Source organism: Streptomyces sp. HNM0574, assembly GCF_012726235.1.
Classification (GTDB): Bacteria; Actinomycetota; Actinomycetes; order Streptomycetales; family Streptomycetaceae; genus Streptomyces.
This window is the reverse complement of record NZ_JAASAH010000004.1, coordinates 111,665-226,745: the sequence shown is the minus strand read 5'-3', so window position 1 is coordinate 226,745 and position 115,081 is coordinate 111,665. Positions and strand designations below refer to the sequence as shown.

97 protein-coding genes and 1 tRNA gene (2 of these 98 cut by a window edge) are annotated in these 115,081 nt (G+C 72.9%); 59 read left to right on the top strand and 39 right to left on the bottom strand.

What is annotated here, in order from left to right; all coding sequences use genetic code 11:
- Positions 1–3,084, top strand: the 3' portion of a protein-coding gene (gene dnaE, locus HCC30_RS10045) for a DNA polymerase III subunit alpha (RefSeq protein WP_169442072.1). The gene continues 459 nt to the left of window position 1, outside the view; 3,084 of the gene's 3,543 nt are visible here — the last part of the coding sequence; the start codon falls outside the window, past its left edge; its stop codon occupies positions 3,082–3,084.
- A 179-nt stretch (positions 3,085–3,263) separates the two neighbouring features.
- On the opposite strand, the gene HCC30_RS10040 is transcribed toward dnaE, so the two are convergent.
- Complete coding sequence (locus tag HCC30_RS10040) at positions 3,264–3,428, bottom strand: hypothetical protein (RefSeq protein WP_169442071.1); 165 nt, start codon at positions 3,426–3,428, stop codon at positions 3,264–3,266.
- A 248-nt stretch (positions 3,429–3,676) separates the two neighbouring features.
- Here HCC30_RS10040 and HCC30_RS10035 point away from each other — a divergent pair, with 248 nt between their 5' ends.
- The 4 genes from HCC30_RS10035 (at position 3,677) to HCC30_RS10020 (ending at position 7,800) form a co-directional block, all read left to right on the top strand.
- Entirely contained in the window at positions 3,677–5,017 is a 1,341-nt protein-coding gene (locus HCC30_RS10035; RefSeq protein ID WP_169442070.1) for an NYN domain-containing protein, read from the top strand.
- Between the two features lie 128 nt (positions 5,018–5,145).
- Complete coding sequence (locus HCC30_RS10030) at positions 5,146–6,147, top strand: ABC transporter ATP-binding protein (RefSeq protein WP_346776582.1); 1,002 nt, start codon at positions 5,146–5,148, stop codon at positions 6,145–6,147.
- Between the two features lie 134 nt (positions 6,148–6,281).
- On the top strand, positions 6,282–7,028 hold the full coding sequence (locus tag HCC30_RS10025) for an ABC transporter permease (protein WP_206323643.1): 747 nt from the start codon (positions 6,282–6,284) through the stop codon (positions 7,026–7,028).
- Between the two features lie 76 nt (positions 7,029–7,104).
- Positions 7,105–7,800, top strand: coding sequence for a hypothetical protein (locus tag HCC30_RS10020; protein WP_346776566.1), 696 nt, complete (start codon positions 7,105–7,107; stop codon positions 7,798–7,800).
- A gap of 21 nt (positions 7,801–7,821) precedes the next feature.
- On the opposite strand, the gene ybaK is transcribed toward HCC30_RS10020, so the two are convergent.
- The 3 genes from ybaK to HCC30_RS10005 all read right to left on the bottom strand — a co-directional run bounded on the left by ybaK (position 7,822) and on the right by HCC30_RS10005 (position 10,975).
- Entirely contained in the window at positions 7,822–8,325 is a 504-nt protein-coding gene (gene ybaK, locus HCC30_RS10015) for a Cys-tRNA(Pro) deacylase (RefSeq protein ID WP_169442068.1), read from the bottom strand.
- 51 nt (positions 8,326–8,376) lie between these two features.
- The gene (locus HCC30_RS10010) at positions 8,377–9,192 is read right to left on the bottom strand and encodes an LON peptidase substrate-binding domain-containing protein (protein ID WP_169442067.1); all 816 of its coding nucleotides are present in this window, start codon (positions 9,190–9,192) and stop codon (positions 8,377–8,379) included.
- A gap of 160 nt (positions 9,193–9,352) precedes the next feature.
- On the bottom strand, positions 9,353–10,975 hold the full coding sequence (locus tag HCC30_RS10005) for an oxidoreductase (protein WP_169442066.1): 1,623 nt from the start codon (positions 10,973–10,975) through the stop codon (positions 9,353–9,355).
- A 248-nt stretch (positions 10,976–11,223) separates the two neighbouring features.
- Here HCC30_RS10005 and hisD point away from each other — a divergent pair, with 248 nt between their 5' ends.
- The 11 genes from hisD (at position 11,224) to HCC30_RS09955 (ending at position 18,356) form a co-directional block, all read left to right on the top strand.
- The gene (hisD, locus tag HCC30_RS10000; RefSeq protein ID WP_169442065.1) at positions 11,224–12,549 is read left to right on the top strand and encodes a histidinol dehydrogenase; all 1,326 of its coding nucleotides are present in this window, start codon (positions 11,224–11,226) and stop codon (positions 12,547–12,549) included.
- The gene (locus tag HCC30_RS09995; protein ID WP_169442064.1) at positions 12,546–13,670 is read left to right on the top strand and encodes a histidinol-phosphate transaminase; all 1,125 of its coding nucleotides are present in this window, start codon (positions 12,546–12,548) and stop codon (positions 13,668–13,670) included. Before hisD ends, HCC30_RS09995 begins: the two co-directional genes overlap by 4 nt.
- Positions 13,667–14,260 (top strand): imidazoleglycerol-phosphate dehydratase HisB, encoded by a 594-nt coding sequence (hisB, locus tag HCC30_RS09990; RefSeq protein WP_169442063.1) that lies wholly within the window; start codon positions 13,667–13,669, stop codon positions 14,258–14,260. The genes HCC30_RS09995 and hisB overlap by 4 nt, the downstream gene beginning before the upstream one ends.
- Before the next feature lie 85 nt (positions 14,261–14,345).
- On the top strand, positions 14,346–14,510 hold the full coding sequence (locus HCC30_RS09985; RefSeq protein WP_169442062.1) for a hypothetical protein: 165 nt from the start codon (positions 14,346–14,348) through the stop codon (positions 14,508–14,510).
- Complete coding sequence (gene hisH / locus HCC30_RS09980; RefSeq protein WP_346776565.1) at positions 14,501–15,151, top strand: imidazole glycerol phosphate synthase subunit HisH; 651 nt, start codon at positions 14,501–14,503, stop codon at positions 15,149–15,151. The genes HCC30_RS09985 and hisH overlap by 10 nt, the downstream gene beginning before the upstream one ends.
- 57 nt (positions 15,152–15,208) lie before the next feature.
- Positions 15,209–15,934, top strand: a complete 726-nt coding sequence (gene priA / locus HCC30_RS09975; RefSeq protein ID WP_169442060.1) for a bifunctional 1-(5-phosphoribosyl)-5-((5-phosphoribosylamino)methylideneamino)imidazole-4-carboxamide isomerase/phosphoribosylanthranilate isomerase PriA — start codon at positions 15,209–15,211, stop codon at positions 15,932–15,934.
- Positions 15,931–16,350, top strand: a complete 420-nt coding sequence (locus HCC30_RS09970) for a Rid family hydrolase (protein WP_169442059.1) — start codon at positions 15,931–15,933, stop codon at positions 16,348–16,350. The genes priA and HCC30_RS09970 overlap by 4 nt, the downstream gene beginning before the upstream one ends.
- A gap of 37 nt (positions 16,351–16,387) precedes the next feature.
- Entirely contained in the window at positions 16,388–17,158 is a 771-nt protein-coding gene (hisF, locus tag HCC30_RS09965) for an imidazole glycerol phosphate synthase subunit HisF (RefSeq protein ID WP_169442058.1), read from the top strand.
- Positions 17,159–17,231: 73 nt separating this feature from the next.
- Positions 17,232–17,498, top strand: coding sequence for an SH3-like domain-containing protein (locus HCC30_RS28990; RefSeq protein ID WP_206323606.1), 267 nt, complete (start codon positions 17,232–17,234; stop codon positions 17,496–17,498).
- Positions 17,491–17,769, top strand: coding sequence for an SH3-like domain-containing protein (locus HCC30_RS28985; protein WP_206323605.1), 279 nt, complete (start codon positions 17,491–17,493; stop codon positions 17,767–17,769). Before HCC30_RS28990 ends, HCC30_RS28985 begins: the two co-directional genes overlap by 8 nt.
- Positions 17,766–18,356: a nitrile hydratase subunit alpha gene (locus HCC30_RS09955; protein ID WP_169442057.1), complete on the top strand. Its 591-nt coding sequence runs from the start codon at positions 17,766–17,768 to the stop codon at positions 18,354–18,356. The genes HCC30_RS28985 and HCC30_RS09955 overlap by 4 nt, the downstream gene beginning before the upstream one ends.
- A gap of 303 nt (positions 18,357–18,659) precedes the next feature.
- Here the strand turns inward: HCC30_RS09955 and HCC30_RS09950 are convergent, their stop codons facing one another.
- The 3 genes from HCC30_RS09950 to HCC30_RS09940 are packed head-to-tail and all read right to left on the bottom strand — an operon-like array spanning position 18,660 to position 22,146.
- A complete protein-coding gene (locus tag HCC30_RS09950) occupies positions 18,660–19,415 on the bottom strand; it encodes a succinate dehydrogenase/fumarate reductase iron-sulfur subunit (protein ID WP_169442255.1) in 756 nt (251 codons plus the stop codon).
- 20 nt (positions 19,416–19,435) lie between these two features.
- Positions 19,436–21,385: a fumarate reductase/succinate dehydrogenase flavoprotein subunit gene (locus HCC30_RS09945; protein ID WP_169442056.1), complete on the bottom strand. Its 1,950-nt coding sequence runs from the start codon at positions 21,383–21,385 to the stop codon at positions 19,436–19,438.
- Positions 21,386–21,387: 2 nt separating this feature from the next.
- A complete protein-coding gene (locus HCC30_RS09940; RefSeq protein ID WP_169442055.1) occupies positions 21,388–22,146 on the bottom strand; it encodes a succinate dehydrogenase in 759 nt (252 codons plus the stop codon).
- Positions 22,147–22,242: 96 nt separating this feature from the next.
- On the opposite strand from HCC30_RS09940, the gene HCC30_RS09935 reads away from it, so the two are divergent.
- Entirely contained in the window at positions 22,243–23,172 is a 930-nt protein-coding gene (locus HCC30_RS09935) for a LysR substrate-binding domain-containing protein (protein WP_169442054.1), read from the top strand.
- Between the two features lie 73 nt (positions 23,173–23,245).
- On the top strand, positions 23,246–23,554 hold the full coding sequence (locus HCC30_RS09930; protein ID WP_169442053.1) for a GNAT family N-acetyltransferase: 309 nt from the start codon (positions 23,246–23,248) through the stop codon (positions 23,552–23,554).
- Positions 23,555–23,590: 36 nt separating this feature from the next.
- Here HCC30_RS09930 and HCC30_RS09925 read toward each other — a convergent pair whose 3' ends face one another.
- Together HCC30_RS09925 and HCC30_RS09920 are read right to left on the bottom strand one after the other, a co-directional pair.
- A complete protein-coding gene (locus tag HCC30_RS09925; RefSeq protein WP_169442052.1) occupies positions 23,591–24,226 on the bottom strand; it encodes a TIGR03085 family metal-binding protein in 636 nt (211 codons plus the stop codon).
- A 74-nt stretch (positions 24,227–24,300) separates the two neighbouring features.
- Complete coding sequence (locus HCC30_RS09920; protein WP_169441892.1) at positions 24,301–24,876, bottom strand: hypothetical protein; 576 nt, start codon at positions 24,874–24,876, stop codon at positions 24,301–24,303.
- 105 nt (positions 24,877–24,981) lie between these two features.
- On the opposite strand from HCC30_RS09920, the gene hisI reads away from it, so the two are divergent.
- The 11 genes from hisI to lgt all read left to right on the top strand — a co-directional run bounded on the left by hisI (position 24,982) and on the right by lgt (position 34,297).
- The gene (hisI, locus tag HCC30_RS09915) at positions 24,982–25,347 is read left to right on the top strand and encodes a phosphoribosyl-AMP cyclohydrolase (protein ID WP_169442051.1); all 366 of its coding nucleotides are present in this window, start codon (positions 24,982–24,984) and stop codon (positions 25,345–25,347) included.
- Between the two features lie 124 nt (positions 25,348–25,471).
- Positions 25,472–27,163, top strand: coding sequence for an anthranilate synthase component I (locus HCC30_RS09910; protein WP_169442050.1), 1,692 nt, complete (start codon positions 25,472–25,474; stop codon positions 27,161–27,163).
- Positions 27,160–27,960, top strand: coding sequence for a TIGR02234 family membrane protein (locus HCC30_RS09905; protein ID WP_169442049.1), 801 nt, complete (start codon positions 27,160–27,162; stop codon positions 27,958–27,960). Before HCC30_RS09910 ends, HCC30_RS09905 begins: the two co-directional genes overlap by 4 nt.
- 83 nt (positions 27,961–28,043) lie before the next feature.
- A complete protein-coding gene (locus HCC30_RS09900; RefSeq protein WP_169442048.1) occupies positions 28,044–28,280 on the top strand; it encodes an HGxxPAAW family protein in 237 nt (78 codons plus the stop codon).
- Between the two features lie 47 nt (positions 28,281–28,327).
- Complete coding sequence (locus tag HCC30_RS09895) at positions 28,328–28,717, top strand: DUF2752 domain-containing protein (protein ID WP_346776564.1); 390 nt, start codon at positions 28,328–28,330, stop codon at positions 28,715–28,717.
- Positions 28,718–28,961: 244 nt separating this feature from the next.
- Positions 28,962–29,771 carry an indole-3-glycerol phosphate synthase TrpC gene (gene trpC / locus HCC30_RS09890; protein ID WP_169442047.1) on the top strand — a complete coding sequence of 270 codons (810 nt, stop codon included), beginning with the start codon at positions 28,962–28,964 and terminating at the stop codon, positions 29,769–29,771.
- Between the two features lie 6 nt (positions 29,772–29,777).
- Entirely contained in the window at positions 29,778–29,963 is a 186-nt protein-coding gene (locus HCC30_RS09885; protein ID WP_169442046.1) for a hypothetical protein, read from the top strand.
- Between the two features lie 247 nt (positions 29,964–30,210).
- Positions 30,211–31,476, top strand: a complete 1,266-nt coding sequence (gene trpB / locus HCC30_RS09880; protein WP_169442045.1) for a tryptophan synthase subunit beta — start codon at positions 30,211–30,213, stop codon at positions 31,474–31,476.
- Positions 31,473–32,288, top strand: a complete 816-nt coding sequence (gene trpA, locus HCC30_RS09875; protein ID WP_169442044.1) for a tryptophan synthase subunit alpha — start codon at positions 31,473–31,475, stop codon at positions 32,286–32,288. Before trpB ends, trpA begins: the two co-directional genes overlap by 4 nt.
- 152 nt (positions 32,289–32,440) lie before the next feature.
- Complete coding sequence (locus HCC30_RS09870; RefSeq protein ID WP_169442253.1) at positions 32,441–33,184, top strand: thioredoxin domain-containing protein; 744 nt, start codon at positions 32,441–32,443, stop codon at positions 33,182–33,184.
- Positions 33,185–33,292: 108 nt separating this feature from the next.
- Complete coding sequence (lgt, locus tag HCC30_RS09865) at positions 33,293–34,297, top strand: prolipoprotein diacylglyceryl transferase (RefSeq protein WP_169442043.1); 1,005 nt, start codon at positions 33,293–33,295, stop codon at positions 34,295–34,297.
- A 59-nt stretch (positions 34,298–34,356) separates the two neighbouring features.
- Here lgt and HCC30_RS09860 read toward each other — a convergent pair whose 3' ends face one another.
- The 3 genes from HCC30_RS09860 to HCC30_RS28515 are packed head-to-tail and all read right to left on the bottom strand — an operon-like array spanning position 34,357 to position 37,333.
- Positions 34,357–35,634: an extracellular solute-binding protein gene (locus HCC30_RS09860; protein ID WP_169442042.1), complete on the bottom strand. Its 1,278-nt coding sequence runs from the start codon at positions 35,632–35,634 to the stop codon at positions 34,357–34,359.
- Positions 35,634–36,461, bottom strand: a complete 828-nt coding sequence (locus HCC30_RS09855) for a carbohydrate ABC transporter permease (RefSeq protein WP_169442041.1) — start codon at positions 36,459–36,461, stop codon at positions 35,634–35,636. The genes HCC30_RS09860 and HCC30_RS09855 overlap by 1 nt, the downstream gene beginning before the upstream one ends.
- Positions 36,458–37,333 (bottom strand): sugar ABC transporter permease, encoded by an 876-nt coding sequence (locus tag HCC30_RS28515; protein ID WP_346776563.1) that lies wholly within the window; start codon positions 37,331–37,333, stop codon positions 36,458–36,460. The genes HCC30_RS09855 and HCC30_RS28515 overlap by 4 nt, the downstream gene beginning before the upstream one ends.
- Before the next feature lie 380 nt (positions 37,334–37,713).
- Here HCC30_RS28515 and HCC30_RS09845 point away from each other — a divergent pair, with 380 nt between their 5' ends.
- The 3 genes from HCC30_RS09845 (at position 37,714) to HCC30_RS09835 (ending at position 44,957) form a co-directional block, all read left to right on the top strand.
- Positions 37,714–38,481, top strand: a complete 768-nt coding sequence (locus tag HCC30_RS09845) for a VIT1/CCC1 transporter family protein (RefSeq protein WP_169442040.1) — start codon at positions 37,714–37,716, stop codon at positions 38,479–38,481.
- A 370-nt stretch (positions 38,482–38,851) separates the two neighbouring features.
- Entirely contained in the window at positions 38,852–43,501 is a 4,650-nt protein-coding gene (gene gltB, locus HCC30_RS09840) for a glutamate synthase large subunit (protein ID WP_240979452.1), read from the top strand.
- Positions 43,494–44,957, top strand: coding sequence for a glutamate synthase subunit beta (locus tag HCC30_RS09835; protein ID WP_169442039.1), 1,464 nt, complete (start codon positions 43,494–43,496; stop codon positions 44,955–44,957). The genes gltB and HCC30_RS09835 overlap by 8 nt, the downstream gene beginning before the upstream one ends.
- Before the next feature lie 413 nt (positions 44,958–45,370).
- Here HCC30_RS09835 and HCC30_RS09830 read toward each other — a convergent pair whose 3' ends face one another.
- Together HCC30_RS09830 and HCC30_RS09825 are read right to left on the bottom strand one after the other, a co-directional pair.
- Complete coding sequence (locus HCC30_RS09830; protein ID WP_169442038.1) at positions 45,371–45,541, bottom strand: hypothetical protein; 171 nt, start codon at positions 45,539–45,541, stop codon at positions 45,371–45,373.
- Positions 45,542–45,715: 174 nt separating this feature from the next.
- Positions 45,716–46,924: an SLC13 family permease gene (locus tag HCC30_RS09825; RefSeq protein WP_169442037.1), complete on the bottom strand. Its 1,209-nt coding sequence runs from the start codon at positions 46,922–46,924 to the stop codon at positions 45,716–45,718.
- 116 nt (positions 46,925–47,040) lie between these two features.
- Here HCC30_RS09825 and HCC30_RS09820 point away from each other — a divergent pair, with 116 nt between their 5' ends.
- Positions 47,041–47,523 carry a hypothetical protein gene (locus HCC30_RS09820; RefSeq protein ID WP_169442036.1) on the top strand — a complete coding sequence of 161 codons (483 nt, stop codon included), beginning with the start codon at positions 47,041–47,043 and terminating at the stop codon, positions 47,521–47,523.
- 53 nt (positions 47,524–47,576) lie between these two features.
- Here the strand turns inward: HCC30_RS09820 and HCC30_RS09815 are convergent, their stop codons facing one another.
- From HCC30_RS09815 to HCC30_RS09790, 6 genes are all read right to left on the bottom strand, one after another.
- On the bottom strand, positions 47,577–47,723 hold the full coding sequence (locus HCC30_RS09815) for a hypothetical protein (protein ID WP_169442035.1): 147 nt from the start codon (positions 47,721–47,723) through the stop codon (positions 47,577–47,579).
- 157 nt (positions 47,724–47,880) lie between these two features.
- Positions 47,881–48,813: an alpha/beta hydrolase gene (locus tag HCC30_RS09810; RefSeq protein ID WP_169442034.1), complete on the bottom strand. Its 933-nt coding sequence runs from the start codon at positions 48,811–48,813 to the stop codon at positions 47,881–47,883.
- 123 nt (positions 48,814–48,936) lie between these two features.
- Entirely contained in the window at positions 48,937–49,275 is a 339-nt protein-coding gene (locus HCC30_RS09805) for an AzlD domain-containing protein (protein WP_169442033.1), read from the bottom strand.
- Positions 49,272–50,063 carry an AzlC family ABC transporter permease gene (locus HCC30_RS09800; protein WP_169442032.1) on the bottom strand — a complete coding sequence of 264 codons (792 nt, stop codon included), beginning with the start codon at positions 50,061–50,063 and terminating at the stop codon, positions 49,272–49,274. Before HCC30_RS09800 ends, HCC30_RS09805 begins: the two co-directional genes overlap by 4 nt.
- Positions 50,060–50,824, bottom strand: coding sequence for a phenylalanine--tRNA ligase beta subunit-related protein (locus tag HCC30_RS09795; protein WP_169442031.1), 765 nt, complete (start codon positions 50,822–50,824; stop codon positions 50,060–50,062). Before HCC30_RS09795 ends, HCC30_RS09800 begins: the two co-directional genes overlap by 4 nt.
- Positions 50,825–50,989: 165 nt before the next feature.
- Positions 50,990–52,498, bottom strand: a complete 1,509-nt coding sequence (locus HCC30_RS09790; RefSeq protein WP_169442030.1) for a PLP-dependent aminotransferase family protein — start codon at positions 52,496–52,498, stop codon at positions 50,990–50,992.
- A gap of 218 nt (positions 52,499–52,716) precedes the next feature.
- Here HCC30_RS09790 and HCC30_RS09785 point away from each other — a divergent pair, with 218 nt between their 5' ends.
- The 3 genes from HCC30_RS09785 to HCC30_RS09775 all read left to right on the top strand — a co-directional run bounded on the left by HCC30_RS09785 (position 52,717) and on the right by HCC30_RS09775 (position 57,478).
- Positions 52,717–55,869, top strand: coding sequence for an endo-alpha-N-acetylgalactosaminidase family protein (locus HCC30_RS09785; protein WP_169442029.1), 3,153 nt, complete (start codon positions 52,717–52,719; stop codon positions 55,867–55,869).
- Between the two features lie 226 nt (positions 55,870–56,095).
- Positions 56,096–56,989, top strand: a complete 894-nt coding sequence (locus tag HCC30_RS09780) for an AraC family transcriptional regulator (protein WP_169442250.1) — start codon at positions 56,096–56,098, stop codon at positions 56,987–56,989.
- A 114-nt stretch (positions 56,990–57,103) separates the two neighbouring features.
- The gene (locus tag HCC30_RS09775; protein WP_169442028.1) at positions 57,104–57,478 is read left to right on the top strand and encodes a chorismate mutase; all 375 of its coding nucleotides are present in this window, start codon (positions 57,104–57,106) and stop codon (positions 57,476–57,478) included.
- An 8-nt stretch (positions 57,479–57,486) separates the two neighbouring features.
- Here HCC30_RS09775 and pyk read toward each other — a convergent pair whose 3' ends face one another.
- The 6 genes from pyk to HCC30_RS09745 form a co-directional block, all read right to left on the bottom strand.
- Complete coding sequence (gene pyk / locus HCC30_RS09770; protein WP_169442027.1) at positions 57,487–58,932, bottom strand: pyruvate kinase; 1,446 nt, start codon at positions 58,930–58,932, stop codon at positions 57,487–57,489.
- Positions 58,933–59,081: 149 nt separating this feature from the next.
- Positions 59,082–59,822, bottom strand: a complete 741-nt coding sequence (locus HCC30_RS09765; RefSeq protein WP_169442026.1) for an SIMPL domain-containing protein — start codon at positions 59,820–59,822, stop codon at positions 59,082–59,084.
- Between the two features lie 49 nt (positions 59,823–59,871).
- On the bottom strand, positions 59,872–61,284 hold the full coding sequence (locus HCC30_RS09760; RefSeq protein ID WP_240979451.1) for a SidA/IucD/PvdA family monooxygenase: 1,413 nt from the start codon (positions 61,282–61,284) through the stop codon (positions 59,872–59,874).
- A gap of 194 nt (positions 61,285–61,478) precedes the next feature.
- Positions 61,479–62,978, bottom strand: coding sequence for an aminotransferase class V-fold PLP-dependent enzyme (locus tag HCC30_RS09755; RefSeq protein WP_169442024.1), 1,500 nt, complete (start codon positions 62,976–62,978; stop codon positions 61,479–61,481).
- 116 nt (positions 62,979–63,094) lie between these two features.
- A complete protein-coding gene (locus HCC30_RS09750; RefSeq protein ID WP_169442023.1) occupies positions 63,095–63,859 on the bottom strand; it encodes a helix-turn-helix domain containing protein in 765 nt (254 codons plus the stop codon).
- A gap of 109 nt (positions 63,860–63,968) precedes the next feature.
- Positions 63,969–64,043 (bottom strand) — tRNA-Leu (locus HCC30_RS09745).
- A gap of 215 nt (positions 64,044–64,258) precedes the next feature.
- Between HCC30_RS09745 and HCC30_RS09740 the strand changes: the two genes are divergently transcribed.
- Positions 64,259–64,858 carry a response regulator gene (locus HCC30_RS09740; protein ID WP_169442249.1) on the top strand — a complete coding sequence of 200 codons (600 nt, stop codon included), beginning with the start codon at positions 64,259–64,261 and terminating at the stop codon, positions 64,856–64,858.
- A gap of 71 nt (positions 64,859–64,929) precedes the next feature.
- Here the strand turns inward: HCC30_RS09740 and HCC30_RS09735 are convergent, their stop codons facing one another.
- Positions 64,930–65,382, bottom strand: coding sequence for a PaaI family thioesterase (locus HCC30_RS09735; protein ID WP_169442022.1), 453 nt, complete (start codon positions 65,380–65,382; stop codon positions 64,930–64,932).
- Between the two features lie 80 nt (positions 65,383–65,462).
- A complete protein-coding gene (locus HCC30_RS09730; RefSeq protein ID WP_169442021.1) occupies positions 65,463–67,733 on the bottom strand; it encodes an FdhF/YdeP family oxidoreductase in 2,271 nt (756 codons plus the stop codon).
- Between the two features lie 175 nt (positions 67,734–67,908).
- Between HCC30_RS09730 and polA the strand changes: the two genes are divergently transcribed.
- From polA to HCC30_RS09710, 4 genes are all read left to right on the top strand, one after another.
- Entirely contained in the window at positions 67,909–70,563 is a 2,655-nt protein-coding gene (gene polA / locus HCC30_RS09725) for a DNA polymerase I (RefSeq protein WP_240979450.1), read from the top strand.
- Between the two features lie 237 nt (positions 70,564–70,800).
- Positions 70,801–72,732, top strand: coding sequence for a lytic transglycosylase domain-containing protein (locus HCC30_RS09720; protein WP_169442019.1), 1,932 nt, complete (start codon positions 70,801–70,803; stop codon positions 72,730–72,732).
- A 212-nt stretch (positions 72,733–72,944) separates the two neighbouring features.
- Positions 72,945–73,079, top strand: a complete 135-nt coding sequence (locus HCC30_RS09715; RefSeq protein ID WP_169442018.1) for an SPW_0924 family protein — start codon at positions 72,945–72,947, stop codon at positions 73,077–73,079.
- A gap of 105 nt (positions 73,080–73,184) precedes the next feature.
- Positions 73,185–74,171, top strand: coding sequence for a DUF3068 domain-containing protein (locus HCC30_RS09710; protein WP_169442248.1), 987 nt, complete (start codon positions 73,185–73,187; stop codon positions 74,169–74,171).
- Positions 74,172–74,190: 19 nt separating this feature from the next.
- On the opposite strand, the gene hrpB is transcribed toward HCC30_RS09710, so the two are convergent.
- Positions 74,191–76,749 carry an ATP-dependent helicase HrpB gene (gene hrpB / locus HCC30_RS09705; RefSeq protein ID WP_346776562.1) on the bottom strand — a complete coding sequence of 853 codons (2,559 nt, stop codon included), beginning with the start codon at positions 76,747–76,749 and terminating at the stop codon, positions 74,191–74,193.
- A 5-nt stretch (positions 76,750–76,754) separates the two neighbouring features.
- Positions 76,755–77,636 (bottom strand): class I SAM-dependent methyltransferase, encoded by an 882-nt coding sequence (locus tag HCC30_RS09700; RefSeq protein ID WP_169442016.1) that lies wholly within the window; start codon positions 77,634–77,636, stop codon positions 76,755–76,757.
- 428 nt (positions 77,637–78,064) lie between these two features.
- On the opposite strand from HCC30_RS09700, the gene rpsA reads away from it, so the two are divergent.
- The 4 genes from rpsA (at position 78,065) to HCC30_RS09680 (ending at position 82,114) form a co-directional block, all read left to right on the top strand.
- Positions 78,065–79,591, top strand: coding sequence for a 30S ribosomal protein S1 (gene rpsA / locus HCC30_RS09695; protein ID WP_169442015.1), 1,527 nt, complete (start codon positions 78,065–78,067; stop codon positions 79,589–79,591).
- 252 nt (positions 79,592–79,843) lie between these two features.
- Positions 79,844–80,806 (top strand): PAC2 family protein, encoded by a 963-nt coding sequence (locus HCC30_RS09690; RefSeq protein WP_206323634.1) that lies wholly within the window; start codon positions 79,844–79,846, stop codon positions 80,804–80,806.
- Between the two features lie 89 nt (positions 80,807–80,895).
- Positions 80,896–81,501: a dephospho-CoA kinase gene (coaE, locus tag HCC30_RS09685; RefSeq protein WP_169442013.1), complete on the top strand. Its 606-nt coding sequence runs from the start codon at positions 80,896–80,898 to the stop codon at positions 81,499–81,501.
- A gap of 247 nt (positions 81,502–81,748) precedes the next feature.
- Positions 81,749–82,114, top strand: coding sequence for a tetratricopeptide repeat protein (locus HCC30_RS09680; protein WP_169442012.1), 366 nt, complete (start codon positions 81,749–81,751; stop codon positions 82,112–82,114).
- 27 nt (positions 82,115–82,141) lie between these two features.
- Here the strand turns inward: HCC30_RS09680 and HCC30_RS09675 are convergent, their stop codons facing one another.
- Complete coding sequence (locus tag HCC30_RS09675; protein WP_169442011.1) at positions 82,142–82,723, bottom strand: hypothetical protein; 582 nt, start codon at positions 82,721–82,723, stop codon at positions 82,142–82,144.
- Positions 82,724–82,794: 71 nt separating this feature from the next.
- Between HCC30_RS09675 and HCC30_RS09670 the strand changes: the two genes are divergently transcribed.
- Positions 82,795–84,957, top strand: coding sequence for an NB-ARC domain-containing protein (locus tag HCC30_RS09670; protein WP_346776561.1), 2,163 nt, complete (start codon positions 82,795–82,797; stop codon positions 84,955–84,957).
- A 25-nt stretch (positions 84,958–84,982) separates the two neighbouring features.
- Here HCC30_RS09670 and HCC30_RS09665 read toward each other — a convergent pair whose 3' ends face one another.
- Positions 84,983–86,674 (bottom strand): translation initiation factor 2, encoded by a 1,692-nt coding sequence (locus HCC30_RS09665; protein ID WP_169442010.1) that lies wholly within the window; start codon positions 86,672–86,674, stop codon positions 84,983–84,985.
- A 238-nt stretch (positions 86,675–86,912) separates the two neighbouring features.
- Here HCC30_RS09665 and HCC30_RS09660 point away from each other — a divergent pair, with 238 nt between their 5' ends.
- The 5 genes from HCC30_RS09660 (at position 86,913) to HCC30_RS09640 (ending at position 93,631) form a co-directional block, all read left to right on the top strand.
- Positions 86,913–87,278: a hypothetical protein gene (locus HCC30_RS09660; protein WP_169442009.1), complete on the top strand. Its 366-nt coding sequence runs from the start codon at positions 86,913–86,915 to the stop codon at positions 87,276–87,278.
- Positions 87,279–87,431: 153 nt separating this feature from the next.
- Positions 87,432–90,299, top strand: coding sequence for a DEAD/DEAH box helicase (locus tag HCC30_RS09655; RefSeq protein WP_169442008.1), 2,868 nt, complete (start codon positions 87,432–87,434; stop codon positions 90,297–90,299).
- A gap of 140 nt (positions 90,300–90,439) precedes the next feature.
- Positions 90,440–92,005, top strand: coding sequence for a hypothetical protein (locus HCC30_RS09650; protein ID WP_169442007.1), 1,566 nt, complete (start codon positions 90,440–90,442; stop codon positions 92,003–92,005).
- Between the two features lie 20 nt (positions 92,006–92,025).
- Positions 92,026–92,691, top strand: a complete 666-nt coding sequence (locus HCC30_RS09645; RefSeq protein WP_169442006.1) for a uridine kinase — start codon at positions 92,026–92,028, stop codon at positions 92,689–92,691.
- Between the two features lie 112 nt (positions 92,692–92,803).
- Positions 92,804–93,631: a transporter substrate-binding domain-containing protein gene (locus HCC30_RS09640; RefSeq protein ID WP_169442005.1), complete on the top strand. Its 828-nt coding sequence runs from the start codon at positions 92,804–92,806 to the stop codon at positions 93,629–93,631.
- Positions 93,632–93,658: 27 nt separating this feature from the next.
- Here HCC30_RS09640 and HCC30_RS09635 read toward each other — a convergent pair whose 3' ends face one another.
- Positions 93,659–94,564, bottom strand: a complete 906-nt coding sequence (locus HCC30_RS09635) for a class I SAM-dependent methyltransferase (RefSeq protein ID WP_169442004.1) — start codon at positions 94,562–94,564, stop codon at positions 93,659–93,661.
- A 246-nt stretch (positions 94,565–94,810) separates the two neighbouring features.
- Here HCC30_RS09635 and HCC30_RS09630 point away from each other — a divergent pair, with 246 nt between their 5' ends.
- Positions 94,811–95,296, top strand: a complete 486-nt coding sequence (locus tag HCC30_RS09630) for a type II toxin-antitoxin system PemK/MazF family toxin (RefSeq protein ID WP_169442003.1) — start codon at positions 94,811–94,813, stop codon at positions 95,294–95,296.
- 221 nt (positions 95,297–95,517) lie between these two features.
- Positions 95,518–96,234, top strand: a complete 717-nt coding sequence (locus HCC30_RS09625) for a PIG-L deacetylase family protein (RefSeq protein ID WP_240979472.1) — start codon at positions 95,518–95,520, stop codon at positions 96,232–96,234.
- A 61-nt stretch (positions 96,235–96,295) separates the two neighbouring features.
- Here HCC30_RS09625 and HCC30_RS09620 read toward each other — a convergent pair whose 3' ends face one another.
- From HCC30_RS09620 to HCC30_RS09610, 3 genes are all read right to left on the bottom strand, one after another.
- Positions 96,296–97,720 carry an MFS transporter gene (locus HCC30_RS09620; RefSeq protein WP_346776581.1) on the bottom strand — a complete coding sequence of 475 codons (1,425 nt, stop codon included), beginning with the start codon at positions 97,718–97,720 and terminating at the stop codon, positions 96,296–96,298.
- 115 nt (positions 97,721–97,835) lie between these two features.
- The gene (locus tag HCC30_RS09615; protein WP_169442001.1) at positions 97,836–98,453 is read right to left on the bottom strand and encodes a methylated-DNA--[protein]-cysteine S-methyltransferase; all 618 of its coding nucleotides are present in this window, start codon (positions 98,451–98,453) and stop codon (positions 97,836–97,838) included.
- An 89-nt stretch (positions 98,454–98,542) separates the two neighbouring features.
- The gene (locus tag HCC30_RS09610) at positions 98,543–99,430 is read right to left on the bottom strand and encodes a glycerophosphodiester phosphodiesterase family protein (protein WP_169442000.1); all 888 of its coding nucleotides are present in this window, start codon (positions 99,428–99,430) and stop codon (positions 98,543–98,545) included.
- A 162-nt stretch (positions 99,431–99,592) separates the two neighbouring features.
- Between HCC30_RS09610 and uvrB the strand changes: the two genes are divergently transcribed.
- Both uvrB and HCC30_RS09600 read left to right on the top strand, forming a co-directional pair.
- A complete protein-coding gene (gene uvrB / locus HCC30_RS09605) occupies positions 99,593–101,734 on the top strand; it encodes an excinuclease ABC subunit UvrB (RefSeq protein ID WP_169441999.1) in 2,142 nt (713 codons plus the stop codon).
- A gap of 406 nt (positions 101,735–102,140) precedes the next feature.
- Positions 102,141–103,175 (top strand): TerC family protein, encoded by a 1,035-nt coding sequence (locus tag HCC30_RS09600; protein ID WP_169441998.1) that lies wholly within the window; start codon positions 102,141–102,143, stop codon positions 103,173–103,175.
- Positions 103,176–103,262: 87 nt separating this feature from the next.
- On the opposite strand, the gene HCC30_RS09595 is transcribed toward HCC30_RS09600, so the two are convergent.
- From HCC30_RS09595 to uvrA, 3 genes are all read right to left on the bottom strand, one after another.
- Positions 103,263–106,568: a phosphodiester glycosidase family protein gene (locus HCC30_RS09595; RefSeq protein ID WP_169441997.1), complete on the bottom strand. Its 3,306-nt coding sequence runs from the start codon at positions 106,566–106,568 to the stop codon at positions 103,263–103,265.
- A 486-nt stretch (positions 106,569–107,054) separates the two neighbouring features.
- Positions 107,055–107,444 (bottom strand): Rieske (2Fe-2S) protein, encoded by a 390-nt coding sequence (locus HCC30_RS09590; protein ID WP_206323631.1) that lies wholly within the window; start codon positions 107,442–107,444, stop codon positions 107,055–107,057.
- Between the two features lie 112 nt (positions 107,445–107,556).
- Positions 107,557–110,562, bottom strand: a complete 3,006-nt coding sequence (gene uvrA, locus HCC30_RS09585) for an excinuclease ABC subunit UvrA (RefSeq protein ID WP_169441995.1) — start codon at positions 110,560–110,562, stop codon at positions 107,557–107,559.
- A 291-nt stretch (positions 110,563–110,853) separates the two neighbouring features.
- Between uvrA and HCC30_RS09580 the strand changes: the two genes are divergently transcribed.
- From HCC30_RS09580 to rapZ, 4 genes are all read left to right on the top strand, one after another.
- Positions 110,854–111,546, top strand: a complete 693-nt coding sequence (locus HCC30_RS09580) for a maleylpyruvate isomerase family mycothiol-dependent enzyme (protein ID WP_169441994.1) — start codon at positions 110,854–110,856, stop codon at positions 111,544–111,546.
- 92 nt (positions 111,547–111,638) lie between these two features.
- A complete protein-coding gene (locus HCC30_RS09575; protein ID WP_169441993.1) occupies positions 111,639–112,295 on the top strand; it encodes an MBL fold metallo-hydrolase in 657 nt (218 codons plus the stop codon).
- A gap of 80 nt (positions 112,296–112,375) precedes the next feature.
- Positions 112,376–114,370, top strand: coding sequence for an excinuclease ABC subunit UvrC (gene uvrC / locus HCC30_RS09570; protein ID WP_169441992.1), 1,995 nt, complete (start codon positions 112,376–112,378; stop codon positions 114,368–114,370).
- Between the two features lie 24 nt (positions 114,371–114,394).
- Positions 114,395–115,081 carry the 5' portion of an RNase adapter RapZ gene (rapZ, locus tag HCC30_RS09565; protein WP_206323604.1) on the top strand. Its footprint extends 276 nt past the window's final position, so the window shows 687 of its 963 coding nt (coding positions 1–687); it begins with the start codon at positions 114,395–114,397; its stop codon lies off the right edge, out of view.

Sequence of the window (115,081 nt, the reverse complement as noted above, 5' to 3'; positions counted from 1 at the left end):
CCCTCCGGCGAGGTGAGCACCAAGATCCGGCTGGGCATGGAGGACGAGGCGCTCCAGGCCGCCGGCGAGTACCAGGACATCTTCGGCAAGGACAACTTCTTCGTCGAGCTGATGGACCACGGCATCGACATCGACAAGCGGGCGCGGGACGGCCTGGAGCGCATCGCCCGCAAGATCGACGCCCCCTTCGTCGTCACCAACGACTCGCACTACACCTACGAGCGCGAGTCCTCGGCGCACGACACCCTGCTGTGCATCCAGACCGGCAGCAATCTCTCCGACCCGAACCGCTTCAGCTTCGACGGCGCCGGCTACTACCTGAAGACGGCCGAGGAGATGTACAGCATCGACTCCTCGGAGGCCTGGCAGCAGGGCTGCCGGAACACCCAGTTCCTGATCGCGGAGCGGGTGGAGACCGCGGGCATGTTCGAGGAGAAGAACCTCATGCCCCGCTTCGACGTCCCCGAGGGCTTCGACGAGGTGTCCTGGTTCAAGGAGGAGGTGCGGCGCGGCATGGCCCGCCGCTACCCGTCCGGCGTCCCCGAGGACCGGCAGAAGCAGGCCGAGTACGAGATGGACGTCATCATCTCGATGGGCTTCCCGGGATACTTCCTCGTCGTCGCCGACTTCATCATGTGGGCCAAGGACAACGGCATCGCCGTCGGCCCGGGCCGTGGTTCCGCGGCCGGTTCGATCGTCGCGTACGCCATGGGCATCACCGACCTCGACCCGATCACGCACGGCCTGATCTTCGAGCGGTTCCTCAACCCCGAGCGCGTCACCATGCCCGATGTCGACATCGACTTCGACGAGCGCAGGCGCGGTGACGTCATCCGGTACGTCACGGAGAAGTACGGCGCCGACAAGGTCGCCATGATCGGCACCTACGGCACGATTAAGGCCAAGGCCGCCATCAAGGACGCCTCCCGCGTGCTGGGTTACCCGTACGCGATGGGCGACCGCATCACCAAGGCGATGCCCGCCGACGTCCTCGGCAAGGGCATCCCGCTCTCCGGCATCACCGACCCGAAGCACCCGCGCTACAGCGAGGCGGGCGAGGTCCGCGGGATGTACGAGAACGAGCCGGACGTCAAGAAGGTCATCGACTCGGCCATGGGCATCGAGGGCCTGGTGCGCCAGATGGGCATGCACGCCGCCGGCGTGATCATGTCCAGCGAGCGGGTCATCGACCACGTCCCGGTGTTCTCGCCGAAGAACGACGGCACGATCGTGACGCAGTGGGACTACCCCAGCTGCGAGTCGCTGGGCCTGCTGAAGATGGACTTCCTCGGCCTGCGCAACCTCACGATCATGGACGACGCGGTCAAGATGATCCGCAAGAACAAGGGCGTCGACCTCAAGCTGCTGGACCTGCCGCTGGACGACCCCAAGACCTTCGAACTGCTCTGCCGCGGCGACACCCTCGGCGTCTTCCAGTTCGACGGCGGCCCGATGCGTTCGCTGCTGCGAATGATGAAGCCGGACCACTTCGAGGACATCTCCGCCGTCTCGGCCCTGTACCGCCCGGGCCCGATGGGCATGAACTCGCACATCAACTACGCCCTGCGGAAGAACGGCCAGCAGGAGATCACCCCGATCCACCCGGAGCTCGAGGAGCCGCTGCGCGACGTCCTCGACATCACCCACGGCCTGATCGTGTACCAGGAGCAGGTGCAGAAGGCCGCCCAGGTGCTCGCCGGGTACTCCCTCGGCCAGGCCGACCTGCTGCGCCGGGCCATGGGCAAGAAGAAGCAGGAGGTTCTCGACAAGGAGTTCGTGAACTTCCAGAAGGGCATGCGGGACAACGGCTACTCCGACGAGGCCATCCAGGCCGTGTGGGACGTGCTGGTCCCCTTCGCCGGATACGCGTTCAACAAGGCGCACTCCTCCGCGTACGGCCTGGTCACCTACTGGACGGCGTACCTCAAGGCCAACTACCCGGCCGAGTACATGTCGGCGCTGCTCACCTCCGTGCGCGACGACAAGGACAAGTCGGCGGTCTACCTCAACGAGTGCCGCAAGATGGGCATCCAGGTCCTCCCGCCGAACGTCAACGAGTCGGAGGCCAACTTCACCTCGCAGGACGACTCGACGATCGTCTTCGGCCTGACCGCCGTGCGGAACGTCGGCCAGAACGTCGTCGACTCGATCGTGAAGTGCCGCAAGGAGAAGGGGAAGTACAGCTCCTTCCCTGACTTCCTGGACAAGGTCGAGGCCGTCGTCTGCAACAAGCGGACGATCGAGTCGCTGATCAAGGCGGGCGCCTTCGACGAGATGAAGCACACCCGCAAGGGCCTCACCGCCGAGTTCGAGCCCATGATCGACAACGTGGTGCAGGTCAAGCGCAAGGAGGCCGAGGGCCAGTTCGACCTCTTCGGCGACCTCGGCGGCGACAGCGGCGACGACACCCCCGGCTTCGGCCTCGACGTCCAGTTCTCCGAGGAGGAGTGGGAGAAGACGTACCTCCTCGCCCAGGAGCGCGAGATGCTCGGCCTGTACGTCTCCGACCACCCGCTCTTCGGCCTCGAACACGTCCTCAACGAGAAGGCCGACGCGGCGATCGCCCAGCTCACCGGCGGCGAGTACCCGGACGGCTCGACGGTCGTGATCGGCGGCATCATCTCCGGCCTGCAGCGGAAGATGACCAAGCAGGGCAACGCCTGGGCCATCGCCACCGTCGAGGACCTCGCCGGTTCGATCGACTGCATGTTCTTCCCGGCGACGTACCAGCTCGTCTCCACCCAGCTCGTCGAGGACGCCGTCGTCTTCGTCAAGGGCCGCCTCGACAAGCGTGAGGACGTGCCCCGGCTGGTCGCGATGGAGCTGATGATCCCGGACCTGAGCGAGGCCTCCGCCTCCGCCCCGGTGACGATCACCATCCCGAGCGTGAAGATCACGCCCCCGCTGGTCTCCAAGCTCGGCGAGGTGCTGACCCACCACCGGGGCTCCAGCGAGGTACGCGTCCGCCTCCAGGGTGCCCGGAAGACGACGGTGCTCCGGCTCGACCGGCACCGGGTCACCCCCGACCCCGCCCTCTTCGGCGACCTCAAGGAACTCCTCGGCCCGTCCTGCCTCGCGAGCTAGCCCGGCCTTCCGGCCGGCTCTCGCCCGGGGGAGCGGGCACCTCTGTCCGTGCGTCGCCGCCCGCCGGTGCTTGGCGGCTGGTCGCGCAGTTCCCCGCGCCCCTTCGGGGCGTGCCGCACGTGAGAGGGCGACCCCCGCAACAGGGGGCCGCCCTCTTCTCACGCGCGCGCCGGCCGGCGTCAGTTGTGGCCGAAGCGCCTCTGGTGCTTGCGGGCCACGTCCGCGGGGCTGCCCTGGGCCTTGCTCTGGTCCGTGGCCGAGCCCTTGACCCGGTCCTGGATCTGCTCGGCGGCGCTGCGCGTGTCGTCCTGCTGTTTCCGGTCACGCTTCTTGTGCTTGGCCATGATCACCTCCGTGGTGATGTGACCGCGGAGCGGTCGGTCGGGCTCAGCCTCGCACGGGCCACCAAAGACCGCATTTCCGGCAAAAACCCCGGTTCTCCACGTCGCTTCGGGTTCTGTCCGAGCGCTTGCCTGTCCGCCACGCCGATGATCGAGTTCCGACTGATAAGCCCCGTACGGTCGGGCAGACTCGAAGGAAACGGCTGGGCGAGTGACCTCGGCTGTGTGGTTCAACCGAGAGTGGGTGGATCGTGGACCGCTGCGTCGTCCTCGTGGACGCTGGATACCTGTTGGGTGCCGCCGCGAGTCTGCTGGCCGGGGACCCGGCGCGCTCCCGGATCACCGTCGACCACGCGGCCCTGATCCAGGGCCTGCGCGACCTGGCCGAGACCGACACCCAGTGCGACCTGCTGCGCATCTACTGGTTCGACGGGGCCCCGGACCGGGTCCCCCAGCCCGAGCACCGCCGGCTGCGCGTCATGCCCCGGGTGACGGTGCGGCTCGGCGCGCTGACCCGAAGCGACGGCCGCTGGGCGCAGAAGGGCGTCGACGCCGCCATGCACGCCGAGCTCACCGAGCTCGCCCGGAACCGCGCCTGTTCCGACATCGTCCTCGTCACCGGCGACGGCGATCTGCTGCCGGGGCTGATGTCCGCCAAGGAGCACGGCGTCGCCGTCCACCTCTGGGCCGTGCAGGCCGCCGACGGCGACTACAACCAGTCGGAGGACCTCGTCGCCGAGGCCGACGAGCGGCGCGTCCTGGACCGCAGCTGGATCACCCGCGCCGTCCGGGCCAAGGAGCTCTCCGGCGTCTGTACGCCGCAGACCGCGCCGAGCGAGATCGCCGCGATCCTCTCCGCACCGCTGCCCGAGTCCGCCAAGAACGGCTCGGCCCCCGCCGCGCAGCCCCCCGCGCACGAGGAGCCCCGCCGTCCCTCCGGCGACCCGCGGGGCGTGGACGAGGAGCAGCCCGCGCAGGCCCCCGAGTCCGGGGGCGAGGCGGAGGCAGCGGCGGCGGGCCAGGGCAGGAGCGGGGTCCCCACGCCGAAGGACCTCGCGGGGCTCGGCCGCCCCTCGGCCCCCGCGCAGTCCCCGCCGCCGGGCGCCACGCTCCGCTGGTCCTCCGACAAGGGCTGGGTGGAGCGCGGTACGCCGGGGGAGTCGCCCGAGCTCGCGGCCCTGCCGATGCTGGCGCAGCTGACGACGGCGGAGCAGCGGTGGGCGGACCGGGAGGAGGACATCACGGCCGTCAGCGGCGACCCGTTCGAGGTCGGCCAGGTCTTCGCGCGGCGCTGGGTGGACCGGCTCGGCAGCTCCTCGCACGCGCAGACCCTCTCCCGCGAGTACCCGCGCATCCCGCACCGCATCGACGGTGAACTGCTGCGCTACGCCGCCAGGTTCGGCCTCCTCGCGCACAAGGACGACCAGATCGACGAGCACGACCGGTACGCGATCCGCGCCGGCTTCTGGCGCGAGGTCGACGACCGCACCGACTCGTCCCGCTCCGCCGACTCCTCCCGTCCGGCCGAGCCCTCCCGTTCCGCCGACGCCTCCCGTTCGGCGGAGGGCGAGCCCGCGTCCACCGGCGACTGAGCGGCGCCCCGCGCAGGCCCGTCGGCCCCGGCCGGCGGGCTCCGGGGCCGCAGCCGGGTGCCGGGTGCCGGGGCGGGGGAGCCGGGCGCGTACCCTCATAGCTCGTGGAACAGGGCACTCGGCAGGCGGTGGAGAGCGTGGAGGCGCCGACGCATCCGGCCGTGCGCGTATCGGGGCTGGTCAAGACGTATCCGGCGGCCCGGTCGCGGCGCGGCGGGCCCGCGGCGCCGGCGGTGACGGCGTGTGACGACATCAGTCTGGACGTCGGCACCGGCGAGATCTTCGGACTGCTCGGCCCGAACGGCGCGGGCAAGTCCACCCTCGTACGTCAGATCACCGGGCTGCTGCGGCCGGACTCCGGCCGGGTCGAGCTGCTCGGGCACGACATCGTCCGGCACCCGGACCGTGCGGCGCGGCTGCTGGCCTATCTCGGGCAGGAGTCCAGCGCGCTCGACGAGCTGACCGTCGCCCTCGCCGCCGAGACCACGGGACGGCTGCGCGGGCTCGGCGCCGCGGCCTCCCGCGCCGCCCGGGACGACGTCCTCGACGAGCTCGGACTCGGCGGCCTCGCCGACCGTCCCCTCAAGCAGCTGTCCGGCGGGCAGCGCAGGCTCGCCTGCGTCGCCGCCGCGCTGGTGGGGGAGCGGCCGCTGCTGGTGCTGGACGAGCCGACCACCGGCATGGACCCGGTCGCGCGCCGCGCGGTGTGGACGGCCGTGGACCGGCGGCGGCGCGAGGAGGGCACCAGCATCCTGCTCGTCACGCACAACGTCATCGAGGCCGAGACGGTGCTCGACCGGGTCGCGGTGCTCGACCGGGGGCGGGTCATCGCCTGCGACACCCCGGGCGGACTGAAGTCCACCGTGGGCGACGACGTACGGCTCGAACTCGTGTGGCGGGACGAGCCGCCGCTCGGGGTGCCCGAGATCGCCGCGCTGCGGGAGGCGGCCACCGTCATGGGCCGCCGCTGGACGCTGCGGCTGGCCCCGGAGGCCGCGCGGGACGCGGTCACGGTTGTGACGGACGGGCCCGCCTTCGCGGCGCTCGACGACTTCACGCTGGCGACCCCGAGCCTGGAGGACGTCTATCTGGCGCTCGGCGGTCGCGGGGAAGGTTTGGTGAGGGTGTGAGGACGGTCGCGTCGGCGGACGCCGCGGCAGCCACGGACGAGCCCGCGCGGGCGGGGACCGGCGGCGAGCGGGAGCGGTCCGTACGGGCCGGGGACGGTGCGGACCGCCGGGCCGCAGCCGGTGCGCCCGCCGAGCTGGCGCCGCGGGCCCGGCTGTGGCCCTCGCTCGTGGCCGTGTACCGGGCGCAGCTCTCGCGGGCGCGGGTGGCGCGGATCCCGCTGCTGTTCGTGGCGACCTTCCAGTCCCTCGGGATCATGGTGCTGATGCGCGGCGTCGTGGACGGCGGGGCCGAGGCGCGCGCCGTCGTCGCCGGGTCGAGCGTGCTCGTCGTCGCCTTCGTCGCGCTGAACCTGCTGGCCCAGTACTTCGGCAGGCTGCGCGCCGACGGCGGGCTCGACCACTACGCGACGCTGCCGGTGCCGGCCGCCGCCGTCGTGCTCGGCGCGGCGGGCGCGTACGCCTCGTTCACGGTGCCCGGGGTCGTGGTGACGGCGCTGGTGGGCAGTGTGCTCTTCGGGCTGCCGGTGAGCGGGCTGTGGATTCTGGTGGCGGTGATCCCGCTGGCCGGGGCCGCGCTGTCGGGTCTCGGCGCGGCGCTGGGGCTGCTCGCGCCGAAGCCGGAGCTGGCCACGGTCTGCGGCCAGTTGGGCATGTCGGCCGCGCTGCTGCTCGGGGTGCTGCCCGGCGGGCAGCTGCCCGCGCCGATCGGTCTGGCCCGCGACCTGCTGCCGTCGACGTACGGGGTGGAGGCCCTGGCGCGGGCCTTCGAGGGCGATCCGGACTGGGCGCGTGCGGCGGTCGACCTCGGGGTGTGCGCCGCGGTCGGCGTGATCTCGCTGGCCGTCGCCACCTGGGCGTACCGGAGGGCCGCGGTCCGCTGACCGGGGGAGTCGTCCGCGTGGTCCGTACGGACCGCCCCGTGCCCGAACTGACGGCCGGACCTGGCACGATGGCGTGGTGACCGTACCGACGCCATCCTCCTCGCCCGACCCGCACAGCTCGTCGACCTCCGCCGCGCCCCAGGGCCCGGACGGAGCGGACGGCGCGCACCTCGCACGCGGCACGGACGCCGCCCAGACGGCGGTGAACGACGCGGCGCGGGTCCGCCGCGAAGTGCGTGACGCCGTGGGCTGCGCGCTCGGTGTGACGCTGCTGGGCATCGTGCTCGGACTGCTGTGGGTGTGGCTGGCGCCGAGAATCCCGCTCTTCACCGACGGCCAGGCCGTCTACCTCAAGGACCCCGAGGGCGAGGAGGCGGTCGGCGCGGACGGCACCTTCGTGCTGCTGTCGCTGGCCCTCGGCGCCGTCGCGGGCGGGGCGGTGTTCCTGGCCCGGCGCAAGGGCGGGGTGGGGCTCGTCCTGGGGCTGGCCTGCGGCGGGCTGCTGGCGGCGGTCGTCGGCTGGCGGCTCGGGGTGATGCTCGGGCCCGAGTCGGACGTGGTCGCCGCGGCGAAGGCCGCGGGCAAGGGGAACACCTTCGAGGGGCCGCTCGAACTGACCGCCAAGGGCGCCCTGTTGGCGATGCCGTTCGGCGCGGTGCTCTTCCACCTGGCGCTGACCGGGGTGTTCGGGCCGCGCGACCCGGAGCCCGGCACCATGGACGACCTGCACGACCCGGCCCCAGGGCCGGACGGGGCCCCGCCGCACCGGTGACGGCACGGCGGCCCGGCCGTCTCAGGCGCGGGCGATGGGCGCCGTCGTCGCGGAGGTGAGCGCGGCCAGGTCGGCCGGGCTCAGCTCGATCTCCAGGCCCCTGCGGCCGGCGGAGACGCACACCGTGGCGTGGCCGGCGGCCGAGGCGTCCAGCACGGTGGGCAGCGGCTTGCGCTGGCCCAGCGGGGAGATGCCGCCGCGCACGTACCCCGTGGTCCGCTCGGCCGCCGCCGGGTCGGCCATCGTGGCCTTCTTGCCGCCCGCGGCCGCCGCGAGCGCCTTGAGGTCGAGCGAGCAGGAGACCGGTACGACGGCCACGGTCAGGGCCCCGTCGACGTCGGCCACCAGGGTCTTGAACACCTGGCCCGGGTCGACGCCGAGTGCCTCGGCGGCCTCCTCGCCGTAGGAGGGCGCGGCCGGGTCGTGCTCGTACGCGTGGGTCGTGAAGGGGATGCCCGCGCGGGTGGCGGCGACCGTCGCCGGGGTCGCGGCCGACTGCTGCTTCTGCTTGTTCTTCTTCGCCATGACGTGCGTCTCCGTCGCTCTCCTCGTCCCCGAATTCCCGCCGCGCGCCCGTCAGTTGGGGCTGGTGGGCCTGCGGGTGAGGTCGGCGGCGGGCAGGGAGGGGAGCTTGCCGATCGTGGCCGTCTCGCGGCGGAGCACCTTCAGCTCCTCGGCGAGCCGCGTCGCGGTGTCCGGGGCCTGGAGCAGCCGCTGCTTGGACGGGGTGTCCAGGATCGTCGCGGCCGCCACCAGGTACGAGATGACCGACGGGTCGTCCGGCAGCTCCTGGCCCGCGGCCAGCGTCCGCTCCCGCGCGTTCGCCAGCCGTTTCTGGTACAGGCGGAACGCGCGCAGCACCCCGGAGGACAGGGCGCCCGCGCCGTCGCCCTCCTCCTCGGGCAGCTCCTCGATCTCGCCCCGCAGGTACGGGCCGCTCGCGTCCACCGACAGCAGCCGGAAGCGGGTGGTGCCGGTGGCGAGGACCTCGTACCCCCCGCTGTCGTCGCCGCCCGCGTCGAGGCCCAGCGCGTCGTGGCCGTCCTCGTCCTCGTCCGCGTCCTCGGTGAGGCCGCCGGCGCCGCGCGGGCGGATCGTCGTCGCGTCCGCGATGCAGCCGACGCCGTAGAACGAGCGGATCGGGTCCGTGCCGAAGCCGGCCGCGGCCTTCGCGGGCTGGGGCGGCGCCGTCTCCGGCAGGCCGACCGAGGTCGGCGCGACCTCGTGCCCGTCCCGGATCGCGACGACGCCGAAGCGGCGCGGGGTGTCCTCGGGGATCTCCAGGAGATCGCGCATCAGTGCGCGGTAGCGCTGCTCGAAGATGTTCAGCGGCAGCACGAGGCCGGGGAACAGCACCGAGTTGAGGGGAAAGAGCGGGAGCGCGGTTGTCACAACGAGTAAGCCTAAAGCCTCGGGAAACGGTCTCGACGGGTGTGTCCGCCCAGCCTGCCCCACGCACGCGGAGCTGTGGGCCGGGGTACGCGCGTGCGTACGGGTGCACGGGGGCGCACGGCGTGTGCGCCCCCGTGCGGAGCGGGTGCGGCGGGCACGGTCACTCGCGCCGCAGCAGCCGGGTCGCGCCCGTCGCCACGGTGGTGGCCAGTACCCAGCCGAGCAGGATGAGCACGGCGGCGATCCACTGGTCGCGCCCCACCGGGTCCCAGGCGGTGTCCTGGCCGAAGCTGATGACCGGCAGCAGCAGGTCGAGCGTGTACAGCGCCGCGTTCCAGTGCGGCGCCTCGTCGCTCTTGACCGGGCCCGGCGGGCGTCCGGCGAAGTAGGCGGCCGCGGTCGCCCACAGCACCGCCATCCAGACCGCCGCCTGGCCGGGGCGGTAGCCGTAGGCCACCGTCCAGTCCTGGAGGTAGCCCCACAACTTGCCGACCAGCGGCAGGGTTTCGCGGCGCCGGCGCTGCTTCTCCAGCAGCACGGTGCGGGCGTTCACGTCGTCCCCGTTGTTCCGGTACATGGCCGCGAGCTGCTCGTACGGCTGGGGCGAGTACTCGGGGGTGGCGCCGGCGACCCAGCGCAGCCGCTCGCGCACGTTGAAGTGGCCCAGCGCCGGGATCGCGTGCTGGTAGGTGAAGCCCGCCATCCACAGCCGCTGCCCCGTCGGCCAGCTGCTGACCTGGTCGACGAGCTTCTCCACGGCGGCGCCCGACAGCACCACCACCCCGCGCTCCGGCGCCTGCGGGGTGAACTTCAGCTCGGGGGTGGTGATCCGGCGCAGGGATATCTCCTGGAGCATCCCCAGGTCGAAGCGGGCGTTCTCGACGACGAGGGACGAGCCGAACCGCCCGTCGTCCAGCACCATCCCGCCGGTGCACTCGAAGTGCTTGGTGCTCAGCCGGCTGCCGCCCTCGGAGGTGAGGAACGGGTGGTGGGTGCCGGTCGGGGGAGTGGCGCCCTGGATCTGCGGCGAGCGGTCCCGGTTGGCGTCGGCGAAGCTCGCGACGTGGCCGACCGTCAACTGCGGGGCGCGCAGCGCGTAGTGGCCCTTGTCGTGCCGCAGCACCGTGCCGAACATGTGCAGCGAACTGCCGATCGTCGCCCCGCGCAGGCTCACCTCCCCGTCCGTGCGCAGCAGGCTGGCCTGGAGCTCCTGGCCGACGTTGATCCCGTCGGCCGCGATCGCGCGGACCCGGTGGCCGCGGCCGACGGTGGCCTGGTTGAGCATCAGGTCGGTGCCGATGGTGGCGTCCGTGAGCTTGATGCCCTCGGGCACCGAGCAGCGCGGCAGGTGCAGGTCGCCGTCGGTGGTCAGCCGGGCCGCGTCGAAGCGCGGCAGGTAGCAGTCGACGAGCCGGACGGTGTGCGCCTGCGCCTCCGGCATCCGCACCTCCCCCTCGAACCGGCAGTGCCGCAGCTCGAAGTACGCCTGCACCGAGCCGCCCGACAGGTCCAGCACCCCGGAGACGTACGCGCCGGTCAGGTGCAGCGAGGCCACCCGCCCGAGCAGCGCGGGCGGCCCGTGCAGTAACAGCAGGGCGATCACGCGGGCCCGTACGGTGCGGTCCGGGCCCCAGTCGTGGTCGGCGTTCGGATCGTCCAGCTCGGCCCGGCCGGTGCGCAGGTCGTACTCGCTGCCGTTGCGGAACGCCTGCCACAGGCCCCACTCGGCGGTGGACAGCTGGAGCCCCGAGGGCGGGTCACCGCTCTCCAGCGGTTCGCTCATGACGTCTCCTCCCCCTCGCCCGTGCCGGTGCGCCGTGCGGGCGGGGCGCGGCGGCACGGTCCCTCGCCGGCGTCCCCGGCGCACGGCCGGCACGGCTCACTGGTGGTCGCCAGCTTCCTTCCCGCTCCGTGACCGGATGAACGCCCGGTGCGAGGAGAGTCTCCCGTGGCGCGTACGCCGTGCGGTGCCCGTATCACCCAGTGATACGGGCGCGGGGCGTGCGTGCGCCGTCTGAGAGACTGGGGTACGTGATCTCCCGAATCGACCTGCGCGGATCCGCCCTCACCGAACGCGGCGGACCCGATCGCGACCTGCTGCCCCGTGCCGAACTCGACGTCGAGGCCGCCCTGTCGATGGTGCGGCCCATCTGCGAGGACGTGCAGCATCGTGGCTCCGAGGCGGTCATCGCGTACACGGAGCGGTTCGACGGCGTCACCCTGGACCGGGTCCGGGTGCCGGCCGAGGCGCTGGAGAAGGCGCTCGCCGAGCTCGATCAGGGCGTGCGCGCCGCGCTGGAGGAGTCCATCCGCCGCGCCCGCACCGTCCACCGCGACCAGCGCCGCACCGACTCCACGGTGCACGTCGTCCCCGGCGGCACGGTCACCGAGCGCTGGGTGCCGGTGGACCGCGTCGGGCTGTACGTGCCGGGCGGCCGCGCCGTCTACCCGTCGTCCGTGGTGATGAACGTCGTGCCCGCGCAGGAGGCCGGGGTCGGCTCGCTGGCCGTGACCTCGCCGCCGCAGAAGGAGTTCGGCGACCTGCCGCACCCGACGATCCTCGCGGCCTGCGCGCTGCTCGGCGTCGACGAGGTGTACGCGGCGGGCGGCGCCCAGGCCGTGGCGATGTTCGCGTACGGGACGGACGAGTGCGCCCCCGTCCAGCTCGTCACCGGCCCCGGCAACATCTACGTGGCCGCGGCCAAGCGCTTCCTCAAGGGCCGGATCGGGATCGACTCCGAGGCCGGGCCCACCGAGATCGCGGTCCTCGCCGACGACACCGCCGAGGCGGTGCACGTCGCCGCCGACCTGATCAGCCAGGCCGAGCACGACCCGGTCGCCGCCGCCGTCCTCGTCACCCCCTCCGAGGCGCTCGCCGCCGGGGTCGAGGCGGAGCTCGCGACGCAGGTCGCGGCGACGAAGCACAAGGAGCGGATCACCGAGGCGCTGGGCGGACGCCAGTCCGGCATCGTCCTCGTCGACTCGCTGGAGGACGGCCTCGCCGTCGTCGACTCCTACGCCGCCGAGCACCTGGAGATCCAGACGGCCGACGCCGCGCACTGGGCGGCGCGGGTGCGCAACGCGGGCGCGATCTTCATCGGCCCGTACGCGCCGGTCTCCCTCGGCGACTACTGCGCGGGCTCCAACCACGTGCTGCCCACCGGCGGCTGCGCCTGCCATTCCTCCGGGCTGTCCGTGCAGTCGTTCCTGCGCGGCATCCACGTCGTGGACTACACGCGGGACGCGCTGGCGGACGTGGCGCACCACGTCGTCACCCTCGCGGAGGCGGAGGACCTGCCGGCGCACGGCGCGGCGGTCAAGGCAAGGTTCGGATGGAAGGCCCCGGAGAGCAAGTGACCCGCATCGACGACCTCCCCCTGCGGGAGGAGCTGCGCGGCAAGTCCCCTTACGGCGCGCCCCAGTTGGACGTGCCCGTGCGGCTGAACACCAACGAGAACCCGTACCCGCTGCCCGAGGAACTGGTGCGGCGGATCGCGGAGCGGGTCGCCGAGGCGGCCCGCGGCCTCAACCGCTACCCGGACCGGGACGCGGTCGAGCTGCGCACCGCGCTCGCCGGGTACCTCACCCGCGTCACCGGCCACCCCGTCGGGCACGAGGGCGTGTGGGCGGCGAACGGCTCGAACGAGGTCATCCAGCAGCTGCTGCAGACCTTCGGCGGCCCGGGCCGTACGGCGATCGGCTTCGAGCCCTCGTACTCGATGCACGCGCTCATCTCGCGCGGCACCGGCACCGGCTGGATCTCCGGGCCGCGGAACGAGGACTTCACCATCGACACCGAGGCGGCGGTCCGCGAGATCCACGCGCGCCGGCCCGACGTGGTGTTCGTCTGCTCGCCCAACAACCCCACCGGAACCGCCGTCGACCGCGAGACCGTCCTCGCGCTGTACGAGGCGGCGCAGGAGGCGAAGGGCGGCGCGGGCGCGCTCGTCGTCGTCGACGAGGCGTACGGCGAGTTCTCGCACGGCGAGTCCCTGCTGCCGCTGCTCGCGGGCCGGCCGACGCTGGTCGTCTCGCGCACCATGTCGAAGGCGTTCGGCGCCGCCGGGCTCCGCCTCGGCTACCTCGCCGCCGACCCGGCCGTGGTCGACGCGGTGCAGCTGGTGCGGCTGCCGTACCACCTGTCGGCCGTCACCCAGGCCACCGCGCTCGCCGCGCTGGAGCACACCGATACGCTCCTCGGGTACGTCGAGAAGCTCAAGAGCGAGCGGGACCGGCTCGTCGACGAGCTGCGCGCGGCCGGATGCGAAGTCGTCGCCTCCGACGCGAACTTCGTCCAGTTCGGCCGCTTCGACGGCGAGGGCGGACAGCACGCGGCGTGGCAGGCGCTGCTGGAGCGGGGCGTTCTGGTCCGGGACAACGGCGTGCCCGGCTGGCTGCGGGTGTCCACGGGGACACCGGCCGAGAACGACGCGTTCCTCGACGCCGTACGCGCACTGATGAAGGAGAACAAGCGATGACCCGCGTGGGCCGTGCGGAACGCACCACGAAGGAGACCTCGGTCGTCGTCGAGCTCGACCTCGACGGCACCGGCAAGGTCGACGTCTCGACAGGCGTCGGCTTCTTCGACCACATGCTCGACCAGCTCGGCCGCCACGGCCTGTTCGACCTCACCGTGAAGACCGACGGTGACCTGCACATCGACAGCCACCACACGATCGAGGACACCGCGCTCGCGCTCGGCGCCGCCTTCAAGCAGGCGCTCGGCGACAAGCGCGGCATCGTCCGCTTCGCCGACGCCTCGGTGCCGCTGGACGAGTCCCTCGCGCGGGTCACCGTCGACGTCTCCGGCCGCCCGTACCTGGTGCACAGCGAGCCCGAGGGCATGGCGCCGATGATCGGCCCCGTCTACGACACGACGATGACGCGGCACATCCTGGAGTCCTTCGTCGCGCAGGCGCAGATCGCCCTGCACGTCCACGTCCCGTACGGCCGGAACGCGCACCACATCGTCGAGTGCCAGTTCAAGGCCCTGGCCCGCGCCCTGCGCTACGCGTGCGAGCGGGACCCGCGGCAGAACGAGATTCCCTCGACAAAGGGTGCGCTGTGAGCGACGCACGCGCGGCTGCCGGGCCGCAGACGGGGACGAGAGCCGCGGGGTGCCGCGCGGGCGGAGAAGCGAACGGAGGGGAACTGTGAACGGCATTTCGACCCTTCTGTTCTTCGTCGGGCTGTTCCTGCTCGGTGGTGCCGTCTCGTTCTGGAAGCAGAAGATGCCGACGGGCGTGATCGTGCTGCTCGGGATCGGTGCCGGGATGGCGCTGCTGGCCGGTGCGCTGCGGTTGGATGTGTGGTCATGAGCAGATACGTCGTCGTCTTCGACTACGGCTTCGGGAACGTCAGGTCGGCCGAGCGTGCCCTCGTCCGCGCCGGCGCCGAGGTCGAGATCACCCGCGACTACGACCGGGCGATGGCGGCCGACGGGCTGCTCGTCCCCGGCGTGGGCGCGTTCGCCGCGTGCATGGCGGGCCTCCGCGAGGCGCGCGGTGACTGGATCATCGGGCGCAGGCTCGCGGGCGGGCGCCCCGTGATGGGCATCTGCGTCGGCATGCAGACGCTGTTCTCGCGCGGCATCGAGCACGGCATCGAGACCGAGGGCCTGGACGAGTGGCCCGGCACGGTCGGCCCGATGAAGGCCGACGCCGAGCACTCCGTCCCGCACATGGGCTGGAACACCGTCCGTCCCGCCGAGGGTTCGCGGCTCTTCGCCGGGCTCCCGGAGGACGAGCGGTACTACTTCGTCCACTCCTACGCCGTGCACGAGTGGGAGCTGGAGACGGGCAACCCGGCGATGGCCGCGCCCAGGGTCACCTGGTCCGAGCACGCGGCGCCGTTCGTCGCGGCCGTGGAGAACGGCCCGCTGTGGGCGACCCAGTTCCATCCCGAGAAGTCCGGGGACGCCGGGGCCCGGCTGCTGGCCAACTGGGTCGGCACGCTCTAACCTCCGGCGCCCCCACCGCATCCGACGCACATCCAAGAACCGGAGAAGCAGCCGACCATGCCGAAGCTCGAACTCCTCCCCGCCGTCGACGTCCGCGACGGCCAGGCCGTGCGCCTCGTGCACGGCGAATCCGGCTCGGAGACCTCCTACGGCGACCCGCTGGAGGCCGCCCTCGCCTGGCAGCGCTCCGGCGCCGAGTGGCTGCACCTCGTCGACCTCGACGCCGCCTTCGGCACCGGTGACAACCGGGAGCGGATCGCCGAGGTCGCCCGTTCCATGGACATCAAGGTCGAGCTGTCCGGCGGCATCCGCGACGACGCCTCGCTCGCCGCGGCCCTGGCCACCGGCTGCCGCCGGGTCAACCTCGGCACCGCCGCGCTGGAGACCCCCGAGTGGGTCGCCAAGGTCATCGCCGAGCACGGCGACAAGATCGCCGTCGGCCTCGACGTCCGCGGCCGCACGCTGCGCGGACGCGGCTGGACCCGGGACGGCGGCGACCTCTACGAGACCCTCGCCCGCCTGGACTCCGAGGGCTGCGCCCGCTACGTCGTCACCGACATCAACAAGGACGGCACCCTCCAGGGCCCCAACCTGGAGCTGCTGCGCAACGTCTGCGCCGCCACCGACCGGCCCGTCGTCGCGTCCGGCGGGGTCTCCTCCCTTGACGATCTGCGTGCGATCGCCACGCTGGTGGGAGAGGGTGTGGAGGGCGCCATCGTCGGCAAGGCCCTCTACGCGAAGGCGTTCACCCTGGAAGAAGCCCTGGAGGCTGTGGCCGCATGACCCCTGACCCCGAGTCGTCCAGCCGCGTGGAGCGCGTGCAGTCCGGCAGTCCCTGGGAGGACGCCATAGGGTTCGCACGCGCCGTCGCGGCGGGCGACCGGGTCCATGTCGGGGGCACGATGCCCGTCGTCGACGGGGTGCTGCACGTCGAGGGCGGCCCGTACGAGCAGACCAGGGCGGCCTTCCAGGCGGCGCTGGAGGCGCTGGCGGAGTTCGGGCTGGACGCCTCCTCCGTCGTCCGCACCCGGATCTACCTCACGCACACCCGGGACGTGGAGGAGGCCGGCCGCGCGCACCAGGAACTCTTCGACGCGGTACGGCCGGTGACCACGGTGGTCGTCGTCTCGGGCTTCCTCGACCCGCGGGTACTCGCCGAGGTCGAGCTGGAGGCGTACCGGGCCCCGTCCGGTACCTGATCCCTCTCCCTTTCTCACCTGCAAGGAGTCGCACAAGATGTCCGTGGCCGTACGCGTCATCCCCTGCCTGGACGTCGATGCCGGGCGGGTCGTCAAAGGCGTCAACTTCAAGAACCTGCGGGACGCGGGCGACCCCGTGGAGATGGCCAAGGTCTACGACGCCGAAGGCGCCGACGAGCTGACCTTCCTCGACATCACCGCCTCCTCGTCCGACCGCGAGACCACCTACGACGTGGTCCGCCGCACCGCCGAGCAGGTCTTCATCCCGCTCACCGTGGGCGGCGGCGTCCGCGCGCCCGAGGACGTGGACAAGCTGCTGCGCGCGGGCGCGGACAAGGTCGGCGTCAACACCGCGGCGATCGCCCGTCCCGAGCTGATCCGGGAGATCGCCGAGCGCTTCGGCAGCCAGGTCCTGGTCCTCTCCGTCGACGCCCGCCGCTGCCCCGAGGGCACCTCCACGCCCTCCGGCTACGAGGTCACCACCCACGGCGGCCGCCGCGGCACCGGCATCGACGCCGTCGAGTGGGCCCACCGTGCGGCCGACCTCGGCGCCGGCGAGATCCTGCTGAACTCCATGGACGCCGACGGCACCAAGGACGGCTACGACACCACGATGATCGAGGCCGTGCGGAAGCACGTCACCATCCCCGTCATCGCCTCCGGCGGCGCCGGCCGCCTCGACCACTTCCCCCCGGCCGTCACCGCAGGCGCCGACGCGGTCCTCGCCGCCTCCGTCTTCCACTTCGGCGACCTCCGCATCCCCGAGGTCAAGCAGACGCTGGCGGGGGCGGGGTATCCGGTGCGCTGAGGGGCGCCGGGGCCTGCCGCTCAGGCTCCGGTGTGCCCTGGTGAGGGGGTTCGGGCACGCCTAGGGTGAGGTCATGAGCCGGGTCAATGACGTAGGTGGGCAGACGGGGTTCGGGGCCGTGGTGGTGGAGGAGGGGGAGCCTCCGTTTCATGCGGACTGGGAGGCGCGGGTGTACGCGCTGAACGTGACGCTGGTGCGGCGCGGGGTGTACACGCTGGACGAGTTCCGGGACGCGGTCGAGCGGATGCCGCCGCAGGAGTACCTGGCCGCCTCGTACTACGAGCGCTGGCTGGCCGCGATCGAGACGCTGACGCAGGAGCGGGGTGTGCTCGATGGCTGAGGCGCGCTTCGGCCCGGGCGACGCCGTACGGGCGCGGCCCGGGGACCCGGCGGGGCACACGCGGCTGCCCAGGTACGCGCGGGGCTGCACGGGCCGGGTCGTCGAGCTGACGGGCAGCTGGCCGCTGGCGGACGATCTCGCGGCGGGCAGCGACCGGCCGCGGGTCGAGCCGGTGTACACGGTCGCCTTCGCGGCGCGCGACCTGTGGGGCGAGGGGACGCACGAGGTGACCGTGGATCTGTGGGAGTCGTATCTGGAGGCGGCGGCATGAGCGGGCAGCACACGAGTACGCCGGTGGCCGCGCGGGTGCGGCGGCTGGAGGAGCGGCTGATCTCCGCCGGGGTGGTGGAGGACGCCGAACTCGACGCCGTGCTGGGGCGGTTCCTGGCGAACGCCTCGCCGGTGAACGGGGCCAGGATCGTCGCCCGTGCCTGGTGCGACGAGGGTTTCCGGGAGCGGCTGCTGGCGGACGCCAACGCGGCGCTGCCCGAGGTCGGGCTCTCCATGGCGGGCGGTATCCAGGAGCAGCGGCTGAAGGTGGTCGCGAACGGTCCCGGGCAGCACAACGTCCTGGTCTGCACGCTGTGTTCGTGCTATCCGATCGGGCTGCTGGGGCCCTCGCCGTCCTGGTACAAGAGCGAGGCGTACCGCTCGCGGGTGGTGCGTGAACCGCGGGCCGTGCTGGCGGAGTTCGGGCTGACGCTGCCTCAGGAGACGGAGATCCGGGTGTGGGACTCCAGCGCGGAGAGCCGGTACCTGGTGCTGCCGCGCCGCCCGTCCGGCACCGACGGGATGTCCGAGGAGGAGCTCGTGGGGCTGGTCACGCGCGAGGGGCTGATCGGGACGGCCGAGGTGTGAGCCTCAACGTCCGGTACCGCGTGGGTCGTTGAGGAAGTGACGACTGTGAAGAGCTTGTGCCGGTGGTGCGGGCGCGCTTAGCGTGCTGCCTGTTCGAGTGACGGACCCTCCCGCGGTGCCATCCCCGGGCGGTCCGGCGCTCCGGCCCCGCGCCGCGGGTGACCGCCGCGGTCACGGGGCGCGGCGGGTGCCGCGGCCAGGAGGAGGGACGGGCCGGTCCCGGCGCCGGCGGGAGTCCTCCCACCTTCCGCCGCGTACGGAACCGGCCCCCGCGCCGCGACATCCCGCCGCCTCCCGTGCGCGTCAGCCCGCGGGCCTGCCGCCCTTGCGGGCCGCGCGGAGGTACTCGCGGTTCATCGCGGAGATGGAGAACAGCGGGATGCCCTTCGGGCAGGCCGTGGCGCACTCGCCGGCGAGGGTGCAGCCGCCGAAGCCCTCCTCGTCCATCTGCCCCACCATGTCCAGCACGCGGGACTCGCGTTCCGGGGCGCCCTGCGGCAGTGCGTTGAGGTGGTTGACCTTCGCCGAGGTGAAGAGCATCGCCGCCCCGTTCGGGCAGGCGGCCACGCAGGCGCCGCAGCCGATGCACTCGGCGTGCTCGAAGGCCGCGTCGGCGACGGGCTTGGGCACCGGCGTCGCGTGCGCCTCGGGCGCGGAGCCGGTGGGGACGCCGACGTAGCCGCCCGCGCCGATCACCCGGTCGAACGCGGAGCGGTCGACGACCAGGTCCTTCACCACGGGGAAGGCGGAGGCCCGCCACGGCTCGATGTCGATCGTGTCGCCGTCCGCGAAGTGCCGCATGTGCAGCTGGCAGGTCGTGGTCCGCTCGGGCCCGTGCGCGTCGCCGTTGATGACCATGCCGCAGGCGCCGCAGATGCCCTCGCGGCAGTCGTGGTCGAAGGCGACGGGCTCCTCGCCGCGGACGATCAGGTCCTCGTTGAGGGTGTCCAGCATCTCCAGGAAGGACATGTCGGGGGAGACGTCCTTCACCTCGTAGGTGACCATCGAGCCGTCCGAAGCGGGCCCGGACTGCCGCCAGATCCGCAGCGTCAGATTCATCGGGGAAGTGGACGTGCCGCTCATGTGTAGCTCCGCTGCGTGGGGTGGACGTACTCGAAGACCAGGTCTTCCTTGTGCAGGACGGGTGCCGTGCCGGTGCCGGTGAACTCCCAGGCGGCGGCGTAGCCGAACTCCTCGTCCCTGCGGGCCGCTTCGCCGTCCGGGGTCTGGCTCTCCTCGCGGAAGTGGCCGCCGCAGGACTCGGCGCGGTGCAGCGCGTCCAGGCAGAGCAACTCGGCCAGCTCCAGGTAGTCGACGACGCGGTTGGCCTTCTCCAGCTGCTGGTTGAGCTCCTCGCCGCTGCCCGGTACGCGGATGCGGCGCCAGAACTCCTCGCGGATCTCCGGGATCCGCTCCAGCGCCTTGCGCAGCCCGGCCTCGGTACGGGCCATTCCGCAGTGTTCCCAGACCAGTTCGCCGATCTCCTTGTGGAAGGAGTCGGGGGTGCGGTCGCCGTTGTTGGACAGCAGCGCGTACAGCCGGTCGGTGACCTCGGTGACGGCCTCCCGCACGGCCGGGTGGTCCTCGTCGACGTCCTCGCCGTGCGGGTGCCTGGCCAGGTAGTCGTTGATGGTGGAGGGGAGGACGAAGTAGCCGTCGGCCAGGCCCTGCATCAGCGCGGAGGCGCCGAGCCGGTTCGCGCCGTGGTCCGAGAAGTTGGCCTCGCCGATCGCGAACAGGCCCGGAACGGTGGTCTGGAGGTCGTAGTCGACCCAGAGCCCGCCCATCGTGTAGTGGATCGCCGGGTAGATGCGCATCGGCACCTCGTACGGGTTCTCCGCGGTGATCCGCTCGTACATGTCGAAGAGGTTGCCGTACTTCTCCTCGACGGCCTTGCGGCCCATCCGCCGGATGGCGTCCGCGAAGTCCAGGTAGACGCCCTGGCCTCCGGGCCCGACGCCGCGCCCCTCGTCGCAGACGTTCTTGGCCTGGCGGGAGGCGATGTCGCGGGGGACGAGGTTGCCGAACGAGGGGTAGATGCGCTCCAGGTAGTAGTCGCGCTCCTCCTCGGGGATCTCGGCCGGCGGACGGGTGTCGCCCTTGGCCTTCGGCACCCAGATCCGCCCGTCGTTCCGCAGCGACTCGCTCATCAGCGTCAGCTTCGACTGGTGGTCGCCGGAGCGCGGGATGCAGGTCGGGTGGATCTGCGTGAAGCAGGGGTTCGCGAAGTACGCGCCGCGCCGGTGCGCGCGCCAGACGGCCGTCGCGTTGCTGTTCTTGGCGTTGGTGGAGAGGTAGAAGACGTTCCCGTAGCCGCCGCTGGCCAGCACCACCGCGTCCGCGAAGTAGGTGTCCACGCGGCCGGTGACCAGGTCGCGGGCGACGATGCCGCGGGCCCGCCCGTCGATGACGATCAGGTCGAGCATCTCGGTGCGCGGGTGCATCTCGACGTTGCCCGCGGCGATCTGCCGGCTCAGCGCCTGGTACGCGCCGAGCAGCAGCTGCTGCCCGGTCTGGCCGCGCGCGTAGAAGGTGCGGGAGACCTGGACGCCGCCGAAGGAGCGGGTGTCCAGCAGCCCGCCGTACTCGCGCGCGAACGGGACGCCCTGCGCGACGCACTGGTCGATGATCTCGACGGAGACCTGCGCGAGCCGGTGCACGTTCGACTCGCGGGCGCGGAAGTCGCCGCCCTTGACGGTGTCGTAGAACAGCCGGTGCACCGAGTCGCCGTCGTTGCGGTAGTTCTTCGCCGCGTTGATGCCGCCCTGCGCGGCGATGGAGTGCGCCCGGCGCGGCGAGTCCTGGTAGCAGAACTGGACGACGTGGTAGCCCTGTTCGGCCAGCGTCGCCCCGGCGGAGCCGCCCGCGAGACCGGTGCCGACGACGATGACGGTGTGCTTGCGCCGGTTGGCCGGGTTCACCAGCTTCGCGGCGAACCGGCGCTCGTCCCAGCGCCCGGCGATCGGCCCCTCGGGTGCCTTGGTGTCGGTGACGGGTTCGCCGACGGTGTAGTGCGCGTATGCGGTCATGTTCAGCTCACCAATCCGGTCATCACGCCCACGGGGACGGCGAGGAAGCCGAGGGTCAGGACCAGGGCCAGCGCGTTCGCGGCCCCCTTCAGCAGCCGGTCGCGGGTCTTCCGCCCGGCGCCCAGCGTCTGCGCCGCGCTCCAGAAGCCGTGCCGCACGTGCAGGCCGAGCGCGAGCATCGCGACGATGTAGATCGTGTTGCCGTACCAGGTGGAGAAGCTCGCGACGACGTTCTCGTACGGGTGCCCGGGCACGGCGTGCTCGTTCACCGTCAGCGTCGTCAGGTCGAGGATGTGCCAGACGCTGAACAGCCCGAGGATGATCCCGCCCCACCGCATGGTGCGCGTCGCGTAGCTCGTACGGGCTTTCCGGTGCGCGTACTTGGCCGGCCGCGCGGCGATGTCGCGGCGGCTGAGCTGGTACGCGCAGACCGCGTGCGCGACGACGGCGAGGAGCAGCACGACGCGGGCGATCCACAGGAACCACTCGTGGTGCAGCAGCGGTTCGCCGATGGTGCGTAGCCAGTGCGCGTAGCCGTTGAAGTCGGCGGAGCCGAAGAAGATCTTCAGGTTCCCGAGCATGTGCACGACGAGGTAGGCCAGCATCAGCAGCCCGCTGGCCGCCATCACCGTCTTCTTGCCGATCGTCGAGTGCCACAGCAGCCCGGCCGTCGTCCGCGGGGCCCTGCGGCCGTCGCCCCCTTGCCCGGGGCTGCCCGATTTTCGCGCCGTGCCGGGGCGCGTCCCTGTCGCCGTTGCCATGACTGTTGACGCTAAGGACCGCGCAGCAATCAGTCCAAGAGATGGTGCGGCTGCTTTCCATAGCCTCTGGCTATGCGGCCTGCCTATGCTGCACCCATGCAGCTCCACCAGCTCCGCTACTTCACGGCCGTCGCGGACACCCGCCACTTCACTCGCGCCGCCGAGGCCGAGCACGTCGCCCAGCCCTCCCTCTCGCAGCAGATCCGCGCCCTGGAACGGGAGCTCGGCGCCGAGCTTTTCCACCGCGCACGCGGCCACATCGCCCTCACCGACGCGGGCGAGGCCCTGCTCCCGCTGGCCCGCCGCATCCTCGCCGACGCCGAGACCGCGCGCCGCGAGGTGCAGGAGGTCGCCCAGCTGCGGCGCGGCCGGGTACGGCTCGGGGCGCCGCCCAGCCTCTGCGCCAGCCTGGTGCCCGACGTGCTGCGCGACTTCCGCGGCCGCTACCCGGGCGTCGAGCTCCAGGTGCACGAGGGCGGCTCGCAGGACCTGGTCCGCGCGCTGGCCGACGGGGCGCTCGACCTCGCCCTCGTCGTCACCCCGCTCCCCGTCCAGGCCCCGGCGCTGGCGACCACCGAGCTGCTGCGCGAGGACCTCGTCGTGGTCTCCTCACCGGACGAGCCGGCACCCGTGCGCCGCCGCCGGATGCGCGTCGCCGACCTGCGGGACCGGCCGCTGGCGATGTTCCGGCGCGGCTACGACCTGCGGGAGCTGACGACGGCCGCCTGCCGGGCCGAGGGCTTCGAGCCGGTCCTCGCCGTCGAGGGCGGCGAGATGGACGCGGTACTCGGCTTCGTACGGGCCGGGCTCGGCGTGGCCGCGGTGCCCCGCATGGTGGCCGACCGCTCGGGCCTGCGCGTCACCCCGTTCGCGCCGCCCGGGCTGCACCGGACGATCTCCGTCGCGCACCGCGGCGACGTCTCCCCGCCCCGCGCCGCACGCGAGCTCCAGCGCATCATCGAACGCTCCGTACCCGCCTCGACGACCCCGGCGGCCGGCGCGACGGCGGACCCGGCGGAGGACTGAGCCCGGGCGCGGTCGCGGGCGGGCCGGGGGTTTGTGAGGGTGGACGCAGAGCGGACCGGCGGAGGTGCGGCAGATGACGCGGTATCCCGATGTGGTGGACGTCCCGGAGGAGAGCCGGTACGAGGCGCGGTACGGCGGAGCCGTCGCCGGGGTCGCGGAGTACCTGCGGACCGGCGAGCTGATCGCCTTCGTCCACACCGAGGTCGACCCGCACTACGAGGGGCAGGGCGTCGGCTCGGCGCTGGCCCGCAACTCCCTGGACGCGGCCCGCACGGCCGGCCTGGCCGTGCTGCCCGTCTGCCCGTTCTACGCGTCCTGGATCGGGAAGCACCCCGAGTACCAGGACCTGCTGTACAGCAAGAAGAGCCGTGTGACGGACTGACCGCACACGGCTCTCCGGCCCCCGCGGGGCGTGCGCTCAGATGCCGAGCGCGGCCTCGCTGACGCGGGCGACGGCCTCCTTGTCGCCCTCCGTCTCCACCTGCGCGGCGCTCTGCCGGCCCGAGGCGAAGAGCAGCAGCTCCGAGGGCTCGCCGAGGACGGTGACCACGGGCGTGCCCTTGCGGGCCACGACCGTCTGCCCGTTGGGCCGGCGCAGCACGAGACCGGCGGGCGCCTTGCGGCCGAAGAGCCGCGCCGCCGCGGTCTCCAGCCGCTTCCACAGCGCCTCCTGGAAGACCTCGTCCAGCTCGCGGGGCGTCCAGTCCGGCCGGGCCCGGCGGACGTCCTCGGTGTGGACGTAGAACTCGACGGTGTTGGCGGCCTCGTCGAACTGCTTGAGCGCGAACGGCGACATCTTCGGCGGCCCCGTACGGATCAGCTGGATCAGCTCCTCGTACGGCTTGGCCGCGAACTCCGCCTGCACCCGGGCCAGTCGGTCCGCGAGGGGCTTGAACAGGGTGCCGCCCGCCGCGTCGCTGCGGCGCTCGCGCACCACGACGTGAGCGGCGAGGTCGCGGGTCTTCCAGCCCTCGCACAGGGTCGGGGCCTCGGGTCCTGAGCTCTCCAACAGGTCGGCCAGAAGGAGACGTTCGCGCTTGGCATGGGTCGACATGCGGGCAATCGTAGGCGCGCACCCCCTCGGTCGCGAGCACCCGGACGGCCGCGTCGGCCCGCCGGCCACCGGGTTCAGGCGCCCGGGAGCGGAGCCGTCAACTCCGGCCCGTCCGCGGCCTCCTGGTCCGCCCCGCGCAGGGTGAGGGCGCAGGCGACGGTGGTCCCCTCCCGCTGCTCGTACGTGCCGAGCGCGGGGTGCACCGCGTACGGGCGGTAGGCGCGGCCGTCCTGCGGAATCCGGGCGAGGCGCTGCCGGGCCGCGTCGGCGCACAGCGCCAGCGACCGCTCCCGCAGGTCCCGTTCGGAACGGAAGGTGCCCTTCAGCCGCCGCTCGGCGACGACTTCGCCGTCGTGCGGGCCCGTGCACCGGCGCCGCTCCGTCTTCGTCACGTCGCGGCTCAGCCCCGGGTGGTCGAAGCAGTCCCCGGCGCGCAGCCGGACGTACGGGACGGGCGACGCGGGCGCCGCGACGCCGAGCGCCTTGCCGTCGGCGGGCGCTCTCCCGTCCGTGCCGTTCTCCGCGGGTCCGGCGTCCCCGCCGTCCGCGAGGGCGAGTACCGCCGTGAAGGCCAGGGCCGCCGAGGCGAGCAGCACTCCGGCCAGGGCGAGGACGGTCACACGGGGCGAGGCGGGGGCGCGGGTGGTCATGCCGCGCAGCGTTCCCGTCCCCGGTGAAGCCGCGCCCACCGGGACGTGAACGGTCCGTACGCCGGTCCGTGACCATGCCTCGCGCGGTTGCGGGAGAATGGCCGCATGTCTGCGAGCCCCGAACCCGCCAGCTCCCTCGACCCGTCGATCGCCGCCCGGCTGAAGCGCAACGCCGACGGCCTGCTGCCCGCCGTCGCCCAGCAGCACGACACCGGCGAGGTGCTGATGCTCGGATGGATGGACGACGAGGCGCTGCACCGCACCCTCACCACGGGCCGCGCGACGTACTGGAGCCGCAGCCGCCAGGAGTACTGGGTCAAGGGCGACACCTCGGGGCACGTGCAGCACGTCAAGAGCGTCGCGCTGGACTGCGACGCGGACACCGTGCTCGTCAAGGTCGACCAGGAGGGCGCCGCCTGCCACACCGGCGACCGCACCTGCTTCGACGCGGACGTCCTCCCGCTCGGCTGACACCCCGCGGCCGCACGTCAACTCCCCGTACCCCGACGCCCGTTCGGGCCCCCGGCCACTCGTCGGCGCCGACCCGCGCGGGCGGCCGGGGCGGCGGGGCGCGCGGCAAGTACGCTTCCCCACCATGACCACGGGCTCCGCATCCCCCGACGCGTCTCTCGCCGCGTCCCGCACCTCCACCTCCGACGCCCCCGGGGCGCCGCACGTCCCGGGCCCCGCCGCGCCCGGCCTCGACGCCGCGGTCACCCCGTCCCCCGAGGGCTTCCGCACGCTCGCGAAGGACCGCAGAGTCATCCCCGTCACCCGGCGGCTGCTCGCCGACGGCGACACCCCCATCGCGCTCTACCGCAAGCTCGCCTGCTCGGAGCCCGGCACGGACGGCGAGAACGGCCGCCCCGGCACCTTCCTGCTGGAGTCCGCCGAGAACGGGCGCACCTGGTCGCGCTACTCCTTCATCGGCGTCCGCAGCTCCGCCGCGCTGACGGTGCGGGACGGGCAGGCGCACTGGATCGGCGAGCCGCCCGTCGGCGTGCCCACCGGCGGCGACCCGCTGCGCGCCCTGCGGGAGACCGTCGAGGCCCTGCACACCCCGCGCGACCTGCACGAGGGCACGGACCTGCCGCCGTTCACCGGCGGCATGGTCGGCTACCTCGGCTACGACGTCGTCCGGCGCCTGGAGAAGATCCGCACCGGGGACGAGCCGGAGGGCACCGAGACCGCCGACGACCTCGGCCTGCCCGAGCTGACCATGCTGCTCGCCTCCGACCTGGCCGTCCTCGACCACCGGGACGGCACCGTCCTCCTGATCGCCAACGCGATCAACCACAACGACCTCGACACCGGCGTGGACGAGGCGTACCGCGACGCCGTCGCCCGCCTCGACGCGATGACGGCCGACCTCGCCCGCCCCGCGCCCGTGCCCCCGGCGGCGCTCCCGGCCTCGCGGCTCCCGGAGTTCACCGCCCGCTCCGGCGGCGCCACGTACCGGGGCTGGGTCGAGGACGTCAAGGAACGCATCCGCGCGGGCGAGGCCTTCCAGGTCGTGCCCTCGCAGCGGTTCGAGACCCCGTGCGAGGCGAGCGGCTTCGACGTCTACCGGGTGCTGCGGGCGACGAACCCGAGCCCGTACATGTACCTGCTCAGGATCGGCGGCGAGGGCGGGCACGACGGCTTCGACATCGTCGGCTCCAGCCCCGAGGCCCTGGTCAAGGTCGAGGACGGGCGGGCGATGATGCACCCCATCGCCGGGACCAGGCCGCGCGGCGCCACCCCGCAGGAGGACACGGCACTGGCCGAGGAGCTGCTCGCCGACGCCAAGGAGCGCGCCGAGCACCTCATGCTGGTCGACCTCGGCCGCAACGACCTGGGGCGGGTCTGCGAACCGGGCAGCGTGGAGGTCGTCGACTTCATGTCCGTCGAGCGCTACAGCCACGTCATGCACATCGTCTCCACCGTCACCGGACGCCTCGGCGCCGGGCGCACCGCGCTGGACGCGCTCACCGCCTGCTTCCCCGCCGGCACCCTCTCCGGGGCGCCCAAGCCGCGCGCCCTGCAGATCATCGACGAGCTGGAGCCCACCCGGCGCGGCGTCTACGGCGGCTGCGTCGGCTATCTGGACTTCGCCGGTGACGCCGACACCGCGATCGCCATCCGCACCGCCCTGCTCAAGGACGGCACCGCCTACGTCCAGGCCGGTGCGGGCGTCGTCGCGGACTCCGACCCGGCGGCCGAGGACACCGAGTGCCGCAACAAGGCGGCGGCCGTCCTGAGGGCGGTCGGAACGGCCGGACGGCTCGGCGGTAGCGTGGAACGGTGACTTCCCCAGCCCCGGACGGCCCTCCCCAGCCGCAGGACCCCGCCGAGAACCCCTCAGCCGAGGCGGCCCCCGAAGCCGCCCCGGCCGAAGCCCCGGACGCGCCCGGCGGCGGGCCCGCGGCGCGTTCCCGCGCGCCGCGCCGCGCGCTGGCGCTCGCGCTGCTGTGCGGCGCCGTGGGCGCGGCGCTCGCGCTGGTCGCCTCGGGCCAGGTCTGGAGCGAGTCCTCGGTCTCCTTCGCCCAGGGCACGCTGCCCGTCGAGGTCAAGGGCAGCGAGGCGACGGGCCTGCCCAGTGCGCTCGCGCTGGTCGGACTCGCCGCGCTGGTCGCGGTGTTCGCGGTGCGCCGCGCCGGACGCCTCGTCGTCGCGGGGCTGCTGACGCTGTGCGGCGTCGGCACCCTCGTCTCCGCGCTCGCGGGCGCGCGGGACACCGCGCCGCTGGAGGAGAAGGCGGCGGAGGCCAGCGGCCTCGCGCAGGCCACCGTCGACACCGTGCACATCGGCAGCTGGCCCTACCTCTCGGCCGTCGGCGGCGCGCTGCTGCTGCTGGCCGGGCTGCTGGCCCTGTGGTTCGGCCGCGCGTGGCCGTCGATGGCCGGCAGCGGCCGGTACGAGCGCGGCCCCCGCAAGCCGCGCACCGCGCCCGCGGTGGACCCGGACCGCCCCGAGGACCTGTGGAAGGCCCTGGACCGCGGCGAGGACCCCACCGGCACCGCGCAGGACCCGGCCGAGGACGCGGAGGATCTGGCCGACACGGCGGCGGACACCACCCGTGACAAGCCCAACGGCACCCCCTGATCGGCGGCTTCGGGGCGTCGGGAGAGAATGACCCCGGAGCGGGGCCCTGCGGCCCACCGAGTTGATCTCTACGAGGAGCACACATGTCGGGCAACAGCCACGGACACACCCCGGCCGCGTGGACCGGCGTCATCATCGCCATAATCGGCTTCTGCATCGGCGGAGCCTTCATGGTGATGGCCCAGCCGCTGGGCGTCGTGGCGGGCCTGGTCGTGATCGCTGCCGGTGGCGTCGTCGGGATGGCGATGCGCGCCGCGGGCCTGGGCCAGCCGAAGACGCACGGATACGCCGGACAGCAGCCGCAGGGGCAGCAGTCCTGAGCGAGGAGCGGAGCTCCGTCTTCACGCGGCACCGGTTCCTGAGGCCGGTGCCGCGCCTCGCCGCGCCCGTCGGCACCCTGGTGGCCGTCGGCGCGGCGTTCGCGTACGTGGGCTCGGTCGACCCGAACGAGCCGGGCCACTACCCGACCTGTCCGCTGCTGTACCTGACCGGCATCTACTGCCCGGGCTGCGGCGGGCTGCGCACGGCGCACGCCGTCGCGCACGGCGAGCTGACGACCGCGCTCGCGACGAACGTGCTGGCCGTGGCGGCGTTCGTGGCCTTCGCGGTGTTCTGGCTCGTCTGGGTGGTGCGCGCCGCGCGCGGGCTGCCCACCTCGGTGCCGCTGAGCCGGACGCACCTGTGGGCGCTGGGCGGGCTGACGCTCGCCTTCACCGTGGTCCGGAATCTGCCCTTCGGCGCGGCCCTCGCGCCCTGACGCCGGTGCGCGGCGGGGGTTCCCGTCCGGCGCCGGGGCACCGAAATGCGGGGGCTTTATCCGGTATGTGGGATTCTCCGTCACCGGATGCGGACGGTCCGCCGGGTGCCGGATACCATCGCAGTGCGTGATCCCATCCTCTCCAGTGCTCCGTCACGGGGTGGGTACGGGCCGATGAACAGCCCGGACGTTAGGAAAAGCAGCCGGAAGGCAGCCGAGAAGCGACCAAGAAGGGGGCCCTCGCGTGAGTGTGCTCGACGAGATCATCGAAGGTGTGCGCGAGGATCTCGCGGAGCGGCAGGCGCGCGTCGGTCTCGACGAGCTCAAGGAACGCGCCGCGAAGGTCCCGCAGGCCAAGGACGGCATCGCCGCCCTCAAGGGCGACAGCATCAAGGTGATCTGCGAGGTCAAGCGCTCCAGCCCGTCGAAGGGCGCGCTCGCCGCGATCGCCGACCCGGCCGCCCTCGCCGCCGACTACGAGACCGGCGGCGCCTCCGTCATCTCCGTCCTCACCGAGCAGCGGCGCTTCGGCGGCTCGCTCGCCGACCTGGAGGCCGTGCGCGCCAAGGTCGACATCCCGGTGCTGCGCAAGGACTTCATGTTCTCCGCGTACCAGCTGTGGGAGGCGCGGGCGCACGGCGCCGACGTCGTCCTGCTGATCGTGGCCGCGCTGGAGCAGGAGGCCCTGGTCTCGCTGATCGAGCGCGCCGAGTCGATCGGCCTGACGCCGCTGGTCGAGGTGCACGACGAGGAGGAGACCGAGCGTGCCGTCGCCGCCGGCGCCAAGGTCATCGGCGTGAACGCGCGCAACCTCAAGACCCTCGAGGTCGACCGCGGCAACTTCGCGCGGATCGCGCCCGAGATCCCGGACCACATCGTCAAGATCGCCGAGTCCGGCGTCCGCGGCCCGCACGACCTCATCGCCTACGCCAACGACGGCGCCGACGCCGTCCTCGTCGGCGAGTCCCTCGTGACGGGCAAGGACCCCAAGACCGCCGTCGCCGACCTCGTCGCCGCCGGCGCCCACCCCGCCATCCGGCACGGGAAGGGCTGACCGGGGATGACCGCGCAGCACCCGGGCGACGCGACCGCGTACGGACCGTACGCGGCGCTCGCCCGCGGCTGCCGTCCGCGCGGCTGCCGGGCACCGGCACGCCGGGTGCACGGGCGGCGGGTGCGCTACCACATCGGCTCCGTACCGGGGCAGATCAACGGGCGCCGATGGCCCGGTACGCTCGCGCTCTGACCCCCTCCCGCACGCCCCGCCGCGTCCGCTCCCGCCCCTGCGCGGCCCGGACCGGCCGCCGGCGCGTGTCCCCTCGCCGCTGACGCGTCCCGCCGTACCGCCCGCCGCATCATGGGCCCGTGCCCGGTACGCCCGCGGCCCGGGCCGTACCGCTGACGCGCCGTCGCGGCGCCGTGTCCGGGAGGGCCGGAGCGCGCCCACGGTGGACCCACCTTCATCCCGTCATCCCGCACAAGGAGCACGTCGGATGTCCGACTACTTCATTCCCGACCCCGAGGGCCGGGTGCCGAACGCCGAGGGGTACTTCGGCGCCTTCGGCGGCAAGTTCATCCCCGAGGCGCTCGTCGCCGCCGTCGACGAGGTCGCGGCCGAGTACGAGAAGGCCAAGGCCGACCCGGCCTTCGCGGCCGAGCTGGAAGACCTGCTGGTCAACTACACGGGGCGGCCCAGCGCCCTGACCGAGGTGCCGCGCTTCGCCCAGCACGCGGGCGGCGCCCGGGTGTTCCTCAAGCGCGAGGACCTGAACCACACCGGCTCGCACAAGATCAACAACGTGCTGGGCCAGGCGCTGCTCACCAAGCGGATGGGCAAGACCCGCGTCATCGCCGAGACCGGAGCGGGACAGCACGGCGTCGCCACCGCGACCGCCTGCGCTCTCTTCGGCCTCGAATGCACCATCTACATGGGCGAGATCGACACCCAGCGGCAGGCGCTCAACGTGGCGCGGATGCGGATGCTGGGCGCCGAGGTCGTCCCCGTCGCCTCGGGCAGCCGGACGCTGAAGGACGCCATCAACGAGGCGTTCCGCGACTGGGTCGCCAACGTCGACCGCACCCACTACCTGTTCGGCACGGTCGCCGGGCCGCACCCCTTCCCGCAGCTGGTCCGGGACTTCCACCGGGTCATCGGCGTCGAGGCCAGGCGGCAGATCCTGGAGCGCGCCGGACGGCTGCCGGACGCGGTGGCCGCCTGCGTCGGCGGCGGCTCCAACGCCATCGGCCTCTTCCACGCGTTCGTGCCCGACGAGGGCGTACGCCTGGTCGGACTGGAGGCCGCCGGGCACGGGGTGCCCTCCGGCGAGCACGCGGCGACGCTCTCCGTCGGCGAGCCCGGCATCCTGCACGGCTCCCGCAGCTACGTGCTCCAGGACGACGAGGGCCAGATCACCGAGCCGTACTCGATCTCGGCCGGTCTGGACTACCCCGGCATCGGCCCCGAGCACGCCTACCTCAAGGACAGCGGACGCGGCGAGTACCGGCCCGTCACCGACGACGAGGCCATGCGCGCGCTCCGGCTGCTCTCCGAGACCGAGGGCATCATCCCGGCGATCGAGAGCGCGCACGCCCTCGCCGGAGCCCTGGAGCTGGGCCGCGAACTCGGCCCCGACGGGCTGCTCCTGGTGAACCTCTCCGGGCGCGGCGACAAGGACATGGACACCGCCGCGCGGTACTTCGGGCTGTACGACGGCAGCGACGAGAGCGCCTCCGAGGGCGCCGAGGGGGCGGACAAGTGAGCGGCACCATCGAGCTGTTGAACGCGACGCTCGCGCAGGCCAGGCAGGAGAACCGCGCGGCGCTGGTCGGCTACCTCCCCGCCGGGTTCCCCACCGTCGAGGGCGGCATCCAGGCGTGCACCGCGCTGCTGGAGAGCGGCTGCGACGTCGTCGAGGTCGGCCTGCCGCACAGCGACCCGGTCCTCGACGGCCCCGTCATCCAGACCGCGGACGACGTGGCGCTGCGCGGCGGCGTCCGGATCGCGGACGTCATCCGCACGGTGCGCGAGGCCCACGCGGCCACCGGCAAGCCGGTGCTGATCATGACGTACTGGAACCCGGTCGACCGGTACGGCGTCGAGCGGTTCGCGGCGGAGCTCGCCGAGGCGGGCGGCTCCGGCTGCATCCTGCCCGACCTGCCGGTGCAGGAGTCCGAGGTGTGGCGGAAGGCGGCGGAGGCGCACGGGCTGGCCACCGTGTTCGTCGTCGCGCCCAGCAGCCGTGACGAGCGGCTCGCGAAGATCACCGAGGCGGGCAGCGGCTTCGTCTACGCGGCCTCGCTGATGGGTGTCACCGGCACCCGCGAGTCCGTCGGCAACGAGGCGCAGGAGCTGGTCCGGCGGACCCGCGCGACGACGGACCTGCCGGTCTGCGTCGGCCTCGGCGTCTCGAACGCGACCCAGGCCGCCGAGGTCGCCGGCTTCGCCGACGGCGTCATCGTCGGCTCCGCCTTCGTCAAGGAACTGCTGGCGCACGAGGACGACCTGGACGCGGGCCTCACCGGGGTCCGCGCCCTCGCGGCCGAGCTGGCGCGGGGCGTCCGGCGGGACTGAGCGAAGGCCCCGCGGCGGGACGGTGCGGCGCGCGCGGTCCGGACACCAGTTCCGGGCCGCGCGCGCCGTCGTGTGCGGCCTTCGCTCATTCGAGGGAAACGGCCGGTGGGCGTGAACGCCGCCGCAATTCCGGGTCGTTGGCTCAGGGCGTGATGAGCCAGAGGAACTCCGAGGGAAAGAGCAGTGCCCGCGAGCGGCTGCGGGAGCAGCGCGAGCAGGACCGCGCACGTGAGAAGCGCGGCCGGGTGCTGAAGATGAGCGGCGCGATCGTCGCCGTGCTGGCGGTCGCCGCGGGCATCGGCGTCGCTGTCTCCCAGACGGGCGGCGACGACGGCGGCGGGGGCGGTGCGGACGCGAAGCCGATCACGGTGGGGCAGAAGGCGGCACCGGCCACCCTCACCGTCTACGAGGACTTCCGCTGCCCGGCCTGCGGCCAGTTCGAGAACCAGTTCCGCAGCACCATCCACGACCTGGAGAAGCAGGGGAAGCTGCGCACGGAGTACCACCTCGTCACGATCATCGACGACAACATGCGCGGCTCCGGCTCCCGCAAGGCCGCGAACGCCGCGATGTGCGCCCAGGACGAGGGCCGCTTCAGCCAGTACCACGACGTCCTCTTCCAGAACCAGCCGCAGGAGCAGGACGACGCGTTCGCGAACGAGAAGCTGCTGCTGAAGCTCGCGGAGAAGGTCGACGGGCTGAGCGGCGAGAGCTTCAAGAGCTGCGTGCAGGAGGAGAAGCACGCGGACGACGTGAAGAAGTCCGGCGAGGCCTTCGCCGAGTCCGGCCACCAGGCCACGCCGACGATCCTCCTCGACGGCAAGGAGCTGTACGGCGCCGACGCCCAGCCCATCACCCCGAAGGACCTGAGGAAGAAGGTCGAGGCGAAGTCCTGACCCGCCCCCGCCAGATGTTCCCCGCCCGGTGCGAGCGGCCCGTTACGGAGCCGTTGCACCGGGCGGATTGCTCGGTGTGCGGCCCGGCAGGGTAGCGTCGGGCTCGCCATGGAGACGCTTGCATTCATCCCCAGTCCCTCGGCCGGCGAGATCTATCTCGGGCCGGTCCCGCTGCGCGGTTACGCGTTCTGCATCATCGCCGGTGTGTTCCTCGCCGTCTGGCTCGGCGGACGCCGCTGGGTCGCGCGCGGCGGACGCGTCGGGACGGTGGCGGACATCGCCGTCTGGGCCGTGCCCTTCGGCCTCGTCGGCGGCCGCCTGTACCACGTGATCACCGACTACCAGCTGTACTTCGGTGCGGGCCGGAACCCGGTCGACGCGTTCAAGATCTGGGACGGCGGACTCGGCATCTGGGGCGCGGTCGCGCTCGGCGCGGTCGGCGCCTGGATCGGCTGCCGCCGCCGGGGCATCCCGCTCCCGGCGTACGCGGACGCCGTCGCGCCCGGCATCGCCCTCGCCCAGGCCGTCGGCCGCTGGGGCAACTGGTTCAACCAGGAGCTGTACGGGCGCGCCACCGACCTGCCGTGGGCGCTGGAGATCGACCCGCAGCACCGGCCCGTGGACACCCCCGACCTGGCCACGTACCACCCGACCTTCCTGTACGAGTCGCTGTGGTGCATCGGCGTCGCGCTGCTGGTGCTCTGGGCCGACCGCCGCTTCCGGCTCGGCCACGGCCGCGCCTTCGGGCTGTACGTCGCGGCGTACACGGTGGGCCGGTTCTGGATCGAGTACATGCGCGTCGACGACGCCCACCACTTCCTGGGCCTGCGGCTGAACAACTGGACGTCGATCGTCGTCTTCGTCGCCGCGGTGGCCTACATCGTCGTCTCGGCGAAGCGCCGCCCCGGCCGCGAGGAGGTCGTCGAGCCGGGCGCCGACGAGGAGGACGAGGGACACCAGGACGGCGAGGACGGCGGGGACTCCCGTGACGCCGGGTCCGACGCCGAGCCCGAGGACGGCAAGGGCTCCAAGTCCCCCAAGTCCCCCAAGGACGAAGGGAACGGCGCCGGTTCCGGCGGGACCGCCGAGGCGGCGGCCGGAGGACGCGGCTGACCGGCCGCCCGCGCACACCCACGGGCCGCCCGCCCCGGTTCTCCGGGGCGGGCGGCCCGTCAGCGTCGGTAGCGGGCCAGGATGCGGTTGCCGTCGGTGACGAGGCGTTCGCGCAGCTCACGCAGGCCGATCGCGCCGCCGTAGTACTGCTGCAAGGCGGGCGTCGCCGCCTTGTCCGACCACTCCGGGTAGCCGCGCACGCCGAGTACGGGGGAGGCCCGCAGGTGTGCCGCGAGCGCGAGGCCCGTGCGCCCGCCGTCCCCTTCCGTGGCGAGCCCGGGGTCGCGGAGGGCGGCGCGTGACGTCGGCAGCAGCCGGTCGGCCCGCGCCAGGCGGGCCATCCGGTCCGGGGCGGCCAGATACGCGATGAAGTCCACGGCGGTCCGCGGGTGCGCGGTGTCCCGGGCGACGGACAGCGTCTGCGGGCTGACGCCCTGCTCCGGCCCGCCGCCGGCCGCCGGGTCGCCGGAGGGCAGCGGGAGCGTCAGCCAGCCGAAGCCGTCCGGGGCCTGCTGCCGTACCTGCCGGCGGAAGGAGAAGTTGAGCGGGAGCAGCGCGTACCGGCCGGCGAAGAAGCCGGGCAGCGTCTCGGCACCGCCCATGGACAGGCCGCCGCGCGGGGCCGTGCGGTCGGTGTTCACCTGGCGCCGGATCAGCTCCGGCACCCGGCTCTCCTCGGGGCCGAAGCGGACGACGGCGCGGCCGTCCTCCCGCCGCAGGACGCGTCCGCCGGTGGTGAGGGCGAGGTTGACGGACTGGTTCACCGGCTCGTTCATCGACCAGGCGACGCCGTACGTCCCGGCCCGGGTGAGCTCCTTCGCCGCGTCCTCGAACTCCTCCCAGCTCCAAGGGTGTTGGACGTCCGGGACGCGGACGCCGCCGCGCTCCAGCAGCTCCCGGTTGGCGATCAGGACGCGCGGCTCCTGGAGCAGCGGGACGCCGTGGATGCCGCCGGCGATGCGGGTCATGTCCCAGGTGGCCTCGGGGATCTGGCGGCGGAGCGGGGCGGGGAGCAGGCCGGTGAGGTCGGTGAGGTAGCCGCCGTGCGCGAAGTCGGTGAGGTCGGCGGCCTCGTCGTGGATGACGTCGGGGGCCTCGCCGCCCTCGAAGGAGGTCAGCAGCTGGTCGTGCACGGTGTCCCAGCTGCCCTGGACGTAGCGCACGCGGCGGTGCGGGTTCTCCCGGTTCCAGGCGGCGACCAGGGCCCGGGTGACGGCGACGGTCTCGCGCTGCCAGGCGAGACTGAGGAAGTCCAGCGTCCGGCCGTCGCCCCCGTCCGCGCAGCCGCCGGTGACGCCGGCGGCGAGGGCGGCGCCGAGGAAGCGGCGGCGGCGCATCAGCCCTTCACCGCCCCGGCCAGCGCGCCGGTGACCAGGCGGCGCTGGAGCAGCGCGAAGAACACCAGGCTGGGCAGCGTGGCCAGCAGCGCGGCGGCGGCGAGGGGGCCGAGGTCGGCGGCGCCCTCGTCGCCGAGGAAGCGGGTGAGGACGACGGACATCGTCTGCCGGGACGGGGACTTGAGCAGCACCAGGGCGAAGAAGAATTCGTTCCAGGCGGTGATGAAGGAGAACATCACCGTCGCCACCACGCCCGGAGCCAGCAGCGGCAGCACCACGCTGACCAGGGTCCGCAGCCGCCCGCAGCCGTCGGTGGCCGCCGCCTCCTCCAGCGCGACGGGCACGGCCGTGACGTAGCCCCGCAGCATCCACAGCGCGAAGGGCAGGTTCCACACCACGTAGACCAGGACCAGCCCGGCGGGGGAGTCGATCATCCGGACCTGTCTCAGCAGCAGGAACAGCGGGAGGACGACGAGGACGAACGGGAACATCTGGCTGACCAGGATCCAGCCCGTCGCGAGCCGCCCGGTGAGGGAGCGGCGGCGGGCCAGCGCGTAGGCCGCGGGCACCGCGAGCAGCACCGAGAGTGACGCGGCCGAGGACGCGACGAGCAGGCTGTTCAACGCCGAGCGCAGCAGCGGCTGTTGGGCGAACGCGGCCCGGAAGTTGTCCAGCGTCGGCCGCTCGGGCAGCCACGCGGGGTCGGCCGCGCCCAGCTCCTGCGGCGGCTTGAACGCGGTGCCGAGCAGCCAGAACAGGGGGAAGGCGAGAAAGACCAGATAGCAGGCCAGCGCTGCATACTGGGCGGCCCGGGCGGCCCGGTTCACTCCTCGTCCCCCTTCAGCCGGCGGTGCAGGAAGACCGTCAGCAGCACGGCCATCACGGCGACCAGCACCAGCCCCATGGCGGCCGCGTACCCGAACTGGCCGTAGCGGAACGCCTCTTCGTACGCGAAGAGCATCGGCAGCCGGGTCGAGCCGCCGGGGCCGCCCTGGGTGAGGACGTACACCAGGCTGAACGCGTTGATGTTCCAGATGAAGTTGAGCGCGGTGACGGCGAGGGCGACGGGGCGCAGCGCGGGCCAGGTCACCGCGGTGAACCGGCGCCAGGCCCCGGCGCCGTCGAGCGCGGCGGACTCGTGCAGGTCACGGGGGATGTTCTGGAGTCCGGCCAGCAGGACGACGCTGGTCTGCGGCAGCCCGGCCCAGACACCGACGGCCACGACGGCGGGGAGCGCGAGCGACATCTCCGCCAGCCAGTTGACGTTGTCGTCCAGCAGCCGCAGATCGCGCAGCACGGCGTTGAGGATGCCCGCGTCCTGGTGGTAGACGAGGCGCCACATGATGCCGATGACCACCTCGGGCACGGCCCACGGGACGAGTGTCAGCGTCATCGTCAGCCGCCGCGGCCGCAGGTCCTGGTTCAGCAGCAGCGCCAGCCCGAGTGCCAGCGCGAACTGAAGGACCGTCACGGAGAGCGCCCACACCAGGCCGATCCGGAAGGAGTTCCAGAACAGCCGGTCGTGCCGCAGGTCGGCGAAGTTGGCGAGGCCGGTGAACTCCGTCGGCTCGGTGCGCCCGGACTGCGCGTCGGTGAACGCCAGCGCCATCCCGTACAGCAGCGGGCCGACGCTCAGGACCAGGATCGGCAGCAGCGCGGGCAGCAGCAGGAACCAGGTGCCGCGGCCCGGGCCGAGCACGCGGGGGCCGGGCGATCGCGGCGGGCCCGGCCGGCGGCGGGGTGCCCGGGGGGCGGGCCGTTCGCCCGTCGTCACCACGTCGGCCCCACAATGGCCCCTTCGCCGTTGTCCGTTGGCGTTCCCCGGCGGCGGGCCGCCGCCCGTGCGGACGTCCGGGGAGGGCCGGCCGGGCACGGGTGGACAGGATGGTGCCCGGGCGGTGCGCCGCCGTCAACGGTCACCGTCCGGCGCGTCAGCGGACGGGCCCTCGGGGGCCGTTCGAGGGCGGGTAAGTACGGCCTTCCTTGCTGGCGGGGAGGGTTGTCCCGCGCGTACTTTCGAAGATGCCGGGGTGCCGGAGGTCCGGCACCGCAGCACCGAAGAGGGGAGCGTACGCCGAGATGTCGTCCACGGAGACCAGGGGTCACACGGGTGCGGAGGAGACGGCGGCCGCCGGGCCGGCGCAGGACGCCGCCCCGCACGCCGACCACTCGCACCGCGACGTCAACGGCGGCTGGCTGCGCCCCGCCGTCTTCGGCGCGATGGACGGCCTGGTCTCGAACCTCGGCCTGATGACGGGTGTCGCGGGCAGCAACGCCTCCTCGCAGACCATCGTCATCTCCGGGCTGGCCGGCCTCGCCGCCGGTGCCTTCTCCATGGCGGCGGGCGAGTACACCTCCGTCGCCTCGCAGCGCGAGCTCGTCGAGGCCGAACTGGAGGTCGAGCGGCGGGAGTTGCGCCGTCATCCGGAGGACGAACTGCGGGAGCTGGCCGAGGTCTACACGGCCCGCGGCGTCGAGCCCGAACTGGCCGCCGAAGTGGCCCGTCAGCTGCACCGGGACCCGGAACAGGCGCTGGAGATCCACGCGCGCGAGGAGCTGGGGGTGGACCCGGCAGACCTGCCGTCACCGACAGTAGCCGCGGTTTCCTCCTTCCTTTCGTTCTCGCTGGGCGCCATCATTCCCGTACTGCCGTACCTGCTCGGTGCCAGTGCGCTGTGGCCCGCCGTCGTGCTCGCGCTGCTGGGACTGTTCGTCTGCGGCGTGGTCGTCGCCCGGGTGACGGCGCGTTCCTGGTGGTTCAGCGGGCTGCGGCAGCTGCTGCTCGGCGGCGCTGCGGCTGCGGTGACGTACGGACTGGGGACAATGTTCGGAGTGGCAGTGGGATGAGCTCGCGGTGAGCCCCGTCCCTTCCGTCCGGCGGTTTCCGCCCCGATCTCGCAGGTAGTCCAGGTCCACGCAGCATCTCGCCGCGACGCGGCATCTCGCTGTTACTCAACGGTTTCAGTTTGTTCAACGGTGGGCAGAAGCCGGGAGGCCCGCGAGCAACGACGCCCGCGCTGGCCTGCACAATCCTGGGTTCTGAGCGCCCCTTCCCTTCGTATCGCAGCCGCATGTGGCGTCCGCATGCTGGAATCTGTCATCCGCTTTTCGGGAACCGGGCCATCATGTAACCTCCCACAGCACTTTTCCTGCGAGGGCCAACGTCGTCCCTCGGCACCTGTACTTGCTACTTGCCATGACGACGACGGGAGAGCCGATGCGTGCAGCGAAAATGGCGGAATTGGCGGCCCACCCAGCCAAGCAGGGGATGTACGACCCCCGGTACGAACATGACGCCTGCGGCGTCGGCTTCGTGGCGACGCTCACCGGCGAGGCCAGCCACGAGCTGGTCGACCGGGCGCTGACCGTTCTCCGCAACCTCGAGCACCGCGGCGCCACCGGCTCCGACCCGGACACCGGCGACGGCGCCGGCATCCTGTGTCAGATTCCGGACGCCTTCCTGCGCGAGAACGTCCCCTTCGCGCTCCCCGAGGCGGGCTCCTACGCCGCCGGTATCGCCTTTCTCCCGGCGGACGAGGCGGCGGCCGCCGAGGCCGTCTCACAGATCGAGACGATCGCGGCCGAGGAGGGCCTGACCGTACTCGGCTGGCGCGAGGTCCCCGTCGCCCCGCAGCTGCTCGGCGCGGGCGCCCGCGAGACCATGCCGTCCTTCCGGCAGCTTTTCGTTGCGGACCGGCACAGCGTTGCGGACCAGCAGAGCGTTGCGGACCGGCACAGCGTCGCGGACGGTGACGCCGCCCGTTCCGGGATCGCGCTCGACCGGCCCGCGTTCGTGCTGCGCAAGCGCGCCGAGCGGGAGGCCGGGGTCTACTTCCCCTCGCTGTCCGCGCGGACCATCGTCTACAAGGGCATGCTCACCACCGGCCAGCTGGAGCCGTTCTTCCCCGACCTGTCCGACCGCCGCTTCGCCAGCGCGATCGCCCTGGTCCACTCCCGCTTCTCCACCAACACCTTCCCGAGCTGGCCGCTCGCCCACCCGTACCGCTTCGTCGCGCACAACGGCGAGATCAACACCGTTCAGGGCAACCGGAATTGGATGCGGGCCCGCGAGTCCCAGCTGTCCTCCGCGCTCTTCGGTGCGGACGCCGGTGACAGCTCGCTGGAGCGGATCTTCCCGCTGTGCACCCCGGGCGCCTCCGACTCCGCGTCCTTCGACGAGGTCCTGGAGCTGCTGCACCTCAGCGGACGTTCGCTGCCGCACTCGGTGCTGATGATGGTCCCGGAAGCCTGGGAGAGCCCCCAGTCCAAGAACTCCATGGACCCCGCCCGCCGGGCGTTCTACCAGTACCACTCGACGATGATGGAGCCCTGGGACGGGCCCGCCTGCGTCACCTTCACCGACGGCACCCAGGTCGGCGCCGTTCTCGACCGCAACGGCCTGCGTCCGGGCCGGTACTGGGTCACCGACGACGGCCTCGTCGTCCTCGGCTCCGAGGTCGGCGTCCTCGACATCGACCCGGCCCGGGTCGTCCGCAAGGGCCGCCTCCAGCCGGGCCGGATGTTCCTCGTCGACACCGCCGAGCACCGGATCATCGAGGACGAGGAGATCAAGACCGGGCTCGCCGCCGAACACCCCTACGGGGAGTGGCTGGAGAGCGGGCTGATCGAACTCGCCGACCTGCCCGAGCGCGAGCACGTCGTGCACACCCACGCCTCGGTCACCCGCCGCCAGCAGACCTTCGGCTACACCGAGGAGGAACTGCGCGTCCTCCTCGCGCCGATGGCCAACACCGGCGCGGAGCCGATCGGTTCGATGGGCACGGACTCGCCGATCGCCGCGCTCTCCGACCGGCCGCGGCTGATCTTCGACTACTTCACCCAGCTGTTCGCGCAGGTCACGAACCCGCCGCTGGACTCCATCCGCGAGGAGCTCGTCACCTCGCTGCACTCCTCGCTCGGCCCGCAGGGCAACATCCTGGAGCCCACCGCCGCGTCCTGCCGCAGCGTGACCCTGCCCTTCCCGGTCATCGACAACGACGAGCTGGCCAAGCTCATCCACGTCAACGCCGACGGCGACCTGCCCGGATTCCAGTCCGCGACGCTCTCCGGCCTCTACCGCGTCCACGACGGCGGCAGGGGCCTGGCCGACCGGATCAAGGAGATCTGCGACGAGGCCGACGCCGCGATAGCGGCCGGCGCCCGGCTGCTGGTCCTCTCCGACCGGCACTCCGACGCCGAGCACGCGCCGATCCCCTCGCTGCTGCTCACCTCCGCCGTGCACCACCACCTGATCCGCACCAAGCAGCGGACCCAGGTCGGCCTGCTCATCGAGGCCGGTGACGTCCGCGAGGTGCACCACGTCGCGCTGCTCATCGGCTACGGCGCCGCCGCGGTCAACCCGTACCTGGCCATGGAGTCCGTCGAGGACCTCGTCCGCGCGGGCACCTTCCTGCCCGGCGACCTGGAGCCCGAAAAGGCGATCCGGAACCTCATATACGCCCTCGGCAAGGGCGTGCTGAAGGTGATGTCCAAGATGGGCATCTCCACCGTCGCCTCCTACCGGGGCGCGCAGGTCTTCGAGGCAGTCGGCCTGGAGGAGTCCTTCGTCGACACCTACTTCCACGGCACGACCACGAAGATCGGCGGCGCCGGTCTCGACGTCGTCGCCAAGGAGGTCGCCGCCCGGCACGCCAAGGCGTACCCGGCCACCGGCATCGCGTCCGCGCACCGGGACCTGGACATCGGCGGCGAGTACCAGTGGCGCCGCGAGGGCGAGCCGCACCTGTTCGACCCGGACACCGTCTTCCGGCTCCAGCACTCCACCCGCTCGCGCCGCTACGACATCTTCAAGCAGTACACGCAGCGCGTCGACGAGCAGTCCGAGCGGCTGATGACGCTGCGCGGCCTCTTCCAGCTCAAGGGCGACCGTCCGGCCGTCCCGATCGACGAGGTCGAGCCCGTCAGCGAGATCGTCAAGCGGTTCTCCACCGGCGCGATGAGCTACGGCTCCATCTCGCAGGAGGCGCACGAGACCCTCGCCATCGCCATGAACCAGCTGGGCGCCAAGTCCAACACCGGTGAGGGCGGCGAGGACCCGGAGCGGCTCTACGACCCGGCGCGGCGCTCCAGCATCAAGCAGGTCGCCTCCGGCCGCTTCGGCGTCACCAGCGAGTACCTCGTCAACTCCGACGACATCCAGATCAAGATGGCCCAGGGCGCCAAGCCCGGCGAGGGCGGCCAGCTGCCCGGCCACAAGGTCTACCCGTGGGTCGCCAAGACCCGGCACTCGACGCCGGGCGTCGGCCTCATCTCGCCGCCGCCGCACCACGACATCTACTCGATCGAGGACCTCGCCCAGCTCATCCACGACCTGAAGAACGCCAACCCGCAGGCGCGCATTCACGTCAAGCTGGTCTCCGAGGTCGGCGTCGGCACCGTCGCCGCCGGTGTCTCCAAGGCGCACGCCGACGTCGTCCTCGTCTCGGGCCACGACGGCGGCACCGGCGCCTCCCCGCTGACCTCGCTCAAGCACGCGGGCGGCCCCTGGGAGCTCGGCCTCGCCGAGACCCAGCAGACGCTGCTGCTCAACGGTCTGCGCGACCGCATCGTCGTGCAGACCGACGGCCAGCTGAAGACCGGCCGCGACGTCCTCATCGCCGCGCTGCTCGGCGCCGAGGAGTACGGCTTCGCCACCGCGCCGCTGGTCGTCTCCGGCTGCGTCATGATGCGCGTCTGCCACCTGGACACCTGCCCGGTCGGCATCGCCACCCAGAACCCGGTGCTGCGCGAGCGGTACAGCGGCAAGGCCGAATTCGTCGTGAACTTCTTCGAGTTCATCGCCGAGGAGGTCCGCGAGCTGCTCGCCGAGCTCGGCTTCCGCAGCCTCGACGAGGCCATCGGCCACGCCGAACTCCTCGACACCTCCCGCGCCGTGGACCACTGGAAGGCGCAGGGCCTGGACCTGGAGCCGCTGCTGCACGTCCCGGACCTCCCCGAGGGCGCGGTGCGCTACCAGATCGCCGAGCAGGACCACGGCCTGGCCAAGGCGCTCGACAACGAGCTGATCAAGCTCTCCGCCGACGCGCTGAACGCCGACTCGGCCGAGGCCGCCCAGCCGGTCCGCGGCCGGATCGCGATCCGGAACATCAACCGCACCGTCGGCACCATGCTCGGCCACGAGGTGACGAAGAAGTTCGGCGGCGCGGGCCTGCCCGACGACACCATCGACCTCACCTTCACCGGCTCCGCCGGCCAGTCGTTCGGCGCCTTCGTGCCGCGCGGGGTCACCCTCCGCCTGGAGGGCGACGCCAACGACTACGTCGGCAAGGGCCTCTCCGGCGGCCGCATCGTCGTCCGCCCGGACCGCGGCGCCGACCACCTCGCCGAGTACTCGACCATCGCGGGCAACACCCTCGCCTACGGCGCCACCGGCGGCGAGATGTTCCTCCGCGGCCGGGTCGGCGAGCGGTTCTGCGTCCGCAACTCCGGCGCGACGGTGGTCTCCGAGGGCGTCGGCGACCACGGCTGCGAGTACATGACCGGCGGCCACGCCGTCGTCCTGGGCGAGACGGGACGCAACTTCGGCGCCGGCATGTCCGGCGGCGTCGCGTACGTCATCGACCTCGACCCGGCCGACGTCAACACCGGCGTCCGGGACGCCGTCGAGGAGCTCGACGACGAGGACAAGGGGTGGCTGCACGACGTGGTGCGCCGCCACCTGGAGGAGACCGGGTCCACCGTGGCCGAGAAGCTCCTCGCCGACTGGGACACCGCGGTGGCCCGCTTCAAGAAGGTCCTGCCGGCCACCTTCAAGGCCGTGCTCGCCGCCAAGGACGCCGCCGAGCGAGCCGGACTCTCCGAGTCCGAGACCCACGAGAAGATGATGGAGGCGGCGATCAATGGCTGACCCCAAGGGCTTCCTGACCACCGACCGCGAGGTCGCCGAGACCCGCCCCGTCGAGGAGCGTGTCCAGGACTGGAACGAGGTCTACAAGCCGGGCTCCCTGCTGCCCATCATCAGCAAGCAGGCGAGCCGCTGCATGGACTGCGGCATCCCGTTCTGCCACAACGGCTGCCCGCTCGGGAACCTCATCCCCGAGTGGAACGACTACGCGTACCGCAACGACTGGACCGCCGCCAGCGAGCGCCTGCACGCGACGAACAACTTCCCCGAGTTCACCGGCCGGCTATGCCCCGCGCCGTGCGAGTCGGCCTGCGTGCTCGGCATCAACCAGCCGCCGGTGACGATCAAGAACGTCGAGGTCTCGATCATCGACAAGGCGTGGGACAGCGGCGACGTCACCCCGCAGCCGCCCGAGCGCCTCTCCGGCAAGACCGTCGCCGTCATCGGCTCGGGCCCGGCCGGTCTCGCGGCCGCCCAGCAGCTGACCCGCGCCGGGCACACCGTCGCCGTCTACGAGCGCGCGGACCGGATCGGCGGGCTCCTCCGGTACGGCATCCCCGAGTTCAAGATGGAGAAGCGGCACATCAACCGCCGCATCGAGCAGATGCGCGCGGAGGGCACCAAGTTCCGCACCGAGGTGGAGATCGGCCGGGACATCGACGCGAAGAAGCTGCGCAAGCGCTACGACGCCGTCGTCGTGGCCGCCGGCTCCACCACCTCCCGCGACCTGCCCGTCCCCGGCCGCGAGCTGAACGGCATCCACTTCGCGATGGAGTACCTGCCGCTCGCCAACAAGGTGCAGGAGGGCGACCTGACGGTCTCCCCGATCTCCGCCGAGGGCAAGCACGTCGTCGTCATCGGCGGCGGTGACACCGGCGCGGACTGCGTCGGCACCGCGCACCGCCAGGGCGCCGCCTCCGTCACCCAGCTGGAGATCATGCCCAAGCCGGGCGAGGAGCGGAACGCCAACCAGCCCTGGCCGACCTTCCCGATGCTGTACAAGGTCACCTCCGCGCACGAGGAGGGCGGCGAGCGGGTCTACTCCGTCAACACCACCCACTTCGAGGGCGACGAGGACGGCAACGTCCAGTGGCTGCACCTCGTCGAGGTGGACATGTCCGGCGGCCGCCCGGAGCCGAAGCCCGGCACCGAGCGGAAGATCCCGGCGCAGCTGGTCACCCTGGCCATGGGCTTCACCGGCATCGACAAGACCAACGGTCTCGTCGAGCAGTTCGCCTTCGGCCTCGACGAGCGCGGCAACGTCGCCCGGGACGCGGACTACATGACCGACGTCGACGGCGTCTTCGTCGCCGGTGACGCCGGGCGCGGCCAGTCGCTCATCGTCTGGGCCATCGCCGAGGGCCGCTCGGCCGCCAAGGGCGTCGACCGGTACCTGACGGGCGTGAACAGCGCCCTGCCCGCGCCGGTCCGGCCCACGGACCGTGCGCTGACGGTCTGACCCGCAGGCACACAACGGCGCCCGCCCTCCGGTGACTTCGGTCCGCCGGAGGGCGGGCGCCGTGTCGTGTACGCGCCGGTGGTGAGCCGGCGGTGACGCGGGAAGCGCGGTGCTCCGCCGCGCGCGGCCTCGCGCGCGGGAGCGGTGAGATGCGGGCACCGGCGCGCGGGGTGTGCGCGCTGCGGCGGGCGCCGGGGGCGGCCTGGGGAGAGGGCGCTCGGCCGCCGGGGTACCGGGGCGGACCGGGTCTCTCTCGTCGTGCTCGTTGCTCGGTGCTTCGGTGCGGTCCAGCGGTGGTGCTGCCGTGCCGCTCGTGCCGTGTGCGGTGATGCGGTGGAGCAGGGATGCCATGGTGCTGGTGCGGTGGTGCGGGTGCCGTGGTCGGGCCGTGCCCGCGGCGCGGGGCGGCCGGGTCAGTCGATCGAGCGCCAGATGTGCGGCTCGGGCTCGGCGCCGTCCTCGTCGTCCGTGCCCGCCAGCACCAGGGGTGCGCCCGCGACGTCGGTGAACGGGCCGAGGTACCGGCCGAAGAACCGGTCCGCGTCCTGGGCCGGGTGATCGGGCGCCGCTGCCATGGGGCTCATCTCGTGTCAACTCCCTTGTGGGTACGTACTTCCACGAGGATTCTTGCCGGGTACACCGGCAGGGCGCAGCACTCCACGGAAGATCGGCACGGGGTGCAGCACATCTGCGCAGGTCATCCAAGTGGCGGAGGACAAACTCGGCACGGGAGGTCGCCGCAGGGGTGACCGTTTGTCTCACAGTGCGAGAACGACGGTCGCCGCCGTGGTGGCCGCGACGGCCGTGACGAGGCCGGTGAGGACGAAGCGCAGCGGCCGCACCGTCGTCCCGTGCCGGCGGCAGCGCTCCCACCACAGCAGCGTCGCCAGCGAGGCCCAGGGCGCGACGAGCGGGCCCGCGTTCGTGCCGATCAGCAGCGCCGCCAGCTGCTCGTGCGCCCCGGCGGGCAGGGCCGCCTCGCCCGCCAGGTAGACCGGCAGGTTGTTCAGCGCGTTCGACAGCACCGCGCCGGTGCCCGCCGTCCGCAGCAGCTCGGACAGTCCGGGGGAGGCCCCGCCGGTGTCCAGGACGGCGGCCAGCAGCCCGTGCAGACCGGCCGCGTTCACCGTTTCCACGACCAGCAGCAGGCCCGGTACGAGCACCAGCAGTCGCCACGGCACCAGCGAGGGCCGCAGCGGTGCCGGGTCGCGCACCGCGAACACCGCCAGCACGAGCAGCGCGGCCCCCGACGAGGCCGCCCACAGCGGGACGTCGGCCACCAGCGTCGCCACCAGGAAGCCCGCGCACGCGGCCGCGCACACCCGGAACAGCACCGGGTCGGCGGGCCGCGGCCGCGCGGGCGGCACGTACCGCGGCGGGCGCGCATCGCGCAGGGCCTTCGCGCCCGGGCGCCAGGAGAAGAACCACAGGCACAGCGCCGTCGCCGCGACCGCCGCCAGCTGGGGCGCCGCCATCAGGGCCGCCATCTCGCGGGGTGCGAGGCCGAGCCGGTCGGCGGCCAGCAGGTTCGTCAGGTTCGACACCGGGAGCAGCAGGCTCGCGGTGTTCGCCAGCCACACCGTCGTCATCGCCAGCGGGAGCTGCGGCAGGCCCACCCGGTCGGCGAGCGACAGCATGACGGGGGTGAGCAGCACCGCCGTGGTGTCCAGGTTCAGCGCCGCCGTCGTCACGGAAGCGAACGCGACGCACAGCACGAACAGCAGCCCGTACCGGCCCCGGCCCAGCCGGGCCACGGCCGTCGCCACGGCGTCGAACACCCCGGCGCGGCCGGTGAGTTCGGCCAGCACGATCACCGATCCCAGGAACACCAGCAGCGGTGCGATGCGGGTCACGGCGGCGGAGGCGGCAGCGGCGGGCAGCAGCCCGGCGCCGACGCAGAGCAGCCCGCACGCGAGCAGTCCGGCGGCCAGCCGGTCGAGGGGACGCAGACGCGTGAGGACGTGCACGCCCGACAGGTTCGCACATGCGTTCAGGTCCGCCGGGCCCGGTACGGCCCGCCGGGAACGGGCGGGAACCGGTTCGCGGGTGCCTCCGTCCCAGGGGCGACGCTGGGAGGCAGATCATGCGACGAGAGAACATCCGCCGGAGGGCGCCGCTCGCCCTCACCACCACGCTGCTCGCTGCTGTGGCACTGACCGCGTCCGGATGCGCGGGCGGCGGCGGCCAGACCGTCAGCACGGACGACAAGCCGCGGACGCCGTTCGAGAAGCGCGCGGAACAGCTCGCTCAGGACTGGCCCGAGGCGAAGCCGCTGAAGAAGCGGGACACGTCCATGCTGCCGGCGCAGGGCGCACGTCCCGCCGGTGACAAGGACGCCGAGGCCGTCACCGTGACCGTCGGACACAGCGCCTGCGACAAGGACTTCGGGGCGCACGTGCGGGAGTCGGGCGACCTCGTGGTCGTCGCGGGCTGGGCGAAGAAGGAGGACGGGGTCGGCGCCTGCACCGGGCAGCTGATCACCGACAAGGTGAAGGTCAAGCTGGACCGGAAGCTCGGCGACCGGTCCCTGGTCGACGCCGCCACCGGCAAGGTCCTCAAGGGCTGACCGCTTCCGTGTCCCCGCGCCCATGCACGGCGCGGGGACACGCGCGTGTCCGGTCAGTCGATGCCGCGGCAGATGTGCCGCTCGGCCGGATCCTCCTCGCCCTCGGCGCCCGGCAGACGCGGCACCGGCGCGTCCGGGAGGGGGCCGGACCGCTGCTCCTCGGGGGAGGGCTGCTCGGCTGCGCTCGTCACACTGCTCAACGCTCGTCAACTCCCTGGCGGTGACGCCGAAGAGACGGCCCGGAACGGCAGGCCGGGCCGTACGGCAGCGGCGTCGGACGGAATGAGCCGCACATCCGCGGTACCGACGATTCTCGCTCCGTACCGGCCCGGCCGCAGCCCGGAGCCGTCCGGGCCCTCAGCTCTCCCACGCCGCGTGCAGGAAGTCCCGGACCAGCGGGCCCACCGTGTCCGGGGCCTGGAGGTGGAGCATGTGTCCTGTGCCCGCGACCTCGGCCGTCCGGACGGGGCCCCGCGCGGCGCGGAGCGCGGCGAACTCGCGGCCGATGCCCAGGAGCAGCGACTCGGTCAACTCGCGGTACTCCTCCGGCAGATGCTCCGTCGGCGGCGGATTCGCGCCCCGTACCAGCAGCGCCGGGCGGCCGCCGAGGGCGCGCAGCTCGGTGAAGACGCTCCACCCGAGCAGCGGCGCCACCAGCGCGGGCTGCTCCGAGGGCGCGGGCTTGCGCCGGACACCGCCGGGTACCGGCTCGCGGGCGCGGCGGGCGGTGGCGCGTTCCCGTTCCGGATCGACGCCGAGCGCGGTGGCCCGCTGCCCGGCCTGCGCGTCGAGGGTGGCGGTGTACGCCTCGTCGACGACGTCCGGGCCGAGCGCGGCGGCCAGTTCGGCGACCTGCCGCCGCATCCGCCGCTCCGTCTCCTCGGGGGACAGCCCGGGGTGCGTGCCGGGGAGGCTGCCGCCGAAACCGTCGAGGTCGACGGCGCCGGGGCAGGACGGGGTCCGCGCCGCGTGGCACACGGCGAGCATCCCGCCCAGCGAATGCCCCACGACGAAGGGGGAGTCGAGGCCCGTCGCGGCGATCACCGCGTCCAGGTCGGCGAGATGGGCGTCCCAGCTGTAGTCGCCGTCGCCCGGGCTCGCCGAACGCCCGTGCCCCCGCAGGTCGTAGGCGACCGTGCGGAACCCGGACAGGTGGGGGAGGAGCGGCTCCCAGTCCAGCAGCGTGCGGTTGCCGCCGTGGCACAGCACGACGTCCGGGCCGTCCCCGTGGCCGTCCACCACGGCGATCGGCCCCGCGGGCCCGGCAATCTCGGTCTCGGTAGCGTCCATCGCCGGGATCCTCACACGCCGGTGCTCCGGCCGCGACCGCATTTCGGGCGGTCGCGGCCGGAGCAACCCGCGGCGCGGGCAGGGCGGTTGGGAGCCCCGCCCCGAGGGGGGCGCCGGGTCCGTTCAGCCGAGGGTCTGGGCGAGGACGGCCACGCCCGTCGAGCAGACGATGACGAACAGCAGCGGCACCCGGCGCGTCGCCGCCAGCGCCAGCGCCGTCACCGCGGCGGCGGGCGCGACCCAGGGCGAGCCGCCGTCGGAGACGAACGCACCCGGCACGATCAGCGCGGTGAGCACCCCGAGTGGAACGGCCCGCAGCCAGTCCGGGGCGGTGGGCGCCGCGCCCTCCCCGGGCGGGGCGTCCGCGTGCTCCCGCGCGGCGCCCGCGCGGATCAGTAAGGGCAGGGCACGGAAGGCCAGGGTGACCAGGGCCATCCCCACCACGACCGTCATCGGGCTCATGCGTGCTCCTCCGACTCGCGCCGTGCCGACGCCCGCCGCGCCGCGCCCTGCCGCGGTACGTCCCGCCGTACGCCCGGAACCCGGCGGAGCGCCAGGACGCAGCACGGGGCGACGGCCATGGCGGCCAGAACTCCCATGGTGTCGTTGCCCGTTGCCGCCGTCGCGGCCCAGGACGCGGCGGCCGACAGCAGACAGACCGCCGCGTTCGAGGCGCTCGCCAGGGCCTGCGGCAGGACGAGGGCGATCAGCAGCGCGTACAGCGAGGTGTTCAGCGCCGGCAGCAGATCCTCGGGGATGACCCGGGCCAGCTGGATGCCCAGTGCCGTGCACCCCAGGGTGACGAGGTACGGCGGGATCTCCAGCCCCAGCAGGTACGAGGCGGTCAGCTTGCGGCGCGGGTCCTTGCCCATCAGGCCGACCGCGTAGACCTCCTCCGTGAGGCCGAAGCCCAGCAGTGCCCGCGTCGCCCGCGAGATCCCCGGCGCGAGCTGGTAGCGGAAGCTCGCGGCCAGCAGCGCGTAGCGCAGGTTGACCAGGGTGATGCTCAGCAGGATCACCGGTGCCGCGGCGCCGGCGGCGAGCATCTTCGCGCCGATGAACTGGCTGGCCCCCGCGTACACCAGGGCCGACAGCGCGAAGACCACGGCCGGGTCGAGGCCGAGCCCGCTGCCGACCAGGCCGAAGGTCAGACAGGCGGGCAGGTAACCGAGGACCACGGGCAGCGCATCCGTCAGCCCGGCCCGGAAGTCGGCGCCCGCTGCCGGGGGCGCCGCCGTCCCGGCCGTCACCCCGCGCCCTCCCTCGTGCTGAGCACCCCGCCGCCCAGGGTGCGCACGCCCTCGACGAGCGGCCGCGGCGTCAGGCGGCCCAGCGCCTCGACGAGTTCGCCGAGCGCGGCGGCCACGTCGTCCCCGGCGCCGGGGTGCACGCCCTCGACGGTGAGCAGGACGGGGCGGGCCGGGCCCGGCATCGTCGCGATGCCGTGGCTCTGCCGCCAGTTCCAGCGGCGGGAGTGCGCGCCGCCCTCGGCGTCGGCGTAGATCACCTCGCCGGGGGACGGGTGCTCGGGGGTGTCGGGGGAGCCGAGAGGGAGATACCGCTCCGAGCCGTCGGCGCGGCGGACCGCGAGCGGCCCCGTGATCTCCGCCAGGCTGCACGCGGCCACCGGCAGGGCGTGCCGGAGCGATACCGCGTTGCACAGGTCGACCAGGGTGTTGATCCGGGGAAGTGCGCCGCTTTTCGCGACCCGGCGCAGCAGGGATTCCGCGGCGCAGGGATAGCGCGAGGCGCTCGTCCCGCATTCCGTGTACGCCGCGCGCCAGGCGGCGATCGACGGCAGTTCCGCGATGTCGCCGCGGGTGAATGCACGGGATTTCACGTCGAGTTCGGCGCGGGTCAGCAGCTCGTCCGCGTACGGGTCGGAAGCGGTCACTTCCGCCTGCGGGAGCCGGACGACTCCGAGCCGGTAGCCGGGGACGGTGGAAACCACGTCGGGCGAGATCTCCACCTCGTGACGCCAGGTGGTGGGCGCCGGATCGGTACGTGTCACCGCGGAAGTTCTCCCTGCTCGCCAAGTGTTTCGTGAGCCGTTCCCGGAAGGCCGGGACGGCCTGTGGCAAGCACACTAGGGACCGGCCGCACGCCGGGAAATGTCCAATCGGGGGGCGGATACGGAAACCAATCCGGAGCGGGAGTCCGGCACCCCGCCGCAGGATCACCGGACCCCGGCGGCCTCCGCGAGGCGGGCGATGCCTTCGGGGATGCGCTCGGTCGGCAGGCAGGCGTACCCGAGCAGGAACGAGGGGTCGGCCGGCGGGTTCTCGGTGAAGTAGTCCGAGGCGGGATAGACGCGCACCCCGCGCCGCAGCGCCTCCCGGGCGATCTCCTCCTCGGAGAGGCCGGTGTCCAGCAGGCTCACCAGGACGTGCAGCCCCGCCGCCTCCCCGGAGATCCGCACCCCGCCGCCGAACCGGCCGTAGAGCGCCTCCAGCAGGGCACGCCGGCGCTGCCGGTAGAGCCTGCGCATTCTGCCGATGTGCCGCGCGTACGACCCGTCGCTCAGGAATTGCGCGAGCGCCTCCTGTTCGACGGACGGGGAAAGCCGGTCGGCGATCCACTTGATGCCGAGGAACTCGCGCACCAACTCGTGCGGAACGACCGCGAATCCGATTCGGAGCGCCGGGAAGAGCGTTTTGCTGAACGTGCCCACATAGATGACACGTCCGCTCTCGTCACCACTGGCCAGAGCGGACATGTTCTCCTCGGTGAAGGTGAACTCGTTGTGGTAATCGTCCTCCACGATGTAGGCCTCGTGCAGCGACGCCCATTCCCTGAGTGCGTGACGCCGCCGACGGGACATCACCACACCGGTCGGGAACTGGTGCGACGGCGTCACATACACCAGACGCACCCGGGCCGGATCGATTCCCGACGCGCGCAGCCGCGGGGTGATGTCGTCGACCCGCATTCCCTCGCCGTCCACCGGAACGGAAACCACCCGGCCGTCCGAGACGCCGAAAATCTGCCGCAGCACGAGATGGCAGGGATCCTCGACGAGGACCACATCGTCCTTCCGCACCAGCAGTCGCACCAGGATGTCCAGCGCCTGGGTCGCGCCCGTGGTCATCAGTACCTGCGCCGGATCGCACACCATGGCCCGGCTGTGCCCCAGCATCCGGGCGACCTCCACGCGCAGCGCGTGCGCCCCCTCCGCCGGGCCGTAGTCGAGCGAGGAACTCGTCACCCGCGCGTACGCGTCCTGCACGGCCTTCCGCCAGGCCGACACCGGGAAATCCTGGAGCGAAGGACTTCCGTGCCGGAAATCCGCGAAGACCCTCTCGGACACCAGGGAGCTCTCGCGTACGGCCCCGGGGCCGCGCCACAGCCGCGAATCCCCCGACACGACCAGCGGCAGCACAGGATCAACTGCCGCTCCCGCGGCAGGAGAAGGCACGGAAACCGCCGAGGCCGCCGTTTCACTGATCCGCGTACCGGAACCCCTCCGCGCCTCCAGATACCCCTCCGCGTGCAGATGCTCGTACGCCTTGACCACGACCGTACGGGAGACGTTCAGCTGTTCCGCGAGCGCGCGGGACGGGGGCAGCGCGTCCCCTCCCCGCAGCCGCCCTTCCTGTACCGCCCGCACGATCTGCCGGCACACCTGCTGATACAGCGAAAGCGAACCCTCGCGTTCCACGTGCAGACAGAGATACGGAGTTGGCATCTTTCCCCCCTGGTCGATCCACGCGCCCGGCCGTGATGCTCCCCTGTCCTCCCGCGGCGGCCACACCACGTCTCACATTCCGGCCCCCTCCCGGAGAGCGGCGCCGCAAAGTCCAACTGCCGCCCGTCCTTTGTCCATGGGCACGGCCGCCCCCGCTGCCGCACCCTGACCGGCACCGGAGCACCGCGGGTGCGACGCCTGGACCAGGAGGAGCGGAGATGACGGAGCAGCCCCGGAGGACAGCGCCGGAAGCCGAACCGGAACCGGCGCACACCGATCCCGCGCGGCGGTCCGTCGTCGCCGCCGGGGCCATCGCCGGTGCCGGGGCGGCGCTCGGACTCGGCGGCACGGCCCGGGCCGCCGTGCCGCACCCCTCCGGCGAGACGGTGCTCCGCTCCGGGGAGCTCGACGTCCACGTCGACACCCGTTTCCCGCGCGTCATCCGCTACGTCCACCGCGCCACCGGCGCCCGGCTGCACGGCCAGCAGCGGCCCGTCACCACGCTCCTCGTCGACGGCGAGACCCGCACCCCGCACGTCACCAGCGAGGTCACCGGGCCCGACCGCATCGCCTACACCCTCACCCTCGGCCCCGAGACCGGAACCGGAACCGGAACCGAGATCGGCGCCGAGATCCGCGTCGAGGGCGACACCGTCCGCTGGCGCCTCACCCGCGTCGACGACCACGCCGGCGCCCCGCGCGTCGGCACCCTCCGCATCCCCGGGCTCGCCTTCCTCGCCGTACGCGACGACCAGCCCGGAGCCGAACTGCACGCCGCCCGCGTCGAGATCGACAAGAACGGCAGCGGCGACACCGTCGTACGCCCCGCCGACGCACCCCCCACCGAACCCCGCGGCTGCGCCTACGCCGTCGTCGCCACCCGCGAACTCGCCGCCGCCCTCGACACCAACACCAGCTGGGACAAGCCCACCCAGGACAACGGCGCCACCTGGGAGAACGGCCGGCTGTGGCACCGCACCACCCGCGAGGACGGCCACGTCACCACCGCCGTCGCCTGCGGCGAGTGGACCCACCGCGCCGACACCGCAGCCGAGGACGACACCGAACCTCTCCCGTACGTCACCGTCGTCGTCACCCGGGACCGCAACGGCGACGGCACCGTCGACTGGCAGGACGCCGCGATCGCCCTGCGCGGCATCCTCACCCCGCCGCCCGGCGGCGACGAACAGCACCTCCGCGTCGTCCCGCACATCCCGTTCAACTTCGCCAGCCAGGCCACCAACCCGTTCCTCGCCACCCTCGACGAGATCAAACGGATCAGCCTCGCCACCGCCGGACTGCGCCAGTACACCCTGCTCAAGGGCTACCAGTCGGAAGGCCACGACTCTGCCCACCCCGACTACGCGGGCAACCACAACCGGCGCGCCGGCGGACTGGCAGACCTCAACACCCTGCTGCGCGCCGGGAAACGCTGGAACACCGACTTCGCCGTGCACGTCAACGCCACCGAGTCCTACCCCGTCGCGCACGCCTTCTCCGAGACCCTCGTCGACGTCACCGACGAACAGTGGGACTGGCTCGACCAGAGCTACCGCATCGACCAGCGCCGCGACCTCGTCTCCGGCGACATCGTCCGCCGCTTCCGCGACCTGCGCGCGGAGACCGACGAGGCCCTCGACACCCTCTACCTCGACGTCTTCCGCGAATCCGGCTGGACCTCCGACCGGCTCCAGCGCGAACTGCGTGCCCAGGGCTGGCGTCTCACCACCGAATGGGGCCACGGACTGGAACGCTCCGCGATCTGGTCCCACTGGGCCACCGAGACCGACTACGGCGCCGACGACTCCCGAGGCGTCAACTCCCGCCTCATCCGCTTCCTGCACCACCACCACAAGGACGTCTTCGCCGACAAGTGGCCCACCCTCCTCGGCATCCCCCGCATGGGCAACTACGAGGGCTGGACGGGCAAGACCGACTGGGCCGCCTTCTACGAGCTGATCTGGCGCCACAGCCTCCCCGCCAAGTACCTCCAGGCCCACCCCATCCGCACCTGGACGGCCCACGAGATCACCTTCTTCGGCGAGACAGCCACCGCCGTCACCGACACCGGCGGCACCCGCCGCATCACCACCGACGGCCGCCTCGTCTACCAGGCCGGCGCCTACCTGCTGCCCTGGGAACCCCGCCGGGCCCGCGACCCCGACCGGCTCTACCACTACAACCCCGAGGGCGGACGCACGAGTTGGCGGCTCCCCGCGGGCTGGGCCGACGCCACCACCCTCACCCGCCACCGCCTCACCGGCACCGGCCCCGCCGACCCCACCACCCTCCGCGTCACCGACGGCCGCGTCACCCTCGACGCCGCACCCGGCACCCCGTACGTCCTGCACCGCGCACCCCGTCCCGCCCCGGCACCCGACTGGGGCGAGGGCACCCCGCTGGCCGACCCCGGATTCCACTCCGGCACCCTCGACGCCTGGCAGGTGGAAGGACCGTCCGACGCCGTCGCGGTGACCGACGACGAGCGGGGCGTCCCCGAACTCGTCGTCACCGGCGCCGCGGCCGTCACCGTCAGCCAGCGCCTGAGCCGCCTGCGGCCCGGCACCTACACCGCGTCCGTCCAGATCGAGGTCGGCGCCCGCGCCGGACAGCGCCGCCGCGCGGCACTCGCCGTCCGCACCGCCGACGGCGTCACCGCGGAGAACTGGACGGAGACCTCCACCGCCGCCAACCACGTCGCCGCCGACCGCAAGCACGGCACCCGCCACCAGCGCGTGTTCACCCCCTTCACCGTCCCCGAGAACGGCGGACCCGTCACCCTCTCGCTGCGCACCGACGCCGGGAAGCCCCGCGTCCGCTTCGCCGCCGTCCGCGTCGCCGCGGGCCCGCACCGCACACCGGGACCCGAAGACGCCCTGGTCCACGAGGACTTCGAGCACGTACCGCAGGGCTGGGGCCCCTTCGTCAAGGGCGACGCGGGCGGCGTCACCGACCCGCGCACCCACATCGCCCAGCGGAACGCGCCGTACACCCAGCGCGGCTGGCAGGGCAAGGCGATCGACGACGTCGTCGACGGCGGCCAGTCCCTCAAGTCACGCGGCGAGAACACCGGCCTCGTCCACCGCACCGTCCCGCACACCGTCCGCTTCCGGCCGGGCCGCCGCTACCGCGTCACCTTCCGTTACGAGAACGAGAAAGCCGGACAGTACGCCTGGATCACCGCCGTCGACACACCCGAGGCCCGCGAACTCAGCCGCACCCCGCTGCCCGCCGCCACCGAACCCACCCGCCACACCTACACCTTCACCGCCCCCGCCGACGGCGAGACCTGGGTCGGCCTGCGCAAGACCGGCGACGACACCAAGGCCGAGTTCGTCCTCGACACCTTCACCGTCACCGAACTCGACTGACCCCGACGGCCGGAACGCTCACCAACCCGGTTGATCGTTCCGGCCGTTGAGCCGTGGTGCCCGCGCCCCGCCGCCCGTACGCTGCCTCCCGAGGGCACCGGACCAGCACCGAGGGGAGCAGCGGGCCGTGGGGCAGCCGAACCCGAGAACACCCGCCACCACGCACACGGACACACCAGGCGCGGACGCGCCCCCACGCACCGCACGCGCCCGCTACCGCAGCTGGATGCGGTACTTCACCCCGGGCCCCGTGCACCACCGCCTCGGACTCGTCTGCCTCGGCGTCGGCCTCCAGCACGGCGCCCTCCCCGCCGTCGGCCCCCGCACCCTCGACCACCACGTCGCCGTCGTCATCAGCGCCGGCAGCGGCTGGTTCCGCACCACCGACGGCCGCGTCCACCAGGTACAGGCCCCGGCCCTGCTCTGGCTCACCCCCCACACCGTCCACCACTACGGCGCCGCCCCCGAAGGCTGGGACGAGGGCTTCGCCGCCTTCACCGGCTCCGCCGTCGCCGCCTACACCGAACTCGGCTGCATCGAGCCCGAACGCCCCGTCGTCCCCCTCACCGACGCCGGGCCCGCCCGCGCCGCCATCGGCCGCATCGCCCGCGCCGCCCGGCACGGCAACCCGCTGCTCGACATCGAGGCCGCCTCCGCCGCTCACGAACTCCTCGTCGCCCTGCGCCGCACCCGCGCCGACACCACCCCCGACGGCGCCCCCGTCCTCCAGGCCCTCGCCCGCGACGCCTTCCTTCCGCTGTCCGTCACCGACCTCGCCGCCCGCTACGGCATGACCCCCGCCGCCCTCCGCACCGCCGTACGCCGCAGCGCCGGATGCAGCCCCAAGGACCACCTGCTCGCCATCCGCCTCGGCCGCGCGAAGGAACTCCTCGCCGCGACCGACCTGCCCGTCGCCGCCATAGCCCGCCGCGTCGGCTACGACGATCCGGCCTATTTCTCCCGCCTGTTCACCCGCCGCGTCGGCATCGCCCCCGTCCGCTTCCGCGCCCAGCAGAGCACCGCGGTGCCCGGTGGCTGGAGCGACCGCGTCCCCGACCCCGACCACCCGCCGACCCTCCGCACCGGACCGGCCGCACCCGTACGCGCCGGTCACAACTGACCGGAAGGCGTCCCCACCGCGCACGGCACCCCGCCCGGTGTCGTACGCTGTCCCGCCGCCCGCGCGGCGGCACCCGCACCGAGAACACCGACACCGACGGGGAAGCACACGCACATGGCAGCCACCGACACCCCCGGAACCGACCACTCCGCCACCGCGGGTGCCGCACCCGCCGGCGACAGCGCCGTCGACGCATCCGTACGGGCCGAACTCGGCGCCCTCCGCGACAGCATCGACAACATCGACGCCGCCGTCGTCCACATGCTCGCCGAACGCTTCAAGTGCACCCAGCGCGTCGGACGCCTCAAGGCCGAACACGAACTGCCCCCGGCCGACCCTGCCCGCGAGGCCCGGCAGATCGCCCGGCTGCGCGGCCTCGCCGAAAGCGCCAAGCTCGACCCGGCGTTCGCCGAGAAGCTCCTCAACTTCATCATCGCCGAGGTCATCCGCCACCACGAGACCATCGCCGAGGGCAACGACCCCAGCTGACGGGCGTCCTAGGAGCCGGGCGCCGCGGGGGAGTCGTCCTCACCGATGTGGTGCACCCGCACCAGATTGGTGAAGCCCGGCACCCCGGGCGGCGAACCCGCGGTGATCACCACCAGATCGCCCTTCTCGCAGCGCCCCAGCTTCAGCAACTGCTCGTCGACCTGGTCCACCATCTCGTCCGTCGTCGCCACCGTCGGCCCCAGGAACGACTCCACACCCCACGTCAGGCACAACTGCGCCCGCGTCTGCGGATCCGGCGTGAACGCCAGCAGCGGAACCGGCGACCGGTACCGCGACAGCCGCCGCACCGTGTCCCCCGACTGCGAGAACGCCACCAGGAACCGCGCCCCCAGGAAATCCCCCATCTCCGCCGCGGCCCGCGCCACCGCACCACCCTGCGTACGCGGCTTCCCCTGCTCCGACAGCGGCGTCAGCCCCTTCGCGAGCATGTCCCGCTCCGCCGCCTCGACGATCCGGCTCATCGTCCGCACCGTCTCCACCGGATACTTGCCGACGCTCGTCTCACCCGACAGCATCACCGCGTCCGTGCCGTCCATCACCGCGTTCGCGACGTCCGAGACCTCCGCACGCGTCGGACGCGACGCGTCGATCATCGAATCCAGCATCTGCGTCGCCACGATCACCGGCTTCGCCATCCGGCGGCACAGCTTCACCGCCCGCTTCTGCACCAGCGGCACCGACTCCAGCGGCATCTCCACACCCAGATCACCGCGCGCCACCATCACCCCGTCGAACGCGGCGACGATCGACTCCAGCGCATCCACCGCCTGCGGCTTCTCCAGCTTCGCGAGGACCGGCAGCCGCCGCCCCTCCTCGTCCATCACCCGGTGCACTTCCCGCACATCCGCGCCACTGCGCACGAAGGACAGCGCGATCACATCGGCGCCCGCACGCAGCGCCCAGCGCAGATCCGTCACGTCCTTCTCCGACAGCGCGGGCACCGACACCGCGACCCCCGGCAGATTGAGCCCCTTGTGATCCGAGACCAGACCGCCCTCGACCACCAGCGTCCGCACCAGCGGCCCCTCGACCGACGTCACCTCCAGCGACACCCGGCCGTCGTCCACCAGGATCCGCTCCCCGGGCGAGACATCGGCCGCGAGCCCCTCGTACGTCGTCCCGCAGCCCGTCCGGTCGCCCTCGCGCGGCGTCACCGACAGCGTGAACTCATCGCCGCGTTCAAGGAGTACCGGCCCCTCACGGAAACGGCCCAGACGGATCTTCGGACCTTGAAGATCCGCCAGCACCCCGACGCTGCGCCCCGCGCGCTCCGAGGCAGCCCGCACCCGGAGCAGCCGCTCCTCGTGCTCGGCGTGCGAACCATGGCTCATGTTGAAGCGGGCCACATCCATACCGGCCTCGACGAGTGCCATGATCTGCTCGTACGAGTCGGTCGCCGGACCCAGCGTGGAAACGATCCTTGCGCGGCGCATACCGCCGACCCTAGGGCTTACCCATCGGTAGAAGGCAGCCTCCCGATGACTCGCCAACGTCTTTTCCCTGAAGGGCCGTTGACAACTACTGAACTGCGCACCCACCCGCTCGCATGAGCACCGCGGCACCCGCCGCGCGCCCCCTCACCTCACAACTCCGGCGCCGTCATCACGAACCGCGCGTTCACCTGCGCCTGCACCGTCTGCACCTGCGGCTCCAGATCCAGCTCCGGCACACCACCCGGCGCCGCCGGACCCCCGTACGCGGCCGCCCGCAACGCCCCCGGAGGCGGCGGCCCCGGCGGCAGCCCGCCCTCCGCACCCAGATCCGCCAGCTCCACCAACGCCACCAGCCGCGCCCCCAACGCCCCCGCGTACTCCCGCGCCCGCGTCACCGCCTCCCGCACCGCCTGCTGCCGCGCCTCACGATGCGCCGGCGAATCCGGACGCAGCGACCACCGCGGCCCCTCCACCCGCGTCATCTCCAGCTCCGCCAACCGCGCCGTCAACTCACCCAGCACCGTGAAGTCCCCCACCACAGCGGCCACATGAACCCGCCCGTGATACGTCCGCACCCGCTCCCGGCGCCCCTTCTCCGCCAGCTCCGGCGTCACACTGAACGCACCCGTGGACAGCTTCTCCACCGCCTCCCCGTACCCCCGCAACAACTCCAGCACCTGCGCATTCCGCCGCGACAACGCCTCCAGCGCATCCCGCCGGTCCGACCCCCGCGCACTCACCGTCACCCCGATCCGGGCGATCTCCGGATCGAACTCCAGCCGCGCCTCACCCCGCACCGCCACCCGCGGCGCCTCCGGCGTCCCGAACGCCGCCGGCACCCCGTCCGCACCCTGCCCGTTCACGCCCGAACCACCCGAAGTCGTCGTCATACGGCCACTCTCGCAGACCCCACCGACAACGCCCCCGCCCCACAGACCCTCAACTCGGCCGCAGCGTACGCAACTCCCCCCGGCCCACCGGACCCTCCTCCCGCACCCCGGACCCCCGCAACCCGAACGACGTGAACGCCGTACGCCGCGGCAGCCGGTACACCTCCTCACCCGCCAACGCGTTCAGGATCACCGCACTCCGGTACGCCGCCAGACCCAGATCCGGCGCCCCCACCCCGTGCGAATGCCGCTCCGCGTTCTGCACGAACACCCCACCCGACACCGGCCCGTCCCACACCAGCCGGTACTCCGCATCCACCACCGGACGCCCCGCCGCGTCCCGCCGCAGATACGGATCAAGCCCCGCCAGCAACCCGTCCACCGGACGCTCCCGGTACCCCGTCGCCAGCACCACCGCATCCGTCACCAGACGGCTCCGCTCACCCTGCTCCGCATGCTCCAGATGCAACTCCACCCGCGCACCACCCATACGCCCCGCCGTCCGCACCGCCACCCCCGGCGTCAGCACCGCATCCGGCCAGGCACCGTTCAACGACCGGTGATACAGCTCGTCATGGATCGCCCCCAGCGTCTCGTGATCCACCGCCTTGTGCAGCTGCCCCTGCCGCCGCAGCAACCCGTCCCGCACCCCCTCCGGCAGACCGTGGAAATACCGCGTGTAATCCGGAGTGAAATGCTCCAGCCCCAACTTGCTGTACTCCATCGGCGCGAACGCCGGCGACCGCGACAGCCAGTGCAGCCCCTCCCGCCCCGCCGGACGGTGCCGCAGCAGATCCAGGAACACCTCGGCGCCCGACTGCCCCGAACCCACCACCGTCACATGATCAGCGGCCAACAGCCGCTCCCGCCGCTCCAGATACTCCGCCGAGTGCACCACCAGCGCCCCCGCAGCCCCCGACGACTCCACCAACGGACGCAACCGCTCCGGAACATGCGGAGCCGTCCCCACCCCCAGCACCACATTCCGCGCGAACGCCCGCCCCAGCGCCTCCGCCTCACCCCGCTCGTCGAGCTGCGTGAAATCCACCTCGAACGCACCACGATCGGCACACCACCGCACCGCGTCCACCTGATGCCCGAAGTGCAGCCCCGCACCCGCACCCCCCGCACCCGCCGGAGCCGACAACCCCTCACTCACCCACCGGCAGTACGCGTCGTACTCCGCCCGCTCCACATGGAACCGCTCCGCGAAATAGAACGGGAACAACCGGTCCCGCTCCCGCAGAAACCGCAGGAACGACCACGCACTCGCCGGATCCGCCATCGTCACCAGATCCGCCAGGAACGGCACCTGCAAGGTCGCACCCTCGATCAGCAGCCCCGGATGCCACCGGAACGCCCGCCGCTGCTCGTACATCGCCACCCGCAGCCCCGGCACCCCGTCCGCCAGCGCCGCCAACGACAGATTGAACGGGCCCACCCCCACACCCGCCACGTCCAACAGCCGCTCCCGCTCCTCCGGAACCCGGCCGGCACCCCCCGACCGCTGCCCCGGCAACCCCACCCGCACAGCCGCCTCCTCCCCACCATCCGCACCCGAAGTCCCGGACCCGGCAACCCCGTTCACACCCTCGTCCGCGCCACCCGGGCCCACCGGCTCCTCCGGCTCACCCGCCACTCCCGCGTCCCCGGCCGTCATGAACCAGCACTCCCTTCACCGGCACCGGCACCACAGCCGGCCCCCGACCACGCCCCCGGCCGCGACGGCACCGCCCCGGCCACGAGCTCCAACAACCCCGACAGATCAGCCACCCGCGACCACGGATTCAGCAACGTCGCCTTCAACCACAACCCGCCACCCACCTCCGCCCGCCCCAACGCCGCACTCCCCGAAGCCAGCAACGACCGGCGCACCTGAGCCACCACCCCGGCACCAGCCCCCACCGGACGGAACAACACCGTCGACAACCCCGGCCGCCCGAACAGCTCGAACCGCGCATCCTTCGCCACCAGATCCGCGAACTCCTCCGCCAGACCGCACGTCCGCTCTACCAGCGCGCCCAGCCCCCGCCACCCCAGCGCCCGCAACGTCACCGCCACCTTCACCACGTCAGGACGCCGCGTCGTCCGCAACGAACGCCCCAGCAGATCCGGCAGCCCCGCCTCCGTGTCGTCATCCGCGTTCAAATAGTCCGCACGGTGATCCAACGGCCGCAGCGCCCCGCCCTCCGGCACCACGAACAACCCCGCCGCCACCGGCTGCCACCCCAGCTTGTGCAGATCCAGCGTCACGCTGTCCGCACACTCCACCCCCGCCAACAACCCCCGCAGCCGCTCACTGAACAGCAACGACCCCCCGTACGCCGCGTCCACATGCAGCCGCACCCCGAACCGCCGCACCACCGCCGCCACTTCGGCCAACGGATCCACCGCACCCGTGTCCGTCGTCCCCGCCGTCGCCACCACCAGCACCCGCGGCCCCGCGGCACCCGACTCCGGCACCAGCTCCGACAGCACCCGCTCCAGCGCCGACGCCTCCAGCACACCCGCCGGCGACGGCACCACCACCGGCGCCCGCAACCCCAGCAACCACGCCGCCCGGTGCACACTGTGATGCGCGAACTCCCCGCACACCACCCGCACCTCGGGCCCCAGCACCTCACGCGCCAGCAGCACACCCAGCTGATTCGACTCCGTACCCCCCGTCGTCACCAGCGCATCCGGAACCCCGCCCCCCGCACCCGACGACCCACGCCCCGCGAACACCCGGCCCGCCAGCTCCCGGCACGTCACCGCCTCCAACTCCGAAGCCGCAGGCGCCTGATCCCACGAATCCATCGACGGATTCAACGCACTCACCGCCAGATCCGCCGCGGCCGCCACCGCCAACGGCGGACAGTGCAGATGCGCCGCACACAACGGATCAGCCGGATCCGCCGCACCCGCGGCCAGCACCCCCACCAGATCCCGCAACGCCGCCTCGGCCCCCACCCCCCACTCCGGAACCGCAGGACCCACCACACCCCGCACAGCCCGCCGCACCCGCTCCGGCCCCCCGGCCGGCAACGGACCACCCCGCTCCACCGCACCCGAGGCCAACGCCCCCAACACGGCCTCCGTCAACGGCCGCAACGCCGCCGGACCCTCCACACCCCCCGCAGGCAAGCAGGAACCCTCGACGGAGCTGGCGCACATAGAAGAAGCTTTCTCACGAACGGATAAAACGAGTAAGGCTGCCCTCACTCAAGTCCGCCACCCCCCGTCCCGTCACGGCCTCCCCACCACTTCAGCCGAAGGAGGGACCCCAACCCTCAGAACTTCGCGCCCACATGTGCGTCCATCAACGCCACCGAACTCCGCCGCGCCACCGAGAGGTTGTACGCGCCACGCGCCCGCCGCGTCAGCTTCCACTCCACCCCCGCACGGTCCAGCGCGGCGCCGCAGAGCCCCACGATGTCCTCGGAGTTGTTGGTGAAGAAGTACCGCGGATACTCGTACCGCTTCCGCTCACCGGCGACCGTCCGCACCGTCCAGTTGGTGATCCGGCAGCCGTCGGAGTGGATCAACCCGCGCACGAACTCCCACGGGTACTCGTCCACGATCGCCTGCTGCCACGCCTCCAGCGCGATCCGCCGCTCGTGCTTCGGGCCGGGCCCGTGCTGCGGAAACAGGCACGTCCAGTGACAGCTGTACGCGGTGACCGCGACGTACCCCGGCTGCTGCACGCGGCAGACCCGGTTGCCCGGCCGGACGGCCCGCACGGCGCGTTCGCACTGCTCGATCAGCCCCGGGTAGTCGTTCGCGCAGGCGATGCGGAGGGCGCTGGTGCGGGGGCCGCTGCTGATGCAGCCGTCGCCGAGGTAGAGGCCGAGGAGGTACGCGTAGGCGGGGACGTCCTCGGGGAGGCGGGGTGTCCCGTCACAGCGCGGGCAGTCGGCGGGGCGTGAGGGGAGGGGCCGGGACCGCCAGGAGGCGAGCGCCGCGCGGGAGACGCCGCACCGGCGGCTGGCGGAGTTGAGGCTGTGGCCCTGTGCGAGCAGCGCGAGGGCCTTGCGACGGGTGGCGAGGTCGTACATGCCACGAGGGTCGTCGGGGGAGGCCCCGGAGGGGGAGAATCGAAAACGCGTTCACCTTATCGGGTGAACGCATCAGGCTCTGCTTGCAACCTTGGAATCGAAGGGAGAGTGCCCCGGGTCGGACTCGAACCGACACTGTATGGGTTTTGAATCCATCGTCTGCTGCCAATTGGACTACCGGGGCCAACGGATCGAAGGTTTACCACGACCTGCTGTGCGACCACTTTACAACAGGTAGGTAGGCTCGGGGTTCCCACCTGCGCGGAAACGAGGAGCCCAGTGAGCACCGCGGACATCCCCGAGCCCCACCCGTCCGGCGCCGAGAACGGCGCGGGAGCAGCCGGAGCCGATGCTGCCGACGGCGTCGACGCCGTCGCCGAGGAGACGAACACCTCGCACGTGCCTCCGCTGACCACGCGTGTGGTGATCGCGGAGGACGAGGCGCTCATCCGGATGGATCTCAAGGAGATGCTTGAGGAGGAGGGCTACACCGTCGTCGGTGAGGCCGGTGACGGGCAGACGGCCATCGACCTGGCCCGTGAGCACCAGCCCGACCTGTGCATCCTGGACGTCAAGATGCCGGTGATGGACGGGATTTCGGCGGCGGAGCGGATCGCGGCGGAGAGCATCGCGCCGGTGCTGATGCTGACGGCGTTCTCGCAGCGTGAGCTCGTGGAGCGGGCGCGGGACGCGGGGGCGATGGCGTATCTGGTGAAGCCGTTCAGCAAGAGTGACGTGGTGCCGGCGATCGAGATGGCGGTCTCGCGGTTCACGGAGCTGAAGGCGCTGGAGAAGGAGGTCGCGGACCTCGCGCAGCGGCTGGAGACGCGGAAGCTGGTGGACCGGGCGAAGAGTGTGCTGCAGACGCAGTACGGGCTGACGGAGCCGGCGGCGTTCCGGTGGATCCAGAAGACGTCGATGGACCGGCGGCTGTCGATGCAGCAGGTGGCCGAGGCCGTGATCGCCGATGGCGAGGAGCGTAAGCAGCAGCAGAAGTAGTGCGGTAGGGAGTACGGCGAGAGGCGGCGTCCGCGGGTGCGGGCGCCGCCTCTTGGTGTGTGCGGCGGGTGTCAGGCGTCGCGGAGCATGCAGGTGAGGCGGGCGGTGCAGACGCGCTTGCCCGCCTCGTCGGTGATGACGGTCTCGTAGGTGGCGGTGCTGCGGCCCTGGTGGACGGGGGTGGCGGTGCCGGTGATGAGGCCGGAGCGTACGCCGCGGTGGTGGGTGCAGTTGAGGTCGACGCCGACGGCGAGGCGGTGGGGGCCGCCGTGGAGCATGGCGCCGACGGAGCCGAGGGTTTCGGCGAGTACGGCGGAGGCGCCGCCGTGGAGGAGGCCGTAGGGCTGGGTGTTGCCTTCGACGGGGAGGGTGCCGACGACTTTTTCGGGGGCGGCTTCGACGACGTTGAGGCCCATGCGTTCGCCGAGGTGTCCCGCGGAGAAGAGGGTGGGCAGGTCGATGCCGCTGCCGGACCACTGGTCGATGATGTGCTGCGGGAATGTGGTGGTGCTCTGCTCGCCCATGGCTGCGGCTCCGTCGCCCTTGGTCGGTGGGTGCTTGGTGTGTGCACTGTCTTACCAGCCGGGATGCGGGTGGTGGGGGGTCAGGCTCTGGTGATCCGGATCACGACGGATTTGCTGGTGGGGGTGTTGCTGGTGTCGGCGGTGGCGTCGAGGGGGACGAGGACGTTGGTCTCGGGGTAGTAGGCGGCGGCGCAGCCTCGTGCGGTGGGGTAGTGGACGACGCGGAAGCCGGGGGCGGTGCGTTCGGTGCCGTCGTGCCATTCGCTGGTGAGGTCGGCCATGTCGCCGTCGTCCAGGCCGTGTTGGCGGGCGTCGTCGGGGTGGAGGAGGACGACGCGGCGGCCGCCGTGGATGCCGCGGTAGCGGTCGTCGAGGCCGTAGACGGTGGTGTTGTACTGGTCGTGGGAGCGGAGGGTCTGGAGGAGGAGGCGGCCTTCGGGGGCCTGGGGGTATTCGACGGGGGCGGCGGTGAAGTTGGCCTTGCCGGTGGCGGTGGGGAAGGTGCGGTTGTCGCGGGGGGCGTGGGGGAGGGTGAAGCCTCCGGGGTGTGCGGCGCGTTGGTTGTAGTCGTGGAAGCCGGGGACGACGCGGCTGATGCGGTCGCGGATGGTGGCGTAGTCGGCTTCGAACTCTTCCCAGGGTGTGGTGCTGTCCTCGCCGAGGGTGTGCCGGGCGAGGCGGCAGACGATGGCGGGTTCGGAGAGGAGTTCGGGGTGGGCGGGTTCGAGGCGGCCGCGTGAGGCGTGGACCATGCCCATGGAGTCCTCGACGGTGACGAATTGGGGGCCGGTGGCCTGTTCGTCGCGTTCGGTGCGGCCGAGGGTGGGGAGGATGAGCGCGCGGGCGCCGGTGACGCAGTGCGAGCGGTTGAGTTTGGTGGAGACGTGCACGGTGAGCCGGGCGCGGCGCATGGCGTTCTCGGTCACGGTGGTGTCGGGGGAGGCGGCGACGAAGTTGCCGCCCATGGCGAAGAAGACCTTGGCGTCGCCGTCACGGAGGGCGCGGATGGCGCGGACGACGTCGAGGCCGTGGTGGCGTGGTGGTGCGAAGCCGAATTCCTTCTCGAGGGCGTCGAGGAAGGCGGGCGCCGGCCGTTCGTAGATGCCCATGGTGCGGTCGCCCTGGACGTTGCTGTGGCCGCGTACGGGGCAGACGCCGGCGCCGGGGCGGCCGATGGCGCCGCGGAGGAGGAGCAGGTTGACGACTTCGCGGATGGTGGGGACGGAGTGTTTGTGCTGGGTGAGGCCCATGGCCCAGCAGACGACGGGGCGTTCAGCTGCGGTGATGAGCTGGTGTGCCCGGTGGATCTCGTCGCGGGTGAGGCCGGTGGCGCGGAGGGTCTCGTCCCAGTCGAGGGTGCGGGCCGCGGTGGCGAACTCCTCGTATCCGTGGGTGTGTTCGCGGATGAAGTCGTGGTCGAGGGTGTCGGGGTCGTTGACCAGGAGGTGGTTGAGGGCGCGGAAAAGTGCCTGGTCGCCGCCGAGCCGGATCTGGAGGAAGAGGTCGGTGAGGGGGGTGCCGCGGCCGGCGAGGCCGCGGGCGTTCTGGGGGTTCTTGAAGCGTTCGGTGCCGGCTTCGGGGAGGGGGTTGACGGTGATGATGCGGGCGCCGTTGCGTTTGGCTTTTTCGAGGGCGCTGAGCATGCGGGGGTGGTTGGTGCCGGGGTTCTGTCCGGCGACGATGACGAGGTCGGCCTGGTGGAGGTCGTCGAGGAGGACGCTGCCCTTGCCGACGCCGAGGGTTTCGGTGAGGGCTTCGCCGGAGGACTCGTGGCACATGTTGGAGCAGTCGGGGAGGTTGTTGGTGCCGAGTTCGCGGGCGAAGAGCTGGTAGAGGAAGGCGGCTTCGTTGCTGGTGCGTCCGGAGGTGTAGAAGACGGCTTCGTCGGGGGTGTCGAGGGCGCGGAGTTCTCCGGCGACGATGTCGAAGGCGGTTTCCCAGCTGACGGGTTCGTAGTGGGTGGCGTCTTCGGCGAGGTACATGGGCCGGGTGAGGCGGCCTTGCTGTCCGAGCCAGTAGCCGGAGCGTTCGGCGAGGGTGGTGACGGGGTGTTCGGCGAAGAAGGCGGGGGTGACGCGGCGGAGGGTGGCTTCTTCGGCGACGGCTTTGGCGCCGTTCTCGCAGAATTCGGCGGTGTGCCGTTTGTCCGGTTCGGGCCAGGCGCAGCCGGGGCAGTCGAAGCCGTCCTTCTGGTTGACCCGGAGCAGGGTGAGCGCGGTGCGTTTGGCGCCCATCTGCTGGTGGGCCATGCGCAGGGAGTTGGTGACGGCCTTGGGGCCGGCGGCGGAGTGCTGCGGGGGTGTGACCTCGGGGGTGTCCTGGGCCGGGTCGTGAGCGGGCGGCTTACTCATGGTGCCGATGGTGCCACGGTCGGCGTGGGCGGCACAGGTGCTGGTCACGGGCGGTCGGAGCGGGTTGTCGGTGGCGCGTGGGAGTATCGGGGGCGTGGCTAAGACGGCATCCCATGACACCCGATCCCCCGACTCGGCATCCTCGGATTCCGGGAACGTTCCCCGTTTGCTCCTGATGGACGGGCATTCGCTCGCTTATCGGGCTTTCTTCGCCTTGCCGGCGGAGAATTTCTCGACGACGACGGGCCAGACGACGAACGCGGTCTACGGCTTCGCGTCGATGCTGGCGAACACGTTGCGTGATGAGGCGCCGACGCATTTCGCGGTGGCGTTCGATGTTTCGCGGAAGACGTGGCGGTCGGAGGAGTTCGCGGAGTACAAGGCGAACCGGTCGAAGACGCCGGACGAGTTCAAGGGTCAGGTCGCGCTGATCGGTGAGCTGCTGGACGCGATGCGGGTGCGTCGTTTCGCGGTGGACGGTTTCGAGGCGGACGACGTGATCGCGACGTTGGCGACGCGTGCGGAGGCCGAGGGTTTCGAGGTCTCGATCGTCACGGGTGACCGGGACGCGTTCCAGTTGGTGTCGGACCGGGTGACGGTGCTGTATCCGACGAAGGGCGTCTCGGAGCTGACGCGTTTCACTCCTGAGAAGGTGCAGGAGAAGTACGGTCTGTCGCCGGCGCAGTATCCGGATTACGCGGCGTTGCGGGGCGATCCTTCGGACAATCTGCCGGGTATTCCGGGGGTGGGGGAGAAGACGGCCGCGAAGTGGATCAACCAGTTCGGTTCGTTCGCCGAGTTGGTGGAGCGGGTCGACGAGGTGAAGGGCAAGGCGGGGCAGAATCTCCGTGATCATCTGGAGTCGGTGCAGCTGAACCGTCGGCTCACGGAGATGGTGCGGGACGTGGAACTGCCCTGCGGCCCGGACGACTTGGCGCGTGCCCCGTACGACCAGGAGGAGCTGCGGGGGGTGCTGGACACGCTGGAGTTCCGGCATCAGAACTTCCGGGACCGGCTGTTCGCGGTCGATCCGGGCGGCGCCGAGGAGGAGCAGGCGCCGGCGGAGGGCGTTTCCGTCGACGGCACGGTGCTGACGGCGGGGGAGCTGGCCCCGTGGCTGGAGGAGCACCGCGGGAGCATGCTCGGGCTGGCGACGGTGGACGAGTGGAAGCTGGGCGCGGGCGGGGTCTCGCAGGTGGCGCTGGCGACGGCGGCCGGTCCGGCGGTGTGGTTCGATCCGTCGCAGCTGGACGAGGCGGACGAGCGGGCCTTCGCGGCCTGGGCCGCGGACGCGGAGCGGCTGAAGGTCGTGCACGACGCCAAGGGCATCATGCGGGTGTTCGCGGAGCACGGCTGGAGCGTCGAGGGTGTCTCGATGGACACGGCGCTGGCGGCGTATCTGGACAAGCCGGGGCGTCGTTCGTTCGCGCTGGACGCGCTGTCGGTGGAGTATCTGGGCCGTGAGCTGGGCCCGGCGGCCGAGGCGAGCGGCCAGTTGGCGCTGGGTGTGGAGGAGCACGCCGAGGCGGACGCGCTGATGGTGAAGGCGCGTACGGTGCTGGATCTCGGGGTGATGTTCGAGGAGCGGCTGGCGCAGGTCGGTGCGGCGGAGCTGCTGCGGGAGCTGGAGCTGCCGACGTCGGCGCTGCTGGCGCGGATGGAGCGGGCGGGGATCGCCGCGGACCGCGAGTGGCTGCAGGGTCTGGAGCAGCAGTTCGCCGACGCCGCGCAGCAGGCGGTGAAGGAGGCGCACGCGGCGGTGGGTCACGAGTTCAATCTCGGCTCGCCGAAGCAGCTGCAGGAGGTCCTCTTCGGCGAGCTGGGGCTGCCGAAGACGAAGAAGACGAAGACGGGCTGGACGACGGACGCGGATGCGCTGGCCTGGCTGGCGCAGCAGACGGAGCATGAGCTTCCGGTGCTGATGCTGCGGTACCGGGAGCAGCAGAAGCTGCGGACGACGGTCGAGGGTCTGATCAAGACGATCGCGGCGGACGGCCGTATCCACACCTCGTTCTCGCAGACGGTCGCGGCGACGGGCCGGCTGTCCTCGACGGAGCCCAATCTGCAGAACGTGCCGGTGCGGACGGACGAGGGCCGGGCGATCCGGCGTGGTTTCCGGGTCGGCGGCGCGTACGAGTCGCTGATGACGGCGGACTACAGCCAGATCGAACTGCGGGTGATGGCGCATCTGTCGGAGGACGAGGGCCTGATCGAGGCGTTCACCTCGGGCGAGGATCTGCACACCACGGTCGCCTCCCAGGTGTTCGGGGTGGCTCCGGCCGAGGTCGATCCGGAGATGCGCCGCAAGATCAAGGCGATGAGCTACGGGCTGGCGTACGGGCTGTCGGCGTTCGGTCTGTCGCAGCAGCTGGATGTGCCGCCGGACGAGGCGCGCAGGCTGATGGACACCTTCTTCGAGCGGTTCGGCGGGGTGCGGGACTATCTGCATCACGTGGTGGAGGAGGCCCGTGCCATCGGCTACACCCAGACGATCATGGGCCGTCGCCGGTATCTGCCGGATCTCAACAGCGACAACCGGCAGCGCCGTGAGATGGCGGAGCGGATGGCGTTGAACGCCCCGATCCAGGGCACGGCGGCGGACATCGTGAAGGTCGCCATGCTGCGGGTCGACGAGGCGCTGCGGGCCGAGGAGCTGCGTTCGCGGCTGCTGCTCCAGGTGCACGACGAGATCGTGCTGGAGGTCGCGTCCGGCGAACGGGACGCGGTGGAGGAGCTGGTGCGCCGGGAGATGGCCGGCGCGGTCGAACTGCGGGCCCCGCTGGACGTGTCGGTGGGTCACGGCGGCGACTGGGAGTCGGCCGCGCACTGACGCGGGTGCGCGGCGGTTCGTCCGCCGCGCGTGCGGTTTTCCGCCCCGTCCGGCCAACTGCCGGGCGGGGCGGAGCTGTTGGCGGTCCCGGCGTGGGCTGCGGAAGGGGGTGTGCACAGTGCCTTCGAGGGCAGCCGAAGGGGCGTCCGGTATGCCCTGGGAGCACTGACTATTGGCCTGCACGTGCCGTAGGGTCACCGGTGTTGGCATCCGGAGGGGAGAGGACGGGTCTGACCCATGGCGCGTTACCGGGGCAAGCACGCGGCGGCGAAGAGCGTCGAGGGGGCGGGCGGCGGCGGTGGCCTCCGCGCCACCGGGACGCTCCGCAGAGGGGTGACGAGCGCGGCCGTGGTCGCGGTGGCGCTGGCCGCGCTGACCGCGTCGCAGGCCCCGGGGGCCGACGTCGACGTGCGGCGGGGTGCCGAGCGGGGCCCGGCCTCGGGCGACGGTCCGCCCGGCGACGGCTCGTACCACACCGAACTCCCGCCGCTGGACTCCCCGGAGCCGCAGCCGGGCTCGGGCGACCGCGACCCGTCGGCCGGGCTGCCCGGCGCCGGAAAGGCGGAGGCCGGCGTTCCGGCGACGTTGCTCGCCGCGTACAAGAAGGCCGCCGCCGCGCTGGAGCGGGAGTCGCCGGGGTGCGGCCTGCGCTGGGAACTCCTCGCCGCCATCGGCAAGGTGGAGTCCGGGCAGGCGCGTGGCGGCGCCGTCGACGGGGAGGGCACCACGCTCCGGCCGATCCTCGGCCCGGTGCTCAACGGCGCGGGCTTCGCGCGGATCACCGACACCGACGGCGGGGTGTGGGACGGCGACACCACCTTCGACCGCGCGGTCGGCCCGATGCAGTTCATACCGTCGACCTGGGCGCGCTGGGGTGCCGACGGCAACGCCGACGGCCGCCGCGACCCGGGCAACATCCACGACGCGGCGCTCGCCGCCGGCCGCTACCTGTGCGCCGGCGGCCGCGACCTGTCCTCCCGGGCCGGCCTGGACCAGGCGATCCTCAGCTACAACAACTCCCGCGCCTACCTGCGGACGGTCCTGGCCTGGTACGAGTTCTACCGCGAGGGCACCCACGAAGTCCCCGACGGCCGCGGCCCGTTGCCCACCTCCCCGGGCGCCGGCATCGAGGAACGTGCCGGTTCGGATTCCGGTTCGGGTTCCGGTTCGGGTTCGGGCGGCTCCGACGGTTCCGGCCCGGGCGGCTCCGACGGCGGCAAGGGCAGTGACAAGGACGGCGGCAAGGACGGCGGCGACCACACCGACGGCGACGGAAGCGGCGACGGAACCGGCACCGGCGACAACACCGGCGGCGCCGGCAGCGACGACGGCCAGAGCGGCGGCACCGACGGCGGCACCGGCGACGGAACCGACGGCGGCTCCTCGTCCCCCGACCCCGCCCCCGACGCCCCCGACCCCGCGGCCCCCACGAGCCTCCGGCCCGTCGGCGAGCGGGAGTTGACGGCCACCACGGGCGAGACCTTCCCCGAGCCCGCGCGGGTCCGGGCCGAGACGGCGAAGGGCAAGCCCGCGCCGGACGCCGACGTCCGGTACGAGATCGTCGGCGAGACCGGTGCGCGCTTCCCCTGGGGCGCGAAGAAGGTCACCGTCGCGACCGACGACGACGGCACCGCCACCGCACCCGAACTCCGCGCCGGTGACGAGCCGGGAACGTTCACCCTGCGCGCCACCGTCGTCGAGGGGAAGACGGCCGAACCGGCCGAGGACGCGCCGGCCACCGAGTTCCGGGCGACGGTGGAGGAGGCGCCCGAGCAGCGCGCCGACACCCTGGCCCGCGCCGAGGACGAGCCGCTCACGGCCGAGCCCGACGACGCCTTCGCCGAACGGCTGCGGTTCACCGCCACGCAGGACGGGGAGCCGGTGGCCGAGGCCCCCGTCTCGGCCCGTCTGATCGCCGACAAGGCGGACGCGGAGACGCATGACGAGGGCGGCGACGGCCCGCAGGCCGAGGAGAACGACAAGGGCCCGCACTTCACCGACTGGCTCGGCCGCCCCGTCCGTACCCTGACCGAACTGCGCACGGACGCCGACGGCGGGCTGACCCTGCCCCGCATCCACACGGACGGCCACGAGGGCACGTTCACCCTGCTGCTCGCCACCGCCGACGGCGCCCGGCTGACCGTCGACCTCACGGTACGCAACCCCTGACCGGGACCAACGCCCGTCCACAGACGGGCAGTTGACGCGGCGCGTACGAGGGCCGGTGCGGAATCCCCGCACCGGCCCTCGTGCGTGTGCCCGTCTCCCGCCCCGGAGTCACGGGCCCCGGGCCGCGCGCAACGGTGTTCTCATCTGTGCCCCCCGTTGCTACGGTGCCCCGGCCTGACGCCCTATCAGATTTCTCCTGGGAGGTGCCGCGCATGCGTGCCCTCGTCGCCGCCGGAGCCGGTCTGGCCGCCGCCCTCGCCCTCGTCTTCGCGATCACGGCCGTCGGCGTGCCGCCCGGCGAGACCTCGCCGCGACCGCTGCACACCACCGTCCCCAAGCACCCGTAGCCCGCAGCCCCCGAGCCCGAAGCCCCGAGCCCGAAGCAGGAGGAGGGCCCCGCCATGCGTCGTACCGCCGCGCGCCGTACCGATCCGCGTCCCGCCCGTCGCGGCATGCGCCGCAGGGCGAGCCTGATCCTGCTCGCCTTCGCCGTCTTCTTCACCGCGCTCGCCCCGCTGATGCGCTGGTACGCCTTCCCGCGACTGGCGAAGATCCCGCCCAGCCAGTACCAGGCGGTCGTGATGGAGGCGAAGGACGCCACACTCCTCGACTACGCCACCATGCGGCCGAAGAAGGCCGACAAGGTCAGCATCGTGCAGACCCTGAAGGGCAACGTGGAGGAGGCCGAGAAGGTCCGCGAGCGCACCGGCCGGGACGTCGTCGTCTGGGACACCCTCAGCTATGTCGCCGACGAGGACGGCAAGATGGTCTCCCGCATCCCCGAGCGGTACATCTTCGACGCCCACACCCAGGACCCGGTCAACGCACCGGGGGAGCACGTCGACGGCGACCCCGTACGCCGCGAGGGCATCGAGTACAAGTGGCCCTTCCTGACGGAGAAGCGGGACTACGAGTACTTCGACTTCCAGACCCGCACCTCCGCGCCCATCCACTACAAGGGCACCCGCACCTTCCGCGGGCTGGAGGTGTACTACTTCGAGCAGACCATCCCCTGGACGAAGGTGAAGGTCCCCAAGAAGCTGCCCATGGGCGCCACCCCCGAGATCGTGAAACAGGCCGGGATGGAGCGCTGGTACAGCACCAAGCGGATGTTCTGGGTCGACCCGACGACCGGCGCGCCCGTCAACGGCGAGGAGCTGCACAAGGAGGAGATGCGCTGGACGGGGAACCCGGACAAGGAACCCCTCACCGCCTTCGCCGGGCACGTGAAGATGCGGCCCGACTTCCTCGCCGACACCGTCGAAATGGTCAGCGCCCAGCGGCAGTTGGTGCTGCTCCTCACCACCTACCTGCCCTGGGGATTCCTCGGCCTCGGCGCCGGAGCGCTGACCCTCTCCCTCGTCCTGGAGGCCCGCGGCCGCAGGCCGGACGAGCCCGGCCCCGCACCCGAACCCGCCCCGGAACCGGCCCACGTCTGACCCCGGGCGGGCCCGCGCCTCAGTCGCGCCGCGCGCGGGCCGCGCCCGCGGTGGTGCGGCGGGTCGGTTCGGCCGTCGCCGGGTCCTCGGGCCAGGGGTGCTTGGGGTAGCGGCCCCGCAGCTCGGCGCGCACCGACCGGTAGCCGTCCCGCCAGAACGAGGCCAGATCCGCCGTCACCGCCGCCGGACGCCCGGCGGGGGAGAGCAGATGGACGAGCAGCGGCACCCGGCCACCGGCGATCCGCGGGGTCTCGGCCCAGCCGAAGAGCTCCTGGAGCTTCACCGCGAGCACCGGCTGACCGTCCCCGTACTCGACCCGGATCCGCGAGCCGGAGGGCACCTCGATCCGCTCCGGCGCGAGTTCGTCGAGCCGCGCCGCCTCCCCGCTCGCCCACGGCAGCAGCCCGCCCAGGATCTGGCCCGCCTCGACGCGGCCCAAGTCGGCGCGGGTACGCACCCGGTCGAGCCAGCCGTCACCGGCCCGCGCCAGCAGCGCCTCGTCGGACACCTCGGGCCAGGGCGCGCCCAGTTCGCGGTGCAGGAAGGCCAGCCGCCGGCGCAGGGAGACGGCGGACTCCGGCCACTTCAGCTGCGCGAGCCCCTCGCGCCGCAGCCCGTCGAGCAGGGCCGCGCGCAGCGCCTCCGGCTCCGGATCGGCGACCCGCCGCCCGGACAGCTCGACGGCGCCGAGGGTCTCCACCTCCCGGGCCACGACGTCGCCGCGCTCCGCGTCCCAGCGCACCTCCTCGTGCACCCCGTGCAGCGCACCGGCGGCGCCCCGCGCGGTCTCGTCGTCGACGGCCGCGGCCAGCCGGATCCGGGCCGAGGCCGAGCCCGCGGGCCGGTCCGCGACCGCGACGGCCAGCCAGGGCGCACCCCGCAGCCCCGAACCGGAACCGAGCCCGGCCCGCGTCCCGGACACCATCAGGTACGCGCCCTCCTCCCGGACCCGCCCGATCCGCTCCGGGTACGCGAGCGCCAGCACCGTCCCGACGGCCTGCGCGTCCTCAGCGCCGTCCCCGCCGGAAGCAGGCGTCCCGTCCGGTACGGCGCGGCGCAGCCGGCGCACCTCGGTGCGCCAGCGCGCCCCGTACGCGTCCCGCCCGCGACGGGCAGCGCGCAGCGCCTCGACCGCGTCGTCCCCGTACTCCCGCGGCGGCTCGTCGCTCAGCAGCGCCACGACCTCGGCCGCCCGCTCCGCGCCCACCCGCTCGGCACCGTCCAGCAGCGCGCGGGCCAGGCGCGGGTGCACACCCATCCGCGCCATCCGCGTACCGCGCGCCGTCGGACGCCCCGACGCGTCCACCGCGCCGACCGCGAGCAGCGTCTCCCGCGCCGCGGCCAGCGCGCCCCGCGGCGGCGCGTCCAGCAGGGCCAGGTCCGCCGCGTCCGGATCGCCCCAGCAGGCGGCCTGGAGCGCGAAGGACGTCAGGTCCGCGACGGTGATCTCCGGCGACGGCCAGCGCGGCCGCGACACGTCCTCGGCCTCCGCCCAGCACCGGTAGACCGTGCCGGGCGCCTCGCGCCCCGCCCGCCCCTGCCGCTGCCCGGCCGCGGCGGCCGACACCCGCACCGTCGTCAGCGAGCCCAGCCCCCGCGCGTGATCCCGGCGCGGCTCCCGCGCGAGCCCCGCGTCCACGACGGTCCGCACGCCCGGCACCGTCAGGCTCGACTCGGCGACCGACGTCGCCAGGATCACCCGCCGCCCGGGCCCCGGATTCCCGCGCAGCACCGCGTCCTGCACCCGCGCCGGCGCCCTGCCGTGCAGCTGGAGCACCTCCGCCGGAGCGCCGTCGAGCAGCCCCGCCACCCGCGCGATCTCCCCGGTCCCGGGCAGGAAGCACAGCACGTCCCTGTCCCCGGTCTCGTCCAGCGCCTGCCGCACCGTCGCCGCGACGTGCCGCAGCAGCGCCGGATCGACCCGCATCCCGTGCGGCGGCCGCACCGCGCGCGGCGGCGGCACGTGCCGCACCGCCACCGGGTACGCCTCCCCGCCGCCCCGCACCACCGGCGCGGGGCCCGCCCCGTCGTGGCCGCCCAGCAGCCGCGCCCAGGCGGCGCTGTCCTGCGTCGCCGAGGCGGCCAGCAGCCGCAGGTCGGGACGGAGCGTGGCGAGGACGTCGGTGAGGAAGGCGAGCGCGGTGTCCGCGTCCAGGTGCCGCTCGTGGCACTCGTCCATCAGCACCACGTCGGTGCCGGGCAGCTCCTGGTCCCGCTGCAACCGTTGCAGCAGCACCCCGGTGGTGACCACCTCGACCCGGGTACGCGGCCCCACCCGCCGCTCACCCCGCACCGTGAACCCGACGCGCTCCCCGGCCCGTTCACCGAGCAGCCACGCCATCCGCTCCGCCGCCGACCTGGCCGCCATCCGCCGCGGCTCGGCCACCAGCACCCGCGCGGGCGCGGCCCCGTCGTCCAGCAGCCCGGCCAGCGCGAGCGGGACGAGCGTCGTCTTTCCCGTACCGGGCGGCGCGTGCAGCACGGCCGTGCCCCGCTCGTCGAGCGCCGTACGCAGCGCGGGCAGCGCGGCGGCGACGGGCAGCGCGGCGAGCGCGTCCCGGGAGGCGGAGTCCGGCACCCGCCTCAGTCCCGTTCGCACACGAAGACGGCGGTGCCGGGGATCAGCTTCCCCCGCAGCGGCGACCAGCCGCCCCACTCCTGCCGGTTGTGGTCGGGCCACTCCGGCTCGACCAGGTCCAGCAGCCGGAACCCGGAGGCCACCACGTCCCGCACCCGGTCACCCACCGTGCGGTGGTGCTCCACGTACACCGCCGCCCCCGACTCGTCCTGCTCCACGTACGGGGTGCGGTCGAAGTACGAGGCGGAGACGGTCAGCCCCTCGGGCCCCGGCTCGTCGGGCAGGGCCCAGCGGAAGGGGTGCGTCACGGAGAACACCCAGCGCCCGCCGGGCCGCAGCACCCGCCGCACCTCGCTCATCACCCGCACCGGGTCCGCGACGAAGGGCAGCGCGCCGTAGGCGGAACAGGCCAGGTCGAAGGAGCCGTCCGCGAACGGCAGCAGCCGCGCGTCCGCCTCCACCAGCGGAAACGTGAGATCCCCGCCGCGCCCGTCGCCGATCCGCAGCGCGTGCTGGAGCTGCCGGTGCGAGAGGTCGACGGCGACCGGCCGCGCCCCCTGCTCGGCCAGCCAGCGCGAGCACTGCGCCGCACCCGCGCCGATCTCCAGCACGTCACGCGCGGCCAGCGCGGACGCGGGGCCGAGCAGCCGCGCCTCCTCCTCGTCGAGGCCCTCGGGGCACCAGACGAAGCGCGCGTCCCCGAGGAACGCGCCGTGCTCGCTCTGGTACTCGTCGGCGTTCCGGTCCCACCAGCCGCGGTTCGCCCGGCTGCTCTCGGCCCCGCCGGCCCGCCGCCGCACGGCCTCCGGCTCGCTCTCGCCGCCGGGGACGGAGGAAACGGAGGACGGGGCCGAGCCGGGGCCGGTGGCCGCCTGTTCTGCTGTCATTGCTGTGTACCTGCCGGACGTGTCGGGGCGGTGCGCTGCCGTACGCCCGCCCGTCACGGAATCCGGGGCCGCGCGCCGTTCCGGGCGGCGGGCTGCCGTACCCTCTTCGGCCTCGGCTTTTGTGCTCCGCGACCCCTCGCGGTGCCGCCTCCCGGCGTGTGTGACGCAGCGGGTTGTGCCGGGTATGGGACGTTCGATCCCAGGTGTGCTCTTTCGTGCATTGACCATGCCCAGCAGCCCCCGTATGCTACAAGTTGCGCTGCGGGCTTGCGGGCTTCAGACAGAGCAGGCCGCGCTCGCAACTGTTGTTTGTCCCCTCGGGTTTGTGGCTTTCTGGGCCGTCTCCGGCTGACTTGCAGTGGTGCGAAAAGGGCTCTCGGCGCAGCAGTACCTACGACTTCATGTCCGTACCGGAGACCTTTCACCACATGACGAGCAGCACCGAGACCACCGCCACCACTCCGCAGGTTGCGGTTAACGACATCGGTTCCGAGGAAGCCTTCCTCGCCGCGATCGACGAGACGATCAAGTACTTCAACGACGGCGACATCGTCGACGGCGTCATCGTGAAGGTCGACCGGGACGAGGTCCTGCTCGACATCGGTTACAAGACCGAAGGTGTCATCCCTTCCCGAGAGCTGTCGATCAAGCACGACGTCGACCCCAACGAGGTCGTCGCCGTCGGTGACGAGATTGAGGCCCTCGTCCTTCAGAAGGAGGACAAGGAAGGCCGCCTGATCCTCTCGAAGAAGCGCGCCCAGTACGAGCGTGCCTGGGGCACCATCGAGAAGATCAAGGAAGAGGACGGCATCGTCACCGGTACCGTCATCGAGGTCGTCAAGGGTGGTCTCATCCTCGACATCGGCCTCCGTGGCTTCCTGCCGGCCTCCCTCGTCGAGATGCGCCGCGTCCGCGACCTGCAGCCGTACGTCGGCAAGGAGCTCGAGGCGAAGATCATCGAGCTCGACAAGAACCGCAACAACGTGGTTCTGTCCCGCCGCGCCTGGCTGGAGCAGACCCAGAGCGAGGTCCGTCAGACCTTCCTCACCACCCTCCAGAAGGGCCAGGTGCGCTCCGGCGTCGTCTCCTCCATCGTCAACTTCGGTGCCTTCGTGGACCTGGGTGGCGTGGACGGACTCGTGCACGTCTCCGAGCTGTCCTGGAAGCACATCGACCACCCCTCCGAGGTCGTCGAGGTCGGCCAGGAGGTCACGGTCGAGGTCCTGGACGTCGACATGGACCGCGAGCGCGTCTCCCTGTCGCTCAAGGCGACCCAGGAAGACCCGTGGCAGCAGTTCGCCCGGACGCACCAGATCGGCCAGGTCGTTCCCGGCAAGGTCACCAAGCTGGTTCCGTTCGGTGCGTTCGTCCGCGTCGACGAGGGCATCGAGGGCCTGGTCCACATCTCCGAGCTGGCCGAGCGCCACGTGGAGATCCCGGAGCAGGTCGTCCAGGTCAACGACGAGATCTTCGTCAAGGTCATCGACATCGACCTCGAGCGTCGCCGCATCAGCCTCTCGCTGAAGCAGGCCAACGAGGCCTTCGGTGCCGACCCGACGGCCGTCGACTTCGACCCGACGCTGTACGGCATGGCCGCCTCGTACGACGACCAGGGCAACTACATCTACCCCGAGGGCTTCGACCCCGAGGCCAACGACTGGCTGGAGGGGTACGAGAAGCAGCGCGAGGAGTGGGAGCGCCAGTACGCCGAGGCGCAGGCCCGCTTCGAGCAGCACCAGGCGCAGGTCATCAAGTCCCGCGAGGCCGACGAGCAGGCCGCTGCCGAGGGTGCCGCCACCGGCGGCCAGGGTCAGCAGCAGCAGGGCGGTGGCCAGCAGGGTGGCAACGGCGGCGGCGGTTCGTACTCCTCGGAGTCGGCCGATGACGCCGGTGCGCTCGCCTCGGACGAGGCCCTGGCGGCCCTCCGCGAGAAGCTCGCGGGCGGCCAGAGCTGACGCTCCGCCTCCCGGCCGCCGGGTGATCGTCCGGCGGCCGTCGTGAGCGGATGAGTCCGCCACGGCAGGCGACATCACGAAGGCCCCCGGAATCCGTAAGGGTTCCGGGGGCCTTCGTCGTACCCGGGCCGGGGAAGTACGGAGAAGCACGTCGGGGCCGGTGCGGAATGCACGTGGCGCTGCGGGTGTTGACCACGGGGTAAGCGATCAGGAGGGGCGGCAGCAGTGCTGGAACCACAGAGCGCGCAGAGCATGTACACCTGGGACAGGGCCGGACTCGACGCCGTGGACGCGGTGATCGACGACCCGGACGGTGCCGGGCTGGTGATGCTGTACCACCTCGAGGGCTTCATGGACGCCGGGGACACCGGCGAGCAGATCGTGGGCCGCATCCTGGAGCACCAGCCGCACGTCACCGTCGCCAGGTTCGACGTGGACCGGCTCATCGACTACCGCGCGCGCCGCCCGCTGATGACCTTCCGGCGGGACGCCTGGGTCGCCTACGAGCAGCCCCGCCTCGAACTCCGCCTGGTGCGGGACGCCACGGACGCGCCGTTCCTGCTGCTGTCCGGGCCCGAACCGGACGTCGAGTGGGAGCGGTTCGTGACCGCCGTGCGGGAGATCGTCGAACGCGTCGGGGTGCGGCTCGCGGTGAACTTCCACGGCATGCCCATGGGCGTGCCGCACACCCGTCCCGTCGGGCTCACCCCGCACGGCAACCGCACGGATCTGGTGCCCGGGCACAGCGTGATGTTCGACGAGGCGCAGGTGCCGGGCAGCGCGGCGGGGCTCACCGAGCTGCGGCTCGCGGAGTCGGGGCACGATGTGCTCGGTGTCGTCGCGCACGTGCCGCACTACATCTCGCGTTCGACGTATCCGGACGCGGCGCTCGTCGTCACGGAGGCCATCACCTCGGCGACGGGGCTGGTGCTGCCGGACGTGGCGCACGCGCTGCGCGGTGAGGCGCTGAAGACGCAGAACGAGATCGAACGTCAACTCGCCGAGGGCGACGAGGAGCTGACGTCCGTGGTGCGCGGGCTGGAGCAGCAGTACGACGCGCTGGCCGGTGCGGAGACCCGCGGCAGCCTCGTCGCCGAGTCGGCCGAGCTGCCCTCGGCGGAGGAGCTCGGGGCCGTGTTCGAGCGGTTCCTCGCCGAGCGGGAGGGCGAGGGCGGGGAAGGGCCCGGCGGGTCGTCGCCGGGTCTCGGCGGCTGACGGGCCCGTACGGGCGCGTGCGTACAGGAGTTCCCCGCTGCGGGTGACCTGGGGCCTGGGGGCCGGGGGTGACCGTATAGCGTGTCCGCATGTTGAAGGTCGGACTGACGGGTGGAATCGGCGCGGGCAAGAGTGAGGTCTCCGGCCTGCTCGGGGCGTACGGCGCGGTGATCGTCGACGCGGACAGGATCGCGCGTGAGGTCGTGGCCCCGGGGACGCCCGGACTGGCCGCCGTGGTCGCGGAGTTCGGGGAGGAGATCCTCGCCCCGGACGGCACGCTCGACCGGCCGAAGCTCGGGGCGCTCGTCTTCGCCGACACCGACCGGCTCGCCGCGCTGAACGCGATCGTGCACCCGCTCGTCGGCGCGCGCTCCGCCGAGCTGGAGGAGGCCGCGGGCGAGGGGGCCGTCGTGGTGCACGACGTGCCGCTGCTCGCGGAGAACGGTCTGGCCCCGCTCTACGACCACGTCGTGGTCGTCGACGCCACCCCCGAGACGCAGCTCGACCGGCTCGTGCGGCTGCGCGGCATGGACGAGGCGGAGGCCCGCGCGCGGATGGCGGCGCAGGCGACCCGCGAGGAGCGGCGTGCCCTGGCCGACACCGTGATCGACAACGACGGGCCGCTGGAACTGCTGGAGCCGCAGGTCCGGAAGCTGTGGGAGCTGCTGCGCGGGCGGCTGGCCGAGCAGGGCTGACGGCCGTCGTGGCGTCCGCAGGCGGGACGGGTGCGGGCGGGCGCGGCGGGGAATAGCGGGGGAGAGCGGTGCGTTGTCCGGGCCGTGGCGCCGATGGCGGCGTCCACGGCAGGACTCATGTCAGTACCGTGCGCGGCGACCGGGCCGCGCACGGCGACGAACGAGGCCGTAGCGGCAACAGAGCCCGGCGGCCCTGCGGCCCGGCGCGAGCCGGGCCCCACGGCACCGCGGTGAGGAGGCAGAACCCGTGCCCGAGACCACACCCGCGACCCATGTCATCAGCTTCCGTGCGGCGGAGCATCTGCTGGAGGCACGCGACCCGAGGGGAGCGGTGAAGCTCCTCGACGGCGTGATCGCCGAGCACCCGGAGAACACCGCGGCGCGGCTGCTGCGCGCCCGTGCCTACTTCCTGGGCGCGCAACTGCGTCCGGCCGAGGAGGAGTTCGGCTGGGTGCTGGAGCGGGAGCCGGACAACGCGTTCGCGCACTTCGCGCTGGCCCGTACGCTCCAGCGCGCGAGCCGGCCCGAGGAGGCGCGGCGGCACTTCCGGCTCGCCGCCGCGCTCGATCCGCGCCCCGACTTCGTCGAGGCCGCGGGGTTCGACACGGAGTGAGCCGCTCCTTCCGCCCCGGTCGCCGCGTCAGCCGCGCGGTGGCCGGGGCGGAGGTGTGTGGGTGCGGGCCCAGGTGGCCAGGGTGGCGAAGTCGTGGTCGCGCAGGCCGTGGCGCGGGTCGACGTGGTACGGCAGCGCGGGGCCGGGGTGGTGGGCGGCGATGAAGCGGCGTTCCCTGCGCGTGATGCCGTCGTCCACCCAGGCGAAGGGGCGGCCGGCGGCGTGCGCGACCAGTGACCGGGTCTTCCAGTGCAGCCCGTCGATCTCGGGCTCGATCCGCTCGGGCCAGGCGACGACCGGCAGCGAGGGCAGGCCGAGGACGGGGCCGACGCAGGCGTTCGCGTCCTCCGCCCAGGCCGTCGCCCAGACGAGGGTGAAGGGCAGCGCGGCCAGCTGGGGGCCGTGCGCGGGGCGGAGCCGGACGCGCAGTTCGGGGACGCGTCCGGGCGGGAGCGTGGCGTGCCGCGCGACCAGGCCCGGAGGGCGGAAGCGGTACCGGGTGTAGCCGCGCGGGCCGAGGCGGAGGCGGCCGAGGCGGGGGCCGGCGAAGGGGTTGAGCGGGCCGTCGACGTCCAGGAACAGCAGGGGCAGCGGGGAGGTGTCGTGCATGGCACCTGTGTACCCGGTGGCGGGGGCCGGGTGTGTGGCTCAATGTCGGTGGGCGCGCCTAGAGTTGGTGTGTGGGCGACGAGACGCACAACAGCATGGGCGGGAACGCCCGGGCGGAGACCGTCCTGCAGGCGGGCACCATCGAGAACTTCCACCACAACACCTATGTGCAGAGCGCCTGCGCGCACCCGCCGGCGGGGCATCTGCTGCCCGCCGAGACGGGGCTGTTCGTCAACCGCGGGCCCGAACGGGAGCGGGTCCGGCGGGCGTTGGCGGCCCGCGCCGAGCAGGCGGACGGTGCCGTGGCGGAGGCCGGCGGGCCGGTGCGTCCGCTGGTCGTCGCGCTGACCGGCGTCGGCGGGATGGGGAAGAGCACCCTCGGCGTCCGGCTCGGGCACGAGGCGCACGCGCTGTGCCCGGACGGCTCGCTGTACGCGGATCTCGGCGCCCTGCGCCGGGAGACGGACGGCGCGGTCGACGTCGGGGAGGTGCTGCACGGGCTGCTGGAGGCGCTGGGGGTGGAGGCCGGGTGGGTCCGCCCCGGGCTGGCCGAACGCGCGTCCCAGTTCCGGCAGTTGACGGCCGGGAAGCGGCTGGTGCTGGTGCTGGACAACGTGCGGTACGCGGACGAGATCACCCCGTTGCTGCCCGCCTCGGCCGGCAGCGTCGTCCTCGTCATCAGTCATCAGCGGCTGGCGGAGCTGGAGTGCGACGAGGAACTGCCGCTCGGCCCGCTGAGCACCCGGCACGCGGTGGAGCTGCTGCGCGGCATCGTGAAGGACGCGCGCCGGGGTGTTGACGACGATTCCTACGCTGAAGTGGCCGAGCTGTGCGAGGGTTTGCCGGAGGCCCTGCGCGTCGCGGGCAGCCGGATGCGACAGCACAGACGGCGCCGTTTCGAGCGGCTGCTGGCCGAACTCCGTAGCGAACTGGACCGGGAGGGGCTGCCCGTGGTGGAAGCGGTGTGGAACACGGCGTACCGCGAGCTGAGTGCCGATGCCGCGCTGCTCTACCGGCTGCTGCCCGTCGTGCCGGGCCCGCACGTCTCGCCCGCCGCGGCCGCCGCGCTGCTCGGCGCGGGCGAGGACCGCGCGGCGGACGCCCTGGACGAGCTGGAGGACGCGGGCCTGCTGGAGGACGCCGCGTCGGACGGCGCCGATCTGCTGCGGATGCCGGACCTGCTGCGTTCCCACGCCCGCCGCTGCCGCCGCGCGCTGCCGGACGGCGGCGAGGCCGAGACGGGCGAGGCCACCCGCCGCCTGGTGCGCTGGTACCGGCGGCAGGCCGAACGGGCCGACCGGGCCCAGCAGCAGAAGCGGATGCGCTTCGCGGAACCCGTACCGCCCCTGCCGTACGCGCCGGACCTGGAGTTCGCCGGGGGCGGTGAGGCCGGGCGCTGGCTGGAAGCGGAACGGCACGCGCTGCACGGCTGCGTCCGGCTGGCGTACGAGGCGGGGGAGGACGAGGACGCCTGGGCGTTGTGCGAGCCGCTGTGGCTGCAGTTCGTCGACCACCGGCACTTCGGCGAGTCCTTCGACAGCTTCGGGACGGGGCTGGCGGCGGCCGGCCGCGCGGGCGATCTGCCCGCGCAGGTGCGGATGCGCTGCCAGCTGGCCCGCGTCCTGTGGGAGCTGGGGGATCTGGAGGACGCGGACAAGACCCTGGAACCGGCGCTGCACGCCTCCGCGCTGCTGCTGGAGGGAGCCGGGGAACCCCGGCCCGAGCTGCGTAAACTCCGTGCCTCCACGCTGGAGTTCAGCGGTAACTACTGGGCCGCGCGGAAGAAGTGGGCCCGCGCCGCGGACAGCTTCCGCGCCTCGCGGGAGATCCACGAGGAGATCGGCAACCCCTACGGCGTCCTGCTCCAGACGCATCTGCTGGGCCGGGCCACGGCGGCGCTCGGCAAACTGGAGGAGGCCGCCGGGCTGTTGGAGACGGCGCACGCGATGGCGGCCGAGCAGGACCGCGACCGGATGACCGCCCGGACGGCCTTCGAGCTGGGCCGGGTGCGGGAGCGCCAGGGTTCGGCCAACCGCGCGGCGCGGCTGTACGAACTGGCGCTGGAGAGCGCGTTGCGGCGCGGCGCCTCCTTCGAGGAGGCCGAGGTGCGCCGCGCGCTCGCGGGGCTGGCCGAGTCCTCGGGCGACACCGCCACGGCCGAGCGGCACCGCGCGGTGGTGCGGGCGTACGAGGAGCGTGCGGGAATCGTCCGCCGGGCCGGCGAAGGGGAGTGACGTCCGGCGTCCTCGCCGGGTGCGTTCAGAGTTCCGTCGTGGCTTCCTGGCGGGTGGCGGGGGCGAGTTCGGCGAGGACGGGGACGTCCGCGACGACGCAGCGGATGCGGCTGCCCGTTCCGGGCGGGTTCCGGAGCAGCCAGGTGTGGACGGCGCTGAGGACGGCGGCGGGGTCGGGGTACCGGCCGGGGGCCTCCGGCGTCGGATGCGGCGGTGTGATCCGGACGGAGAGCAGGCCCGTCGGGTGCGGGGCGTCCCCGGCCGGGGCGTCGCGCAGGCGGAGGACGCAGTGGTCGCGGGCGAGGACGGCGCCCGCGGTGCGGCAGGCCGGGTAGGCGGCGAGGACGCGGGCGCTCCACTCGGCGGCGGTCTCCGGCGGTGCGGTCTCCGGCCCGCCCGTGCGGCCGGTGGTGCCGGCGCGGGCCCGCCGGAGGAGGAGCCCGGCGGACTGGGTGAGCCGCGTCCCGGCGAGGCCCTCCTCGACGGCGAGGTGCCCGCCCGGCGGGCCGGTGACGGGGCGGCGCTCGACGTGCAGGTCACCGTCCGGTGCCGTCGTGACGCCGACCGTGCAGGCGGTGAGCGGCCGGCCGGGGGCGGGCAGCGGGAGGGGGCGTGGCTCGGGCGGTGTCGGGGGCGGGGTGAGGCCGAGGAGCCCGTAGAGGCGGTGCCGGAGCAGGTCGAGCGCGCGGCCGCGTTCGGCGAACGCGTGCGCCGCCAACTCCCGTACGGCGCCCGGGCGGTGGGCGGCGAGGGCGCGGGTGAGCTGGTCGGCGCAGGGCGGTGCGTCGGGGCCGAGGCGGAGGCGGGGTGCGTGCGCGAGGAGTGCGGCCATGGGGCTGCCGGGCAGGAGTTCGCTGTCGTGGCCGGTGTGGTGGGCGGCGAGCACCGGGCGGTCGAGGGCCGCCGCGTACAGGGCGGTCGAGCCGTGGTCGCTGATCACACAGTCGGCGGCGACCAGGACCGCGCCCCACTCCTCGTACGGCTCGGCCAGGATCAGGCCCGCGTCGAGGGCGGGCCCGAGGCGGGTGCGGAGGGTGAACGGGTCGGGCGCGTTGTGCTCGTTGGGGTGCAGCACGAGCGCCACCTGGAAGGCGTCGTAGGGCAGGTGCGTGGCCAGGTGGTGGGGGAGCCGCGGGTGCCGGGCCAGGAGCGACTGCTCGCCCCAGGTGGAGGTGAGGACGACGAGGCGCCGTGTGCCGGTGCCGAGGGCCGCGCGGTGGCGGGCGCGGGCGGCGGCCGATTCGAGGAGCCGGTCGAGGGTCGGGTCGCCGACGACGGCCGCGCGTGCGGCGGCCTGCGCGGACTCGGTGGCGAGGCGGGCCAGTTGCTCGGGGTGGGCGAGGCCGTGGAACGCGGCGAGCGGCCGGTCCGCGCGCAGCACCTGGGCACGGCTGAGCCCGGTGGCCGCGTCCGGGCCGCCCCCGGCCGCGCGTTTGTTGAACCCGGCGCCGTGCGGGAGCAGCGCCAACGGGCCCTTGAGACAGTGCAGTCGGCCGTTCGGGCTGGCGGCGACGATCAGGTCGAAGGGCTGCTCGACGGCCTCGTCCCAGGGGATGCTGCGGGCTCCGGCCCGCTCGATGGCGACGAGCGCGCCCGCGTCGAAGGCGGAGCCGGGGACGAGGGTGAAGACGGGGCGGAGCCGCTCGTCACCGGAGAGCGCGGGGAGGACGTCGAGCAGCCGGTGCAGCGCCGTCGCTGTCCGGACGGCGAACAGCACCCGCGCCGTCCCCGCCCGGACCGGCCGCTGGCCGCTGGCCGCTGGCCGCTGGCCGCTGGCCGCTGGCCGCTGGCCGCTGGCCGCTGGCCGCTGTGTGATCGTTCATTCTATCAAGTCCGCATGTTCAAGTGGCTGCCTGGCGGCGGGAGTTGGGGTCGGACGGGGTGCTGCCGGTGGTGTGTCCGGTGGGGTCCTGAGCCGTGGCGGCGATCGTACTCGTCGCCCTAGGCTGCTGGTCATGGATGTCGAATACGCCCTCACGCTGGCCTCCGCGGCCTCGGCCGGTGCGGTCACCGCCGCCGGTCAGAGCGCCTGGCAGGGCCTCGTCGCCCTGGGCCGCCGCGCCGCCGGGCGGGGTGACGACGTGGCGGCGGAGTTCGAACCGGACCCGTCGGACCAGGCGGAGGTGCGGGTCTTCACGGGGCGGATCGCGGAGCGCGCCCGCGAGGACGAGGCGTTCGCGGCGGAACTGTGCGGCTGGGCCGAGGAGCACGAGGTGGCCCTCCAGGTGAACCTGCGGCAGGTCCACAACACGGTGGCGGGCAGCGCCAGGATCGGCCGGCTCGTGCAGACGGGAGACGTGCACGGGGACGTCAACCTCTGAGCCGCATCCGGTTTGAGGGTGTTTGCCCTTCATGTCCGCTGTGATGTGATCCGCCGGAAAACTCCGGGGAGTTGGGTGCGGCGCCGGTATCATCGGGGATCGGCGTGTGCACGAGGCGGCGCCCGGTGCGTGGCGTGAGGAAGTGGCAGGGCGATGGGGCAGCGGCCCGGCGCGGACGGCGCGCTCGCGCGGTACGCGGCCGTCTTCCTCCCTGCCGCCCCCGCGCGGCAGGGCCGGATGGCCTTCTGGAGCCCCACGGGCGAGCCCCTCCCCGAGCTCCCGGCCGGTGCCCCGGAGACGGGCCCCGGCCGGCTGACCGTCGTACGGGAGCACGGCGCGGGCGTGCGGCGGCGCACCGTCCCCGCCCTGTTCCTGCCCGTCCGGGACGCCGTCGAGGCGCTGGTGCGGGCCCGGCACGACCCGGCGGCGCACCCGGCCGCCGCCTGCTGGGGAGCGGCGGCCGCCCTGGCCCTGCACCTGATCGCGCGCGGCCGCCTGCTGCCCGGGCTGGACGGCGAGGACCGCGACGTGTGGCGCGCGGGGCCGCTGGAGGCCGACGACGTGACGCACCTGCGGGCTGTCGCCGCGGCCATGCCGCCGGAGGCGCACGCCGTACCGCTGCCGGGCGGCAGGCCGTTGCGGCTCGCCGCTCCGGAGGCGCTGGTCCGGGCTTTCCTCGACGCCGTCGCCGACGCGCTGCCCCGCACGGCGGCGGCACCGCACGCCGCCGGACCCGCCTTCGCCGGCCAGGCCCCGCACCCGCTGCCCCGGGCACGCGAGTGGGCCGCCGAGGTCGCGGCCGGACGGGACGAGGGCGTGCACCTCTCGCTCCGTCTCGACCTGGAGGGGTACGCGCTCTTCGACCCGGAGGACGAGGCCCCGCCCGAGGAGGACGCCGGTGTCCGCGGCACCGCCGCCGTCGTCCAGGTGCACAGCGTCGCCGACCCCGTACTCGTGGCCGACGCCGCGCAACTGTGGGCGGGGGAGAGCGGGTTCGGGCCGCGGGCCCGTACGGACACGCTGCGCGCCGTCCGCCGCGCCGCCCGGGTGTGGCCGCCGCTGGCGCGGCTGCTGGAGCGGCCCTGCCCGGACGTGCTGCCGCTCAGCGACGAGGAGCTGTACGACCTGCTCGGGCCCGTCGCGCCCCGGCTGGCCGAGGCGGGCGTGGCCCTGCACTGGCCCAGGTCGCTGGCTCGCGAACTGTCCGCCACCGCCGTCGTCCGGCTCGCGCCCGGCTCGTCGGCGGACGGCTTCGGCTTCTTCGACTCGGCCGAACTGCTCCAGTTCCGCTGGCAGTTGGCGCTCGGCGACGAGACGCTGACCGAGGCGGAGATGGACACCCTGGCCGAGTCGCACCGGCCCGTCGTACGGCTGCGCGGACAGTGGGTGCTCGTCGACCCGGACCTGGTGCGCAAGGCACGCAAGCGGGAGCTCGGGCTGCTCGACCCCGCAGGCGCGCTCGCCACCGTGCTCACCGGCACCGCCGAGGTGGACGGCGAGGAGACCGACGTCGTCCCCGTCGGCGAACTGGCCGCGCTCCGCACCCGCCTCACCGGCGAGCTCACGGCCGTGCCGCAGCCGCCCGGGCTGCGCGCGACGCTGCGCGACTACCAACTGCGCGGGCTCGCCTGGCTGGACGTGATGACCTCGCTCGGCCTCGGCGGCTGCCTCGCCGACGACATGGGGCTGGGCAAGACCGTCACCCTCATCGCGCTGCACCTGCGCCGCGCCAGGACGGAGCCGACGCTCGTGGTCTGCCCGGCCTCGCTGCTGGGCAACTGGGAGCGCGAGATCCACCGCTTCGCGCCCGGCGTTCCCGTGCACCGCTACCACGGCAGCGCGCGCAGCCTCGGCGCACCGGACTCCGGCGGCTTCGTGCTCACCACCTACGGCACCCTGCGCGGGAACGCGGAGCGGCTCGCCGCGGTGGAGTGGGGGCTCGTCGTCGCCGACGAGGCGCAGCACGCCAAGAACCCGCACTCCTCCACCGCGCGGGCCCTGCGCGGTCTGCGGTCCCCGGCCCGCGTCGCCCTCACCGGCACCCCCGTCGAGAACAACCTCTCCGAACTGTGGGCCCTCCTCGACTGGACGACGCCGGGGCTCCTCGGCCCCCTCACCACCTTCCGCGCCCGGCACGCCCGCGCGGTCGAGAGCGGCTTCGGCGCCACCGTTCCCAGCGAGGAGGCGAGCGACGAGGCGACCGAGCGGCTGGCCCGGCTCGTCCGCCCGTTCCTGCTGCGCCGCAGGAAGACCGACCCGGGCATCGCCCCCGAACTCCCGGCCAAGACCGAGACCGACCACGTCGTCCCGCTCGGCCGGGAACAGGCGGCGCTGTACGAGGCCGTCGTCCGCGAGACGCTGGCGCAGATCGAGGAGTCGGAGGGGATGGCGCGGCGCGGGCTGGTGATGAAGCTGCTCACCGCGCTGAAGCAGATCTGCAACCACCCGGCGCAGTACCTGAAGGAGACCGCACCCGGCACCACGGCACGCTCGGGCAAGCTCGAACTCCTCGACGAACTCCTCGGCACCGTCCTCGCCGAGAACGGCTCGGTGCTCGTCTTCACCCAGTACGTGACCATGGCCCGGCTCCTCGAACGCCACCTGGCCGTACGCGGCGTCCCCGCGCAGCTCCTGCACGGCGGCACGCCCGTCGCCCGGCGGGAGGAACTCGTGCGGCGCTTCCAGGACGGCGAGGTCCCGGTGTTCCTGCTGTCGCTGAAGGCGGCCGGGACGGGGCTGAACCTGACCCGCGCCTCCCACGTCGTCCACTTCGACCGCTGGTGGAACCCCGCCGTCGAGGACCAGGCCACCGACCGGGCCCACCGCATCGGCCAGACCCGACCCGTCCAGGTGCACCGGCTGCTCACGGAGGGCACCGTCGAGGAACGCGTCGCCGAACTCCTGCACTCCAAGCGCGCCTTGGCCGACGCCGTCCTCGGCACCGACGGCACCGCGGCCCTCTCCGAACTCGGCGACGCGGAGCTCGCCGACCTCGTCTCGCTGCGCCGGGGGGAGGGGTGAGGGGGGCCGGAGGCGCCGGCGGGCGCCGGCGTGGCGGGCGTTCGGGCGCGTTCCGGGCCGGTGCGGGGCGTCCGGAGGCGCGTGCCGACCGTACGCGTACCCTTCCGCCGCCCTCCCCCGACTCCGAGGGCGGCGCGCGGGTGCCGGACGCGCCCGTGAGCCCCTGGGCCAGGACCTGGCTGGACGGGCTGGCGGGGCTGCGGACGACCGGCCCCGTCGCGGACCGGGTCACCCGCGGGCGGGACCTCCTGCGCGACGGCCACGTCGACCGGATCACCGTCACCGCGGGCCGCGTCACCGCCGCCGTGCACGGCTCGCGCACCCGTCCGCGCCCGCACCTCGCCACCGTCCGCGTCCCGGTGCTGACGGAGGACGAGTGGGACGTCCTGCTGGAGGCCGCGACCGAGGAACCGGCCCTGATCGCCGCGCTGCTCGACAAGGACGTACCGCCCGAACTCGCCCGCACCGCCGAGGCGGTCGGCGTGCCGCTGCTCCCGCCCGAACCGCGCGACATCACCGCCGAGTGCTCCTGCACCGACCCGGTGTGGCTCTGCGAACACGCCGTGGCCCTGTGGTGCGGCGCCGCCCGGTACGTCGGCACCGACCCGTACCTGCTCCTCCTGGTACGCGGCCGGGGCCAGGACGAACTCCTCACCGACCTCGCCCGCCGCAACGCCCGCCACGTCGCCCGAGCCGTTTCGCGTGCGGCCGACGGTTCAGCGGCGGGGAGCCCCTCTTCGGAGCTGTCCGTGGCGAACTCTCCGGCGGACGACGGGAGTTCGGCCGCGAAGCGGGAACGTGCGCCGCGCGTGGACTCCTTCCTCGCCGAGCCCGTTGCGCGAGGGGCGGAACCGGGGGGCGCGCGTACGGTCCCGGACGCCGGTCCCGCCGCGCCCACCGTCTCCGTAGCCCCCGTCACCTACGCTCCCGCCGTCGGTGCCCCGGGGACGGACGCGGGGCCGCTGGCGCGCGCGGCGCTCGCGACGCGCGTCCGGCCGCCGCTCCCGGCGCCGCTGCCGCTGCCGAGCACCCCGGGCGCGCCGCCCGTGTTCCCCGAGCACGCCCAACACGCGGGACACGCCGACCGGTTCGCCCCCCACCACGCCGAGGACTCACCGGACCCGCACGGAGACCCCGACGACCTGCCGGACGCCGACGCGCTCACCTTCCTCGCCACCGACGCCACCCGCCGCGCCCACGCCTGCCTCGCCGCCTCGGACGACGGCGCCCAACACCCGCCCGCCGGGCCCCTGTTCGGACCCTCCGACCCGTGGCACGACGCCGTCCGGCTGGCCGCCACCCACCCCGAACTGGGCGCGCGCCGCACCTTCTCCCCGGCCGCCGCCGCCCTCGCCCGCGCCACCGGGCACACCCCGCTCGGACTCGCGCGCGCCGCGGCGGCCTGGCGACAGGGCGGCGCAGCCGGGCTCGACGTCCTGGAGACCCCGTGGGACCCGCCCGCCGGTGACTTCGACCGCGCGCGGGCCGCGCTGGCCCGCGAGGGACTGCGCGTCACCATCCGGCACAACCGCCTCACCTCCGAGGAGGCCGGCCTCCAGCTCCGCTACGGCCGCGACGGCCACTGGTACCCGTACCGCCGCGCCACCCCGCCCGACGCCCCGCACACCGACCCCGCGGCCGACGACCCCTGGTGGCCCGAGGGCCCGTCCCAGCCCGACCCGGTGACGGCCGCCCGCCCCGCCTGACGGGCGGCATCATGGGGGTGATGAGCTGGGAACCTGTCACCTGGGAACGCCTCGTCCCCGCGCTCGCCGAGCGCATCGCGGGTACCGGGACCGCGGACGGGGGCACGCGCGTGCGCGTCGCCCTCGACGGCGCGCCGGCCGCGGGTCCGGACGTGCTGGCCGGGCGGCTCGCGGAGGAACTCCGGTTGCGCGGCCGCCCCTCCGTCACCGTCGGGACGCGAGGATTCCTGCGCCCCGCCTCGCTGCGGTACGAGTTCGGCAAGCAGGACGCGGACGCCTACTACGACGGCTGGCAGGACACGAGCGCCCTGTGGCGCGAGGTCTTCAACCCGCTGGACCCGGGCGGCAGCGGCACCGTCCTGCCGGACCTGTGGGACCCGGTCACCGACCGGGCCACCCGCAGCCCCCGCGTACCGCTCGAACCCGGCGGCGTCCTCCTGCTGCACGGACCGTTCCTGCTGGGCCACTGGTTCCCCTTCGACCTGACCGTCCACCTCCGCCTCACCCCGGCCGCCCTCGCCCGCCGCACCGCCCCCACCGACCACTGGACCCTCCCCGCCTACACCCGCTACACCACCGAAACCACCCCCGAATCCACGGCCGACATCACCATCCGCACCGACAATCCCCACCATCCGGCGTGGAACTTCGGTCAGGGGGAGGGGAGTTGGCGCCCGCAGCCATGAGCCCCCCTCCGAAGCCTGACCAACGTCTTCTCCCGGTCCGTGCGTTCTGGGAATCTGTGCGGTCTCGTGTTCCGTGTCCTGTGATCACGTACAGCCGCATGGAGGAGCTGTCATGAAGCGTGCCGCGACGCTGTCCGTCCTCGCCTGTCTGCTGGTCGTCACCGGTGCCGCGCCGTCGGCCCCGGAGGGGTCCGCCGGGGCCGAAGTGGTGGCGGGTAAGGGGCCGTTCGCCGGCTCGTTGCTGGATTCGGTGCCCGAGCGCGGCGTGCTGCGGGTCTGCACGACCGGTGACTACCGCCCGTTCACCCACCTGGAGAAGGACACCGGCGCGTACCGGGGCATCGACGTCGACATGGCGCGCGACCTCGCCGAGAGCCTCGACGCGAAGGCGTCCTTCGTGGCGACCACGTGGAAGAACCTCACCGGCGATCTGGCCGGCGGCCGCTGCGACCTCGCCGTCGGCGGGGTGTCCGTCACGCTGGAGCGCGCCCGCGAGGTCGCCTTCAGCGAGCCGACCAGGGAGGACGGGAAGACGCCGATCGTCCGCTGCGAGGACGAGGACAGGTACCGCACGCTGCGGCAGATCGACCGTCCCGGCACGACCGTCGTCGTCAACCCGGGCGGTACCAACGAGGAGTTCGCCCGCGCCCACATCCGGCGGGCCACCATCAAGGAGCACCCGGAGAACACCACGATCTTCGAGGAGATCGTCGCCGGCCGCGCCGACGTCATGATGACGGACGCCAGTGAGACGCTCTACCAGGCGAAACTCCACCCCGAACTGTGCTCCGTCCACCCGGAGAAGCCGTTCACCTTCGCCGAGAAGGCGTACGCGGTGCCGCGCGGGGACGCCGAATTCCGGGAGTACGTCGACCGGTTCGTCCACCTGGCCACCCACGACGGGACGTACGAGCGGTACGAGGACGAGTGGATGAAGTAGCCACGCACCGCCCGGGGGCGGGCGTGCTCAGGAGGACTCCGGGACCGTGATGCGGATCTTGGACTGCTTGTGCGGCAGCGCGTCCCAGTCGTCCATGAGCCGCGCGGAGAGCCCCCGGGACTCGGCGAGCCGGATCAGCGTCGACGGCCGGTAGTAGAAGTCCTCGTGCAGGACGTGGTGTTCGGGCCCGTCGGTCCGGTTGTAGGTGAAGTCGAAGAAGCCGCCGGGCGCCATGACGCGGGCGACGTGCCGGAAGCACTCGTCGATCACGTGCAGCGGCGAGTGCGAGAAGACGCTGTGCGCGTGGACGACGTCGAAGGCGTGGTCCGGGAGGTGCGCGAGGCGGAGGTCGCCGACGAGGGTGAGGTGCGGCAGCTTCGCCTGGAGCGCGTGTTCGGTCAGCGTCCGCTGCGCCGCGAGGAGGATGTCGGGGGAGATGTCGATGCCGTAGTAGTGGCCCGTGTCGAGGTGGTCGATGAAGTGCCGCCCGGCGCGCAGGTTGCCGCAGCCGATCTCCAGCAGCCGGTGGGACGGCAGCAGCCCGTGCGAGCGCAGGTAGGTGAACTGCATCTCGCCCAGCGCGTTCCAGCGTTCCTCGCTGGGCGTGCCCACCGCCGCGTTGGGGTTCCGCGCCGTGTCCGAGCGCATCACGGCGCGGTAGTACGCGACGTGGTCGCCGCCGGTGGCCCGCCGCAGCTTCCAGTCCCGGACGAGCCGGCGCAGGTGGGGGAGGACCCGCCCGGGGTGCCGCAGCGCGTAGCGGACCCGGTGGGTGAGCGCGGAACGGTTGCGGACCGAGGGGGCCTTCCGCGACGGGCCCTCGGCCCGCGGGACGGGGCCCGGAACCGGCTCGGTGCGGCGGTCGGGCGTGCGGTCGTCGGGGGTGCGCTCGGCGTGCGGGGAGCGCCGGGTGTCCGGCCGGCTCTGTGGCATGGCGGTGCCTTCCCTCGGTCTCGGTCGGTCGTCGGTCCGTGTGCCTCGTCCGTGTTCTCTCTGTACGGGGTGCGGCGGTACGGCGATACGGCTGGGCGGCCGTCCGGGTGGCCGTCCCCCGCGCACGCCGCCTCCGGGTGGCGCCGGGCGGGCGTCGGTGTTCCGGAGCGTTCGCGGTGCTCTCCGGGTGGGAGGGGCCGACGGGGGTTTCCGGTTCCGGGGGCCGGCGGCGATAGGTTGCCCCACATGAGTGACGCGCAAGATCATCCAGAGGCCGCAGCGCCGCTGCTGCCCGGCCAGAGCGGAACCTCGGCGACCGTCGAAGTGGAACCCGGCGGCGTGGGCCGTGTCCGGACGACGTACGCGCCCGACCCGGACGGGGAGCCCGACCCGGGCGAGATCGTGTGGACCTGGGTGCCGTACGAGGAGGACGACGGCCGGGGCAAGGACCGTCCCGTACTGGTCGTCGCCCGGGAGGCGCAGGAGACCTTCCTCGCCGTGCAGTTGAGCTCCCGCGACCGGGACGGCGAGGAGGGCTGGCTGCCGCTCGGCTCGGGCCCCTGGGACCGCAGCGGCCGCGACTCCTGGGCCGGAACCGGAAGGGTGCTGCGCGTCCATCCGGACGGCATGCGGCGGGAGGCGTGCGCGCTGGACCGGGCCAGGTTCAACCGGGTGGTCCACCGGCTCCAGCAGATCTACGGCTGGCAGGCGGGTACCGGCGTCACCGGCTGACCGGGCAACGGCCGCCCCCGTCAGGACCCGCCCCCGGGCCCCCGGCCAGGTGAGGCCCGGGACACCGGCGTGGAGTGGCGGGGCGGCCGGGCGGGCCCGGTGAGAAGCTGGCGCGGAACGCTCCGGAGCAGAAGCCGAGTTGAACGGGTGGTTCCATGACGGACGCGAGCACGGACGCGCAGCAGACGGGGGCGACGGAGGCGGGCGCCCTGCTGGACCCGATGCCCGACGACTGGCAACGGGCGCTGGCCGTCGTCGCGCACCCGGACGACCTGGAGTACGGCGCCGCGGCGGCCGTTGCCGCGTGGACCGCCGCCGGCAAGGAGGTCACGTACCTGATCGCCTCGCGCGGTGAGGCGGGGATCGACGCGCTGCCGCCGGCCGAGTGCGCGCGGGTGCGCGAGGCCGAGCAGTACGCCTCGGCCCGCGCCGTGGGCGTGCACGAGGTGGAGTTCCTCGACCACCGCGACGGCGTGATCGAGGAGGGCGTGCCGCTGCGCCGCGACATCACGGCGGTGCTGCGCGCACGCCGGCCCGAACTCGTCGTCACCATCAACCACATGGACACCTGGGGCGGCCTCGGCTGGAACACGCCGGACCACCGCGCGGTCGGCAGGGCCGTGCTCGACGCCGTGGGCGACGCGGGCAACAGGTGGATCTTTCCCGAGCAGTTGACGGACGACGGAGCCGAACCGTGGGGCGGCGTGCGCTGGGTCGCCGTCGCGGGTACGGACGCGCCCACGCACGCGGTGCACGTCGAGGACGCCGCCGTCGAAGCGGCGGTCGCCTCGCTCTCCGCGCACCACGCGTACATCACCGGCCTGACCGACGAGCCCCCCGCCGCGTACGCGCGTTCCGTCGTGCACCAGGGCGTGGAGATGCGGGCGGCCCGCTTCGACGGACGCCGCTGCGTCTTCTTCCAGCTCTTCCCGCGCTGACCGGGACTGCCCCGACGCGCCGCGCGCCCGCCCGTCCACGTGAACGGGCGGGCGCGCGGCCTCAGTTGGCGCCCTCGGCCTCCGGCGCGCGCCGGGCGCCGAGGAGGAGGACCACGACGGGGACGAGGAGCGCGGCGGCACCGGCGTTGAGCCAGCCGTAGCCCGCCTGGGAGACGATGAGGCCCGCGAGGGCGCCGCCCAGCGCGGCGGACGCGTTCATCACCAGGTCGGAGAGCCCCTGCACCGCGGCCCGTGCCTCCTGCGGGACGGAGTCGGTGAGCAGCGCGGAGCCCGAGACCAGCCCGGCCGACCAGCCGAGCCCGAGCAGCACCAGCCCCGCCGCGGTCCGCGGGTGGCTGCCGTCGGCGGTGCCGGCGAGCAGCGCGGCGGCCCCGAGCAGCAGCACGGCGAGGAGGATGACCTTGTCGCGGCCGAGCCGGTCCGCGAGCCGGCCCATCACGGGGGAGAGGGCGTACATGCCCGCGATGTGGCCGCTGATGACCAGTCCGATCAGCTGTATCCCGGCGCCGTGGTGGCCCAGGTCGACGGGGGTCATGACCATCACCGAGGTCATCGCGGTGTGCGCGACGGTGATGGTGACGAGCGCCAGCCTGGCCTCGGCCGAGGCGGCGACGGCGGCCAGTCCGGCGCGCAGCGAGCGCTCCGCGCCGCCGCCCCGGTCCGCCCGTCCGCGTCGCCTGAATTTCTTGCGGAATCCACCCGTTCGGCCCTCCGGGGAGCCCTCGCGGACGTCCGGCGACGCCGTTCCGGTACCGGTTCCGCTTCGGCCGCGCTCGCCGTCCGCGCCCGTTTCGCGCGCCGCCAGGGCCCGGGCCGTCAGGAGCGGGTCGGGACGCAGCAGGAGGTGCACGACGACGGCCGCCAGCAGGAAGACCCCGGTGCTCCAGACGAACGGACCGGCGGCCTCCGGTATCCCGAGCCCGGCGACGCCGCGGCCCGCCGGAGCCGCGATGTTCGGGCCGAGGACGGCACCGACGGTGGTCGCCCACACGACCGTCGAGATGGCCCCGGCCCGCTTCTGCGGCGGGGCCAGGTCGGCGGCGACGAACCGGGCCTGCAGGTTGGCCGACGTACCGGCGCCGAACGCGGTCATGCCGACGAGCAGCAGCGGGAAGTTCCGCAGCAGCGCGGCGAGCACGACGACGGCGCCGCCCGCGGCGCCGAGCAGGTAGGCGAGCGTCAGCCCGGGGCGGCGTCCGCGGGCCGCCATCAGCGTGGCCAGCGGGAGGGAGAACAGCGCCGTGCCGACGACGGCCGAGGTGGAGGCGAGCCCGGCGAGCGCCTCCGAACCGCTGATCTCCTGCGCCAGCACCGCCGCGAGCGCGACGCCCGTCGCGACGCCCAGACCGCCGAGCACCTGGCTGATGACCAGCGCCGCGTTGACCCGGCGGCGCAGCGCCGGAAGGTCGACCCCCGGTTCCGGTGGGGGTTCCGCCTCCGGTCCTGGACCGGAGGCGGTCCGTATGCCGGAGGTGTCAGGAGTGTTCGCGCCTTCATTCGTGTCACTCACGCGCGGCAGTCTGCCAGGTGGCACCGGGGCGCAGAACAGCGCCGGGAACAGCCGCCCGGCGCCGCACGGTTCAGAACAGCGGTTCCGGCAGCAGCCCTTCGAGCGCGAGCAGCTCCCGCTTGGTCTCCGTGCCGCCCCCGAACCCGCCGATCCCGCCGTCGCTCGCCACCACGCGGTGGCAGGGGACGACCACCGGCAGCGGGTTCGCGCCCATCGCGGCCCCGACGGCACGCGCGGCGCCCGGCTCGCCGACCCGGTCGGCGAGGGTCTGGTACCCGACGGTGGTGCCGAACGGGACGGTGGTGTGCAGGGTGCGCAGCACCCGCTCGTGGAAGCCGCCGGTCAGCGACCAGTCGAGCGCGACGTCGAAGTGCCGCAGCCCGCCCCGGAAGTACGCCGTGAGCTGCGCCGCCGCCTCGGTGAGCGCGGGCTCGGCGGCGAACGCGGCGTCCGCGGTGAGGGTGCCGCCCGGGGTGCCCTCGGCCCGCACGGGCGGCTGGCCCAGCACGTCCCGCAGCCGGTCAAGGGCCCGGTCCGTCGCCCGCGCGTCCGCGTGGAAGACGACGTTGACCAGGCCCTCGTGGGTCGCCGCGATCAGCAGGGGGCCGATCGGCGCCCGCACCACCGTCCAGGCGGCGGTGCGCGGCGCCGCTGTGCCGGTGTGCTCTCCGGCTGTCGCGTCAGTCATACGGGCAGCCTAGGCCCCGCGACGGACATCGCGGAGCCACGGCCACCGTCGCCCGCCCGGCCGTCGCCCGCGGCCGGGGAGCGCGCCGGTCAGCCGCCCGTCTCGTCCCGGACCACGTCCGGGTAGTTGGAGATGATGCCGTCGACCCCGGCGTCGGCGACCTTGCGGGCCGTGGAGGCGTCGTTGACCGTCCAGGTGTAGGCCTCCAGCGGCTTGTCGTGCGGGCCCTTCAGCTTGTGGATCGCGTCGATGTAGTCCTTGGTCACCGTGGTGTACCGGGGGTTGATCTGGTCGCTGAAGCGCGCGTAGTTCTTCAGCTCGCTGACCGGCGGGTTGCCCAGGAAGCCGGTCTTCACCGCGGGCGCGAGGCCGTGCACGGTCTTGACCGAGGACTCGTTGAAGCTCTGCATGACGAGCTTGCCCTGCACGTGCTGGTCGTCGAGCCAGCCCTCGGACTTCAGCTCGTCGAGGATCTCCGCCTCGATGCCCGGGTACAGCTCGGGGCCCTTGAGCTCCAGCAGCAGCCGCTGGTCGGTCTCGTCGAGCTTGCGCAGGTACTGCTCCAGCGTGGGCACCTTCTCGCCCTTGTAGCCGTCGCTGAACCAGCTGCCCGCGTCCAGCTTGCCGATCTCCGCCGCGGTGAAGTCGGAGATCTTCCAGGGGGCGCGGTCGGGGAAGACGTCCTCGACGTCCGTGGTCCGCTCGAGCGTCGTGTCGTGGACGACGACGAGCTCGCCGTCCTTGGTGCGCTGTACGTCGTTCTCCACCCACTCGATGCCGAGCTCGTGGGCCTTCTGGACCGCGGCGAGGGTGTTCTCGGGGGCGTGGCCCGAGGCTCCTCTGTGCGCGACGGTCAGTGGTGGGTCGGACTTCTGCTCCTGCTGCGACGAGGCATGGGCCGGGACGACGGTCAGGGCCAGGGAGGACAGCCCCAGGAGCACACCGGTAGCGGTGGCTACGGCACGACGCATCGACATTCGGGACTCCTTGCGTTCGATTGAGCACTGACAGCGAAGAGAGTTCCCGTTGCGCCGTACACAGAAGCAGAAGACGAGTGGACGGAGCGTGAACGTCACCGGGCGGGTTTCCCGAACCCGAGGCAACCGAGGATGTCGGTGGCGAGTCGTACGGTGGGGGACATGCGGCCCCATACCGAGATCGAACGCAAGGTGGCGCCTTTCGAGGTCGTCAGCCCCTACCAGCCCAGCGGTGACCAGCCGGCGGCGATCGCTGATCTGGAGACCCGAGTCAAGGGCGGCGAGAAGGACGTCGTGCTGCTCGGCGCGACGGGCACCGGCAAGTCGGCGACCACCGCGTGGATGATCGAGAAGCTCCAGCGTCCGACGCTGGTGATGGCGCCGAACAAGACCCTCGCCGCGCAGCTGGCGAACGAGTTCCGTGAACTCCTGCCGAACAACGCGGTGGAGTACTTCGTCTCCTATTACGACTACTACCAGCCCGAGGCGTACGTCCCGCAGACGGACACCTACATCGAGAAGGACTCCTCCATCAACGAGGAGGTCGAACGCCTCCGGCACAGCGCGACCAACTCACTGCTCACCCGGCGGGACGTCGTCGTCGTCTCGTCCGTCTCCTGCATCTACGGCCTGGGTACGCCGCAGGAATACGTAGACAGAATGGTGCAGTTGAAGGTCGGCCAGGAGCACGACAGGGACGAATTGCTCCGCCGTTTCGTGGACATCCAGTACACGCGGAACGACGTCTCCTTCACCCGCGGCACCTTCCGCGTCCGCGGCGACACCATCGAGATCTTCCCGGTGTACGAGGAACTCGCCGTCCGCATCGAGATGTTCGGGGACGAGATCGAGGCGCTCTCCACCCTCCACCCGCTCACCGGCGAGGTCATCTCGGAGGACGAGGAGCTGTACGTCTTCCCCGCCTCGCACTACGTCGCGGGCCCGGAGCGGATGGAGCGCGCCATCGCCGGGATCGAGGCCGAACTGGCGGAGCAGCTCGCCACGATGGAGAAGCAGGGCAAGCTGCTGGAGGCACAGCGGCTGCGCATGCGCACCACGTACGACATCGAGATGATGCGGCAGATCGGCACCTGCTCCGGCATCGAGAACTACTCGCGGCACATCGACGGCCGCGACCCGGGCACCGCCCCGCACACCCTGCTGGACTTCTTCCCCGACGACTTCCTCCTCGTCATCGACGAGTCGCACCAGACGGTCCCGCAGATCGGCGCCATGTACGAGGGCGACGCGGCGCGCAAGCGGACGCTGGTCGACCACGGCTTCCGGCTGCCCTCGGCGATCGACAACCGCCCGCTGAAGTGGGAGGAGTTCGTCGAACGCATCGGGCAGACGGTCTACCTGTCCGCCACCCCCGGGGCGTACGAACTCTCGCGCGGGGACGGCTTCGTGGAGCAGGTCATCCGCCCGACGGGCCTGGTCGACCCGGAGGTCGTCGTCAAGTCCACCGAGGGCCAGATCGACGACCTGGTGCACGAGATCCGTACGCGTACCGAGAAGGACGAGCGCGTCCTCGTCACCACCCTCACGAAGAAGATGGCCGAGGACCTCACGGACTACTTCGTGGAGCTGGGCATCCAGGTCCGCTATCTGCACAGCGACGTCGACACCCTGCGCCGGGTGGAGCTGCTGCGGGAGCTGCGCAGCGGCGAGTTCGACGTCCTCGTCGGCATCAACCTGCTGCGTGAGGGTCTCGACCTGCCGGAGGTGTCGCTGGTCGCGATCCTCGACGCCGACAAGGAGGGCTTCCTGCGCTCCGGCACCTCGCTGATCCAGACCATCGGCCGCGCGGCGCGGAACGTCTCGGGCCAGGTGCACATGTACGCGGACAAGGTCACCCCGGCGATGGAGAAGGCCATCGAGGAGACCAACCGCCGCCGCGCGAAGCAGGTCGCGTACAACGAGGCGAACGGCATCGACCCGACCCCGCTGCGGAAGAAGATCGGCGACATCGTGGCCGACATCGTCCGCGAGGACATCGACACCGAGGAGCTGCTGGGCACGGGCTACCGCCAGGCACCCAAGGGCGCGAAGGACGGCAAGGCCGCGAAGGCGCCCGTCCCCGCCAGGAGCGAGGCCAAGGGGAAGAAGGGCAAGGCCGCGAAGGGCGAGGAGCAGCTCACCGACCGTCCCGCCGCGGAGCTCGCCGAGACCATCGAGGAGCTGACCGAGCGGATGCGCGCGGCCGCGGCGGAGCTGCAGTTCGAGGTGGCGGCCCGGCTGCGGGACGAGGTCGGCGAGCTGAAGAAGGAGCTGCGGCAGATGCGCGAGGCCGGCCTGAAGTGACGCGCGCGTCCCCGGCCCGCCCGGCGTGAAGTCGTCGGTGCGCGGCCGGGGTCCGGCGCCGTCCCGCCTCACTCCGACGGTCCCGCGCGCCGCGTCCTTTCCGGCCGGGCGGCACGCGGGGCGCGCGCTTGAGCGCGGAGCGTCACGGATGCTAGGGACCGGGCGGCCGGACGAGGCCGCCGACTCCCGTCAGATCCCCCGAAAACCGCCCCTGACCTGCACAGTTTACGAATGCATGGGAGTGCTTTACCCTTCTTTGAGCGGAGGGGAGTATTCCCAGCCATCGCGGCGTGCCCGTCAATACGGACCGAACCTGACCGGTCCCGGGGCGTCGGTCCGTACGACACAGCTCGGCGGGCGGAAGAGACCTCCGGCCATGCGAGCCTGCAAGCCGGAGGATCCTTTTATGGATGTATCGCTGACTGTCTGGGCGCTGACCATCGTCGGTCTGTGTCTTCTCATCGCCGTCGACTTCTTCGTCGGCGGCCGCAAGCCCCACGAGGTCTCCCTCAAGGAAGCCGGTACGTGGACGATCGTCTGGATCGTGCTCGCCGCGCTGTTCGGCGTGGGGCTCTTCGTCTTCGGCGGGGGGCAGCCCGCGGGCGAGTTCTTCGCGGGCTTCATCACCGAGAAGTCCCTCAGCGTCGACAACCTCTTCGTCTTCGTCCTGATCATGGCGAAGTTCTCGGTCCCGAAGATCTACCAGCAGCGGGTGCTGCTCATCGGTGTGCTGATCGCGCTGGTGCTCCGGGCCGGCTTCATCGCCGCCGGCGCCGCGATCATCTCGACCTTCTCCTGGGTCTTCTTCATCTTCGGCGCCTTCCTCATCTGGACGGCCTGGAAGCTGATCAAGGAAGCCCGCGCGGACGAAGAGGACGAGGCCTACGAGGAGAACCGCTTCCTGAAGATGGTGGAGCGCCGCTTCCCGTCCACGGACCAGTACCACGGCACGAAGATGTTCGTGGTGGAGAACGGCAAGCGGCTGATGACGCCGATGCTGATCGTGATGCTCGCGATCGGTACCACCGACGTCCTCTTCGCGCTGGACTCCATCCCCGCGATCTTCGGCCTCACCCAGGACCCGTACATCGTCTTCACCGCGAACGCCTTCGCGCTGATGGGTCTGCGGCAGCTGTACTTCCTCATCGGCGGACTGCTCCAGAAGCTGGTCCACCTCAGCTACGGCCTGTCGATCATCCTGGGCTTCATCGGCGTCAAGCTGGTGCTGCACGCCCTGCACGAGACCGGTGTGCACGTCCCGGAGATCAGCATCCCCGTCTCGCTGGGCGTGATCTGCGCCGTCCTGATCGTCACGACGATCACCAGCCTGTACGCCTCCCGCAAGGCGTCGCAGCAGGAGACCGAGGAGGGCGACAAGGCCAAGTCCCTGCACGGGAGCGCCGGCGAGTCCTCCGGCCAGGACACCGACACCAAGTCCTGACCGCCCGCAAGGGCTGAACGTACGCGCCGGTGCGGCGGGATCACGGTCCCGCCGCACCGGCGTTCGTGCGTGCGCCTGCCGCCGGCGTCAGGCCGTCAGCCGCACCTGCCGTTCCGCCCGCTCACCGGCCACCGTGACGCGGAGCGTGACCGTCCCGGCCCGGTGCGCGGTGAGCGTGCCCGTGCCGGTGTCGTAGGTGGCGTCGCAACGGCCCGCCGGCGGGCGCCCGTTCGCGGCGCCCGGCCGCCCGTGCGTGAAGCACAGGTTCCGCGAGCCCGACCAGTCGGCGCTGACCGGCCACCGCACGGGCACCTTCCGCACCGACCCCGACGGGCCCTGAAGAACCTCGGCGGACGCCTCGGCACGCTCGCCCGCCGGAACCCTGGCCGGCGCCTCCAGCGCGAGCCCGTCCACATGCGGCCTGGTCTGCACGCCCAGCCAGTCCCGCCCGGCCCCGACGGGACCCCGGTCCACGCCGACCAGCGACCAGCCCGTGAAGCCGCCCTGCCCGGGCGGCGTCGCCGGGTTCTTCGCCGCGTTGCCGTTCACGAGGTACGGGACGCCGTCCACCCGCGAGGCGTCAAAGGTGCCGACGTGGCCGCCGATGAAGGCCGCGCCCTTGCCCGAGCGCTCCCGGAACCTCCCCAGCCACCGCTCCAGCAGGTCCGCCTCCCGCCGGTCCGTCAACTGGCTCGCCCGCTGCGGCGTGGGATCGCGCGGCGGCACGTGCTGGATCACGGCGACCGACCGCACCTTCGGATCGCGGGCCGCCGCGTCCAGCTGGTCCCGCAGCTTCCGGAACTGCGCGTAGCCGCCGCCACGCAGCGTCAGCGATGAGGTGTCGAAGGTGAGGAACCGCGTCCCCTTGTGGTCGAACACCCGCCCCGCGGGCCCGATTTCCCGGACGAAGGTCTCGATGCTCCCGCCCATCACCTCGTGATTGCCCGGAACGTACGTCCACTTCACGGGGTCCTTCCCATCACGGCCCAGTTCCTCCTCCAGCAGCCGCCGCGCGAAGCGCAGGTCCTCCGGCGCCCCCTCGTCCACCAGGTCACCGGCGACGACGACGAAGTCGGGCCGCGCGGCCCGGATCTCGCGCAGGGTGCGCCGCGCCTGCCGCACCGCCTCGCTGTCCGGGCGGGCCGCGACGAACTGGGCGTCCGAGAGCACGGCGAAGCGCCAGTCGCGGCCCGCCACATCGGCCGCCGTGGAGATCAGCGGGTCGGCCGGGCGGGGAGCGGTCGGCAGCTCGGCGTCCGGCGGGGTGCGCGCGACCAGGTCGTCGAGCACCACCTCGCCCGCGTACCGCGCGTCGGGCCGGGTCTCCGCCAGGTAGAAGCGGTGCACCCGGAGCGGATAGGCGGCCCCCTCGGGCACGTCGAAGGTGATCTGCCGCCAGCCCTTCCAGTCGACGACGGGACCGCGCAGTACGTGGTCGGTGCCGTGCGCGTCCTTCAGGTGCAGCGAGGGCCAGGCGCCGTTGCCGTCGCCCCGCACCCACATCCGGAAGCCCAGCGGCTGCCCCGGAACGGGCAGGTCACGGGGCGGGGTGGCGTACGCGGCGCGGGTCGCTGCGGACTTGGTGAAGTCGTAGCTCAGCCGCAGCCCCTGCCCGGTGCGGCCCTCGGGCGTCGGCCCGAGCGAGCCCTCGGCCCGCGCCGCGCTGAAGGTCCACCTGTCCGCGTCGTCGAACTCCGCGAGGGACGCGTCGCTCAGCCCGACCGTCACCGCGAGCCGGGCCGTGCGCCCGCCCGCGGTGGCGGTGACGATGCCGGAGGCCGAGTCGACGCCCGGCTTGCCCCGCACGGTGAACCCGCCGCGCGCCGGATCGGGCGTGACGGTGAACCGCGACCGGTCGTAGCGCAGCCGCACGTCGCCCGGTTCGAGCGGGGCGCTCGTCCCCCGCGCGTCGTGGCCGACGAAGCCGAAGCGCTGGGTGTCGCGGGAGTCCGCCAGTGCCACCCGGTCGTGGTCGGGCCGCATCCGCTCCATCGGCCCCAGAACCGTCAGCTCCTTCCCGCCGCGCGCCTCACCGCTGGAGGCCACCACCCGGGTACGGCCCGGACTCCGCGCGTGGAACACCCCCTCGCCGTCCGCGCGCCCGACGCCGGGACGGGACGAGCGCCACGCGGGGGTGCCGCGCGCCGGGCCGTACGTCTCGTCGTAGCCGGACGCGGTCAGCCTGCGGGTCATCCCGGCGAAGACGCGCTCGGGGTGGCCGCCGGGGACGGGGTCGGCCGTCGGGGACTCGTCCGGGTCGGCGGCCGTCTCCACCCGGAACCCGGCCAGCCGGCCGCTGCCCTCGGGCGCGGTGATCGCGAGACCGTTGGGGACCTGGCGCTCGTGCCCGTCGGACGGGGCGTTCTCCAGCTCCAGGCCGCGGCCGCCGGGCTTGCGGGCCAGCAGGGTGGAGGAACCGCCGCCGTCCAGGTTGAGCGCGTTGTGCGCGCCCAAGTCCTCCATCATCAGGCCGAGTTCGGTCAGGGTGACGCCGCCGGAGGCGGACTGCCGCCCGTCGACGGTGAGGACGTGCATCGTCGAGCCGTCCCGGGAGAAGCCGACCGCGGTGCGCGGCGCCGTCCCGTTGTTCGGCCGGCCCTCCCAGTTCTGTGCCTCGCCGTCCACGACGAGCAGTCCGCGCCCGCCGACCGCCGTGCGCGGTACGGGACTTCCGTCGTCGGTGCGGGTGCGGTACTCCCACGAGACCCGGTCCCCGGGCGCCAGCCCGGCCAGCGCCTTCGCGCCCGCGTCCCGCCCGAGCAGCACGGTGGTGCCGGGCTCGATCGCGCCCTTGCCCGCCCGGTCGTGGACGTCGCGGACGACGCCGTCGCGCACCGTCACCTCGGTCACGTCCCGCGCGTCGTCCACCGCGAGGGAGCGGTCGGCCGTGCCCCACTGGGTGTTGTAGGCGCCGATGCCGCCGTCGGGGACGTTCGCCGCGTTGTACGCCGCGAGCGGTTCGCGCCCGTCGGGCAGCGTCAGCGTGCCCCGGAAGTAGAGGTCCAGGATGCGGCCGGCCGCGCCCGGACCGAGGCCCACGGCCTGCGAGTTGGCCGGTGCGGGGGAGTGGACCGTCCGCCCGTCGCGCAGGCCGGGGCCGAGCGGCGCCCCGGTCGCGTCGATGTCGAAGAAGTCGGCGTTGAGGGCCGCGACGGTACGCCGTCCCGGCCCCGGCTCGTGCCCGGCCGCCAGCTCGCTGACCGGCTTCGGACGGGACACCTTGCCGGAGGACAGGTACTCGGCCCGCGCCCCGTCCTTCTCGCCGCCGCCTCCGGCACCGTCGAGGGAGAGGCTGAGCGCGTCGGCGCGGAGCCACTTGTCGGGCTGGAGCCGGTCGAAGGAGGTGAGCCGGGCGCCCGGGGCGACCGGCCGTGTGGTGCTGGTGAGTTCCATCCCGTCGCCCGGCAGACCGGGCCCGCGCGACGGGTCACGCGCGGCGCCCGCCCGCACCGCCGCCGGTGCCCCGCTCCCGGCCTCCGGCTGCCGCGCCGCCGCGGGAAGGGCGAGCCCGGCCACCAGAGCGGCCAGGGGTACGGCGGCCAGTAACGACCTGGCCCGGGATCTTCTGCGTGCGTGGATTCGTGTCACAACATCCCCCACATACGCGCCTGTTCCGTGCGCTACCTGCGCACAGCGGGCCACAGCGTGCCAAGGGGGAAGGGCGGGCACCAGAGCCCACGCGGGAAATCCGGGCGAACAACACGTCTCGCGCAGCCCACTCCCGAAGCCCCCGCAGCGGTACGCGGACGCAGGTCGGACGGGGGAGCGGCGGAACCGGGCCCCGGGCGGCGCACGGGAATCCCGGCCGCGAGGATCAGGCCCGGACGAGCGACCCGGGCCGGGCGCGTGCGGAGGTACGGGGGAGCGCGCGGGGGAGCGTCAGGCGCCGCGCCCCGAGTCGCCCTCGGGACCGGCGACGAGCTTGCCGCCGCGCTCCGTCACCGGCACGGACGGCAGCGGGACCGAGGCCGGGCCCTGCAGCACCTCGCCGTTGGTGACGTCGAACCTGCTGCCGTGGCAGGTGCAGTCGCCCTCTTGCTTCTCCACCTTCGTCAGGACGCAGCCGCGGTGCGTGCACACCGCGCTGAACGCCTTGAACTCGCCCCGCGAGGGCTGCGAGACGACGAGCTTCCGCTCCCGGTAGAGCTTCGCGCCGCCGACGGGCACCGCGTCCGCGGGCCCGAGGTCCACCGGCGCGGTGGGGGTCGGTTCGCCGCCCGGCCGCTCCTGGCCGTCGTCCTCGGCGCCCCCGCAGGCGGTGGCGGCCAGGCCGACGCCGGCCACGCCCCGGAGGACGGTACGGCGCGTGCTGGTCTGTTCGTCGCTCGTCACGCGCCGTACCCTACGGCAGCCCGGAATCCGGCCTGCCGCCTCCACGCCGTCAGCCCTTGCGGGCCCCGCCCGAGGGCTTCTTCGCGGCGGTCTTCTTCGCGCTCTTCGCCGCGCCCGTACCGGACTTCGCGGCCTTCGAAGTGGCCTTCTTCGCCGGGGACTTGCGGGCCGCCGTCCGCTTCGCGGGCGCCGTCGTCACCGCCGCGTCGCTCACCCGGTCGCCCAGGACGTCGCGGAGGAACTTGCCGGTGTGGCTGGCCGGTTCCGAGGCGACCTGCTCGGGCGAGCCCTCGGCGACGACCAGTCCGCCGCCGCTGCCGCCCTCGGGGCCCATGTCGACGATCCAGTCGGCGGTCTTGATGACGTCGAGGTTGTGCTCGATGACGATGACCGTGTTGCCCTTGTCGACCAGCCCGTCCAGCACGCCGATCAGCTTGCGGATGTCCTCGAAGTGCAGCCCGGTGGTGGGCTCGTCGAGGACGTAGACCGTGCTGCCCGTCGAGCGCTTCTGCAGCTCGCTGGCCAGCTTCACGCGCTGCGCCTCACCGCCGGAGAGCGTCGGCGCGGACTGGCCGAGCCGGACGTACCCGAGGCCGACGTCGTTCAGCGTGCGCAGGTGGCGGGCGATGGCGGGCACCGCCTCGAAGAAGTCGAGCGCCTGCTCGATGGGCATGTCGAGCACCTCGGCGATGCTCTTGCCCTTGTAGTGCACCTCCAGCGTCTCCCGGTTGTACCGCGCGCCGTGGCAGACCTCGCAGGGCACGAACACGTCCGGGAGGAAGTTCATCTCGATCTTGATGGTGCCGTCGCCGGAGCAGTTCTCGCACCGGCCGCCCTTGACGTTGAAGGAGAAGCGCCCCGGCTGGTAGCCGCGCACCTTCGCCTCCGTGGTCTCCGCGAAGAGCCGGCGCACGTGGTCGAACACCCCGGTGTACGTGGCCGGGTTGGAGCGCGGGGTGCGGCCGATGGGGGACTGGTCGACATGCACGACCTTGTCGACGAGATCGTCCCCGTCGACCCGGGTGTGCCGGCCCGGCACCGACTTGGCGGCGTTCAGCTCGCGCGCCAGGTGCGTGTACAGGATGTCGTTGACCAGCGTGGACTTGCCGGAGCCGGAGACACCCGTGACCGCCGTCAGCACGCCCAGCGGGAACGAGACGTCGATGTCCTGCAGGTTGTTCTCGCGGGCGCCGCGCACCGTCAGCCGGTGCGCCGGGTCGGCCGGGCGCCGCACGTCCGGGATCGGGATGGACTTCTTGCCCGAGAGGTAGTCGCCGGTGACGGAGTCCTGGTTGGCCAGCAGTTCCTTCAACGGGCCGCTGTGCACGACCTTGCCGCCGTGCTCGCCCGCGCCGGGGCCGATGTCGACGACCCAGTCGGACGCCTTGATGGTGTCCTCGTCGTGCTCCACGACGATCAGGGTGTTGCCCAGGTCGCGCAGCCGCACCAGGGTCTCGATCAGCCGGTGGTTGTCCCGCTGGTGCAGGCCGATGGACGGCTCGTCCAGGACGTACAGCACGCCGACGAGGCCCGAGCCGATCTGCGTCGCCAGCCGGATGCGCTGGGCCTCGCCGCCGGAGAGGGTGCCGGCGGCGCGGTTGAGCGAGAGGTAGTCGAGGCCGACGTCGACGAGGAACCGCAGCCGCTCGTTGACCTCCTTCAGCACCCGCTCCGCGATGGTCTTCTCGCGGGCCGTCAGCTTCATCTCGCGCAGGAAGTCCGCGCATTCGCTGATCGACATCGCGGAGATCTCCGCGATCGACCGGCCCTGCATCGTCACCGCGAGCACGATCGGCTTCAGCCGCGTGCCCTCGCAGGCCGGGCAGGGCACCTCGCGCATGTAGCCCTCGAAGCGCTCCCGGCTGGTGTCGGTCTCCGCCTCCTGGTGCCGCCGCTTGACGAAGGGCACGGCGCCCTCGAAGGCCGTGGTGTACGCGCGCTCGCGGCCGTAGCGGTTGCGGTAGCGCACCTCGATCTGCGTCTTGTGGCCGTTCAGCAGCGCCTTCTTGGCCCGCTGCGGCAGCCCGGCCCAGGGGATGTCGGTACGGAAGCCGAGCGCGTCGGCCAGCGCGCCGATGAGACGGCCGAAGTAGTCCCGGGTGTGGCCGTGCGACCAGGGGTGGATGGCGCCCTCGTCGAGGGACTTGTCCTCGTCCGGGACGATCAGCTCCGGGTCGACCTCCATCCGCGTCCCGATGCCGGTGCACTGCGGGCAGGCGCCGAAGGGGGAGTTGAAGGAGAACGAGCGCGGCTCCAGCTCCTCGAACGACAGGTCGTCGTACGGGCAGTACAGATGCTCCGAGTACATCCGCTCGCGCTGCGGGTCGTCCTCCTCCAGGTCGACGAAGTCGAGGATGACCATGCCGCCGGAGAGGCCGAGGGCCGTCTCGACGGAGTCCGTCAGCCGGCGCTTGGCGCTGTCCTTCACGGTGAGGCGGTCCACGACCACCTCGATCGTGTGCTTCTCCTGCTTCTTCAGCTTCGGCGGCTCGGACAGCTGGATCGTCTCGCCGTCCACCCTGGCCCGGCTGTAGCCCTTGGTCTGCAGCTCGTTGAAGAGGTCGACGAACTCGCCCTTGCGCTCGCGCACCAGCGGCGACAGCACCTGGAAGCGGCTGCCGGGCTCCAGCGCGAGCACCTTGTCGACGATCGCCTGCGGCGACTGCCGGGCGATCGGGCGGCCGCACTCGGGGCAGTGCGGCTTGCCGATGCGGGCGAAGAGCAGCCGCAGGTAGTCGTAGACCTCGGTGATCGTGCCGACCGTCGAGCGCGGGTTGCGGGACGTGGACTTCTGGTCGATGGAGACCGCGGGCGAGAGGCCCTCGATGAAGTCGACGTCGGGCTTGTCCATCTGCCCGAGGAACTGGCGCGCGTAGGCGGACAGCGACTCCACGTAACGCCGCTGGCCCTCGGCGAAGATCGTGTCGAAGGCGAGCGAGGACTTGCCCGATCCCGAGAGCCCGGTGAAGACGATCAGCGAGTCACGGGGGAGGTCTATCGAGACGTTCCGGAGGTTGTGCTCCCGTGCGCCTCGGACGAGAAGACGGTCGGCCACGCCGGTTGGCACCTTTCGTGTGAGCCCGTAACCGGGCCGGTCCGGCGCCACGGCGGCGCCGCGGGCCCGGCCCGCGGAAGTGGGAAGCGCCCGTACGCGAGGACGGGCCATCTCCCAACAGTACGGGTGGCCACCGACATTTGTGTGCCGTATCGGCGCCGTCCCGCTCTCCCGAGTTTATAGCACGCGCATTCGATTTACGGGGCGTCCCGGAGCGACCGCGGAACGTGCCCGTAACCCGTCTTCGCCGCCGTCTTCCCCGCCCCGTGACCCCGCACTACGTTGGGGATCATGACTTCGCCCGCGCATGACGCCGCTCTCGTCCGGGAGTCCACCGACCGGCTCCTCACCGTCGTCGCAGGACTCGACGACGCCGCCGTCGCCGGACCCTCCCTCCTCCCCGGGTGGACCCGCGGCCACGTGATCACCCACCTCGCGCGCAACGCCGACGCCCTCGTCCGGGTCCTCGCCGGGCGCCCCATGTACGACAGCGCCGAGTCCCGCGACGCCGACATCGACAAGGGCGCGGGCCGCCCCCTCGCGGCCCAGCTCGACGACCTCCGCGAGGCGTCGGCCCGGCTCGACGGCGCCTTCGGCGCCCAGTCCGAGGAGGCGTGGCGGCGCACCGTCGAGCTCCGCAACGGCGTCCGGGACACCGCCTCCGCGCTGCCCTTCCGCCGCTGGATCGAGATCGAGCTGCACCACGTCGACCTCGGTACGGGCCACGGCATCGAGGACCTCCCCGGCGCGTTCGTCGAGCGCGAACTCGGCACCATGGCACGGCGCTTCGCCGGCCACCCCGACATCACCACCGCCGTCGAGCTCCGCTCCGAGGACGGCAACACCTGGCGCACCGGCGCGGAGAGCGGCGAGCCCGTCGTCGTCACCGGCGGCCCCGCGCAGCTCGTCGGCTGGCTCACCGGACGGACCACCGGCAGCGGCCTCTCCTCCAGCGCCCCGCTGCCCGAACTCCCCGCGCTCTGACGCCCGTACGGGACCGGCCGCGGCCGGTCCCGTGCCGTCCGGCTACCGCGACCCGCATGCCGCGGCGGGCGCCCCGGGGCTAGGCTGGCGCCATGGCATACAGCGGATCGGTGCAGGTCGGGGGACCTGCGGACGTGCACGAGCTGACCGGCTTGATGATCTCCAAGGTCGCCGTCGGCCCCATGAACAACAACGCCTACCTGCTGCGCTGCCGCGCCACCGGGGAGCAGCTGCTCGTCGACGCGGCCAACGACGCGGGCACCCTGCTCCGGCTGATCGGTGACGACGGCATCGCCTCCGTCGTCACCACCCACCGGCACGGCGACCACTGGCAGGCGCTGGAGGAGGTGGTGAGCGCCACCGGCGCCACCACCTACGCGGGCCGGGACGACGCCGAGGGCATCCCCGTCCGCACCGACGTCCCGCTCGCCGACGGCGACACCGTGCGCGTCGGCGAGGTCGAGCTGACGGCCCGGCACCTCGTCGGCCACACCCCCGGCTCCGTCGCCCTCGTCTACGACGACCCGCACGGCCACCCGCACCTGTTCACCGGCGACTGCCTCTTCCCCGGCGGCGTCGGCAACACCTTCGGCGACCACGACGCCTTCCTCAGCCTGCTTCAGGACGTCGAGACCAAGCTCTTCGCCCAACTCCCGGACGAGACCTGGGTGTACCCGGGCCACGGCGACGACACCATGCTCGGCACCGAGCGCCCGCACCTGGCGGAGTGGCGCGAACGCGGCTGGTGACCGAGCGCGGAGCCGCCGCCGGTACGGGCGGGGGCTCCGCGTCCGGCCTCGCTGTCGGACCCCGGACGTAGGCTGTCCGCATGGCAGACCCCTCCAGCTACCGCCCCAGGCCGGGAGAGATCCCCGACTCACCGGGGGTCTACCGGTTCCGTGACGAGCACCGCCGCGTGATCTACGTCGGCAAGGCCAAGAGCCTCCGGCAGCGGCTGGCCAACTACTTCCAGGATCTTTCCGGCCTCCACCCCCGCACCCGCACGATGGTGACCACGGCCGCGTCCGTGGAGTGGACGGTCGTCTCCACCGAGGTCGAGGCGCTCCAGCTGGAGTACTCCTGGATCAAGGAGTACGACCCCCGGTTCAACGTCAAGTACCGCGACGACAAGAGCTATCCGTCCCTCGCGGTCACGATGAACGAGACCTACCCGCGTGCCCAGGTCATGCGCGGCCCGAAGAAGAAGGGCGTGCGCTACTTCGGCCCGTACGCGCACGCCTGGGCCATCCGCGAGACGGTCGACCTGATGCTCCGCGTCTTCCCCGTACGCACCTGCTCCGCCGGGGTGTTCAAGCGGTCCGCGCAGATCGGCCGCCCCTGCCTGCTCGGCTACATCGGCAAGTGCTCCGCGCCCTGCGTCGGCCGCGTCACGGAGGAGGAGCACCGCGAACTCGCCGAGCAGTTCTGCGACTTCATGGCCGGCCACACCGGCTCCCACCTGCGCCGCCTGGAGGTCCGCATGCGGGAGGCGGCCGAGGAGATGGAGTACGAGAAGGCCGCCAGGCTGCGGGACGACATCGACGCGCTCAAGCGCGCCATGGAGAAGAACGCGGTCGTCCTCACCGACGCCACCGACGCCGACCTGATCGCCGTCGCCGAGGACGAACTCGAGGCGGCCGTCCAGATCTTCCACGTACGCGGCGGCCGGGTGCGCGGCCAGCGCGGCTGGGTCACCGACAAGGTCGAGGAGGTCGGCACCCCCGAGCTCGTCGAGCACGCGCTCCAGCAGCTCTACGGCGAGGAGCGCGGGGACGCGGTGCCCAAGGAGGTGCTCGTCCCCGCGCTGCCCGACCCGGTCGGCCCGATAGCCGAGTGGCTCACCGAGCGCCGCGGCTCCCACGTCAGCCTCCGCATCCCGCAGCGCGGCGACAAGCGGGCCCTGATGGAGACCGTCCACCGGAACGCCGAGCAGGCCCTCAACCTGCACAAGACCAAGCGCGCCTCCGACCTCACCACCCGCTCCCGGGCCCTGGAGGAGATCGCCGAGGCGCTCGGCCTGGATTCCGCTCCGCTGCGCATCGAGTGCTTCGACATCTCGCACTTCCAGGGCGACGACGTCGTCGCCTCCATGGTCGTCTTCGAGGACGGGCTGGCCCGCAAGAGCGAGTACCGCCGCTTCCAGATCAAGTCCTTCGAGGGGCAGGACGACGTCCGGTCCATGCACGAGGTGATCAGCCGCCGCTTCCGCCGCTACCTGCGCGAGAAGCAGCGCACCGGCGAGTGGGGCGAGGAGGCCGAGCCCGAGGACCCGGCCCTCGCCGAGGCGGCGGGCGAGAGCGGCCGGGACGAGGAGGGGCGGCCGCGGAAGTTCGCCTACCCGCCGCAGCTCCTCGTCGTCGACGGCGGCGCCCCGCAGGTCGCCGCGGCCCGCTCCGCGCTGGACGAGCTGGGCATCGACGACGTCGCCGTCTGCGGCCTCGCCAAGCGCCTGGAGGAGGTCTGGCTGCCGGACGACGACGATCCGGTGGTGCTGCCCCGCACCAGCGAGGGCCTGTACATGCTCCAGCGGGTGCGGGACGAGGCGCACCGCTTCGCGATCCGCTACCAGCGCAGCAAGCGGACGAAGGCCCTGCGCTCCGGCCCGCTCGACTCCGTCCCCGGCCTCGGCGAGACCCGCAAGCAGGCGCTGATCAAGCACTTCGGCTCGGTCAAGCGGCTGCGCGCCGCCACGGTCGAGCAGATCTGCGAGGTGCCGGGCATCGGCCGCAAGACGGCGGAGACGGTCGCCGGGGCACTCGCCGAGCGGAAGACGCCCGCACCCGCGGTGAATACCGCGACGGGTGAGATTGTTGACGAGGAATGACAGACCCGACGGGGGACGCGCAGCATGGGCAGTGACACGAACGCGCCGGAACCGCAGCACACCGGCGGCGAGCACGGAGACGGAGCACAGGTGAGTTTGGGTACCCCGGCCGAGGCCGAAGAGGCGACGATCCCCGAGCTGGTGATCATCTCCGGGATGTCGGGCGCGGGCCGCAGCACCGCGGCCAAGTGCCTGGAGGACCTGGGCTGGTTCGTCGTCGACAACCTCCCGCCCGAGCTGATCCCGACGATGGTCGACCTCGGCGCCCGTTCCCAGGGGAACGTCGCGCGGATCGCCGTCGTCGTCGACGTCCGCGGCCGGCGCTTCTTCGACAACCTCAAGGAGTCCCTGGCCGACCTCGCCGCGAAGCAGGTCAAGCGCCGCATCGCCTACCTGGAGGCCAGCGACGAGGCGCTGGTGCGCCGCTTCGAGTCGGTGCGCCGCCCGCACCCGCTCCAGGGCGACGGCCGCATCGTCGACGGCATCGCCGCCGAGCGCGAGCTCGTGCGCGAGCTGCGCGGCGACGCCGACCTGGTGATCGACACCTCCAGCCTCAACGTCCACGAGCTGCGCGCCAAGCTGGACGCCCAGTTCGCGGGCGAGGAGGAGCCCGAGCTCCGCGCCACGGTGATGTCCTTCGGCTACAAGTACGGCCTCCCCGTCGACGCCGATCTCGTCGCCGACTGCCGCTTCCTGCCCAACCCGCACTGG

Bases quoted from the DNA above. Each gene is read 5' to 3' on its own strand.
- HCC30_RS10040 (WP_169442071.1), bottom strand. From the start codon at position 3,428: ATGGCCAAGCACAAGAAGCGTGACCGGAAACAGCAGGACGACACGCGC.
- ybaK (WP_169442068.1), bottom strand. From the start codon at position 8,325: ATGGCGAAGAAGAACAAGCAGAAGCAGCAGTCGGCCGCGACCCCGGCG.
- HCC30_RS10005 (WP_169442066.1), bottom strand. From the start codon at position 10,975: ATGAGCGAACCGCTGGAGAGCGGTGACCCGCCCTCGGGGCTCCAGCTG.
- hisB (WP_169442063.1), top strand. From the start codon at position 13,667: ATGACCCGCGTGGGCCGTGCGGAACGCACCACGAAGGAGACCTCGGTC.
- priA (WP_169442060.1), top strand. From the start codon at position 15,209: ATGCCGAAGCTCGAACTCCTCCCCGCCGTCGACGTCCGCGACGGCCAG.
- HCC30_RS09970 (WP_169442059.1), top strand. From the start codon at position 15,931: ATGACCCCTGACCCCGAGTCGTCCAGCCGCGTGGAGCGCGTGCAGTCC.
- hisF (WP_169442058.1), top strand. From the start codon at position 16,388: ATGTCCGTGGCCGTACGCGTCATCCCCTGCCTGGACGTCGATGCCGGG.
- HCC30_RS28990 (WP_206323606.1), top strand. From the start codon at position 17,232: ATGAGCCGGGTCAATGACGTAGGTGGGCAGACGGGGTTCGGGGCCGTG.
- HCC30_RS28985 (WP_206323605.1), top strand. From the start codon at position 17,491: ATGGCTGAGGCGCGCTTCGGCCCGGGCGACGCCGTACGGGCGCGGCCC.
- HCC30_RS09955 (WP_169442057.1), top strand. From the start codon at position 17,766: ATGAGCGGGCAGCACACGAGTACGCCGGTGGCCGCGCGGGTGCGGCGG.
- HCC30_RS09950 (WP_169442255.1), bottom strand. From the start codon at position 19,415: ATGAATCTGACGCTGCGGATCTGGCGGCAGTCCGGGCCCGCTTCGGAC.
- HCC30_RS09945 (WP_169442056.1), bottom strand. From the start codon at position 21,385: ATGACCGCATACGCGCACTACACCGTCGGCGAACCCGTCACCGACACC.
- HCC30_RS09940 (WP_169442055.1), bottom strand. From the start codon at position 22,146: ATGGCAACGGCGACAGGGACGCGCCCCGGCACGGCGCGAAAATCGGGC.
- HCC30_RS09935 (WP_169442054.1), top strand. From the start codon at position 22,243: ATGCAGCTCCACCAGCTCCGCTACTTCACGGCCGTCGCGGACACCCGC.
- HCC30_RS09930 (WP_169442053.1), top strand. From the start codon at position 23,246: ATGACGCGGTATCCCGATGTGGTGGACGTCCCGGAGGAGAGCCGGTAC.
- HCC30_RS09925 (WP_169442052.1), bottom strand. From the start codon at position 24,226: ATGTCGACCCATGCCAAGCGCGAACGTCTCCTTCTGGCCGACCTGTTG.
- HCC30_RS09920 (WP_169441892.1), bottom strand. From the start codon at position 24,876: ATGACCACCCGCGCCCCCGCCTCGCCCCGTGTGACCGTCCTCGCCCTG.
- hisI (WP_169442051.1), top strand. From the start codon at position 24,982: ATGTCTGCGAGCCCCGAACCCGCCAGCTCCCTCGACCCGTCGATCGCC.
- HCC30_RS09910 (WP_169442050.1), top strand. From the start codon at position 25,472: ATGACCACGGGCTCCGCATCCCCCGACGCGTCTCTCGCCGCGTCCCGC.
- HCC30_RS09900 (WP_169442048.1), top strand. From the start codon at position 28,044: ATGTCGGGCAACAGCCACGGACACACCCCGGCCGCGTGGACCGGCGTC.
- HCC30_RS09885 (WP_169442046.1), top strand. From the start codon at position 29,778: ATGACCGCGCAGCACCCGGGCGACGCGACCGCGTACGGACCGTACGCG.
- trpB (WP_169442045.1), top strand. From the start codon at position 30,211: ATGTCCGACTACTTCATTCCCGACCCCGAGGGCCGGGTGCCGAACGCC.
- HCC30_RS09870 (WP_169442253.1), top strand. From the start codon at position 32,441: ATGAGCCAGAGGAACTCCGAGGGAAAGAGCAGTGCCCGCGAGCGGCTG.
- lgt (WP_169442043.1), top strand. From the start codon at position 33,293: ATGGAGACGCTTGCATTCATCCCCAGTCCCTCGGCCGGCGAGATCTAT.
- HCC30_RS09860 (WP_169442042.1), bottom strand. From the start codon at position 35,634: ATGCGCCGCCGCCGCTTCCTCGGCGCCGCCCTCGCCGCCGGCGTCACC.
- HCC30_RS09845 (WP_169442040.1), top strand. From the start codon at position 37,714: ATGTCGTCCACGGAGACCAGGGGTCACACGGGTGCGGAGGAGACGGCG.
- gltB (WP_240979452.1), top strand. From the start codon at position 38,852: ATGCGTGCAGCGAAAATGGCGGAATTGGCGGCCCACCCAGCCAAGCAG.
- HCC30_RS09835 (WP_169442039.1), top strand. From the start codon at position 43,494: ATGGCTGACCCCAAGGGCTTCCTGACCACCGACCGCGAGGTCGCCGAG.
- HCC30_RS09830 (WP_169442038.1), bottom strand. From the start codon at position 45,541: ATGAGCCCCATGGCAGCGGCGCCCGATCACCCGGCCCAGGACGCGGAC.
- HCC30_RS09820 (WP_169442036.1), top strand. From the start codon at position 47,041: ATGCGACGAGAGAACATCCGCCGGAGGGCGCCGCTCGCCCTCACCACC.
- HCC30_RS09810 (WP_169442034.1), bottom strand. From the start codon at position 48,813: ATGGACGCTACCGAGACCGAGATTGCCGGGCCCGCGGGGCCGATCGCC.
- HCC30_RS09805 (WP_169442033.1), bottom strand. From the start codon at position 49,275: ATGAGCCCGATGACGGTCGTGGTGGGGATGGCCCTGGTCACCCTGGCC.
- HCC30_RS09790 (WP_169442030.1), bottom strand. From the start codon at position 52,498: ATGCCAACTCCGTATCTCTGTCTGCACGTGGAACGCGAGGGTTCGCTT.
- HCC30_RS09785 (WP_169442029.1), top strand. From the start codon at position 52,717: ATGACGGAGCAGCCCCGGAGGACAGCGCCGGAAGCCGAACCGGAACCG.
- HCC30_RS09780 (WP_169442250.1), top strand. From the start codon at position 56,096: ATGCGGTACTTCACCCCGGGCCCCGTGCACCACCGCCTCGGACTCGTC.
- HCC30_RS09775 (WP_169442028.1), top strand. From the start codon at position 57,104: ATGGCAGCCACCGACACCCCCGGAACCGACCACTCCGCCACCGCGGGT.
- pyk (WP_169442027.1), bottom strand. From the start codon at position 58,932: ATGCGCCGCGCAAGGATCGTTTCCACGCTGGGTCCGGCGACCGACTCG.
- HCC30_RS09765 (WP_169442026.1), bottom strand. From the start codon at position 59,822: ATGACGACGACTTCGGGTGGTTCGGGCGTGAACGGGCAGGGTGCGGAC.
- HCC30_RS09755 (WP_169442024.1), bottom strand. From the start codon at position 62,978: ATGTGCGCCAGCTCCGTCGAGGGTTCCTGCTTGCCTGCGGGGGGTGTG.
- HCC30_RS09750 (WP_169442023.1), bottom strand. From the start codon at position 63,859: ATGTACGACCTCGCCACCCGTCGCAAGGCCCTCGCGCTGCTCGCACAG.
- HCC30_RS09735 (WP_169442022.1), bottom strand. From the start codon at position 65,382: ATGGGCGAGCAGAGCACCACCACATTCCCGCAGCACATCATCGACCAG.
- HCC30_RS09730 (WP_169442021.1), bottom strand. From the start codon at position 67,733: ATGAGTAAGCCGCCCGCTCACGACCCGGCCCAGGACACCCCCGAGGTC.
- polA (WP_240979450.1), top strand. From the start codon at position 67,909: ATGGACGGGCATTCGCTCGCTTATCGGGCTTTCTTCGCCTTGCCGGCG.
- HCC30_RS09720 (WP_169442019.1), top strand. From the start codon at position 70,801: ATGGCGCGTTACCGGGGCAAGCACGCGGCGGCGAAGAGCGTCGAGGGG.
- HCC30_RS09715 (WP_169442018.1), top strand. From the start codon at position 72,945: ATGCGTGCCCTCGTCGCCGCCGGAGCCGGTCTGGCCGCCGCCCTCGCC.
- HCC30_RS09710 (WP_169442248.1), top strand. From the start codon at position 73,185: ATGCGCCGCAGGGCGAGCCTGATCCTGCTCGCCTTCGCCGTCTTCTTC.
- HCC30_RS09700 (WP_169442016.1), bottom strand. From the start codon at position 77,636: ATGACAGCAGAACAGGCGGCCACCGGCCCCGGCTCGGCCCCGTCCTCC.
- rpsA (WP_169442015.1), top strand. From the start codon at position 78,065: ATGACGAGCAGCACCGAGACCACCGCCACCACTCCGCAGGTTGCGGTT.
- HCC30_RS09690 (WP_206323634.1), top strand. From the start codon at position 79,844: ATGTACACCTGGGACAGGGCCGGACTCGACGCCGTGGACGCGGTGATC.
- coaE (WP_169442013.1), top strand. From the start codon at position 80,896: ATGTTGAAGGTCGGACTGACGGGTGGAATCGGCGCGGGCAAGAGTGAG.
- HCC30_RS09675 (WP_169442011.1), bottom strand. From the start codon at position 82,723: ATGCACGACACCTCCCCGCTGCCCCTGCTGTTCCTGGACGTCGACGGC.
- HCC30_RS09660 (WP_169442009.1), top strand. From the start codon at position 86,913: ATGGATGTCGAATACGCCCTCACGCTGGCCTCCGCGGCCTCGGCCGGT.
- HCC30_RS09655 (WP_169442008.1), top strand. From the start codon at position 87,432: ATGGGGCAGCGGCCCGGCGCGGACGGCGCGCTCGCGCGGTACGCGGCC.
- HCC30_RS09645 (WP_169442006.1), top strand. From the start codon at position 92,026: ATGAGCTGGGAACCTGTCACCTGGGAACGCCTCGTCCCCGCGCTCGCC.
- HCC30_RS09640 (WP_169442005.1), top strand. From the start codon at position 92,804: ATGAAGCGTGCCGCGACGCTGTCCGTCCTCGCCTGTCTGCTGGTCGTC.
- HCC30_RS09635 (WP_169442004.1), bottom strand. From the start codon at position 94,564: ATGCCACAGAGCCGGCCGGACACCCGGCGCTCCCCGCACGCCGAGCGC.
- HCC30_RS09630 (WP_169442003.1), top strand. From the start codon at position 94,811: ATGAGTGACGCGCAAGATCATCCAGAGGCCGCAGCGCCGCTGCTGCCC.
- HCC30_RS09625 (WP_240979472.1), top strand. From the start codon at position 95,518: ATGCCCGACGACTGGCAACGGGCGCTGGCCGTCGTCGCGCACCCGGAC.
- HCC30_RS09615 (WP_169442001.1), bottom strand. From the start codon at position 98,453: ATGACTGACGCGACAGCCGGAGAGCACACCGGCACAGCGGCGCCGCGC.
- HCC30_RS09610 (WP_169442000.1), bottom strand. From the start codon at position 99,430: ATGTCGATGCGTCGTGCCGTAGCCACCGCTACCGGTGTGCTCCTGGGG.
- uvrB (WP_169441999.1), top strand. From the start codon at position 99,593: ATGCGGCCCCATACCGAGATCGAACGCAAGGTGGCGCCTTTCGAGGTC.
- HCC30_RS09600 (WP_169441998.1), top strand. From the start codon at position 102,141: ATGGATGTATCGCTGACTGTCTGGGCGCTGACCATCGTCGGTCTGTGT.
- HCC30_RS09595 (WP_169441997.1), bottom strand. From the start codon at position 106,568: ATGGAACTCACCAGCACCACACGGCCGGTCGCCCCGGGCGCCCGGCTC.
- HCC30_RS09580 (WP_169441994.1), top strand. From the start codon at position 110,854: ATGACTTCGCCCGCGCATGACGCCGCTCTCGTCCGGGAGTCCACCGAC.
- HCC30_RS09575 (WP_169441993.1), top strand. From the start codon at position 111,639: ATGGCATACAGCGGATCGGTGCAGGTCGGGGGACCTGCGGACGTGCAC.
- uvrC (WP_169441992.1), top strand. From the start codon at position 112,376: ATGGCAGACCCCTCCAGCTACCGCCCCAGGCCGGGAGAGATCCCCGAC.